Origin of the sequence: Streptomyces sp. NPDC007875, assembly GCF_042868035.1 — a bacterium.
Classification (GTDB): Bacteria; Actinomycetota; Actinomycetes; order Streptomycetales; family Streptomycetaceae; genus Streptomyces; species Streptomyces antimycoticus.
The window spans coordinates 1-115,343 of sequence record NZ_JBIADZ010000012.1 but is presented as its reverse complement, the minus strand read 5'-3'; the positions used below and the strand labels follow the sequence as shown (position 1 = coordinate 115,343).

The window sequence follows — 115,343 nt, the reverse complement described above, 5'->3', positions numbered from 1 at the left end:
AGCGTATCGGGACACCCCAGCACGCCCTCAGCGTCAACATGGACGTCAACTCCACCGTCGACCAGCTGACGTTCGCCTACGACGGCACCGCACGCGAAGAACCCCAGGCCCGCTGGCAGGACCCGGCCACCCGCACCTCCACCCTCCTCGCCCAGCCCGATATCAGCCCGCTCCGCCCGCCGCTGGGCAAACGAGCCACCCCCGCCCTCAAGCGCAAGACGCTGTCCGGCACCGCCAAGAAGGACCGGGCGCAGGCCGAGGCCGAGGCTCTGGCGCGGGCCGCCGTCTCCGCCGACGCCATCTCCGGTTCCGGGTCGCTGGACGTCAATCGGCACGGGTACATCCTCCAGCCGCGCCAGCTCGTCGGCGTCCGGGGCGCCGGGGCCACCTACGACGGGGAGTACTACGTCAAGTCCGTCACCCACCAGCTCCGGCCCGGTTCCTTCCAGCAGAACTTCACGCTCACCCGCGAAGGGCTGATCGCCCGGAGCGACACCGTTCGGCCCTAAGCCTCAGGTCATATGGAAAAGGATCAGGAGCCCCTATGGCGGCCACGCCCAACAACCGCTACCTCGGGAAATTCCGGGGCCGGGTGCGGGACAACCAGGACCCGCTCGGAATAGGCCGGATCACCGTCGAGGTGCCCGATGTCCTCGGCGATGAGCCGTCGACCTGGGCCATGCCCTGCTTTCCCTTCACGGGGGATCAGCTGCGGCCCGCCGGGCAGTACGTCGTGCCGTCCGTCGGGGCCGGGGTGTGGGTGGAGTTCGAGCAGGGGGACCCCAGCTTCCCCATCTGGACGGGGTGCTGGTTCGGGGCAAGGGAACAGCTCCCGGAAGACGCGCGGACCGATCCGGCGACCGCGCACCCCGTGGTGATCCAGACACCGGGGAAGCACAAGATCGTGATGTCCGACGTTCCGGCCGAAGGCATTGTGCTGCAGGCGCCCGGCGGCGCGTTCGTAAAGATCGACGCGACCGGAGTGCATATCAACAACGGCCAGGGGGCGTCGGTCTCCCTGGTCGGAGATCAGGTCGATCTGAACGAGGGCCGGTTGACCGTGCCCAAGAAGCGATAACCAGCCAGAGCACGAGAACGGGGAGGGACAAGGGACGTGTCCGGGAATTCCGGCAATCTCGTCAGCCATACCGCCGTGATCAGTTGCCCGCACGGCGGACGCGTACGGGCGGCATCCGTTCCGTCGTCCGGTGTGCGGCTCGACGGGCAGCCCATGCCATCCGCCGACGACGTCTTCACGGTCGCCGGCTGCCCGCACACCGTCGACCGCGTCCCGCTGCCGTGCACCACCGTCCGGTGGACTCCGGACCGCGACACGGTGCTTGTCGACGGCGTGCCCGTACTGCTCGACACCTCCTCGGCACAGTGCTTCAGCGCGGGGCTCGTGCCACAGGGGTCCCCGGTCGTCTCCGCCGCGCGGCAAGGGGTGAGGTGCGGATGAGGGCACGGACAGGCAGGACCCGCACGGTACGGACCGACATCGCCTTCCCGTTCCGGATCGACCGGCGCGGGCGCACCGCGCACGCGGACCACGACGACCACATACGCGATCTGATCGAGCAGTTGCTCTTCACCAGCCCCGGCGAGCGCGTCATGCGGCCCGACTTCGGATGCGGCCTTCTCGACCTCGTCTTCACGCCCAACAGCCCCGAACTGGCCTCCGCCGTCGAGCTGTCCGTCCAGGCGTCGCTGCAGCGCCGGCTCGGCGAGCTGATCGAGGTGGAGTCCCTGGACGTGGTCAGCGAGGAGAACGTCGTGCGTGTCCATCTGCGGTATGTGGTGCGCGCCACCGCCAGTCTGCGCGACGAGGTGTTCGAGGGGAGGGGGGCCGCATGAGTCGGCACATCACCCGGCGGCAGCACATCCGCGCCGCCCATCTGGGCGGGGTCGACGCCGTCGAGGTGGGGGACAGCACTGAACAGGGCACCACCCTCACCGTCACCTTCCTCGGCAAGGCCCCGCACGGCCTGTGCCCGGAGAACGTACGCGTCGACGGCGGCCGCCGGATCACCGGCATCGAGGTCCTCGAGATCTCCGTCGAGCGCGAGGAGGACCCGGAGCTCGACGACAAGCTGTACGTCACCGTCGACCGGGCCGGGGACACCTCCGCCTACCGGCTCTCCGTCGTGGACACCGATCCCTACGGGCGGCCCGGCACCGAGCCCTTCCCCGGTTTCGACCAGCGGTACTTCTTTGCCGAGTTCACCTTCCGGCCCGACTGCCCCACCCCCTTCGACTGCAAGGAAGAGGGCGACGACCTCCCCGCCACCTTCCGGGCCGGGCCCGCCCCCGTCATCGACTACACCGCCCGCGACTACGACACCCTCCGCCAGGTCGTCCTGGACCGGCTCCGCCTGACCACCCCCGACTGGATCGAGCGCAACGCCGCCGACCTCGGCACCACCCTGGTCGAGCTGCTCGCCTACACCGCCGACCAGATCAGCTACCAGCAGGACGCGGTCGCCACCGAGGCGTATCTCGACACCGCCCGCCGCCGGGTGTCCGTACGCCGCCACGTACGGCTCATCGACTACGCGATGCACGACGGCTGCAACGCCCGTGCCTTCGTCACCGTGCAGACGGTCGAGCCGCTGACCCTGGACCCGGGGGAGTACCGCTTCGCCGCCGTCGACGTCCGTACCCTCGGCCCGCTGGACCGGCCGGACATCGGGGCGGTGCTGGACGACCGGGAGCTGGCCGTGCTCGATGAGCGCGGCTCGGTCGAGGTGTTCGAGCCCGTCGTCACCGATCAGCCCCTCCGCCTGCGGCCGGAACACCACCGCATCCGCCTGTGGACCTGGGGCGGCGAGGTCTGCTCGCTGCCCGTCGGCGCCACCTCCGCCACGCTGCGCGACGCGTGGGCCGACGAGGAGTGCGAAACCCGCACGATCGACCTGCACCCGGGCGAGCTGCTGCTCTTCGAGGAGGTGCGGGGCCCTCGCTCCGGGACGCCCGGCGACGCCGACCCGTCGCACCGGCAGGCCGTGCGCCTCACCTCCGTCACCCCCGCCGTCGACCGGCTCGCCGAACAGCCGGTGCTGGAGGTCACCTGGGCGCGGGAGGACGCGCTGGCCTTCCCGCTGTGCCTGGCCACCCGGGGCGGTACGGACTGCGCGCCCATCGAGGACGTCAGCGTGGCGCGCGGCAATGTGGTGCTCGTCGACCACGGGCGCTCGCTGACCTTCTGCTGCGGCACACCGGAGACCTTCACCGCGCCGCCCGTCCCCGCCGTCGTCGGCTCCTGCGAGCCGCCCGCTTTCGGCTGCTTCGACAGGGACGCCGGCAACGCGCCCGCACGGCTCATCGACTCCCTGCTGGACCAGGCCCGCCATGGGCGGCCGCTGACCGCCGATGACGTACGGGAGCTGTTCACCACCGTCGGCCTCGAGGCGACCGGCCGGGCCGGGATCGGCCTGGAGTCGGCCGGGCAGCGGCGCGAGAAGGTCGTACCCGGCACCGCGTACGCCCAGGCCGAGGCCCTGCGGACGCTGCTCGCCCAGTCCGTCTACCCGGGGATCGCGCCGCGCTTCAGGCCCGTACTGCACCAGGCGCCCGTCACCCAGGCGGTGCCCTTCCCCGATCCGCGCCATATCGCCGCCGGACAGGCCGAGCACCTGGCCGCCATCCCGGGACGGGTGCGGCAGCGGCTCACCGAGCTGTGGCGCAGCGCCCGCGACCGCGACGGGCTCTCGGACGAGGAGATCGCCGAGCTCACCGTCCTGTTCGGGCTGCGCGTCCTGGAGCGCCTCCAACTGGCCCGCCACCCCGTCCGCGCGCTGCGCGACCTGCTGCACCGCTGTGACCGGCTGCTCGACGCCAAGCTGAGGCGCCTTGGCGCCCTGACCCGCAGGGCCCGGGCGGGCACCGTCCTGGACGGGCGCATCGCCTGGGAGATCGCGCACAGTTGGGGGCGGGCGTACGCGGCCGGGCTGCGCCCCGAGGACCCGGTGCTGCACGGGCCGGCCGCCGCCCTCGTCCAGGATCCACGGGCCGCGCTCCCCGCCGTACGGATCGAAGCCGACGGGGAGACCTGGACACCGCGCCGCGATCTGCTGGGCTCCCGCCCCCGGGACCGCCACTTCGTCGGAGAGCTGGAGGACGACGGCCGCATCGCGCTGCGCTTCGGCGACGGCCGGTACGGCGCCGAACCGGCGCCCGGGGCGCGCCTCGCCGTCCACTACCGGGTCGGCGGCGGCACGGCGGGCAATGTCGGGCCCGAGGCCATCAACCACCTGGTGCTGTGCCGGGATCCGGAACGCCCGGGAAAGGCTGCCACCGGCCGGCCCATGCCCGTGGCCGGGGTGCGCAATCCGCTGCCCGCCGTCGGCGGCACCGAGCCCGAACCGGTCGAGCAGGTCCGCCAGCTCGCCCCGCTCGACCTGAAGCGCACCCGGCACCGGGCCATCACCGCCGAGGACTACGCGGCGCTCGCCTCCGGGCTGCCCGGTGTGCAGCGCGCGGCGGCGGAGATCCGCTGGACCGGCAGTGTGCAGGAGGCACACATCGCCATCGACGCGTACGGGACCGGGGCGCCGCCCCCCGCCCTCCTCGACTCGGTCGCGCACGCCCTGGAGGGCTACCGCCGGATCGGACACGACCTGGTGGTCGGTCCGGCCCGCGCCGTGCCGTTGGACATCGCGCTATCGGTGTGCGCCGCGCCCGGGCATCAGCACGGGCAGATCCTCGCCGAGCTGTACCGGGCGCTGAGCAGCCGCCGGTTCTCCGGCGGGCGGCTCGGCTTCTTCCACCCCGACGCCCTGACGTTTGGCGAACCGGTGCGGCTCAGCCGGCTGGTGGCCGTCGCCGCGGCGGTGCCGGGCGTGCTGAGCGTCGAGGTCACCCGGCTGCGACGGCTGTGGCACGAGGGGCTGGAGGGACCGAAGGGGCCCGATGACGGCACCTCGTACGAGACGACGCACGGCGAGGCGCTGGAGGACGGCATCCTGCGCCTCGGCCCCCTGGAGATCGCCCAATGCGACAACGACCCCGACCGGCCCGAGAACGGCCGCCTGGTCATCGAGCTGAAGGGGGCCCGATGAGCGACCACCCCGACCACCCCGGCCACCACCCTGGCCACGTCCGCTCCCACGGCTGCGCATGCGGCTGCGGCGGCCACGACGAGCGCCGGGCCCCCGGCGCCCCGCACAACCCGCCCGGCCGCACCGCCCTGGACTATCGCGTCGGCGACTACGGCACCTTCCTGGCCGCCATGCTCGACCGGCTCGCCTCGCCCGGCTACCCCGCGCTGCGCGGCCTGACGGTGCGCACCCCGGACGACCCGGCCATCGGGCTGCTGGACGCCTGGGCGGTCCTGGGCGACCTGCTGACCTTCCACTCCGAGCGGATCGCCGACGAGGGCTATCTGCGCACCGCCCACGACCACCGCTCGCTCACCCTCCTGGGGCGGCTGGTCGGACATGTGCCACGGCCGGGCGTGGCCGCCGACACCCACCTCGCGTACACCCTGGACCGGGATCCGCGCGCCGAGGACGTCGTGGTGACGATTCCGCGCGGGGCCATCAGCCACAGCGTACCGGCGGCCTCCGACGAGGAGTCCCAGACTTATCAGACGAGCGAGGACCTGGCCGCCCGCTGGGCCTGGAACGAACTGGCGGTGCGCCGCCGCCGCCCGGCCCTGATCGGCCCCGACGACCTGCGGCGAAGGTCGGAACTGCTGGTCTCGGGGACCTCGCTCGGGCTGACCGTCGGGGACAAGCTGCTCTTCGTCTTCGGCGGGACGGCGGAGTCAGGGAGTAGCGGGCAGGGGGCACCTCCCAGCGGTAGCTGGGGGAGGTTGCTGCTGCCCGTCGCTCGCGTGACCGTCGACCGCGACGAGGACGTCACGGCGATCGGGCTGCCGGAGTCCGCCCCGCCGTCCCTCAAGGAGCTGGTGGACGAGGTACGCCGGTGGATCACCGACCCGGAGGCGGACGAGGACCCGGATGACCGGGGGGACGCCGAGCCCGCGCCGGACCACCCCAATCCGCGTCCCGTCAGCCGTCTGATCGAGGAGTTCGACGCGCAGGTGCTGGCGCCGCTGCGAGCCGACCTGGACGGGATCACCACCCCCGCGCAGCTCGCCCGGCGGCTCGCCGAACCGCATGACCGGCTGGGGGAGGCGCAGGTGCTGGCCGCCCCGTACGAGGAGGTCGCCGCCTGGTTCGAACGGCTGGCGGCGGTGATCGGCCAACTGCGCGCGCGGGCCGAGGAGTTGGATTCCTCCGGGCCCGGCGGCGAGGTGCGGCTGAGGTCTCAGCTCGCCGAGGACCGGCCCGAGGTCGAGAGCGCCACCGGGATCCACGGTTCCGCCCACGGCTCCGCCGCCGTACGTGCGCTCGGCGCCGTCCTCCCCGCCCTGCGCACCCGCGTCGTACGGCCCCCGTCAGGCGCCCGCTCCGCGGCGGCGCACGATCCGCGGCGGCTCTTCGGGCCGGGCTCCGACCTGGCTGCCGGGCTGCTGTCCGCTCTCGATCCGAGGGTTGCCGACGGGATGTACGCGGCGTGGCGGCGGGCCGCCACTGCCCCGCCGGGGACCGTCCCGCTGCTGCGCGAGGTGCTGGCGATGCGGGTGACGGCCGCGCCCTTCGGGGCGATGGCGCCGCTCAAGCCGGTGCAGGACGACCGGGGCCGGGTCATCCGGCAGACCGACTGGCCGCTGACCGGCGGTGAGCTGACCGCCGTACGGATCGTGTACGACACGGCGGGCAAGGTGCCGGTGAAGGCGGAGTTCCAGCACATCGAGACCGGGACGTCATGGCAGCGCACCGAGAATCTGCCGCAGAGCGCCGAGTTCGACCTCGGCCCCGGAAAGGTCCAGCTGTCCACCCGCCTCGGCCAGGATCACGACCTGGGCTGGCTCAGGAGCCGTCCCACCGACTCGCAGGAGCCCGGTGTCACCGCCACCCTGCTGCCCGGACTGCCGCCGCTCACCCTGTTCGTGTCCCGGCCCGCCGAGGACGGCCGGGTGCATGTGGTCGTGGACAACGGGGAGACCCAGCAGTGGATGCTGAGCCGTGGCGAGCCCCCGAAGCAGATTCCCTACGGGACCTACGAACTGACGCTGCGGTTCACCCCCGGCAGCGAGCCCCCGGCCGTTGAGATCGGCATCGCGACCGTTCCGGAGCCCGCCAACCGCTATGTCCTGCCGCTGGATTCGGTCCAGAACTCCCTCACCGTCGGCAGCTGGGTGGCCATCGAGCGCCCCCGCAAGGGCTCCGGCGAGCCGGACGGCATCCCGGGCGACAAGAAGCTCGCCTTCGTCACCACACGCGTCGTCGCCGTGCGGACCGCCGTGTACACCAACTACGGCATCACCGGCCGCGGCACCCAGCTGACGCTCGCCGACCCATGGCTCGACGAACACGATGTGCTGCTCTCCGCGATCCGTGACACCACCGTGCACGCGGGCGGTGAGCCGCTGCGCCCGGCGGACGAGCCGCTGGGCGAGGATGTGCACGGCAATGAGATCGAGCTCGCCGAGTTGTACGACGGGTTGCGGCCGGGCCGCCGGATCGTCGTCTCCGGCGAGCGCACCGACATCCCGGGTCCGGCCAGGCCTGGCGGCCCCACGGGGATCCGGGGCACGGAGCTGGCGGTGATCGCCGCCGTGGACCAGCGCGTCGACCCCCAACTGCCCGGCGACCACGTCCACACCACCCTGACCCTCACCGCCGACCTGGCCTACCGCTACCGCCGTGAGACGGTCCGCGTCCAGGGCAACGTGGTGCCCGCCACGCACGGCGAGAGCCGTGACGAGCCCATCGGCAGCGGCGACCCCGCCCTGGCCAACCAGACCTTCGCGCTGTGGCAGTCGCCACTGACCTGGCTCCCCGCGGACAACCCGCTGGGCGCCACCCCCGCCCTCGACATACGCGTCGACGGGTTGCTGTGGCACCGGGTGGACAGCCTCGCCGGCCGCGGACCGCATGAGCGCGTCTACGTCACCGGGAGCACCGGCGACGGGCGGACCACGGTGACCTTCGGCGACGGCGTGCGCGGCGCCCGGCTGCCCAGCGGCCACGAGAACGTACGGGCCCGCTACCGCTTCGGCACCGGCAAGGCCGCCAACGTCCCCGCGGACCGCATCACCCAGGCCCTGACCCGGCCCCTCGGCGTCACCGCCGTCACCAACCCGCAGCCCGCCACCGGTGGCGCGGACGGCGACGGCCCGGGGATGACCCGGCGCACGATCCCGCTCGCGGTCTCCGCGCTCGACCGGCTGGTCTCCCTCCAGGACTACGAGGACTTCGCCCGATCCCGCGCGGGCATCGGCCGGGCCCTGGCCCGCGAACTGTTCGACGGGCGGCGCAGGGTGCTCCAGGTGACCGTGACCGGGGTGGACGACGCGCCGATCGGCGAGGACGCGGAGGTGCTGAGCACCCTGCGCACCTCGCTGGCCGCCTACGGGGACACCCGGCTGCCGGTCCGGGTGGATGTGCGCGAACTCGTGCTGCTGGTGCTGGTGGCGCGGGTGAAGGTGGCGCCGGACCACTCCTGGGAGCTGGTCGAACCCCGGCTGCGCCAGGCCCTGCTGCACGAACTGGGCTACCCGGGCCGGGAGTTGGGGCAGCCTGCCGTGCTCTCCGAGGTCCTGGCCACCGCCCAGTCGGTGCCCGGTGTGGACTATGTGGACGTGGACGCCTTCACCGGCGTTCCGGCCTCCAGCACCCCGCAGGAGCTGGCCGAGCTGGCCGGCCGGCTCACCGAGCCGAGCGCGGTGGTCCCCGCCCGGCCCGCCGAGTACGCGGAGGACACCTACCGGGTCACCGCCACGGACGGCGAGACGCTCACCGACATCGCCGCACACCACGGCATCCCGCTCGCCGAACTGCTGCGCCTCAACCCCGACATCACCGACACCCGCCGGCTCGCCAAGGGCCGCTCGGTGTCCGTCTTCCGTGGCATCCGCCCGGCGCGGCTCGCGCTGCTCTCACCCGATGTCCCGGACACGCTGATCCTTACGGAGGTCACCTCATGAGCAGGGAGCCGGACGGGCTCGCCGAGCTGCTTCCGCAGTGGCATCGCCTCAGGGACGCCGAGGCGGGCGAGCCCCTGCGCGCCCTGCTCGCCGTGATCGCCGAGCAGGTCGATCGCGTACGCGACGGGGCCGAGCAACAGTACGACGACTGGTTCGTGGAGACCGCCACCGCATGGGTGCTGCCCTACCTCGGCGATCTGGTGGGCTATCGCCCGCTGCCCGGCTACGAACGGGTCCTGGCCACCGGACTGCGCGACGGCGGGCCGCCGGACGCGTCCCGGGCACGGCTGGCCGAGGCGCTGGCGCCCCGCCGCGACGTCGCCGCCACCGTGGCCAATCGGCGGCGCAAGGGCACGCTCGCGCTGCTGGAGGAGCTCTCCGCGTCGGTGGCCGGATGGCCCGCCCGCGCCGTGGAGTTCTCCCGGCTCACCGCGCATCAGCAGCCGGTCAAGCTGTACGGCGGGACGGGCGGAGCGCCGGCGGACCTGCGCAGGCTCTCCCGGGGCCGGCTCGCCGATCTGCGGGACGGGGCGGCGCTGGACCTGGTGGGCGGGCCGTTCGGGACGGTGGCGCGCTCGGTGGACGTACGGCGCGCGGGCTCCCGCCGCAGGCAGGGCGGCCATACCCCGGCCGGGGTCGGGCTGTTCGTCTGGCGGCTGAAGCCGTACCAGGTGACCAAGGCGCCCGCGTACTGCATCGACCGGGCCCGCAACCTCTACACCTTCTCGATCCTCGGCAATGACACCCCGCTGGTGACCCGGCCCGAACCCGAGCCGTCCGCCGCGCACATCGCCGACCTCGACAACGTGCCCGCGTACATCGGCCGCCGGCACCTCGCGGACCATCTCCTCGACTATTACGGACCCGGCAAGAGCTTCACCATCTGGCGCGACGGCCACGACGAGCCCGTACCGCCGTCGGACATCGTGGTGGCCGATCTGACGGACTGGCGCTACCGGGCGAAGCGCGGCCAGGTGGTCATCGACCCCGAGCGCGGCCGGATCGCCTTCGGCTCGCGCGCGGCGCCGCGCCACGGCGTCTGGGTCACCTACCACTACGCGTACCCCGACGACATGGGCGGCGGGGAGTACGAGCGGGACGACCGCGAGACCTCCCCGGCCGCGGAGGTCTACCGGGTCGGGCCGGGCTGCGCGCATCAGCGGATCATGGACGCCTACCGGCAGTGGCAGCACGACCGGCGGGGCGGGCGATGCGGCCCCGAGGGCATCATCGAGATCACCCACAGCGGCGCCTACCAGGAGCAGCTGGACTTCGACCTGGACCCGGGCGACCGCATCGAACTGCGCGCCGCCGAGGGCACCCGGCCGGTGATCCGGCTGCTGGACTGGTACAGCAACCGCCCCGACGCGCTCAACATCCGGGCGCGGGAGGAACCGGAGCACCCCGGTGGCCGGGCGCCGCGCATCGTGCTGGACGGGCTGCTGATCGCGGGCCGCGGCCTCAACGTCACCGGGCCGGTCGGCGCCGTCGTGCTGCGCCACTGCACCCTCGTCCCCGGCTGGTCCCTGGAGCCGGAGTGCGAGCCGCGCTCGCCCGACGAGCCCAGCCTGGTCCTGGAGCGCACCACCGCATGTGTCCAGATCGAGCGGAGCATCCTCGGTACCATCGAGGTCATCGGCGAGGAGGTGCACACCGACCCGCTCGCCCTCCACATCCGCGACTCCATCCTGGACGCCACCGGACACGACCGCCCGGCACTGTCCGCCCCGGACTGCCGCCACGCCCACGCCGTGCTGCACGCCCACCGCACCACCGTCATCGGCGAAGTGCACACCCACGCCGTCCAGATCGGCGAGAACAGCCTCTTCACCGGGCGGATGCAGGTCGCCCGGCGCGGTGTCGGATGTCTGCGGTTCAGCTATGTGCCGCCGGGCTCGCGCACCCCGCGCCGCTACCGCTGCCAGCCGGATCTGGTGGGGGCCGAGGAGGCGTGGCGGGTGCGGCCGCTGTTCGGCGGCGAGCGGTACGGCACACCGGTGTACGGGCAGTTGGCGGCCGGATGCGCGCAGGAGATCCGCCGGGGTGCCGAGGACGGCGCCGAGATGGGCGCCTTCCACGACCTGTACCAGCCCCAGCGCGAGGACAGCCTGCGGGCGCGGCTCGCGGAGTACGCCCCGGCGGGCACGGACGCGGGAGTCATCGCCGTGACATGACCCGACGTGACCCGACACCCCGGCCCGCTCGTCCGGGCCCCCGCCCGCCAGACTTCCGAACCTTTTGAGGGGGACCCCTTCCATGCACGCCGATCTCTCCCGTCTCACCTTCCGGCCCGACCGGCGCTACTCCGCCGTCGTCGCCCAGCAGGGCCGCGTACAGCTCGACGCCGACGCCAACGAGCAGACCGCCATCCAGCTCCACCAGGCCCGTACCCTCGCCGCCGACCTGATCGGGCAGCACGGCGGCCCGGCCGCGGACGCCGGATTCCACATCACCTTCAAGGGCGGCAGCCGCGATCTGGACGACCTGATCATCGAGGGCGGCCGCTACTACGTCGACGGCATCCTGTGCGACGCGACCCGGCCGCTGCCCGGTGTGCCGGTCGACGACGAGGCGACGGACGGGGCCTTGGCCAAGGAGGGCGAGGCCGACGCGCCCGAGCCGGACGAGCCGCCCGCCACCTGGACCTACTGGGACCAGCCCGACGCCTACCGGGACCCGGAGCGGCCGGGCGACCGGCTGCCGGAGCAGCGTCCGTTCCTGGTCTGCCTCAAGGTGTGGGAGCGGTCGGTCACCGCGGCCGAGGACCCGGCGCTGCGCGAGGTGGCCCTCGGCTCGGCCATGCCGGACACCGCGGCGCGGGTCAAGGTGGTCTGGCAGGTGCTGCCGCTGGAGGGCTCGGCCCTGGAGCTGGAGAACCCGGAAGGGGCGAACAAGGACCAGGTCGGCAAGGCGTTCGAGGCGTGGGCGCGGAACGCGACGGCGCCCGGGTCCCGGCTGGCGGCCCGCGGCGAACGGCCGGAACACGCGGATGAGGACCCCTGCCTGGTGCGGCCGGACGCCCGCTACCGGGGCCCGGAGAACCAGCTGTACCGCGTGGAGATCCACGAGGGCGGTACGGCGAAGGAGGCGACCTTCAAATGGTCCCGGGAGAACGGCTCGGTGGTCTTCCCGGTCGACGAACTCGACGGCACCTGGGTGGAGTTGGCGTCACTGGGCGGCGACGGCAAGCTGGATCTGGGCGTCGGGGACCTGGTGGAGTTCGTGGACACGGCCTACACCAGCCGGGGTGAACCGCTGCCGCTGCTGCGGGTGGAGGAGGTCGACCTGCCGGGGCGGCGGGTGCGGCTGTCCGGTGAGCCGGAGCCGGGCGTCGGACGCCGCCCGGAGCTGCGGCCGTTCCTGCGCCGCTGGGACCACCGGGAGAGCGCCCGGCGCCCGCGCAAGGGCGCGGCCGCGCGGCTGAAGCGCGGTGCGCTCAAGGTCGAGGAGGGCCGCTGGCTGCCGCTGGAGGACGGCGTCGAGGTGTACTTCGCCCCCGACGGCGCCTACCGCTCCGGGGACCACTGGCTGATCCCGGCCCGCACCGCCACCGGCACCGTGGAGTGGCCGGTGAACGCGGCACGCACCCCGCTGCTCCGGGCCCCGGCCGGGATCCAGGTGCACTACGCGCCGCTGGCGTGGGTGACGGCCGAACAGGCGGAGCTGGACCTGCGGATGGTGTTCGGGCCGCTGGCCACGCCCGCCCCGGCCGCGGACGCGCAGGCGCTCGCGGCGGAGGCCGAGGCGGATGCCGGGACCAGGGCCGGGAAGGACGCCGAACCGGAAGCGTAGGCCCGGTCCGGAGCCGATTGAGTTCCGTGACCGTGGCATCCGTACATCACCATGCCGAATCCCTAAGGAGCACATCCATGGCCACGCCGCTCACCGCCGACCGTCTGCTCAAGGCGCTCCGCGACGAGGGACTGGAAGTCCATGAGTACCGCGACTGGCGCACTCACAACCGCAACTCCAAGGGCCCCTGGGGCCCGGTCAACGGGGTGATGATCCACCACACCGTCACCAAGGGCACGGACTCCTCCGTGGAGCTGTGCTACGAGGGACACTCCGCACTGCCGGGGCCGCTGTGCCACGGCGTCATCGACAAGGCCGGCGCGGTCCACATGGTCGGCCACGGCCGCGCCAACCACGCGGGTCTCGGCGACAGCGACGTGCTCAGAGCCGTTGTCGACGAATCCGCGCTGCCGCCGGACAACGAGGCCGACACCGATGGCAACCGCCACTTCTACGGCTTCGAGTGCATCAACCTCGGCGATGGCGAGGACCCGTGGCCGGAGCCGCAGAAGCTGGCGATCGAGAAGGTGTCCGCGGCCATCTGCCGCGCCCACGGCTGGACCCAGCGGTCGGTGATCGGCCATCTGGAGTGGCAGCCGGGCAAGATCGACCCGCGTGGCTTCACGATGGACTCCATGCGCGGCCGTATCGCCAAGCGGCTCGGCGCCAAGCCGGACGGTCCGGCCCCCAAGCCGCCCGCCACGTATGAGCCGTTCCCGGGCGCCGACTTCTTCCGCTCCGGCCGGGTAAGCAAGATCATTACGGCGATGGGCAAGCGGCTGGTGGCCGAGGGCTGCGGACGCTACGAGGAGGGCCCGAGCCCCGACTGGACCGAGGCGGACCGCAAGTCCTACGCGGCCTGGCAGCGCAAACTGGGCTACTCCGGCGATGACGCGGACGGCATCCCCGGCAAGACCAGCTGGGACAAGCTGCGCGTGCCGAACGTCTAGCCGCAGCGCAGGTTTCCCCTGCCCCGGGCGCGGAGCGGGTCAGCGGTCCTCGCTCCCGCGCCCGGGGCAGTCCGCGTCCAGCAGCGGATCGATACCGGCCCGCAGGAAGCGCAGCAGGGTGTCGTCCGGCGTGGCGGCCAGCGCCGGTGAGCGGATGGCCAGACGCAGCAGGGTGATGCCCATCAGCCACGCGGCCAGCAACTCGGCCCGCAGCTCGGCGTCCTCGCCCTCCAGGCGCCGCGCGAACCCTTGCGAGAACACCTCGGTGACCTCCTCGCGCAGCCGCCCCACGGTCTCCTCCCGGCTGGAGGAGCGGAGCTTGGTCAGCAGCGGATGCGGGGCCTCCTCCTCGGTGGGCCCCATCGAGACAACATCGCAGATCCACGCCGACACCTGGTCCAGCGGCAGATGGCGCAGCGGCTCGAACAGGCCGGTGCTGGTCGACACGGCATCGAACAACGCCTCCTTTGAGCCGAAATAGCGGTAGACCAGGGCGGCGTCCACCCCCGCGTCCTTGGCGATGTCGCGCACGCTGCAGCGGTCGTAGCCGTACCTGGCGAAACGCAGCGCGGCGGCCCCCAGCAGTGCGCTGCGCGTGCCCGCCGCGTCGTATCTGCGGGCGCGCGGGGGGAGATCGTCGCACCCTCGCGGGTCGCTTGCCCGGTTCACTTGTCGTACCTCCGCCTGGACCGTGCCGTACATGCTGCCGGTTCAGCCTCGCATGTCCAGAAGTCATCCACCGTTGTCATCGTTTGTTGACCAAGATCGGGGTCAACGCGTTATGTTTTGTCAACGCGTGGTGACTTTGGTCGCCGGCTCGCGCGGTCCCGGCCGGACGAGGGTGTCCGGCCCGCTCGTCTCCCAACGGGTGGCCGCCGGGCCGGGCCTTGCCACGTGCCCGCATCTGACCCCCAGCAGAAGTGGTGAACCCCTGTGCAGATACGACGCGTTGCCGTGGTGGGCACCGGATACGTCGGACTGACCACCGGCGCCTGTCTGGCCACCCTCGGCCATCGAGTGGTGTGCGCGGACAGCGACCGCCACAAGGTCGAGCGGCTCCGGCGGGGCGAGGTCGACATCCTCGAGCCCCGCCTGCCCGAACTCGTCCGCGAGGGGCTGGACTCCGGGCGGCTGGAGTTCATCCGGGACACCCGGGCCGCGGTCGCCGACGCCGACGTGGTGTTCCTGTGCCTGCCGACCCCGATGGGCGTCGGCGGCGCCGCCGACCTGGCCGCCGTCGAGGCCGTGGCGGATCAGATCCGCGATGAGCTGCCGCACGGCAGCGTGGTGGTCAACAAGTCCACCGTGCCCGTCGGCACCGCCGAGCGCGTCGCCGCGCTGCTGGACCGTCCGGATGTGGCCGTGGTGAGCAACCCGGAGTTCCTCCGCGAGGGTTACGCGGTGCGCGACTTCCTCCACCCCGACCGCATCGTGGTCGGCGCCGCGGACCACGCCGCGGCGCGGCGGGTGGCCGGCCTGTACGCCGGGCTCGACGCCCCGCTGGTGCTCACCGACGCCGCGGGCGCCGAACTCGCCAAGTACGCGGCCAACTTCTTCCTGGCCATGAAGCTCTCCTTCGCCAACAACCTCGCCACACTGTGCGAGCACTTCGGCGCCGATGTGGACGATGTGCTCGCGGGCATCGGCCACGACCCCCGTATCGGCTCGGCGTTCCTCCGTCCGGGCCCCGGCTGGGGCGGCTCCTGCCTGCCCAAGGACACCCACGCCCTGCTGACCATCTGCCAGGAGTCGGGCGTGGACTTCCCGCTGCTGGGCGCCACCATCGAGACCAACGTCGAGCATCAACGGCGGCTCGTCGAGCGCGTGGTGGCCGGGTGCACACCGGGCGACGGCTCGTTGCGCGGCGTACGGCTGGCCGTGCTGGGCCTGGCCTTCAAGGCGGGCACCTCCGATCTGCGCGACTCACCGGCCCTGGCCATTGCCCGGCTGCTCAAGGAGCGGGGTGCCGAGCTGCACGCCTACGACCCCGCCCTCAGCGAGACCCGCCCCGACCTCAGCGATCTGCTCACCCTCGCCGACACCCCGGAGGAGGCCCTGAGGGGAGCGCGTGCCTGCCTCGTCCTCACCGAGTGGCCGGAGTTCCGCGACCTCGACTGGGAGCACATCGCCGGACTGCTCGGATCCCCGCACGTGTACGACTTCCGCAACCTCCTGGACCCCGACCGGCTCCGCCGCGCCGGGCTGACCTGCGAGGGCATCGGCCGCACGCTCGCGATGGCGGGCTGACCGCCCCAGCCCTCGCTCGCCGTACGAGACCCTTCCCACAGAAAGGCCCCTGCGTTGCGGGTTATGTTCACCACGCTCGGCAGCCCCTCCCACGGCCGGGCCCAGCTTCCCCTGGCCCGGTCCCTCGCGGCCGCCGGCCATGAGGTGCTGGTCGTCACCACCCCGGCCCTCGCCTTCGTCTTCGAGCGGGAGGAGGTGCGGGTGACCAGCGCCATCGGCGACTTCAGCCCGTCCGCCTTCCTCGGCACCGTACTGGCCGAGGAGAACGCCCGGGGCGGTCCGCCGGAGATGGACGGCGAGGCGCCGCAGGCGCGCATGCTGCGCCTCATGACCAAGGCCGTGTCCGGCCCGATGGCCACGATGCTGCTGGACACCCTGCTCCCCGTGGCACACGACTTCCGCCCCGACCTCATCCTGCGCGACGGCATGGACCTCGCCTCCTGTGTCATCGCCGAGGCGCTCGGCATACCCCAGCTGTCCACCCCCTCCGGGGCCTCCAACACCTTCGACCCGGCCGGATTACTGCCGGGCCTCAACGTCCTGCGGAAACGGCAGGGGCTGTCCACCCTCGAGGACCCGCTGTCGCTCATCCCGCACGGTCGCATCGACTACGTACCACCCGCCTTCTCCTTCGCCCGGCATCTGCCGGCCTCCTGGTCCTACCGGCAGACGGTGGACGTGGACCGCGGCGCCGTGCTGCCGCGCTGGGTCGCCGAACTGCCCACCGACCGGCCCCTGATGTTCGCCGCCATCGGCACCGCGATCCCCATGTTCCACGGCAACAGCGAGGCGGACGTCCCCGCCTCGCCCATGCCGTTGCCGGATCCGGTGGACACCCTGCGCGCCATGATCCAGGGGCTGTCGCGGCTGGAGGAGTGCACCGTCGTCCTTGCCACTTCCGGCCTCCCCGTGGACACCGACGGGGTGCCGCCCCATGTGCACATCACCAAGCGGCTGCCACAGCCCCTGCTGCTGGAATCCGTGGACCTCTTCCTCACCCACGGCGGCTTCAACAGCATCCGCGAATCGCTGCGCACGGCCACGCCGATGGCGGTGCTGCCCCAGTTCGGTGATCAGCCCGGGAACGCACAGCGGGTCGAGGAACTCGGCCTCGGCCGGCACATCACCGACCCCACACCGGACGGCATCACCACCGTCTGCCGTGAGCTGCTGGCCGACGACGACTGCCGCGCCCTGGCCCGCCGGGCGCGGCTGGAGATGCTGGCGCTGCCGGAGATCGACAGTGCCGTCGCCGACCTGGAGAAGATCGCCGGATAACACCCGGCTCCCGGAGCCCGGGCCCCGCGCCCGGGCTCCGGGCCCCGCTCTTCCAGCCTCCGGCCTCCGCTCTTCCCCGGCCTCCGGCTTCGACTCCCCGCTCCGGGCTTCGAGCCCTGGCTTTCCCCCCCCGGCCCCCCACGCGCGGCAGAGAAGGTTCGCAGGTACGCATGTCGTCCTCATCCACCACCACCGAGCCCACCGAGCCCCAGAGCCCCGTCCGGCTGACCCACCGCCAGGTCGTCACCGTGCTGTCCGGGCTGATGCTCGGCATGTTCCTCGCCGCGCTCGACCAGACCGTGGTCTCCTCGGCGCTGCGCACCATCGCCGACGATCTGCACGGCCTCACCGCCCAGGCGTGGGTGACCACCGCCTATCTCGTCACCGGCACCATCGTCACCCCGCTGTACGGGAAGCTTTCCGACATCTACGGCCGCCGGCCGGTCTATCTGACCGCCATCGTGCTGTTCACCTTCGGGTCGCTGCTGTGCGGATTCGCCACGTCCATCCACCAGCTCGCGGCCTTCCGGGCGGTCCAGGGCCTCGGCGGCGGTGGACTGATGTCGCTGGCCATGACGATCATCGCCGACATCACCTCGCCACGGGAGCGCGGCCGCTACCAGGGCTACATCACGGCGGTGTTCGCCGGCTCCAGTGTCGTCGGCCCGCTGGTGGGCGGGGTTTTCGCCGGGCGCGCCACCCTGCTGGGGCTCGACGGATGGCGCTGGATCTTCCTGGTGAACATACCGCTGGCGGCCCTCGCCATCGTGGTGATCCTGCGCGTGCTGCACGTGCCTCACCAGCCCGTACGGCACCGTCTGGACTACGGCGGGGCGCTGACGCTGGCGGTCGGGATCGTGCCCCTGCTCATCGTGGCCGAACAGGGGCGGAGCTGGGGCTGGGGCTCTCCCCGGGCGCTGGTGATGTACGCGGTGGGAGTGGTCGGGCTGGTCTCCTTCGTGCTGCTGGAGCGGCGGATGGCGGACGCCGCGCTGCTGCCGGTCAAACTGTTCCGCATCCGCGCGTTCCGGCTGGGCACCGTGCTGCACTTCACCGTGGGCATCACCATGTTCGGCGCCATGACGACGCTTCCGCTGTATCTGCAGCTGGCCAAGGGCATGAGCCCGATGAAGGCGGGCCTGGCCACGCTGCCGACCATGGCGGCGAATGTGACGGTGACCCTGGTGGTGGGCCGGCTGATGTCACGGACGGGCCGGTTCAAGGTCCATCTGGTGGGTGGCGTCGGCTCCCTCACCGTCGCCATGCTGGTGTTCGCCACGCTGAGGGACGACAGCCCGCTGTGGTACGTCGCCATCGGCATGGTGTTCATGGGGGCGGGCCTGGGCGCGGCGATGCAGACGATCACCACGCTCGCCCAGTCCGAGGTGCCCGGGCGGGACATGGGGGCGGCCACCGCGTCGGTGAACTTCTTCCGCTCCAACGGCGGCACGGTGGGCGCCGCCGCCTTCCTGTCCATCCTCTTCTCCCTGGCCGGTTCGCGGATCAGCGAGCGCCTGGCCGTGGCCTCCCAGCACGCGTCGTTCCGCCGGCTCGCCGAGGAACCGGCGAACGCGGAGGCGCTGAAGGGCGTCCTGCGGCCCGACGGCGGGGTGAACCTGGAGGACTCGGCGTTCCTCCGCCACCTCGACCCGGGCGTGGCGCAGCCGTTCCTGGAGGGCTATGTCAGCGCCCTGCGCGTGGTGTTTTTCACCGGGGCCGCGGTGGGCCTGATCGCCTTCGTGATCGCCGCCTGGCGGGTGCCGAACACCCAGCTCTCCGCCGACTGACCCGGTCGGCGGGAGCGGGCGGAGACCGAGGCGACGGGCGGGAGCCGCCACCGTAGGGCGCACGTAAACCCGGGGCCTACCAGGGCACCGGTGTGCCGTCCCAGGAGAAGAACCCGCCGGTGGGCCCGGTGTCCGGCAGGAGGGCGAGCCGGACCGCGCCCGCGGCGGCCTCGGCCGGATCCCCGTCGCTCCCGGCGGCGCGGGCGTTCAGATCGGTCCTGCGCAGCCCGGGGGCCAGCGCGTTGACCTTGAAGCCTTCGGAGGCCAGCGCCTGTGCGGTGTAGAGGGTCAGGGCGTTCAGAGCCGACTTGGAGGAGCGATAGGCCGCGCCCGATCCGGCGGAGACGGCGAACTGATGCTCCGGGTCCGCGCTCCAGGTCAGCGAACCGGTGCCGCTGGAGATGTTCACGATCCGGGGCGCGGGCGAGCGGCGCAGGGCCGGAAGAAAGGCGTTGGTGACGGCGAGAACACCGAAGACGTTGGTCTCATAGGTCCGGCGGAAGCCATCGAGATCCGTCTCGGGCGCCGTGCCGCCGTCCACCATGATCCCCGCGTTGTTGACCAGGATGTCCAGCCGGTCCAGCCGCGCGGCTGCCGTGGCGATGCTGCCGGAATCGGTCACGTCGAGCACCATCAGCCGGGCGCCGCCACCGATCTCCTCGACGGCCTGCCGCCCCCGCTCCGCGTCGCGCGAGCCCACGTACACGGTGAGCCCCTCGGCGGCGAGCTGATGTGCGATGTCCTTGCCGATGCCCTTGTTGGCACCGGTGACCAGTGCTGTGCGATCGTTCATGACATCAAGGGTTCCCCGGCCACGGCCACCCTGCCAGGGACAACCTGTACCAGGCAGCCGAAGGAGGCAGCATGGCGAGGCACGAACTGGCCCGCTTCCTGCGGGACCGCCGCGAGGGGCTGCGCCCCCAGGACATCGGTCTGCCCGCCGACCCGCACCGCCGTACGCCGGGTCTGCGGCGGGAGGAGGTGGCGGAGCTGGCCCATATGTCGGTCGACTACTACACCCGCCTCGAACAGGCCCGGGGCCCTCGGCCCTCGCCGCGCATCCTGGACGGGCTGGCGGGGGCGCTGCGGCTCGCGCCCGCCGAGCGCAGCCATCTGTTCCGGCTCGCGGGGACGAGCGCACCCCCGGGCGTGCGGGCGGTGCGGCGGGTCCGCCCGCATATCGACCAGATGCTGCGGCGGCTGCCGGACACCGGGGCGATCGTCACCGACGCGGCCTACGACGTGGTCGCCTGGAATCCGCTGGCACAGGCCCTGCTCGGCGACGACCTCGGCCGGCACAGCAACCTCGCCCGCCGCCGTTTCCTGGACCGGGGCCACGTGTACGAGAGCTCCAGCGCCGAGGAGTTTGGTCGCATCGTGGTCGCACGGCTGCGCCGGGCCGCCGACCGCTATCCCCATGACACGGCGCTCACCGCGCTGCTGGGCGAACTGCGCACCGGCAGCGAGGAGTTCCGGCAGATCTGGGACGAGCGACCGGTCCATGCGCCCGGCCACCGGACCAAGACCATCGACCACCCCACGGCCGGGGCGCTCCAGCTGAACTGCGACGTCCTGCTGGTACCCGAGGACGACCAGGAGGTGGTCCTGATCACGGCCGACCCCGGGTCGCCCTCCGCCCGCACGATCCGCCGGCTCGCGGGCGCGGCGGCGTCCTGAGGCGTGGCCTGCGCGCCGTCAGTCCCGTGAATTGCCGAACAGCAGGCGGTACAGGACGAGGAGCACGAACGAGCCGCCGATCGCCGCGCCCCAGGTGGCGGGGTCGAAGAACTCCTTCTGGACCTCCCGGTCGAAGAACTGCGCGGAGATCCAGCCGCCCACGAAGGCCCCCGCGATGCCGATGACCGTGGTGCCGACCAGCCCGCCGGGGTCACGCCCGGGAAGAAGGATCTTGGCGATGACTCCGGCCAGCAGGCCGAGGATGATCCAGCTCACGATGCCCACGTCGTCGTCCCCTTCGTTGTGCTCTGGTGCGGTTGTGCCGTGCCGGGGTGAGCGGCTTGATCTCCGGATGCCCGGGGGAGCGGGCGCCATGCCTGAACAGTGCGTGAAGAACGCCGGTCAGCCATAGGACAGATTGGAGCAGGGGTCGTCGTCGGCGGAGCGGGCGTCCTCGGCCACCTTCGAGGGCAGCGCGGAGGGCGTGGCGGGCGTGGAGGCACCGGGAGAGGGCGCGGTGAGGTACGTCTGTCCCAGGGTGAGGCTGATGCCCGGGGTGGTGGCGGGCCGCAGTCCGGCGCCGGGGAAGAGCTGGGCCACGGTCCGGGCCTTGTCCCGCTCGCCGGGGCCGTAGCCGATCACGGTGGTGGCGTGGTCCTGGCTGTCGGCGTTCGTGGTACCGGCCACGGTGAAGCCGTGTGTCGTGAGGGTGTCCGCGGCGCGTGCGGCGAGCCCCGGGGTGGTGGTGCCGTTGTACACGGTGACGCTGATGCCCGCGCCCGCCACGGTGGACGTGGCGCTCGGGGTGCCGCTCGGGGTGGCGGAGGGCCGATGCCCGTCCTTCTTCCCATCGGCCGTCTTCCCGTCGATGGTGCGGTCGGCCCTGATGTCGGCCCACAGCGCATCGGCGTCCGGCTGCACCACGGCCACGCGTTCGCCCTGGTAGCGCCACGGGATGGTGAGGAACTTGGTGTTGTGCAGATCGATGTCCTTCAGCGACATGGCGAAGGACATCAGCTTCTTGGCGGACCCGAGCCCCGGGTCCACGGTCATGGACTTCGTGGCCGCGTCCGCCAGCGGATACAGCGTGGTCGGATCGAACCCCTGGCCCTTCACCTTCTTGAACAGACTGGAGATGAACGCCTGCTGCCGCTGTATGCGCCCGATGTCGGAGCCGTCGCCGATGCCGTGACGGATACGGACGTAGTCCAGCGCCTTCTGCCCGGAGACCGTCTGCACCCCCTTGCTGAAGATGCGCTTGCCGCGGGTGCTGCGGTTGGGGCTCAGATCGCGTTCATAGACGTCCTGCGGCACACACACCTGCACCCCGCCGACCGCGGAGGTCATCCGTGCGAAGCCCTCGAAGTCGATGACGACGGTGTGGTCCATGCGCAGCCCGGTCAGCTTCTCGACGGTGTTCTGGGTGCAGGCCGGGTTGCCCTGCGCCGTCTCACCCACGGAGAAAGCCGAATTGAACATGGTGTTCCGCTGCGTCCTGGTCCATTTGCCGTCGGGCAGCCGGCACGGCGGGATGTCGACCAGGGTGTCGCGGGGTATCGACACCCCGACGGCGTGCTTGCCATCGGAGAAGACATGCAGCAGGAGGGCGGTGTCCGAACGGCCCACGTCCCCGGTGCCGCCGCCCAGCTTGCTGTTGTCGCCCGACCGGGTGTCCGATCCGATGACCAGCACGTTCTGACCGGCGGCGTTGCCCTCGGGCCGATTGTCCGAGAGGCCGTCCGCCCCGAAGGTGGTGATGTTGCCGTTCAGCTTGAAGTAGAGCCAGCCGGCCCCGCCGCCGAGCAGCACCAGGAACGACACCACGATCAGCAGAGCGATCCGCAGCGGGCGGCGCCCCTTGCGCCGCCCGCCCGGGTCGGCCGGCCCCGTGGTGGGGCTCCCCGTCGTCTCCCCGTCTCTGCCTGTCATGCGCGTCCTTCGTCCGGCGGCTGTTCGAAGGAGAAGACGAACGATGTTGGCTTGAGGTTCTGCGGTTGGTGCGCGGAGGTTCAGCGGGCCAGGGAGACGGCGAACGGCCGGAGTCCGTGGCGGCGCAGCACATGGGGCACGAGCAGGACGAGGGCTTCGGTGGCGCGCGCGGTGCTGACGTCGCCGAGGTCCTCGATCCACTCGGGCTTCCAGCCGAGATCGGCGAGGAGGTCCGTGGTGAGGGCCTTGGCGTCCGCGTCGTCCCCGGACAGGTAGGCGGTGGGCGGGGTGGACAGGTCGGCGGGGGCGGTCATGACCGGGAAGAGCATGCTGTTGAGGGTCTTGACCACCCGGGTCGCGGGCAGCGCCCGCTGAAGCTGCTCGGCCAGACTGCTGCCGGGATAGCACAGGTCCGAGGGAAGCCCGTCGGAGGCGTGCCGGGTGGCGTTGGAGACATCGATGAGGATCTTGCCCGTCAGCTCGGTGTGCAGGGCGGAGAGGCGTTCCAGGGCGGTGTCGCCCGGGGTGGCGTTGATGACGATGTCGGTGGTGGCGGCGGTGGTGCGCTGGTCGGCGTGGCGGATCGCCGGGACGGCGCCGGTCTCGTCGGCCGCGGCCTCCTGGGGCGGCTGCCGGTGGCCGAGGGTGATCTGGTGGCCGGCCGTGGCGAGGGCGCGGGCGAGACCGCTGCCGACACGTCCGGTGCCGAGGATGCCGATGCTGGTCATGCGGGTGTGCTCCTTGCTGGGTACGGGTGGTCAGGCAATGCGCGACAGGACCTGCTGGGCGCGGGTGGTCAGGCGCGGGGCGACAGGACGGAGACGGCCTCGGCGTGGATACCGGGGGCGGTGGCCAGGAAGTCACGGCCGGCCAGGTCCCATGGATTGCCCCGGGTGTCGGTGACGGTGCCACCGGCCTCGGCGACCAGCAGGGCGCCGGCCACCAGACCCGAGCGCACATCGGAGAACTGCCAGAACGCGTCCATGCGTCCGGCGGCGACATGGATCAGCTGCAGGGTGGCGGGCACCGAGACACGGACGACCAGGCCGTGGATCAGCATCTGGGTGACCGAGGCGCCGATCCGGTGGAACGTGCGCTCGTCCTCCCCGGGCCGGGCCTGGCCCGTGCCGACCAGGGCCGCGCCCAGGTCCGTCTTGGCCGACACCCGCAGCGGCGCCCCGTTCAGATGGGCGCCGTGACCGGCCACCGCGGTGTACCAGTCGCCGGTCAGCGGAAGGTGGACGACGGTGAGGACCGGGTGGTTGTCGCGGACGAGGGTGGCGGTCACGGCCCAGTCGTCCATGCCGTGCACATGGTTGATGTTGCCCTCGGCCGGGTCGACGATCCACCACTCGCCCGGAGGCAGCGCACCGCCTTCCAACTCGTCCTCGGCCCAGCGCGCGCCGGGCCTCGCGGCCATCAGCGGCGCCTTCAGGACGTCGAGTACGGCGTCGTCATTGGCATGGATCTCCGTGACGATCTCGTCGAGGGCCACACCGCGGGCCTGTGGGGTGTGGCGCTTCCGCAGCAGTTCGCCGGCGGTGCGCACGGCGGCGGTGACCCGGTTGAGCAAGGTGGCGTCAAGGCCGTTGTCGGGGGTGGTGCCGGTGGCAGTGGACATGAGGTGCTCCCACGAGTGGTGAAAGAGAGGGGAGGCTTGGCGCGCGCTTCGCCGTCTGCGCCTCGACGGTAGGCAACCTCATCGATGAACGGCAATTGCACATCTGGCACTGCTGGTGTTACCCGCGTGCAAGGGAAGGTGGCGGGCCGACGAGCACACGCCCGGGCCGAAGCGAATGCTTCCGGCCCGGGCGGATCGCTCTGGTTACGGATGGAGGGCTGTGCGAAGGGCCCGGACCTGGTCCGCCAGGTTGTGCTCGCTGATCCGGGCCGTCGAGAACAGCGGGTCGAACCCGTGCACGGCACCTGGGACCTGGATGCCGGCATTCCGTACGATCACCGTCACCCACCACCCTCGATGAGCTCGCTCCGGCTCATGACGAGCCCTCACAGCGCGGAGATCACCCGCCTGCGGTCCTCCATGGCCCGGCGGGCGAGCCGGGAGGCGGGGGCGAGGCGGTCGTACTCGTGGATGGCCCCGCTGTGGACATGCAGTTCGGTGGAGACGTCGGCCTCGGCGAGCCGTTGTGCGTAGGTGACGGCCTCGGCGCGGAAGATGTCGAGCTCTCCGACCTCGACATAGGCGGGTGCCAGGCCCGCGACGGTGGCGACGCGCGCGGGCGCCGCCTGCGGCGGCACGGTGTCGGTGCCGAATGCCGTGCCCAGCAGGGCGTGCCAGCCGGTCCAGTTGTCGTCCCAGGTCCAGGCGACAAACGGGGTCAGCCGTGGATCCGGGGTGAGCGTGCGGTCGTCCAGCATGGGATACAGAAGCGCCTGGAGAGCGAGGGGAACTCCCTTCTCACGGGCGAGGATCGCCGCGCCCGCGGCGAGCCCGCCCCCAGCGCTGTCGCCCATGACGGCGATGCGGCGGGGATCGACCCTCAGCTCGGCCGCCTGGCCACCCAACCAGGTCAGCGCGGCGAACACGTCCTCGACGGGGCCGGTGCCGGTGGCCGCGTCGGGGGCCAGGCGGTAGTCGACGGACAGGAACGGCACCCCGGTCGTCTGGACGTATCCGGCGACGAGGGAGTCGTAGAGATCGACGCTGCCCGCGATCATCCCTCCGCCATGGGCGTAGACGACCGCGGAACCCGGCGCGGAGCCGGCCTTCTCGTACCAGCGGACGAGGATCTCCGCCCCGTCCTCGGACCGCACCTTGTGCGACTCCGCCTTCACCAGGGGAAAGCCGGAGGGGTAGGCCGGGAGCAGGGAGGCCAGCCACCGCATCGAGGCCGTGCCCCTGGCGCGCAGCGTCCGCCAGTCGTCGCGTGCGGGCGGGGGAGTGGGGCCACCCTGCTCGGCGAGGGCCTGCAGCACCGCGGCGAGCTCAGGGTCGAGGGTGAAGGCCATGGTCGACTCCGTTCGAGGACGGCGGGGCGCTGCCCCAACTGTCCTCAAAGACTGCTGTGTTGCGCTTGAGAGCCGGTACAGAAGCCCAGTGGCGGCCGCAGAAGCCCAGCGTGGCCGCAGTCCGGGGCGGCCGCGGAAAGCCGGCCGTGGCGCGCCGGGAGCCCCCGGGGCGGGCGCCCCTTCCCTTCGGTGCGCCCGCCCCTGACCCTCGGCTCTCCCGACCAGCGCCTTCCCCGCGTCCGCTCCCGTACTCCAGGGAAACCCGAGAGTGCGGGCGCCCGAGCACCGGTGCCCGGGCCGGAACGAGTCCGGCCCGGGCACCGTGCTGTCGCCTTGCGGGGCTTGTGGATCAGTCCCGCTGGGCGCCCTTGGGAAGCTGGCGCCACTTCACCTCGGTAGTGGTGTCGTAGCTCCAGTCGAGCATCTTCTTCGCGTCCGGGTAGCGGTCCGCGTCGTTGAGCACGACTCCCACGACCTCCTTGTCACCGCGCTTGGCGGCGAACACCAGACAGGGTCCGGCGGGGGTGGTGGTCCCGGTCTTGACGCCGATGGCGCCCTGGTACGAGCCCAGCAACTGGTTGGTGTTGTCCCAGGAGTAGTACCGGGTGTTGCCGTTGGCCGCCGGTGCCTCCTGCTTGGTGGACACCGACTTGACGACCGTGTCGAACGTCGCGTTGTCCATGGCGCGCCGGGTCAGCTGCGCCAGGTCACGGGGCGTCGAGTAGTTGTCGCTGTCGGCCGAGACACCGTCGAAGGAGTCGTAGTTGGTGTTGGCCAGCCCCAGGTCCTTCGCCTTCGCGTTCATCTTGGAGATGAAGGACTTGGTGCGCTCGGCGGTGGTGTCGCCGGTGCCGAAGGTGTCGGCCAGCGCCATCGCCGCGTCACAGCCGGACGGCAGCATCAACGCGTACAGCAACTGGTTGACGGTGAGCTTGTCGCCGGTCTGCAGATCCGCCGTGCTGGCGCCCGCCTTGGTGACATAGTCGCGGTATTCCTGCTTGACGGTGACCTGCTGGTTGAGGTCCAGACCTCGGGTCTCGAGCACCACGAGGGCAGTCATGATCTTGGTGGTGCTCGCCATCGGACGTTTGGTGTCGGCGTCCTTGGCCATCAGCTCCTTGTTGGAACCGGTGTCGAGCAGGTACGCGCCCTGGGCGCTGACCTCCGGTGGCGGCTCGGCCGAAGCCTGGGCCATCGCCACCGGAACCGCGATCGCTACGGCCACCGTGGACGCGACCGCCGCGACTCTCCAGCGGGGGGTCACGATTCCACGACGTTTATGCATTCGCGCTCCTTTTCGGTTGTTGAAGATTGGGCGACCGCATCGTCTCACCGGGCGAAATGCGCCCACGCTTCGGGGTATCGGCCAAGCGATGGCATCGGGGAAACAACTACTCCCCGGGCCAGCACGGTTGATCCGGCACGGCCGTGCGGTCCGGTGCGTGTACCCGTCGGTCTGCGACACTCATCGGGTGAGCCGGACACTCGATCACGATGCACTGCGTGGACGTGTCGCCGTCGTCGCCGGGGCGACCCGCGGCGCCGGGCGCGGGATCGCCGCCGCGCTGGGCGAGGCCGGCGCCACCGTCGTCTGCAGCTCCGTCTTCTACGACCTGGTGAAGACCGCGGTGAACCGGCTGGCCTTCTCCCAGGGCCACGAACCGCCGCCGTACGGGGCGACGGCGGTCGCCATCACGCCGGGCTGGCTGCGCTCGGAGATGATGCTCGGGCGCCTACGGAGTCGGCGAGGACAACTGGTGTGACGCCTTGCTGCCGGACAGGGGCGAAGGCCGCCCGACCGCCCCCGGAGGCTCCGCGTTCTCCGAGTCCCCTCGCTACCTCGGCCGCGCCGTCGCCGCGCTGGCCGCCGACCCCGACCTGGCCAGGTGGAACCAGCGGTCGGTGAGCTCCGCCCAGCTCGCCAGGGAGTACGGATTCACCGACACCGACGGGTCGCAGCCCGACAGCTGGACCGCGACCTGACAGAGACCCCGTCAGGGCTGATCAACGCGTCACGCATGTGGCGCCGCGTGTTCTGGCCGCTCTCCCAGAGCCCATGGCGGCTCGGCGCCGCGCCGTCGCGCGGCCCGTCGGCACACCGCGAAACCGGCGGTGGCCAACAGCAGATAGGCGGGGACGAGCAGCACCGCGTCCGGCGTCGTCTGCTCGGTGTGCCAGCCCGCGCCGCGCCGGTCGCCCTCCAGCACGATCCGGTTGACGGTCAGGAAGGTCAGATGGGTGCCGATGGCGGCCCACAGCGGAGCCCGGCTCACGGCCGTCCGGGCCGCGACGAGCGTCAGTCCGAACACGGTCAGGAGGATCAGATAGTCGGCGGGATTCTGCCCGTCCGGTGCGAACCCGATCGGTTCCGGATCGCCGCCGACCAGATGCGCGGTCGCGGCCCCGACCACGGTCGATGCCCCCGGCACCAGCAGGAACACCGCCGTTGTGCCGAGGGCCGACACGGTAGCGCCGAACCGTGTGCGCAATGACGTCCAGGCGTAGCCGCGCAGGGTCGTCTCCTCCGGCAGGGCTTCGAGCAGGACGGCGACCACCCCGTTCGAAAGGAGGAACCCGGCGAGGGTGGCGGGCTCGATACGCGACCAGCGGAGCATGCCCGCGGCGGTACCCGCGCCGAGAACGAGGGCGGCCGCGGCCGCCGTCACCACCACTCCGGTCAGCAGCGCACGCAGGCTCGCGCCCGGCCCGCCTAACCCGAGCCACGCCGGGGACCGGCGTCCGCGGCGCACGAGGAGGAGTGTGAGTGGCACGGCCAGCGCGGTGACCAGCGCGCCCGGGAGCACCCGGGCCGCGAAGCCGGTGAGGCCGAGGGCGTCGGCGCCGACCGGCCCCAGGGCCGTGCCGACACCGAGTGCCGTGGCCATCACCAGACCACCGGTCAGCGCCCGGAGCGGGGCGGCGGAGGTCGAGGGGGCGGGTGTACCGGTGTGCGGCTCGGTCATGGGGAGGTCCTCCGGGAGGCGTGGTGACTTCCGCCATCCTCACGTCCCACATCGCCACGAAGGTCGTAGCCACTGATGAAACCGCCCATACATCCTTCGGCGTACCGCGCGTCCGTGGTCTGAGCCCATCGGCCGGGGGTGGGCCACTCACGAAGCCGACCGTCCGATGGCCGGAGCCGCTCGGTGCCGCTCGGTGCCGCTTGGCGTCGCGCCGGTCAGCGGGGGCGGGCGGCCGCGCAGCGTACGCAGGTGTCCGCCGCCGGGCGCACCTCCAGGCGTTCCGCCGGGATCGGCTCGCCGCACACCGCGCACCGCCCGTAGTCGTCGCGGTCCAGCCGCTCCAGCGCCTCGTCCAGGGCGGCCAGATGGTCGCGTGCCCGGGCCAGCAAGGCGGCGACATGGGCCCGCTCGAAGGCGGTGCTCGACCCCTCCGGGTCGTGCTCGTCGTCGACCGCCACCAGGGCGTTCGACGCGACGATCCCCTCGAATTCACGGTTCAGGGCCGCGATCTGCTCCCTGGTGCCGGCGTGCTCGGCCATCAGCCGTTCGCGGATGTAGGCGCGCTCGGCCGAAGGCAGAGCGTCATTACGGGATGAATCGCTCATGCCGTCATAACCTCGGCGCCCCCGTCCGCATTCCGGTTCGCACCGGAAGTCTTGACGTCTCCGGGGCGCGATGCAATGTATGGGAGCGCTCCCAGATGCGCTGTGCGGATGCCCTCACACCCTCACTCCTTGGAGTCATGATGAGACGGAAGAGATCTCTGGCCGCCTTACTGGCCTTATTGGTCAGCCTTCTCGGGATCGCGGGTCTCGGCCGGACCGCCCATGCCGAGCCGGCCCGCCCGCCGGCCCCCCTGGCCACGGGTCTGCACATCAGCGGCGGCCGCCTGCTGGAGGGCAACGGCAACGACTTCGTCATGCGCGGTGTCAACCACGCCCACACCTGGTTCCCGGGGGAGACGCGGTCGCTGGCCGACATCAAGGCCCTGGGTGCCAACACCGTCCGGGTCGTCCTCTCCAATGGCCACCGCTGGACCAAGAACAGCCCCGAGGACGTGGCCGCCATCGTCGCCCAGTGCAAGGCCAACCGGCTCATCTGCGTACTGGAAGTACACGACACCACCGGCTACGGCGAGGAAGCCGCGGCCGCCTCGCTCGACCAGGCGGCCGACTACTGGATCGGCCTCAAGAGCGCGCTCACCGGCCAGGAGAACTACGTCATCATCAACATCGGCAACGAACCCTGGGGCAACACCGACCCCTCCGGCTGGACCGCCCCCACCGTCGCCGCCGTCCAGAAGCTGCGCAACGCCGGGTTCCAGCACACCATCATGGTGGACGCGCCCAACTGGGGACAGGACCTGCAGAACGTGATGCGCGCCAACGCGCGGACCGTCTACGACGCCGACTCCACCGGCAACCTGATCTTCTCGATCCATATGTACAGCGTCTATGACACGGCGCGGGAGATCACCGACTATCTGAACGCCTTCGTGGCCGCCAGGCTGCCCATCCTCATCGGCGAGTTCGGCGGGCCCGCCGACCAGTGGGGCGATCCGGACGAGAACACCATGATGGCCGCCGCCCAGCGGCTGAAGCTCGGCTACCTGGCCTGGTCCTGGAGCGGCAACACCGATCCCATCCTGGACCTGACCACCGACTTCGACCCCGGCAAGCTCACCGACTGGGGAAAGCGCATCTTCAACGGTCCGGACGGTATCGCCGAGACCTCCCGCGAGGCCACCATCTACGGCGGCGCCCACGCCACCGGCTAGTACCGGGAATGCGGGGCGGTGGTGAAATGTTAAACTACTTGCCACACCCCGTGCTCGGCGCCGACCGGATTCCCCCGTGCCGGTCGGCGCCGACTCCCTCCTTGCTGCGTCACCCGAGCGGGGCTCAGCTCAGTGCAGGGACGCCACCGACTCCTGGCTGAACGGAATGAGCTCGCTCATCCGGTCGTTCAGGACCTTCTCGGCCCACTGAGGGTCGGCGAGCAGTGCGCGTCCGACCGCGACGAGGTCGAACTCGTCCCGCTCGAGACGCTCGAGGAGCCCCTCGATGGAGTCCACGGCCGCGTTCGCACCGGAGAGCGAGCCGGGCTGGAAGGCGGTGTCCAGGCCGACCGAGCCGACGGTGATGACCGGCTTACCGGTGACCTTCTTCGCCCATCCGGCGATGTTCAGCTCCGATCCCGTGTCGGGGAACTCGGCCTGCCAGTGGCGGCGTCCGGACGCGTGGAACGCGTCGACCCCGGCCTCCGCCAGCGGGGTGAGCACGGCTTCCAGTTCCTTGGGGCTCTCGGCGAGCCGGGCGTCGTAGTGTTCGGACTTCCACTGGGAGAACCGGAGGACGACGGGGAAGCCGGGCGCGACCTGTTCGCGGATGGCGGCCACCAGGTCGGCGGCGAACGTGGTGCGCGAGGCCAGGTCGCCGCCGTAGCCGTCGGTGCGCCGGTTGGTGCGCTCCCACAGGAACTGGTCGATGAGATAGCCGTGTGCGCCATGCAGCTCCACGCCGTCGAAACCGATCCGCTCGGCCTCCCGTGCGGCCTTGGCGAAGGCGCTGATGACGTCGTCGATGTCGGCGAGGGTCATCGTCCCGCCCGCTCCGGGCGTGCCGTCCAGTGCGATCCCGGACGGTCCCACGGACGGGGCGTCGGGGAACGGCGGCGCTCCCGCGGGCCGCTGTATTCCCACGTGCCAGAGCTGGGGCATGATCGCGCCACCGTGGGTGTGCACGGCGTCGACGACCTTTTGCCATCCGGAGAGTTGCGCCTCGCCGTGGAACCGGGGAACGCCGTCCAGGAAACCGGCGGACCGGTGGTCGACGGTGGTGCCCTCGGTGATGATCAGGCCGGTCCCCGCCGCGGCCCGGCGCGCGTAGTAGGCGGCGACGTCCTCACCGGGGATGCCATCGGGGGAGTGTCCGCGGGTCATGGGTGCCATGACGATCCTGTTCGGCAGCTTGGCCGAACCCAGTGCGAACGGGCGGGACAGTGCCGTGGCCACGCGGGTGTTCACCGTGTCGCTCTCCTGCCGTGTCGTTCCGGGGTGGCTTCCCCGGAGCTCGAAAGTGTGAATCTGAAAGGTACAGTTTTTGTGGCGTAAACTGCAACTGTATCGATTGCACTTTAGGGAAACGGTGGAACGGCACCGTCGAGTAGGCTGTGCCACGATCTGCGCGCGGAGGTGGAGACCTTGTTGGACATCCGGTTCTCCCGTGCGCTGCAGCTGATGCTCTTCCTCGCGGTCGCCGCCGAGGACGACTCCGCACCGCTGAGCTCCGCCGAGTTGGCCCGTGTGCTGAACACCAACCCGAGCCTGGTCCGCAAGCTCCTCGTGCCGCTGACGGAGGAGGGGCTGGTCGTCTGCGTCAAGGGCCGCACCGGTGGGGCCAGGCTGGGGCGGCCGACCGACCGGATCACCCTTGCGGAGATCTACCGCTGCGCCGTCGGCGACAAGCCCCTGTGGGCCTGCTCGCCCGGAGTGGAGCCGGTGTGCCAGGTGACCGCACACGCCGGTGAGTACTTCGCCGCGCTCACCGCGGAGGCCGAGGAAGCGGTGCTCGACTCGCTGGGCGACCGCACGCTCGCGGACAGTGTGCTGGAACTGCGCCGCCTCGACGCGGGATGCGCGCGACAGCGCTGATTGGGCTCCCCCGGGCCCCCGCGTTCACATCGCCGGAACGCCCGCGCCCCACTCCGGCTCGGACACGGCCGCCCGGCGCAGGTGCTCGGCGAGCGCCGCGGTGGCGGTGGACGAGGTCCGCGCCTTCTCGCCCCAGGCCAGCAGATGGGTGCGGCGTGACCAGGGATCCTGGAGCTCGCACACATCGAGTGGCCGGCCGGGGGCGATGGCGCGGCGTGGCACGAGCGCGAGTCCCACACCGGCGGCCGCGAGGGAGACAAGGGTGGGCAGGTGGGCGACGGTGGTGCGGTACCGCACCGCCGGAGCGTGTGGACCCAGGTGCTTCTCGATCGAGCGCCGCAGCGAGGAGCCGGCGTCGAGCCCCACGAGCGGGTGCTCGGCGACCTCGCTGTATGCCACCGCGGTGCGCCCCGCGAGGATCCCGCCGGACTGGCCGATCACCACCAGGGAGTCATCGCAGAGGGGCTCCATGGCGAGACCGCAGTCGCGGGCCTCGGTGTCGAGAACGACGCCCAGGTCCGCCTCGCCGTCGGCGAGCAGCCGCACGGTCCGTGGGGTGCGGCTCTCGGACGCCGTCACATCGACGTCCGGGTGCGCGCGGAGGAACGAGACCAGGGCCCGCGGCACGAGGTGATGCATCGCCGAGCCGCCGCCCAGCAGGGTCAGTGGCGCGGTCGGGGGCCGGGCGTAGCTCGCCACGGCGCTTTCGAGGCGCGCCGTCTGGGCGAGCACATCCCGTGCGTGGCGGGCCAGCGCCGTCCCCGCCGGAGTGGGGCGCACCCCCCGACGACCACGGATCAGCAGGGCCACGCCCGCGTGGTGCTCGAGCGAGCGCACCCTGGCGCTGGCCGACGGGAGGCTCAGATGCATCCGGCGAGCGCCCGCCGTGATCGAGCCCTCCGCCACGATGTGAAGGAAGAGCCGCAGGTCGTCCAGGTCATAACGCACCCTGTCGAGCCTATGGCACAGCCTTTCGCAGGCTACGTGGATCACGCATTGTGCGCCCACGGGCCGGGGGGCGATGCTCTGCGGGTGTCGGAGATGGTGATTGTTCTGCTGGCGGGCGTGGCCGCCGGGGCGTTGAACGCCGTCGGCGGCGGGGGCACGTTCGTGGCGCTCCCCGCCCTGGTCGCGGCCGGTCTGTCCCCCGTGACGGCGAACGCGTCCTCGACCGTGGCCCTCGTGCCCGGGACCGTGGCGAGCGCGTGGGTGTACCGGCGCGACCTCGCCCCGGTCGGGGGCACGTCCACGCGGGCGCTGACCGTGGTCAGTGTGATCGGCGGCGGGCTCGGTGCCGGTCTGCTGCTGACGCTGCCCGCGGTGTCGTTCGACGCCGCGGTGCCCTGGCTGCTCGCCTTCGCCACGGTGGTCCTCGCCTTCGGGCGCCACGTTTCCCGTGTGGTGAGCGACGCGAAGGGCCATGCGGTCGGCATGAGCCCCCGGGCCGTCCTGATCGGGCAGTTCCTCCTCGCCGTGTACGGCGGCTACTTCGGCGGTGCCGTAGGCATCATGATGCTGGCCGTGTGGAGCATCGGCCTCGGCCTCGACACCTCGGCCGGCAACCCGATGCGGGTCGCCCAGCTCACGGCCATCTACCTCAGCGCGACCGGGCTGTTCCTCATCGCCTCGGACGCGCTGAGCGCACCGTCTGTGCTCATCACCATGCTGGTCGGCGCGGTGGCCGGCGGGGTGGCCGGAGCGCACGTCGCCCGTCGTCTCCCCGCGTGGCTGCTGCGGAGCGTCGTTTTGACCACCGCCGTCACCATGACCGTCCTGTACTTCCTCCGGGGCTGAGCGGGTGGCCCGGCCCCGTGGAGGAGCATAGGGGGCTGCTACGACAGCGTGTCGGCCACGACATGCGCCGCGTCCGCGATCAGCTTGTCGTCGGACTTGGCGTCCTTGTCACCGCGGTTCGACATGATCGCCACGACGATGGGAGCGGAGTCGGGCGGCCACACCACCGCGATGTCATTGCGGCCACCGTAGTAGCTGCCGCTTCCGGTCTTGTCGCCGACCTGCCAGTCCTTGGGCACCCCGGCCCTGATGAGCGCGTCCCCGGTGGTGTTGGTCCGCAGCCACTTCGTGAGCTGTGCGCGCTCTCCGCTGCCGAGGACATCGCCGAGCACGAACGCGCGCAGATCCTTGGCCATCGCGCGCGGGGTGCTCGTGTCCCGTGTGGAACCGGGGACCCAACGACTCAACTCCGGCTCGATGCGCTCCATCTGGATGACGTCGTCGCCCATCTTCTCGAGCGTGGCGTCGAGGCCCTTGGGCCCGCCGAGCTCGTCGAAGAGCAGGTTGGCCGCCGTGTTGTCGCTGTAGCGGACGGCGGCGTCACACAGCGCGCCCAGGCTCATCCCGGTGTCGACGTGCTTCTCGGTCACGGGGGAGTTGTCGATGAGATCGTCCTTGGAGTACTTGATCACCCGGTCCAGCCCGCCCAACTTGACCTTCTGCAGCACGGCACCGGCCTCCAGCGCCTTGAACGTGGAGGCGTAGCCGAACCGCTCGCCGTCGCGATAGGTCACCTCGTGTCCGGTGCCGGTGTCGATGGCGTAGACACCCAGCCGCGCGTCGTAGGAGCGCTCCAGCTTCCTGAACTCGCCGGTGAACGACGCCGCGTCCTTGCCCGCCTTCGCCGCCAGATCCGTGGACGCGGACGGCGAGCCCGATGCGCTCGACGACCCCGATGAGTCCGAGGATCCGTCCTGGCCACAGGCCGTCAGCGGGACGAGAAGCGTGAGCGCGGCGAGCGCGCCGAGGGCGGTGTGCCGGGCACGGGGGAATCGCATGATCCTGACCTCCGGTTGGGCCCCCGTCACGCAGGGGGCACAGGGGATGGAACGACCGGGCCCCTCGCCGGGGCGCGGCCGTGGGCATCGGAATCACCTTCGCCGTCGGGCGGCTATGCGGTCCAATACGCTCATGCGCTCTTTCATGCCGATCTGGCATAGGGTGCGGATGTGGATCTGGTGGGAGCGTGCCGAGCGTTCGTCAGCGTGAGCGAGCGTGGAAGCTTCACCGTCGGGGCGGCCGCTGCCCGGATGTCCCAGTCGGTGGCCAGCCGTCGCGTGGCCGCTCTGGAGGAGCGCTTCGGTGAGCAGCTCTTCGAACGCACCTCACGGCGGGCCGCACTCACCCCCTTCGGGCGGGAGATGCTGCCGGTGGCCAGACAACTCGTCCAGGCGGCCGATGTGCTGCTGCACGAGGCAGAGGCCGCCAAGCGCAAGCCGTGGCGGCTCGCGGTGCCCGGCATCTGCTCCACCGCCGGTCTCGCCCGACTCGTCGCCGAGGCACGCGGGCACGGGATCACGCTCGATCTCCGCGTGGCGGCGCCGGCGCAGCGCCTGGAACTCATCCACGCGCAGCAGGTGCGGGCCGCCCTGCTCGCGGTGCCCGCGGACGAGGCCACGTGGTCCGTGCCGCTCGGGCTGGCCGGAGTCCGGGATCCCGGTGTGCGGCGGGTCTATCTCGAAACGCTGCGGGTCGGCCGGGCCGCTCCGGGTCCGGCCCGCCGCATCTGGATCCAGCCGGAGGACGATGTGCCGCACATCCGCGACCCGCTGACCCGGCTGCGCGACGCGGTCGGTCTGCGGCCCGCCCAACTCGTGGCCGCCACCGACCTGACGGCCGCGGCCGCCGAAGTCCTGTGCACCCACGACCTGTTGCTGTGCTCTCCCGCGCAGGCCGCGGAACTCGCCCTGAGGTGGCGGCCCATCGGCGAGATCACGCTCGGCCGGGGGTTCGCTCTCGCCGCCGCCGCGGACGGCAATCCGCAGCCCATCGAAGGGCGCCTGGGCGGCGCCATCGCCCGCTGCCTCGGCGCGGACACCCGGGCGGACACCGAGGAAGGAACGGAAGCGTGAGCACCGAGACACTGCTGCGCGATCTGCGCGAGCAGCTGCGCGACGGCGGACTGCACGGCTGCCTGCTTGTACGGGATCTTCACACCGGGGACGAGCTGGGGATCGACCCGGACACCCAGCTGCCGTCCGCCTCGCTGGTCAAGGTCCCGCTCGCGCTGGCGACGGCGGAGCGCATCCGGCGCGGCGAACTCGACGGAGCGACACTGCTCGACGTGCCCCCGGGGCGGATCACCACGCCCGGCCCCACCGGGCTGAGCCGATTCCGCCACCCCGCCCGGATCGCGATCGAGGATCTGCTCTACCTGAGCACGTGTGTGAGTGACGGAACGGCGGCCGACGCGCTGTTCGACCTCACCCCGCCCGCCCAGGTCGCCGACATCCTCCAGGAACTCGGGCTGCGTGGTATCACCGTCCGGCACGGCATGCGCGAACTGACCGAAACGCCCGTGGAGCGCTTCGACGCCGAGCAGGTGCATCTCGCCCACGCCCTGGCCATCGACGCGGGGACCAGCGGCCGCGGCCACCGGGTGCCGCAACTCGACACCACCCGCGCCAACACCGGCAGCGCACGCGCCTGGGTGGACCTGCTCGGGGCCCTGTGGGCACCGTCGAACATCCACCCTGACGTGGCGCTGCACGTGCGCGACCTCATGGCCCACAACATGCTGCGGCACCGGCTCGCCCCGGACTTCAGCTCCGACGCCACCACCTGGTCCTCCAAGACCGGCACCCTCCTCAACCTCCGCCATGAGATCGGCATCGTCGAGCACTCCGACGGTCAGGCGTTCGCCATCGCCGTGCTCACCGAGTCACTCGTGCCCGCGAGCACCCAGCCCGGAGCCGACGCCCTCATGGCGCAGGTGGCCCGCACCCTGCGTGACCATCTCCGGCAGCTCTAGGCCCGGTCGCCGGAGGGTGGTGACCAGCCCGAGGCGGCTGGTCACCAGCCATGGTCAGAGGGTGCGGCCGAAGAGGTCGAGCAGGGCCTCCCAGTGGCGTTCGGCGGCCTCGGCGTTGTAGGAGACGGTGTCGGCCTGGGTGTAGCCGTGCTGAGCACCGGTGTAGACCTCGGCGCGGTGGCGGACACCGGCCTCGGTGAGGGCCTTGTCGAGGCGCTCGATCTGCTCGGGCGGAAGGGAGTGGTCCTGGTCCGCGTGCCCGAAGTACAGCTCGGCGGTGACCTGTCCGGCCACCGTGTGCGGGCTGTCCGGTGCCTCGGTCGCCAGGTTGCCGCCGTGGAAACCGGCCGCCGCGGCAACGCGGTCGGGGTAGCTTCCGGCGGTACGCAGGGCCAACCCGGCGCCGAGGCAGTAGCCGGTGAGGCCCACGGGCCCGTCGGTGGCCTGCGGGCAGGAGGCCAGCCAGTCCAGATAGGTGCCGGCGTCGCTCATCGCGCGCTCGGGAGTGAGCTCCTGCATGATCGGGAGGATGTCCTGGAAGATCTCCGGGCGCGCCGCGACGTCGATGAAGTCGGGCAGCTCCACCACGGGAGCGCGCCCGTGGCGGTAGAAGACGTTGGGCACCAGCACGGTGTAACCGGCCGCGGCCAGACGGTCGGCCATCCCCCGCAGGTGGGGTCGGAGGCCAACGGCGTCCATGTACAGCAGAACAGCCGGGGGGCGGTCGGTGTCGTCGGGATGGACCAGATAGGCATCGGCGATCCCGTCCCGGGTGGGGATGTCGACGGCTGTTCCGCGCACTGCGGTCATAAGGGGGTTCCTTTCTGACATGCCGGACGACGCGCATGAGCGCCGCCGACCAAGATCTCCGGGCCATCGTGCCGCTCACCGGGGCGCGTCGGACGACACGCCCGCGATGGCCGATTCGCTCCATCGCTAGAGGCAGCCCTCGGGCAGGACGGCCCCACCGGCGCATAGGTGTCTGATCGCCGCGACGATCGAATAACAGTCGAAGAGCGCTGAATGCTCCCTGCCTGCCACGGGTTTGGGCAGGCCGAGCGCTTCCCATAGCCGACCGGAGTTGGCCGATGCCGTTATCGGTGCGACGGTATTCAGCCATGGGCGGATATTCAGGAAGTCGGCGGCGAGAAAGCCGTTCTTGATCTCCTCCCCGCGCGCCCGGGCCCATCCCACGTTCTCCCCGAGGACGACCATGTCGTTGCCGTAGGAGAGCACGGACTGCCCCCGGCAGAACGCCAGGAAGTCACTGAGCGCCTCGGCGGGGGCGACTCCCCCGCGGTCCACGGTTTCCTGGTCGATGCCCGTGAGGCCGGTGAAGAACGGGGACAGCCGCGGGTTGACCACCGGTCTGACCAGTGCCTCGTATTCCTCGATGACGGAGTGGTCGTCAGCGGAATTACCGGTGCTGATGCGCAAGGCGCCGATCTGGACGATTTCGCGAAGCTGCCCCGGCTCCGACCAATCCTGCTCGAGCGATCCCGGCCATGAGGTGAACTCGAGGTCGAACACGACAAACGTCGACAACCGGTCTCTCCTCGTTTTGGTGTGGGGCGAACGAACCGTACGAGCCGCTGCGCAGGAGACTACTCCTCTCCGAATGCCTTTCCCGGGCCGGGATCCCGGTGGGCCGCTGAGCGATGTCGAGGCCGAAGACGGCGGCCAGATTGCCGCCCAACGGCGTCCGAACGCCGGGTGCAAGGCGGTGCGGGAACTGCCCCGCCGCCCGGCGCGCCCAGTCCGGCAAGCTCGCCACCCAGTACGCGGGGCCGGAGCCGTCCAGTACCCCCGTAGGTCGCCGTAGAGCGCCCTGGCAGAGACCGGCTCTCGGGGGAGGCTCAGTCGCGCAGGCTCATGCCGCCACAGACCGACCACACCTGGCCGTTGACCCACTCGGCGTCGTCCGAGAGGAGGAAGGCCACGGTGCCGGCCACGTCCACGGGCTCGCCCAGCCGCGGGCTGCGGGCGATCTTCAGCGCCATGGCCTGCAGCCGCTGGTCGTCCCGCTGCTTCTGGGTGTCGCCCATGACCAGCCCGGGCGCCACGGCGTTGCAGCGGATGCCCTCCTTGCCCCACCGGGAGGCGATATGGCGGGTCAGCGCGTTGATCCCGGCCTTGGAAGCGGCATACGCGGGACGCCGGGGCTCCCCTCCCCAGGCCGCGCCGGAGGAGGTGTTGACGATGACGCCGCCGCCCTGGGCCAGCAGTCGCGGGATGACCGCCCGGCAAGTGAGGGCGTAGCCGAGCAGATTCACCTCGTGGGTGCGCCGCCACAGTGCCGGGTCCATCTCCAGCAGGTCGGTGTCCCGGCCCAGATGGTCGTCCGAGAGGTCGGCGCCGACGTTGTAGAGGCCGTCGATCCCGCCGAACTCGGCGGCGGCCCGGTCGACCAGCGCACCGATCGACTCCTCGTCGGCGAGGTCGAACGCGACGGCGACCGCGGTGCCGCCGGCCTCGGCGATGCGCTGGGAGGTGGCCTTCGCGCCCACGAGGTTGATGTCGCCGACGACGACCGAGGCGCCCTCCTCGGCGAGCCGCTCGGCCGTGGCGGCGCCGATCCCGGTGGCGCCGCCCGCGACGACGATCCTCTTGCCCTGAAGTCCCCGCATGCCGCTCTCCCGCTCACAGAGGTCTGGAACCGAAGGATCGCCGTGAAGCAGCATTCCTAGCATGGAACTCGGTGTCATAGAAGGGTGCGGATCTCATCACTGCGATCGTGGTTCAGGTCGGCGGTAGGATCGCGGGGTGAACGGAACGGCGCGTACGAGCACGAGAGACATCGCGCGAGCGGCCATCCGGGCCGAGCTGGCCGAGGTGGCGTCCGGCCTGTTCCGGAGCAAGGGCTTCGAGAAGGTCACCATCAACGACCTGGCCGCCGCCGCCGGTGTCTCGCGCAGCACCTTCCTGCGCTACGTCGGCAGCAAGGAAGAGGCCGTCCTCAGCGCCTTCGACGCCTACGGCGAGCGGGCCGCCGACGCCCTGCGGGCCGGGCCCGTCGGCGAGGACGACTGGACGGCGCTGCGGCGCGCACTGGACGTCGTCATCGCGTACCACCGCCGGGACCCGGTCAGCGCCCTCGCGACGACCCGCCTGGTCCGGAACACCCCCGCCCTGTGTGCCCGGCTGCTGGAGAAGCAGAACGGCTGGCGGCCCATGCTGGCCCGGGCCCTCGCCGAGCGGCCCGGCGACGCTCCGCGTCCCACGGCCCTGGCCCTGTCGGTGAAGGCCGCCGCCGCACTGGGCTGCCTGAACATCGCCCTCGACCACTGGACGGCCTCCGACGGCCGCCCGGACCTCACCGCCCTCCTGGACGAGGCGTTCGCCGCCCTCGCCGGGTGACCTCCCGCTCGGCATACTGGTCGGTGGGGCATCGTTCGCCGGCCGCCCAGGGGGAGGGTTCTCTCCCTGGTTGCTTTCCTCCCGAGATGGAATTCTCCCCTTTCGGTTACTTGTGAAGGAGGCAGACGATGACGACATGGACGAGCGACGAACTCAACCGGATCGCGACGACGGACGAACTGGAAATGGCGCCGCTGCGGGGCGACGGCACACCGCGTACGGCGGTGCCGATCTGGGTCGTCCGTGACGGCGACGACCTCTACGTCCGCTCCTACCGCGGCACCGACGGCTCCTGGTGGCGCACCGCGCACGGGAGCCACGAGGGCCACATCCGCTCCGGCGGCGTGGACCGGGACGTGACCTTGATCGATGAGGGCGACCCCGGTGTCAACGACCGGGTCGACGACGCGTATCGCTCCAAGTACAGCCGCTACAGCGGAACCTACGTCGAGCCCATGGTCGCGGACACGGCGCGCGCCACGACGCTGAGGCTTGTGCCCCGGTGACGACGAGCGGGGCCGGCCACCGACAACCGCCTTCACCACACCCTGCCACCCCCCGCCACCGCGACACCCCGGCCCCTGAGGCGCCCGAGCACTCGGAGAACTCATGACCACCCTTGCCATCATCGGAGCCGGCCCCGGTCTCGGCGCCGCCGTCGCGCGCCGCTTCGGCCGTGAGGGCTACGACACCGCCCTCATCTCCCGCGACCAGGACCGGCTCGACGCCCTGACCGCCGGCCTGACCGGCGAGGGTGTGACCGCGCGCGGCTTCGCCGCCGATGTACGCGATCCGAAGGCCCTCACCGCCGCCCTGGACGCCGCGGCCACGGCTCTGGGGCCGGTCGAGGTCCTGCAGTACAGCCCGGTGCCGCAGCGGGAATTCATGCTGCCGGTCCTGGAGACCACCGCCGACGACCTCGCGGGTCCGCTGGAGTTCTCCGTGTACGGTCCCGTCACCGCCGTACGGCAGGTGCTCCCCGGTATGCGCGCCCTGGGCCGCGGCACGGTGCTCTTCGTCAACGGAGGCACCGCCGTGGTGCCGCACCCCGAGCGCGCGGGCACCTCCATCGCCTTCGCCGCCGAGAGCGCGTACGGCCGGCTGCTGCACGACACCCTCGTCGACGACGGCATCCACGTGGCGCAGCTGATCATTCCGGGCGCGATCGTTCCCGGGCACGACAAGAAGGACCCGGCCGTGCTGGCGGACACCCTGTGGACCCTGCACCAGGATCGCCACGGCTTCCGGCACTTCGCCGACGACCTGGACTCCTGACCCGGTCCGGGGGAGGTGTCCCGTGAGCTGTGCGGGGCGGCCCGGTGGCCGCCCCGCGTGGTGTCTCAGGAGAAGCGGTGTCTCAGGAGAAGGTGTCGGGCCCGACATGGTCGGGGTCGGGACCGCCGCGCACTCCGGTGTCGAGCGCGTCGATGGCGGCCACCTCATGGGGGGTGAGGGAGAAGTCGAAGATCGCGATGTTCTCCGCGATGCGGTGCGGTTTGACGGACTTCGGGATCGCGCACAGGTCGTGCTCGACCTGCCAGCGGAGGATGATCTGGGCCGGGGATTTGCCGTATTTCTCGGCGAGGCCGGTGATGGTGGGTTCCTTGAGCGGATCCCTGACCTTGTCCGGGCTCTCGCCCCCGTAGCGGTTCACGCCGCCGATGGGTGACCAGGACTGGGTGACGATGCCCTGGCGGACGTCGAAGGCGCGCAGCTCGGGCTGGCTGAAGAACGGATGCAGTTCGACCTGGTTCACCGCGGGCACGACATCGGTGCGCGCCATGAGATCCGTCAGGTGTGCGGGCGTGTGGTTGCACACGCCGATGGCCCGCACCCGGCCGTCGGCCAGCAGCTTCTCGGCCGCCTTGTACGAGGCCACCGTGGTGTCGAACGCGGACGGGGCCGGCCAGTGCAGCAGATACAGGTCGAGATGATCCAGGCCCAGCTTGGTGAGGCTGGTGTCGAAGGCGCGGAGGGTGGCGTCGTAGCCGTAGTCGGTCATCCACACCTTGGTGATGACGAAGATGTCCTCGCGGCCGATGCCCGAGCGGGCGATGCCCTCACCGACCTCCTTCTCGTTGCCGTAAGCGGCCGCGGTGTCGATGAGGCGATAGCCGTTCTCGATCGCGGTCGTCACCGCGGGGATGGTCTCGTCGGGCGGGCTCTGGTAGACGCCGAGGCCCAGAGTGGGCATCCGCACGCCGTTGTTCAGGGTCAGAAGAGGGGCTGGTCCAGTCATACGGGATCCTTGTGTGCGTCGGAGACCGGCGGGCCCGGCCGGTGCCGTGCCCCGGCACGGGGTGAAGCCCGCTCGTACTGCGACAGGGGTTCCCGATGATGAGCCGTGTGCTCGCTCCGCACCCCGAACGTCACCACGTTGGCGTGATCAGGGCGCCGTGCCCTGCCCCGGAGGCCGCCGCCGCGGCGCCGTACGACAGGGGATCACGGTGATGTGCTGTTCTCGTCGGCCGTCATGTCCTGTGTGCCGATGACCGAGAGAAGTTCCAGCTGGGCGGCGCCTTCGGTGCCGGGCGGGGCGCTGAACCACAGCAGGCGCTGGCGGCCGTCCTCGCTGAACAAGGAGTGGCAGTCCAGCTCGATGACGCCCAGTGCGGGGTGGACGATGCGCTTGTGGTCGGTCCGCCGGAGGGCGACGTCGTGGGTGTCCCAGAGGGTGGCGAACTCCTCGCTGTGGCGTCGCAGCGCGGCCACCATCCGCCGTACCTCGGTGTCGCCGCCACGCCGGGCGGCGACGGCCTGCAGATCGGCGACGAAGACCCGGGAGTGGTGGGGGTGGTCCTCGGGCGGGTAGAGCGCACGGGCGTCCGGATCGGTGAACCAGCGGTGGACGAAGCTCGCCGCGGGCCCGCGGACCGCCGGGGGACGGCCGACCAGCGCGGCGGCCAGCTCGTTCTGCACCATGGTCTGGTGCAGGTCGGTGATGACCTGGGCGGGGGTGGTGGCCAGCCGGTCCAGCAGGCCGAGCAGGGCCGGCTGGACCGGCGCGGCCGGGCCGTGCGCCACCGGGGGAACGGGGCGGTCGGCGAGGTGGAACAGATGGTCGCGCTCGTCGCCGTTCAGCCGCAGCGCCCGGGCGAGGGCGGTCAGCACCTGGGCCGAGGGCTGAGCGCCGCGTCCGCGCTCCAGCTCGGTGTAGTAGTCCGCGGACAGCCCGGCCAGCTGGGCGACCTCCTCGCGCCGCAATCCGGGCACCCGTCGCCGCGGACCGGTGGGCAGGCCCACGTCGGCCGGGCGGATGCGGTCGCGCCGGGACTTGAGGAACGCGGCGAATTCGGAGTGGTTCACGCCCCCCATGGTCGCCTGTGACGGTGAGCCGAGCCAGGGGCTGACAACCCCTGGGTGGGGACAGCCCTGGCTGGCCCGGCGACCCGGGCCCAGAGTGGAGACACCGACAGGGCGTCGGCGGCGACACCGCCGACGCCCCGGGCCACGGCCACACCATGTGGCATCCGCCAGCCAGCACACCGTTCCAGGAGTCTCCATGTTGCCCCAGGCAACCGCGCCCCAGCACCCCACCGACCGGCCCCGCGTCGCCATCGTCACCGGCGGCTCCCGCGGTATCGGCCACGAGGCGGTGAAGCGGCTGGCCGCCGACGGATACGCCGTCGTGGTCGGATACGCGGGCCACCGGGAGCCGGCCGAAGCCGCCGCCCATGACATCGTCGCCGCCGGTGGGCGGGCCGTCGCCGTCCGGGCCGACGTGGCCGACGAGCAGCAGGTGGCCGCGCTCTTCGACACCGCGGAGTCCGAGTACGGCGGGGTCGACGTCGTCGTCCACGCGGCCGGCCGGCTGTACCTGGCCCCCATCGCCGAGCTGGACCTGGCGGAGCTGGACGCGCTGCACCGCACCAACATCCGCGGAACCTTCGTCGTCGCCCAGCAGGCCGCCCGCAGGATCCGCGGCGGCGGGTCGCTCATCACCTTCTCCACGTCCATCGTGGGCCTGGCCCTGCCCGCCTACGGCGCCTACAGCGCCAGCAAGGGAGCGACCGAGGCGGTCACGATGATCCTGGCGCGCGAGCTGCGCGGCCGGGACGTCACCGTCAACACGGTCGCCCCCGGCCCCACCGCCACCGACCTGTTCCTCGAGGGCAAGGACGAGGAGACCATCGCCCGGATGGCGGCCCAGCCCCCGCTGGAGCGCCTCGGCACCCCCACCGACATCGCCGAGGTGGTCGCCTTCCTCGCCTCCCCGGCCGGCCATTGGGTCAACGGCCAGGTCATCCGCGCCAACGGCGGCATCGTCTGACCGCCACGGCGCCCCGCACGACCTTTTCCCACCCCGTTTCCCCCTAGAAGAGAGAACGACCGTGCCCTTCGCGAACTTCAAGGTCCCCGCCGGATCCCTCGACGAGAAGCAGAAGCAGGAGATCGTCACCCGCACCACCGAGCTGTACGTCGAGATCTACGGCGAGCGCGCCCGCGCCAACACCATGGTCGTGGTCGAGGAGGTCACCGACGGCGGCTGGGGCATCGGCGGCAACGTCCTGACCCTCGCCATGCTCCAGCAGCCGCCCGGCCACTGACGCCTGCGGACACCCACGGCCCCCGGCGCCGCTCGGCGCCGGGGGAGCCTCGGGTGCTAGCCCCCGTTGACCGCCGTGGGGCTGAACGTGACGGGCAGCGATTCCAGGCAGCGGTACCAGAAGGAGTCCACCCACCTCAGCTCCTCGGGCGCGACCGCCAGGGTCAGGTCCGGAACGCGGTCCAGCAGCACCTCGATCGCCGTCTCCGCGATGATCCTGGCCGTCTCGGGACCGCCCACCGGGCAGCCGTAGTCACCGCCGCTGAAGCTGACGTGCGCGTGGTTCCCGCCGTGGCCGACGGGGGTGTCGGGCCACAGCAGCGGATCGGCGTTGGCGGCGGCCAGGCCGAGGATGACGAGGTCGCCGGTGCGGATGCGCCGGCCCCCGAGGGCGGTGTCGCGGGTGGCGTACCGCCCGATGAGGTTCTGCAGCGGGGAGTCCGCCCACAGCACCTCGTTCATGGCCTCGCCGATGCTGCGGCGGTTGCCCGAGAGGGTCATGGCGAAGCGCTCGTCGGTGAGCATCAGCCGCAGGGTGTTGCCGATCCAGTACGAGGTGAGCGGCAGCGCGGCCGCCATCAGCACCATCAGGTCGGCGGTCTGCTGCTCCTCGGTGAGGTCCGGGGTGTTCAGGATGAACTGCGAGGTGAGGTCGGGGCCCGGTGCCTCGCGCTTGGCCTTCACCAGCTCCGCCACGTACGCGGCGACATGTTGCTGGCCGGCGATGGCTTCCTCGTTGGAGAGGAACGAGACGGTCAGCCCTCCCGCCAGGGCCTCCAGCCCGGCCTCGTCGTCGGACAGGCCGAACAGCTCGGCCGTGGCGAGGGTGGGCACCGAGTAGATGTAGTCGTACACCAGGTCCGCCTTGCCGCTCACGGCGAACTTGTCGATCAGCTGGTCGGCGAAGCGCTCGCAGTGCCCGCGCAGTACGAAGGGGTCGATCGTGGCGAGGGCCTCGCTGGCGGCCGTCGCGCGCTGCCGGTGCTCCTCGCCCTCCGTGAAGGTCATCATCGGGCTGTACGCCACCCACGGCATGAGCGGCCAGTCCGGCGGCACGCTGTCCCAGCCGTTCCAGCGGCGCGGGTCCCGGCCGAAGGTCTCGACGTCGGACAGCACCTGGCGCGTCTCGCGGTAGCCGAGGACGAACCAGGCGTCGATGTCGCCTTCGAGCAGGACGGGGGCGACCTGTCCGCTGTCGTGCCGTATCCGCTGGTAGGTCTCGGCCGGCCGGCGCCGGAAGTCCGGCCCGTACAGCCGTGCGGCGTGGGCGGGGCAGCCCGGGGGCGGTGCGTCCGGTGTGGGGTGCGGGGCCTGCGTGTCCTGGTCGTCCTGGGGGTTCGTCACTGCATTGTCTTCCTCGGGAGCGGCGGATCTGCGGGGCTGCCGGGAGGCTAACGAAGTGATCGCGTCAGGCCAACTTCCCTGCGGTGACGATTCCCCGGCGGATCCCCGTGGTGCGCCGGGCGGGTCGTGGACGAGGCGGGGTGGCGGGCGGTCCGTCGTGCTCCCGTATCCGCTGCGGTAGGCGGTGCATATCGTGCTGTGCGGGGCTGCTGTGCATACATGAATGCCCCCTCCATGAATTCAGCCGGATAAATGCGAATGCGCATTCCGGACACTGTGGGAGTGGGGCGGCCGTCGCCACAGGGACGGTGGTGGGACTTGTTGTGCGTTGACGCGCGTCGACGCGTCGGAATTCCTCGTTCAATGCGGTACAAGACCCATTCCGCTTTTGCCGGGGAGGGCAGCCCAGGGGCCGGGAAGCGATTTTCCGTACCGCCCCGCCCGTAATGCCTGGCCGGATACCGTTCTCGCCACCCCTAGGCCCTTGGTGTGCGCACTTCAGCGCGCGATACGGTGCGGCCGGGATTTCACCGGGGGCATCCGCTCCCTGTCCCGATCAAAATTTGGGGGGACTGGTGCAGATACGCAAGGTCGTTTTAGCGGCGAGCGGGATGGTTTTCGCGTTCGCCCTGACGATTCCGGCGGCCGCGTCCGCCGACTCGCACAGCACCGTCACACGTACCGAGGACACCGCGGTGTCCACACACAAGAGTGCGGCATCCCGCTCATCCGCTGAGTCCGCCGAGAATTACTGGACTCCGCAGCGCATGCGCAGAGCCGTCGAGGCCGACACGCCGGCCGACGCCAAGGCGTCCCGGAAGGCGGCCATCGACGCGGCGGCCAAACCCTCTCAGCTCGCGAAACCGCAGAAGGCGACCACTTCGAAGAAGGCCCGCGGGGTCCGTATCGCGACCTCGATCGTGCAGGGGAAGGTCTTCTTCCACAACCCGACCAACGGCGGCGACTACGCCTGCTCCGCCGCGGCGGTCAACAATCCCACGAAGAACATGGTGTTCACCGCCGGGCACTGCGTCCACGGTGGCGCCGGCGGCACCTGGGCCACCAACTGGGTGTTCGTTCCCGCCTACTACAACGGCTCCCGGCCGTACGGAACCTGGTCGGCCAAGACGCTCACCTCGTTCAACGGCTGGATCAACAACAGTGATCTGAACTACGACATCGGCGTGGCCAACGTCTGGGACAACGGCTCCAGCAAGCTGGTCAACACCGTCGGCGGCATGGGGCTCGGCTACAACTACGGGTACGTCAACACCGTGACCGTCTGGGGCTACCCGGCCGCCTTCGGCTACGACGGCGAGGTGCCCTACGTGTGCCAGAACATCGGCACGTGGCAGGACGGCTCCCGGGTGCAGAACGGGTGCACCATGGTCGAGGGCGCCAGCGGCGGCCCCTGGCTGCGGGACTACAACGAGACGACGGGCCTGGGGACCGAGATCGGAGTCACCAGCACCCGGACCGATCCGCCCGCCTACATCGACAGCCCCTACTTCGACAACAAGATCCAGACGATCTACAACAACACCGCCAACGGCTGAGCACCACACCGCACTCGGCCGGGGCCCCGCACCCAGGGGTCCCGGCCTCCGGCATCGGGAGAGAACGCCATGCGCCCGCTCACTGCAGCCCTCCTCACCGCGGCGATCGCGGCAACCGGCATCGTCGCGGCCCTCGCGGTCACCGCCCGGGGCCAGGACACCGGCGATCCCCCCGCCCCGGACACCCCGCGGACCCACCGGGCCGATCCGCCGGACCCCTCGTACTGGACACCCGAGCGGGTGCGCGACGCCCGGCCCGCGCCCATGCCCACCGACCCGCCCGCGGGCGGCGGGCAATCGCCGCCGTAGGTGCGTAGGGTGGCGCGGGTGCGAATAGCTCTGTCCACCGGCCGGCGCGCCGGTTACCGACGTTGGCCGGGGCGGATCCTGATCCTGGCGCTGGCGCTGTTGTTCCTCTTCTCCGTCTACGAGGACATGCGGGAACGGATCGTCTTCAACCCGACCTTCGACACGGAGTCCTTCGTCGGGGACTGGGTGCCGGTCTGCTCCGGAGCCCTGGCCGGGGCGATGGCCGTGCTGGCCGTGGTGCGCGAGGTCCGATGGGTCCCGACGGCCGTACTGGTGGCCTGCGCCGGCACCTTCGTGGCCACGGCGGTCTACCACCTGCTGCCGGTCAACATGGTGACCAGCGAGAGCAGCGGCAGCGAACTCATGGGCCTGCTGTTCCTCCTCGCCGTGGCGGTGCGCCGCTGCACGCCCCGGTGGGCCCTGGTGGCCGTGGCGGCGGTGAGCGTCAGCGTGTACTCCGTCCCGGTGCTGCGGGACTCGAATCCGGGCGACTTCTCCGACAACACCCTGCTGGTGCTGGCCCTGGCCTTCGTCTGCGGCCTGGTGCTGCGCCTCTACGACGCCCAGCAGGAGCGCACCGGACAGCTGGTGCGACAGGAGGAACGGCTGGCGCTCGCCCGGGACCTGCACGACACCGTGGCCCATCAGGTGACCGCGATCGTGGTACAGCTGCAGGCCGTGCGCCATGTCACCGGCCGGGGCACCCCCGACCCGCGGATGCTGAACGAGATGCTCGAGGCCGTCGAGCACGCGGGCGGCGAGGCGCTGACGTCGATGCGGCGTCTGGTCGGATCGATGCGCGGTGACGAGACCCCGCGGCATCCGGAGAACCTCGGAGAGGTCCTGACCCGCATCGTCGACGAGGCACGGGCGACGGGACTGCCGATCCGGCTGGACCTCGGCCGGGACCTGCCGGAGGACGTTCCCGCGGAGGTCACCGGCGGGCTGAGCCGCGTCCTCCAGGAAGCCCTGACCAACGCCCAGCGCTATGCGCGCGGGGCGCGGTCGGTGGACGTGTCCGCCCGGGTCGCGGCACGCCACGCCGAACTGGTCGTCGAGGACGACGGACAAGGCTCCCCGTCAGGACACCGCGGCAGCCTCGGCCGGCTCGGCGGCGGCTTCGGCATCATGGGCATGCGGGAGCGGATAGAGCTGCTCGGCGGCGCCTTCGAGGCGGGGCACCGCCCCGAAGGCGGGTGGCGTGTCCACGCCTCCGTACCGCTGTACCCCGACGAGGCGTCGCGGGACGCCCGTGCACGCGGGCGTCAGGCCGTACGATCCGGGTTGCGGCTACGGGAGGGCAGGACGGCATGACCATACGCATCCTGGTCGCGGACGATCAGCACCTGGTGCGGGCCGGATTCCGCATGGTGCTGTCGGCCGAGTCCGACATGGAGGTGGTGGCTGAGGCGGCGGACGGGGCCTCGGCCCTGTCGCTGGCCCGTGAGAGGAGGCCGGACGTGTGTCTCGTGGACATCCGGATGCCCCCGCCCGACGGTCTGGAGGTCACCCGCCGACTGGCCGGCGGCGGTCATCCCGGAGCGCCGAAAGTAGTCGTGGTCACCACTTTCGACCTCGACGAATATGTGTATACGGCGCTGTCGAACGGAGCGTCGGGCTTCCTCCTCAAGGACGCCGGTCCTGCGCTGCTGACCGAGGCGGTCCGGGCGGCCGTCCGCGGGGACGCCATGGTCGCCCCGCAGATCACCCTCCGTCTGCTGCAGCACTTCACCAAGGCGCGGCGGCGTGGCGCATCCGAGCCGGCCGATCCGCTGACCGACCGCGAGGAGGAGGTCATCCAGGGCATCGCCCGCGGACTGACCAACCCGGAGATCGCCGCCGAGCTGTACATCGCGCCCAGCACGGTCAAGACCCATCTGGGGTCGGGCCAGGCGAAGCTGGGCCTGCGCAACAGGGTCGAGGTCGCGGCCTGGGCGTTCCGCACCGGGCGTGCCGAATAGCGGTCCCGCCGTAAGAGTGCTCCCGCCGTAAAAGCGGTCCGCCGTCATCGCGGTCCGGCCGGAATGGCGGTCCGGCCGGAATGGCGGTGCCGCGGCGATCTCCCCCGATCGGGGGATGCGGTGCCGGATGTTCGGGGGATCCGCCGGCGGGTGGCCGAGCGGGAGGCTCATGGACGTCGCCATCAGCGGCGGCACCCTCTGCCACGAGGGGCAATCCATCGAGCGTCCACCGAGGATCGGCATGCACGCAAACCTGCCCCCTTCCGCCCCGGAGAGCTACGCGGCCCACGCCACCGACCTGACCAAGGTGTACGGCACGGGGGACACCCGTGTGGTGGCCCTCGACGGGGTCACGGTCGGCTTCGTCCGGAGCCAGTTCACCGCGATCATGGGTCCGTCCGGGTCGGGGAAGTCCACCCTGATGCACTGCATGGCCGGTCTTGACTCGCTGTCCTTCGGCTCGGTCCGCCTCGGCGACACGGAGATCGGTTCCCTGAACGACCGTCAGCTCACCCGGCTGCGCCGCGACCGCATCGGCTTCGTCTTCCAGGCGTTCAACCTGCTTCCCACGCTGAGCGCCGTCGAGAACATCACGCTTCCGATGGACATCGCCGGCCGTAAGCCGGACCGGGCCTGGCTGGAGAGCATCATCCAGACCGTCGGCCTGGCCGACCGGCTCGGCCACCGGCCCGGTCAGCTCTCCGGCGGCCAGCAGCAGCGCGTCGCCGTCGCCCGCGCGCTGGCGGGGCGGCCCGACATCGTCTTCGCCGACGAGCCCACGGGCAACCTGGACTCCCGCAGCGGGGCCGAGATCCTCGAGTTCCTGCGCGGCTCCACGAGCGCGCTGGGCCAGACCGTCGTCATGGTCACCCATGACCCCGTCGCCGCCTCCTACGCGGACCGTGTCGTCTTCCTCGCCGACGGGCGCATCGTCGACGAACTCCACGCGCCCACCGCCGAGGCCGTGCTGGAGCGCATGGGACGCCTGACGCCGGCGCACCAGGTCTGACGCCCGCTCACCGCGCCTGAGGCAGACGCCCCGCGCCTGACGCGCGTCCCGTTCTCCTAGCACCTCTCGCCCGGCACCCTCCCGGAAGGCCGCCCGTGTTCCGCACCGCCTTGCGCAACGTCCTCGCGCACAAAGCCCGCCTGCTGATGACCATGCTCGCCGTTCTGCTCGGCGTCGCCTTCGTCGTGGGCACCCTCGTCTTCACCGACACCGTCGGCAACGCCTACAAGGAGCGCTACCTCACCACCCTGCGCAATGTCTCGGTGCAGGCCACACCGCCGTTCGACGAGAAGGCCGGTGAGCCCGGAACCGTGAGGGAGGACACACTGCGGCGTCTGCAACGGCTGCCCGGCGTGGCGTCCGTGACCGGCTCCGTCGAAGGGTTCGCCGCCGTGGCCGCGAAGGACGGCCACCCCCTCGGCGAGGACGACGTGACCATGGCGGGCAACTACTTCCCCCAGGCCGACGGCAAGGACAACCGCCACCCGCTGACCGCCGGACGCGCTCCCACCGGGCCCGACGAGGTGCTGGTGGACACCAGCACCGCCGACCAGGGCGGCTACCAGGTCGGCGACACCGTCCGGCTGGCCGTCGACGGACCGGTGCTGCACAAGAAACTCGTCGGCATCGTCCGCACCGACGACACCTCCGGCTCCGGCGGCACCTCGGTGCTCTTCGACGACGCCACCGCGCAGAAGCTGTTGCTGAAGCCCGGTCACTACGACGGTGTCTCCATCGAGGCCGACCGCGGCACCTCCGAGGAGCGGCTCGCGGCCGAGGCGCGCGACCTGCTGCCCGATGACTCCGAGATCAGCACGGGGGCGCAACTGCGCGAGCAGCAGCAGGCCGAGGCCGCCGAGGGGGCGGATGGGCTCAGCCAGGTGCTGCTCGTCTTCGCGGCCATCGCCCTGTTCGTCGGCATCTTCGTCATCGGGAACACCTTCACCATGCTGGTCACCCAGCGTTCGCAGGAGATGGCCCTGATGCGGGCGGTCGGCGCCGAGCGCCGCCAGGTGACTCGCTCCGTCCTCATCGAGGCCGCCCTGCTGGGGCTGTGCGCAGGGGCCGCCGGGTTCCTCCTCGGCATCGGCGTGGCCATGGGCATCCGGCAGCTGTTCGCGTCCACCGGATCCGGCTTCCCTGACGGGCCGCTGGTCATCGCCCCGGGCACCGTACTCGTCTCGTTCCTGGTGGGCGTCGTCGTCACCATGCTCGCCGCCTATCTGCCCGCCCGCCGCGCCGCCGCCGTGCCTCCCGTGGCCGCCATGTCCGCGCTCCACGCACCCCCGCCGGCCCGCAGCCTCCGCAGGCGCAACGCCATCGGTGTCGCACTGATCGTGATCGGTGTGCTCGGCGTGCTGTACACCGCGTCCAGCGGCGAGCAGGGCCGCACCACCGTCCTCTTCCCGGCCGTCCTGCTGCTCATCGGCATCATCGTGGTGACCCCCGCGCTCTCCGGCCCGGCCATCGCCCTGGTCGGCCCCCTCCTGCGCCGCTTCGGGGTCCCGGGCACGCTGGCCCCGCGCAACGCCCGGCGCAACCCCCGGCGCACCGCCTCCACAGCCTCGGCCCTGATGATCGGGCTGTCCATGGTCACCGGCCTGACCGTGGTCGCGGTGTCCGCCACGACATCGCTGCACCAGCGGGCGGAGAACACCGTCACGGCCGACTTCGAGATCTCGTCGAGGAGCAGCGGCCACCTGCCCGCGTCGGTCCATGACACCCTGGCGAAGTCCACGGCCGTGACCTCCTCAAGCCCGCAGCGCCAGAGTGCCGTCCGGATCAGCGGCGACGAGGTGAACCTGACCGGTGTGGACCCCCGGAGCATCGGCGACCTCCTCGATCCGAGCTTCGCATCGGGGTCGCTCGCGGCACTGGGTGCCGACGGCGGCAAGAACCTGCTGATCGACACCTCCACGGCCGACATCTACGGATGGACCATGGGCCAGCGGGTGCCGGTGGTCTACGGAGACGGCAGCCGGGGCACCCTGCGGATCGGCGGCATCTACCGCAACGACGAATTCCTCCCGGCCACCATGATGCCGCTGGCCACCCTCCAGCCCCATCTGAAGGAGATCGAGGACACCTCGGTCCTGGTGCACACCAAGGACGGCGACGGCGAAACGGTACGGCGGTCCCTGCAGCGAGCCCTCGACCAGAACCCCCTCATCCGGCTGCGGAACACCGACGACCTGGCCGAGTCCGCCGGCGGCGAGGCCATCACCCTGCTGCTCAACGTCCTGTACGGGCTGCTGGCCATGGCCGTGGTGATCGCCGTCCTGGGAGTCGTCAACACCCTCGCGATGTCCGTGTTCGAGCGCACCCGTGAGATCGGGATGCTGCGCGCGGTGGGGCTTCAGCCCGAGCAGACCAAGCGGATGATCCACCTGGAGTCCGTCCTCATCTCGCTGTTCGGGGCCCTTCTGGGCATCGGCGCGGGCATCTTCCTCGGCTGGGCCGCGGGCAGGCTCGCCTCTGACAGCATCCAGGGGTACGAGATGGTCATCCCCTGGGGCCGCATCGCCGTGGCCCTCGCGGGCGCCGCACTCGTCGGCGTGGTGGCGGGACTCTGGCCCGCCCGCCGCGCGGCCCGGCTGAACGTCCTCACGGCCCTCAAGGCGGACTGAGGCGCGTCGCGGGCGGACCGGGCGGGAGCGGCGCATAGCCTGAGGGCGTCCGCCGCCGCCCGGTCCGCCCGGCCACCCGCGGCGGGCGCTACCCTCCCGCCGCCATGAGTCCGTCCCTCCGCCGCCTCCCAGGAGTTCGCACGATGGCCGTACGCCCGCACTGGCTCTTCGGCGATCAACTCGGCCCGCACTTCATCGACCATCGCCGCCACGGCCCCGATCCACGGGCTCCGCTCATCATGATCGAGTCCTGGGCCGTGCTGCGCCGCCGTCGCTTCCACCGCGCCAAGGCCCATCTCCTGCTGTCCGCGATGCGGCACCGTGCGGCCGAACTCGGCGACCGCGTGCGGTACGTACGGGCGCGGACGTACCGCGAGGGGCTGGCCGAGGCTGCCGGGCGCGAACCGGTGACCGTCTGCCGGCCGACCTCGCACGCCGCGCTGGGCCTGGTCGAGTCGCTCGCCCAGGTCCATGTGCTGCCCGCCAGAGGCTTTCTGACGCCGCGGGACGCCTTTGCCACATGGGCCGGGGAGCGCGCCCCGGGGCAGATGCGGATGGAGGACTTCTACCGCTGGGTGCGCCGTGAACACGAGCTGCTCATGGACGGTGACCAGCCCGCCGGCGGGCGCTGGAACCTGGACCGGGAGAACCGGGAGCCCCCGCCCCGTGGGGCCCGCACCCTCGGCGCGCCCGACCCGTGGCGCCCCGAGGAGGACGAGATCGACGACGAGGTCCGGCACGATCTGGACCGCTGGGAGCGCGAGGGCCGGGTGTCCTTCGTCGGACGCGACGGCCCTCGGCGTTTCCCCGCCACCCGCCGGGAGGCACTGGCATCCCTGCGCCACTTCATCGCACACCGGCTGCCGTGGTTCGGCCCGTACGAGGACGCGATGCTCGCGGCGGATCCCGTGCTGAGCCACAGCCTGCTCTCGGCACCGCTGAACCTCGGGCTGCTGCACCCGGCCGAGTGCGTGGACCGGGCCGAGCGGGCGTGGCGCGCCGGCGACGCGCCCCTGAACAGCGTCGAGGGGTTCATCCGGCAGATCGCCGGGTGGCGCGAGTACATCTGGCACCTCTACTGGTGGTTCGGCCCCGACTACCGTGGCCACAACGCCCTCGGCCACACCGCGCCGCTGCCCCGCTGGTTCCTCGACCTCGACGCCGACGCGGTCACCGCCCGCTGCCTGCGACACGCACTCGCCCAGGTCCGGGACACCGGATGGACCCACCACATCCCCCGGCTGATGGTGCTCGGCAGCCGCGCGCTCCAGGACGGCTGGGACCCGGCGGCGGTCACGGACTGGTTCCACCGCTGCTTCGTCGATGGTTATGACTGGGTGATGCTGCCGAACGTCGTGGGGATGTCGCAGTACGCCGACGGTGGCCTGATGACCACCAAGCCGTACACCTCCGGCGGAGCGTACATCGACCGGATGAGCGACCTGTGCGGCCCCTGCGCCTACCGCCCGGGGGACCGCACCGGCGAGCACGCCTGTCCCTACACCACCGGTTACTGGTCCTTTCTGCACCGCCATCGCGGCCGGCTCTCCGGCAACCACCGCATGGCCAGGGCGGTTCGGGGCCTGGACCGGCTGGCCGATCTGCCCGAGGTGCTCGCGACGGCACAGGCGCGGGGCGCCGCGCCGCCCTGAGTGCCAGGCGGCAAGGTCCGGCCCGGGGCTAGGGGTTGCCGTAGGCCGCCACCATGATGTCCCGGACCACCTCGTTCATCTCCTGCCCCTTGGCGTTCGTGGCGTTGACGCTGTAGACCAGGGTGCGTGAGCCGTCGCGGGTGGAGGCAATGGCGGTGTTGTAGCCCCAGCGGCCGCCCGACTTTCCCCACACCTCACGGCCGCCCAGCTTCTTCATCGACAGGCCGACCGAGTACGCGGCCGGGTCGCCGGTCATGAAATCCGCCACCTTCGGCAGGATGAACATCTCGCGCAGCAGTGGGCCGCGCACCACGTGTCCCTGGAACAGGGCGTTGGTGAACCGTTCCAGGTCCGCCGTGGTCGAGATGATGTCACCGGCCGCCCAGCCGTCCGTCGGCCCCCACACCGACACATCGCGCAGACCGGTCGTGCCGTCGTCCAGCCGCATCGTCTGGTAGCCGTGGTTGTGCGGGCCGAGGATGCGCGGATCGGTCCCCGGGAGATAGGTGTCGCGCAGCCCCAGCGGCTTCAGGATCCGGCGGGTCACCTGGTGTTCGTACGAGTCGCCCGAGACCCGCTCGATGAGCAGACCGGCGATGGTGTACCCGATGTTCAGATAGTGCTGCCTCTCGCCGGGCGGGAACTCGCGCTTCTTCGCTGTCGCCGAACGGACCATGTCCTCGGGGTCATGGATCCGGAAGCGGTCGGCGTACGCCTCCTCGACCGTGTCCCCGGGGAAGTCAGGGGCCGGGATGCCGTGCGTGTGATTGAGCAACTGCCGGACGGTGACCTTCCCATACGCTGCCGGGATCAGTTCCGGCAGATACGAACGAGCGCTGCGGTCCAGGTCGAGCGTGCCCTCGGCGGCCAGCTGCAGGGCGACCGCGGCCGTGAAGACCTTGGTCACGGAACCGGCGCGGAAGCGGGCCGCCGGATCGGCCGGCCGGTTGGTCTTCAGATCGTGCACGCCCGAACTGCCGGTCCAGACGCCCTCTGTGCCCCCGACCCGTACCAGCGCGGCCGTCGCGTCGCTCGTCGGCAGATCCGCGATGGCGGCTTCCAGCTCGGGAATCCCGGACCGCGTGGGGACCGCGGCGGACGAGGTGGCCGCGAGGGCCGGCGGCACCGCCGGGCCCGCCACGACGCCCAGGACGAGCGCCGCGGCCAGCAGCGTGCGTCTGGTGCTCTGCATGGTCAACTCCAGTGATTGGGGCGCGATATGAGCGCCGTATGAGCCGTTGCTCCCGATGGCTCCATCCTGGTGACCGGCGGTCCGTCGCGGATCGCCCGCGCGAGTGTGTTCCGGGTGTCAGTTCCTCGCCGACGCGGGGGAGGAACCGGGCCGGGACGCTCCCCCGGGCGGGGGATCCCCGGCCGTGATCAGGCCCGTCTCGTATGCGCAGATCACCGCCTGGATCCGGTCCCGCAGCCCCAGCTTGGCGAGCACATTGCCGACATGCGTCTTGACCGTGTGATCGCTGACGACCAGCTCCGCCGCGATCTCGGCGTTCGACAGGCCGCGCGCGAGCAGCAGCAGTGTCTCCCGCTCCCGCGCGGTCAGCAGGTCCAGGCGGGGATCGGGCCGCCGTGGCCGGGCGGTCGCCCGGGTGTACTGCTCCACCAGACGACGGGCCACCGACGGCGCCAGCAGCGAGTCGCCCCGCGCCACCACCCGTACCGCGTGCACCAGATCGTCCCTGCGCACATCCTTCAGCAGGAAGCCGCTCGCGCCGGCGTGCAGCGCTTCGTACACATACTCGTCGGAGTCGAAGGTCGTCAGCATCACCGTCCGGCAGGCGCCGTCCGCGCCGATCTCGCGGCATGCCTCGATGCCGTCCATACCCGGCATCCGGATGTCGAGCAGCGCCACATCGGGCGCGTGCCGCCGCACCGCCTGGACGGCCTCGGCCCCGTCGCCCGCCTCCGCGACCACCTCGATGTCCGGCTGGGCGTCAAGGATCATGGAGAAGCCGCTGCGCACCAGCTCCTGATCGTCGGCCACCACCACACGGATCGTCAACGCGTCACCACCACATGGATCGTCAACGCGCCACCTCCGCCCAGGAGAGTACGGGGAGGCGGACCCGTACCTCGAAGCCCCGGCCGTCCGGGCCCGGCCCGGTGACCGCCGTACCGCCGTGCGCCGCGGCCCGCTCGCGGACCCCGATCAGACCGTGGCCGCCGTCGGCGCCGGACTGCTGTCCGTGCCCGTCGTCCAGCACCCGGATGTCCACGGCACCCTCACCATAGGTGAGTTGAACGGAGACGGTACGGGCTTCCGCGTGCTTGACCACGTTGGTCAGCGCCTCCTGGACGATCCGGAAGACGGTCGCCCCGGTGGCGTCCGGCAGTGGCCGCACGGCCCCCGCCGACTCGTACGCGACATCGAGGCCACTCGCCCGTACCCGGTCGAGTAGACCGGACAGACCGGCCAGGCCCGGCTGCGGCTCCCGCGGGGCGCGGCCCGGCTCGTCGCCCGCGCGCAGCACTCCCAGCATCCGGCGCAGCTGGACCATCGCCTCCCGGCCCGTCGTGGAGATGGCGTCGAAGGCGGCCTCGGCCCGCTCCGGAGCCGTCCGCACCGCCACCGGACCGGCCTCCGCCTGCACGATCATCAGGCTCACCGCGTGGGAGAGGATGTCGTGCATCTCCCGTGCGATCCTGGCCCGTTCGCGGCCGGCGGCCCGCTCCGCCTCGATCCGGTTCGCCCGCTGCCGGGCATCGGTCAGCCGACCGAAGACATAGGCCGCCGCGAACACGAAGAGGGAGAAGGTGAGCTCGCGCGCCGTCCGGGTGTTCAGCCACACCGACACCGGCACGGCAACCGCCAGCAGCCCCCCGGTGACCAGCCGCTTCCACGGCGGTGAAAGGACGGCGACCGTATAGACGATGACGAGCCCGGTGTACGGCAGCGGCTGTCCGGGGCCTTCCACGGCCAGCTTGTACAGCGCGCTCGTCGCGATGATGGCGATCAGCGCGGCGAGGGGAGCGCGCCGACGCCAGATCAGGGGGACGACGGTGAGCGTGGTCAGCCCGTAGGCGGGCCAGGTCGCCGGCTCCAGATCGGGTGGACGCGGCACCACGAACGGCATCGTCATGGCCGCCTGGACCAGGAGCGCGATCCCGATGTCAACGGCCTGGGGATGGGCTGCTCCCAGCGCCCGGCCCCGCTCCCACCACCCCCGCACAAGACAGGATGGTAGCCGTTATGCCGCCTCCAGCAGGAGGCGCGCGGCCTCTTTCGCCCGGCGCGCGGGTTCGGGGCTGCCGGTGATGGCCGCGGTGGTGATGGCGCCTTCGGCCAGGAGGCCCAAGTGCTCGGCCAGCGAGGCCGGTTTACCCGCGGCCGCCGTCAGCTCGGCGAGGTACCCGAAGAACGCCTCCTTGTGGGCGCGGGCCGTCTCGGCCACCGGCGAGGAGGTGGCGCCCAGCTCCCCGAAGGAGTTGCTGAAGGCGCAGCCGCGGAAGTCCGGCTCGCCGAACCATTCGTAGAGCCAGTCGAAGACCGCGAGGATGCGTTCCTCGGGTGTGTCCTGGGCATCGGCGTACGCGGCCAGCCTCTGGCGCCAGCGGATGTCGCGTCGCCGCAGATACGCCTGTATGAGCTCCCCTTTGGAGGGGAAGAGCTGGTAGAGCCGTTTGAGGGAGACGCCGGAGGCGGAGCGGATCTCGTCCATGCCCACGGCCTGGAGCCCCCGTCCGTAGAACAGGGTCTCGGCCGCGTCGAGGATCCGGAGCTCCGCGGTCTCGCGACTGATCATTTCGCCGCTCTCCTGGTGCCGGTCGGTCAGAAGCCGAGGTCGCTCAGCCCGGGGTGGTCGTCGGGGCGGCGCCCGAGCGGCCAGTGGTAGCGACGCTCCGACTCCTCGATGGGGAGGTCGTTGATGCACGCGTAGCGCAGGCGCATCAGACCGGCGTCGTCGAATTCCCAGTTCTCGTTGCCGTAGGAGCGGAACCAGTTGCCGGAGTCGTCGTGGCATTCGTAGGCGAAGCGCACGGCGATGCGGTTGCCGTCGAAGGCCCACAGCTCCTTGATGAGCCGGTAGTCCAGCTCGCGCGCCCATTTGCGGGTGAGGAAGGCGATGATCTCGTCGCGCCCGGTGACGAACTCCGCGCGGTTCCGCCAGCGGGAGTCGACGGTGTAGGCCAGGGCGACCTTCTCCGGATCGCGGGAGTTCCAGCCGTCTTCCGCCAGACGGACCTTCTGGATGGCGGTCTCCCGGGTGAACGGCGGGAACGGGGGGCGTGGAGCGTCGGTCACAGCGTCTCCTGGTGAGCGGTGGAGCGGGGCGAGGGAGGGGAGAACGAGCATTCTCCCTTTCGGGTACGAGAGTAGGAGAACGATGGTTCTCGTGCAAGGACCGGACCGCGGCCGTCCTGGTGGCGGGGGTGGTGATCAGGCCTTCTCGGGGTGGTGGGTACCGTGCGAGCGGAAACACTGTGCTCGACGACAAGGCAGGGGACCGGGCGTGTTGATCGATGATCTGCGGCAGGAGCTGCCGGACGGCCGGATGGTCGAGGACCCGGGTGTCGCCGCCGGTTTCGTCCACGACGAGGCGGAGTGGGCGCCGTACGGCACGCCCCTCGTGGTGGTGCGGCCACGTACGGCGCTGGAAGTGCGTGCCGTGGTGCGGGCCTGTGTGCGGCACGGCGTTCCGCTGGTCACGAGGGGCGCCGGCACCGGTCTCTCCGGTGGTGCCAACGCCGTCGAGGGCTGTGTGGTGCTCTCCACCGAGGCCATGGACACCATCCACGAGATCGACCCCGTGGAGCGCCTCGCGGTCGTCGGACCCGGTGTGGTCAACGACGATCTGCGCGCCGCCTGCGCCGAGCAGGGCCTCTGGTACCCGCCCGACCCGGCGAGCGCGCCCTGGTCCACCATCGGCGGCAATGTGGCGACCAACGCGGGCGGGCTGTGCTGTGTGAAGTACGGCGTCACCCGCGACTATGTGCTCGGCCTGGAGGTGGTGACCGGCACCGGTGAGCTCGTGCGGCTCGGCCGCAGGACCGCCAAGGGGGTCGCCGGGTACGACCTGGCGGGGCTGATGGTCGGCTCCGAAGGCACCCTGGGAGTGATCACCGAGGTCACGGTGCGGCTGCGGCCGCGGCGTGAGGCCGAGCGCACGGTCGCCGGATACTTCTCCTCGGTCGTGGCGGCGGGACGCGCGGTCGCCGCGATCGGGGCCGCGGGCCTCACCCCGTCCGCGCTGGAGCTGATCGACCGGCACTGCCTGGCGGCGGTCGACAAGTGGAAGAACATGGGCCTGTCCGTCGACGCGGACGTGGTGCTCCTCGGCCGTACGGACGCCCCGGGCCCGGCCGGTGCGCAGGAGGCCGAGCGCATGCTCGCCTGTTTCGAGGAGGCGGGGGCGACCTGGGCCGCGCAGTCCACGGACCAGGAGGAGGCCGACGCGCTGTTCTCGGCCAGGCGGCTCGCCTATCCGGCGCTGGAGCGGCTGGGCCCGGTGCTCACCGAGGACGTCTGCGTGCCCAAGGCGGCCGTACCGGAGATGCTGGCACGGATCGAGCGCGCCGCCACCCGCCATGACACGCTCATCGCCAACATCGCCCACGCCGGTGACGGCAACCTCCACCCGTTGCTGATCACCCAGCCCGGCGACACGGCGGCCCGGGAGCGGGCCCAGGCCGCCTTCCACGACATCATCGCGGACGCCATCGACCTCGGTGGCACGGTCACCGGCGAACACGGGGTGGGTTTGCTGAAGCGGGACGGTCTGGAGCGGGAGCTCACACCGGCCGTTCTGGAGATGCACCGTGCCGTCAAGGCGGCCCTCGACCCGCAGGGGATTCTCAACCCGGGCAAGGTCATCGCAGGCGGCTGAGTGCGCGGCGGGCGGGCAGACGTCACTCCAGCCCGCCTCACTCCAGCCCGCCTCACCCCAGTCCGCCGCGCTTCACGAGCTGAGCCGCGATCACATTGCGCTGGATCTCGTTGGTGCCCTCACCGACGATCATCAGAGGCGCGTCGCGGAAGTAGCGTTCCACGTCGAACTCGGTGGAATAGCCGTAACCACCGTGGATGCGGACGGCATTGAGCGCGATCTCCATGGCGGTCTCGGAGGCGAACAGCTTCGCCATGCCCGCCTCCATGTCCACGCGCCGCCCCGCGTCGGCCTCCCGCGCGGCGTACAGGGTGAGCTGACGGGCCGCGGTCAGCGAGGTGGCCATGTCGGCGAGGTAGTTGCCGATCGACTGGTGTTGCCAGATCGGCTTGCCGAACGACTCGCGTTCCTGGGCGTAGGCCAGCGCGTCCTCCAGCGCCGCCCGGCCGACGCCGAGCGCGCGGGAGGCGACCTGCAGCCGTCCGGTCTCCAGCCCCTTCATCATCTGGGCGAACCCCTTGCCCTCCACACCGCCCAGAACGGCGTCGGCCGGGGCCCGGTAGCCGTCGAACGACAGCTCGCAGCTCTCGACGCCCTTGTAGCCCAGCTTGGGCAGATCGCGGGAGACCGTCAGACCGGGCCCGTGCTCGACCAGCAGGATGGAGATGCCCCGGTGCGCGGGGGTGGCGTCGGGGTCGGTCTTGCAGAGCAGGGCGATCAGCTGGGAGCGGCGGGAGTTGGTGATCCAGGTCTTGGAGCCGTCCACCACATAGCCGTCCGCGTCCTTACGGGCGACGGTGCGCATCGCCTGGAGGTCGGAGCCGCCGCCCGGTTCGGTCAGCGCCATGGTGGCCCGGATCTCGCCGGTGGCCATCTTCGGCAGATAGCGGCGCTTCTGCTCCTCGGTGCCGAAGCGCAGCAGGAGGGTGGAGACCACGGTGTGGCCGCCCATCGCACCGGCCAGGCTCATCCAGCCACGGGCCAGTTCCTCGGTGATCAGGACATAGCACGAGGTGGAGACGGGGGTGCCGCCGTACTCCTCCGGGATGGCGAGCCCGAAGACACCGAGCTGTTTCATCCGCTCGATCAGGGCCTCGGGGTAGGTGTTGGCGTGCTCCAGCTCCTGGACGACCGGTTTGACGTCGTTGTCCACGAAGTCGCGCACCGTCCTGACGATGAACTGCTCGTCCTCGGACACGATGTCGAGGGTGCTCATGCTCTGACGCTCCTGTGAGACGGGAAGACGGGGAGGCGGGATCGCCGTCCGAGCTCAGTGTCATCATGGATACTTATGGAGGTCTCAGTGAAATAGCAATGCGTGATACGCCCATGCCGGACGCGGATGGCTGGAGAGCGAGCGTTGGACGTCAAACAACTCAAGGCACTCGTCACGGTCGCCGAGGTCGGCAGCGTCACCCGGGCCGCGGAGCTGCTCCATCTGGTCCAGCCCGCGGTCACCCGGCAGATCCGCACCCTGGAGGAGGAGCTGGGCGTCCCCCTCTTCGAGCGGACCCGGCAGGGCATGCGGCCCACCGAGGCCGGCGCGGTCATGGCCGACCGCGCTCGCCGCGCCCTGAACGAACTGGAGCGCGCCCGTGCCGAGGTCCAGCCGACCCCGGGCGTGGTGACCGGCATCGTCACCGTGGGCCTGCTGGAGAGCACCGCCGATCTGCTGGCGGAGCCGCTGGTGTCCGCGCTCACCCGGAACCACCCCGGGATCGAGCTGCGCCTGATGACGGCGTACTCCGGGCACCTCCAGCAATGGCTGGACGACGGCGACCTGGACCTCACGCTGCTCTACAACCTGGCCGACACGCCGTCGCTGAACCTCCGCCCTCTGGTGCGCGAGCGGCTGTGGGTGGTCGCGCCGCCGTCCGAGGGGCTGCGTGGCGATCAGCCCGTCCCCCTCGCGCGGGCCGCCGAGCACCCGCTGGTCATGCCCGCGGCCGGGCACGCCCTGCGCAGCCTGATCGACGGGGCCGCCGGACGGGCCGCGGTCGAGATGGACGTGGTCGTGCAGACCAACTCCATGCGGATGCAGAAGCAACTCGTCCGGGCCGGGCACGGCTGGACCATCCTGCCGGGACTGGGCATCGCCGAGGACGTGGCCGATGGCACACTCGGCGCGGCACCGCTGTGCGAACCAGACGTATGGCGCTCGATCGTCCTCGGGATGTCCAGAGCCGGGCGGACACCACCCGCGGTGGAGGCCGTCGCCCGGGAACTGCTCCACCAGATCACCTCGGCCGTGGACCAGGAGCGGTGGCCCTCCGCCCAGCTGCACACGCGGGCCGCACCCACCGACGACACCTGAGCCCGGAACCCGGAAGACGACCCCCGAAGCCCGAAAGGCGAGAAACACCCATGGCAAGCACCGACGTCCATCAGCAGGTCAGCGGCCACGCCCGCGCGCTGGACGGCACCCTCCTCGCCTATCAGCGCCAGGGCACCGGACGGCCCCCGCTGGTGCTCCTGGCGGGCCAGGCCAACAACCACCACTGGTGGGACGGCATACGGGCGGACTTCCACGCCACCCACACCACCCTCACCATGGACTGGCGCGGCACGGGGGAGAGCGAGAAGCCCGACCAGCCCTACTCGACGCCGGGCTTCGCCGACGATGTGATCGCCGTCCTCGACCATCTGGGCATCGAGCGCGCCGATCTGTACGGGACCTCCATGGGCGGGCGGGTCGCCCAGTGGGTCGCCGCCCGCCATCCGCACCGGATCCGGCGGCTCGTCCTCGGCTGCACCTCGCCCGGCGGGTCCCACGCGACGGAGCGCGACATGGCGGTGCGGCGCTCCCTGGCCCAGACCGACGCGCGGGCGGCGAACGAAGCGCTGATCGACCTGATGTACACCCCAGCCTGGCGGTCCGCACACCCCGGGCCCTATACGACCCTCGGCGCCCCCGGCATGCCCCCGCACGCCCGGCGAGGCCATCTGGTGGCCAGCAATCAACACGACGCCTGGGACGCCCTTCCGCTGATCACCGCGCCCACCCTGATCCTGCACGGCGCGGACGACCGGCTCACCCCGGCGGCCAACGCACCGCTGCTCGCCTCGCGCATCCCCCAGGCGCGTACGCACATCTTCGAGGGCGCCCGGCACGGCTATTTCCAGGAGTGCCGCCCGGCGGCCGCGACGATCGTGTCGTCGTTCCTGGAGGAGGAGCCCTTCCTGGTCTGACCGCCTACTCACGCATGAGGAGGGACAGAAGAACCATGCAACCCACCCCGCCCCCGCTCAGCTCGTGCGTCGCGTCCTGGGCCCCGGGACCGGTCATGGCCGAGGACGCGCTGCCCGTCGGGCCCGTCGCGGCCCTGTCGGCGGTCCTCGACCTGCCCGAGGCCGTGGCGAAGGACGGTGAGCCCCTGCCACCGCTGTGGCACTGGCTCTACTTCCTGCACTGGCCCGCCCAGCGCGAGCTCGGAGCCGACGGACACCCCCGGGCCGGACACTTCCTGCCGCCCATCCCGCACCGGCAGCGGATGATCGCCGGAGGACGATGCGAGATCACCGAGCCGCTGCGCCTCGGTGAGCCGGCCGAGCGCATCAGCAGCCTGGGCACGGTGACGGCCAAACACGGGAGCACGGGGGAGCTGCTGTTCGTCACCGAGCGCCGGGAACTCCGCCAGCGCGGCCGGACCTGCCTCGTCGAGGAACAGGACATCGTCTACCGGTCGGGGCGCGGCTCCGTGCGCCACCACCCGGCCGCCCTCGACGAGTCCGCCGCCCCCGACCCCGAGGGGACGTGGCAGTTCCCGCTGCACCCGGACCCGACACTGCTGTTCCGGTTCAGCGCGCTCACCGCCAACGCCCACCGCATCCACTACGACACGCCGTACGCGCAAGGGGAGGAGGGCTACCCGGGCCCCGTCGTCCACGGCCCGTTGCTGGCCCTGCTCATGCTCGAACTCGTCCGCCGCCACGCCCCGGCGCGGCGGGTGGCCTCGCTGTCCTACCGGCTGCGGCGGCCGCTGTTCGCCGGGGAACGCCTCGTGGCGTCCGGCGCGCCCTCCGGCAGCGGTGCCGACCTGCGCATCGCCACCCACCGGGAGGCCCGGCACGCCACGGCGCAGGTGACGTTCGCATGAGGGCGTGCCGTGACCGTACGGCCGGGACGTCGCTCAGGGGGTGTCCGCCGTCTGGAGCGACCCGTCGTGCGTACCGGCGGCGCGCCGCTCATGGCGTATCGCCGTGGAGACGCCGCGCGGTGCGATCCGCGCGCGCAGAAACACCACGGTCAGCAGGGCCGGCGCCGTGCCGACGAGCGGCACCGTGAAGGCGGCGCTCGCGCCGAAACCGTCCGCCATCTGTCCCGCCGCCGTCACCGCCGCCGCCTGCCCCAGCGCGACCGAGCCGGTCAGCCAGGTGAACGCCTCCGTCCGGGACGTGGCCGGGACCAGGGCCTCCACCAGGGTGTATCCGGTGATCAGCGCCGGTGCGATGCACAGGCCCGCGAGCAGCCCCAGCCCGCCCAGCGGCAGCGGCGCGGGCACCGCCCACAGCGTTGAGCAGATCAGCGTCAGCGCGGCGTAGGAGGTCAGCAGCCGCCGCCGGGGGGAGGTGCGCCAGGCGATGGCGCCACAGGCCACGCCCGCCAGCATGTTGCCCGCCGCGAAGACGCCGTACAGCACACCGTTCAGGCCCGGTTGGCCGTGCTCCTGGGCGAAGGCGGTCAGGGCGACCTGCATCCCGCCGAAGACCGAGCCGACGCCCAGGAAGGCCACGGCCAGGACCCGCACGCCCGGTACGGACAGGGCCGAGGCGGGCCGCTCCCGGGCGTCCGCCCGCGCCGCGTTCAGCGGCGGCGCGGTACCGCGCTGGGCCGCGAAGAGCAGCCCGCCCACCAGCGTCAGCGCCGCCTCCGCGATCAGGCCGGACGCCGGATGCACACCGGTGCTCAAACCGGTCGCGAGCACGGGGCCGATGACGAACGTCAGCTCGTCCGTCACGGACTCGAACGCGGCCGCGGTCGCCAGCAGCGGATGGCGTCCCGACCGCGGCCCGGATTTGCCCGGGGCGCCGTCCCCGTGAGCGCCGTCCCCGAGGGCGGCCGCCCAGCGGGCCCGCACCATGGGCCCGACCTGCGGGACGGAAGCGCCCGTGGGCACCGCGGCGGCGATCAGCGCCCACAGTGGCGCGTGGGCCAGGGCGAGCGTCGTCAGCAGGGCGGCCGCCGCCGCGTGGAGCAGCACACCCGGCACCAGGACCGCGCTCTGTCCGTGGCGGTCGGCCAGCTTGCCGCTCTGGGGCGCGAACAGCGCCATGGACACGCCGGTGACGGCCGCGACCGCCCCGGCGAGACCGTACGACCCGGTGGTGTGGCGCAGCAGGAGCACGATGCTGATCGTCAGCATCGCGAACGGCTGCCGGGCGGCGAAGCCGGGCAGCAGGAAGGTCCATGCGCCCGGTGTGCGCAGCAGGTGCCGGTAGCCGGCGCGCTGCGTGGGAGGAGGGGTGGTGCTGGAGACCGCGGATGCCACGGCCGACGCCTTTCCGCCGCCTGGTAGCGCACCCGGGCCGGCATGGCGGAGCGCGCCGAGAGCTGTCCTCTCGCGCTGGACCGGGGTAGATACCGGGTCCGCGCCGATGAGGGGCAGAGGGACCGCGGCCGCCGAGCGGTCGCGCCAGCTCTGCGTCAGGCAGAGTGGTTCGTTGCTTGCCGCGTCATCGTACAGGGAGGCCGCCACCTCGCCGGTGGCGGCATGTCTCGTACGAGGTCAGGCGCCGGGCAGCGGGCGGACGGTGAGGATCTGCTGGGCGTGTCCGATCGGACCGCGCAGGTCGTGCAGCACGGTGCTGGTGATGCCCTGGCCGGTGGGACCGAAGGTGACCGTGGTGTCCAGCCCGGCCCAGCCGCCCTCGGGCTGGCGGTGGAGGTGGAGGGTCAGGTCGACGTTGGGGAACATCCAGGCGGTGGGCGGCTGTCGTACGGCGATCCCGTTGGCGGTGTCGACGAGCGCGATGTACGAGGCCAGTGGGGTGCTGGTCTGCCCGGCCACGAGGGCGAGCGGGGTGGAGACCCAGACGGTCGCGCGGCCCGGCTGGGGTGGCGCGAGCGGACGGGAGTCCAGGGAGGCGATGTATCCGCCGGGCCACAGGGAGGCCATCGACCAGGGGGCGAGCTTCTCGGGCGGGGTGAGCCGGTCCTCGGCGCCACCGGCGACGGCCGCGGTGTCCACGGCGGCGAGGAGCCACGCACGGGCCCGGACCACGGGGCGGTCGGCGATGAGCACGACGGCCTCGATGAGTTCGATGGTGCGGCCGGGCCGGACGGTCTCCACCCGGATCTCGCACTCGTCGAGGGCGAGGCGCCCGAGGATGTCGAAGCTGATCCGGCTGAGGAGCAGTCCGGTGTGCGGACGGGTGGCGAGGTGGCGGTCGATGGCGTGGACGATGAGCCCGCCGAGCGGGCTGAAGTGCTGTTCGTCCGTGCTCCAGGCGCCACTGACGTGGGCGGTGGGCTTGTAGTGGTGCTCGTCGATCGGCTCGTAGTAGCTGTCGGTCGTCAACGGGGACTTCTCCTCGGGCGGGAACATCGTGGTGATCAGAGGGCGTTGACCAGGATGACGTATACAGCCGTGTGGACGCCGCCCCGCGTCGAGCACGGGCGTCCTCGCGCGGGCCACTGACGAGCGCGCTCGGAGGACACCCGGCGGTAGTTACTCAAGATCCTTGAGTAACTGCTCTTGATCAAGGGTTGCGTCAACCCCTAAGTTGAAAGTAACAACAGGTGGCATGAACCTGTTCAGCCGCAGTACCTCCCGTCGCGCGGTCGCCAACGCCGCACCGGCGGTCCCCCCTGCCCGGGCGACGTCCGGCGCCGTCGCTGTGCCGGATACCGGCCTCGCGGCTCTCACCGGAGAGTGGATCGTCGATCCGGCCCACAGCCGGATCGGTTTCTCCGTCCGCCACGCCATGGTGAGCACGGTACGTGGCGCCTTCACGGAATTCGAAAGCCGCCTCTACTTCGACGGCCGCGACCCGCGCCGTTCCCGGGCCGAGGTCCTGCTGTCCACCGCCAGCGTCCAGACCGGTGTCGAGCAGCGGGACGACCACTTGATGGGCCGGGACTTCCTGGACGCCAGAACCTACCCCCACATCCGGTTCGCGAGTACCGCCGTGGAAGTCGCGGGCCCGGACGTCTACCGGATGATCGGGGACCTCACGATCAGAGACATCACCCGCCCCGTCGTCCTGGAGCTCACCTACATCGGGTACGTCACGGACCCCTTCGGCTACCAGCGGGCGGGCTTCGACGGCACCACCACCATCAACCGCTCCGAATGGGGCCTGACCTACAACGCCCGACTGGCCGAGGGCGGCGCGCTGGTGAGTGAGAAGGTCCGCCTCCAGTTCGACATCGCCGCCATCCGCACCGTCCCCGCCGCCTGAGGAGCCCCGGCCCCGGAAAGGGCGCTCTCCGTCTGCCGTCTGCGGAGGAGGGTGCTGAGGGGGGGGCGGGCGGCGCCGGAAGGGGACCGGCGCCGTCACATGGGTTTCGCGGGCGCGGCGGCGAGGTCCAGATTCTCCTCGACCCACAGGCGCAGGTTCCTGAGCGGGACGGACGCGCTGTGTCCCAGGGGAGAGAGTTCGTACTCCACGTGGAGCGGGACGGCGGGGTAGACCGTCCGCTCGATGAGACCGGCGTCTTCGAGGCGGCGCAGTGTCTGGGTGAGCACCTTGGGGCTGATCCCCTGAAGACGGCGCTGCAGAGCGCCGAACCGGAGAGGGCCGTCCTCCAGGGCCCCGATGGCAAGCGCCGACCACTTGTTCGCGAGCAGATCCAGCATGGCCCGGCACGGGCATTGGGCCTCGTACACATCATGATGGTCGTGCTGGCCTGTGTGGCATCGCGTGCTCATGGAGGGACCTTCCGGGCGCTGGTACTACCCAAAAGGTAGCAGTGTCCCTTGTGGGTAACCAGGCCCCCGCGGTTAGCGTGCGAGCGCGCCCGGAGAGCGGGCGTGACGAGAACGATGAGCTCAGGAGGCACACGTGGCCAGGACCATGATGCGTGCGGTGGTACAGGACGCGCTCGGCGGCCCGGAGGTGCTGCGCATCGCGGAGGTCCCGCGGCCGGAGCCGCTGCCCACCGAAGTGCTGGTGCGGGTACGTGCCGCCGGTATCAACCCGGTCGACTGGAAGACCCGTCAGGGCGGCGGTATGGCGGGTGTGCTCGGCGAGCCGCCGTTCACCCTGGGCTGGGATGTCTCAGGTGTGGTCGAGGAAGTCGGGTTCGGGGTGACCACGCTGGCCCCCGGCGACGAGGTGTACGGCATGCCGTGGTTCCCCCGTCAGGCCGGTGGCTACGCCGAGTACGTCACGGCTCCGGCCCGCCAGTTCGCCCGCAAGCCGGCCGCGTTGAGCCATGAGGAGGCGGCCGCCGTCCCGCTGGCGGCGCTGACGGCCTGGCAGATCATGGTGGACACCGCGCGGGTGACGGCCGGGCAGCGGGTTCTGGTGCACGCCGCCGCCGGTGGCGTCGGGCACTTCGCCGTCCAGTTCGCACGGCACCTGGGGGCGCAGGTGGTGGGGACCGCCCGGGAGAGCCGGCACGCATGGCTCGGCCGGCTCGGAGCGGCGGAGCTGGTCGACTACACCGAGCAGCGCTTCGAGGACGCGGTCGAGGACGTCGATGTGGTGATCGACCTGCTGGGCGAGGACCACGACGCCACCAGCACCCGTTCCCTGAAGGTGCTCAGGAAGGGGGGACTGCTGGTGGCCGTCCCTGGTGGCGTCGCCCCCGAGGTGCGGCAGGCAGCCGACGACCGCGGGATCCGCACCAGCGCCTTCCTCGTCGAGCCGGACGGTGCCGCGCTCACCACGATCGCCGCACTGATCGACAAGGGTGAGGTCGCGGTCGAGGTCGAGGAGGTCTTCCCGCTGGAGGAGGCCGCTCGCGCCCACCGCCAGGGGGAGGACGGCCATACGCGCGGCAAGCTGGTTCTCCGCGTCGGCGCCTGACCCGCTGCGCGCCGACGGCGGAAGCCCGAGGCCATCTCGCACCATCCATCACATCAGCTCGAAGGAGACGCGCATGTTCTACGAGATCCGCCGCTACCAGACCAGGCCCGGCCGCCGGGAGGAATGGGTCGGCTTCATGGAAGAGGTGATCATCCCCTTCCAGAAGTCGAAGGGGATGAACGTCATCGCCTCGTTCATCGACGAGGAGGACCCCGACGGCTATGTGTGGATGCGGCGCTTCGCCGACGAGGCGGAGCGGGAGCGGCTGTACGCGGCGGTCTACGGGAGCGATCGGTGGCAGCAGGAGATCGGCCCCCGGGTCGAGGAACTGATGTTCCGGGAGAAGATCCAGGTCACGCGTGCCGTGCCCACGCCGGCTTCCGGGCTTCGCTGACCGCGTCGGCTCCACCGATGAGCGCACCATGACGGCCACGGCTGTCCGCCGCTGGCGCTCGACGGTTCCGTCCCGCCCGGAACCACACGGTTCCGGGCGGGCGGGCCAGGGTCACCCGGAGACGGTCCGGGCGGGAACGACGGGGGCGGCGGCTTCGGCGCCGCCCCGGCCGCTGCCGCGGCGCAGGAAGTACACGCCGACGGTGGCGAGCAGCGAGGCCGCGGAGAGCGTGTAGAGGCCGCCGTTGGTGCTGCCCGTCGTCTCCTCCAGATAGCCGAAGAGGGTCGGGGAGACGAAGCCCCCGAGGTTGCCGAGGGAGTTGACGACGGCGAGCCCCGCGGCCGTGACCCTGAGGTCGAGCGTGGACTGGGCCAGCGGCCAGAAGAGGTTGGCGGCGCATTTGCTGCCGACGGCGGCCAGGGTGACGGCGGCGAGGCCGAACCACGGGGAGCCGAGGGTGGCGAGGAAGGTGCCGATGGCGGACAGCACCAGGACGACGGCGAGGTAGGGCCGCCGGTCCGGCATGCGGTCGGTGTAGCGGCTCATCGTGTACATCGCGATGACCGCGCAGATCCACGGGATGGCCGTGAGCAGCCCGATCTGGAAGGAGGAGAGTCCGCCGATGTCGTCTACCAGGCTCGGCAGCCAGAACGTGATCGCGTATCCGGTCAGCGCCATGGCGAAGAACACGCCGGTCAGCAGCGCCACCTGGGGGTGGACCACCAGGCGCAGCCTGGACACCTGCGGTTCGCGGCTGCGCGCCTCGCGGTCCCGGCCGACCGCCGCGCCGAGGGCGGCCTTCTCCTCGCCGGTCAGCCAGCGGGCGTCCTGGATACGCGAGACGAGGAAGAAGGCGGCGACGATGCCCACGGTGATCGAGATGGCGCCTTCCAGCGCGAACATCCAGCGCCAGCCGGCGAATCCGCCCAGGCCGTGCATTTCCAGCAGCGCGCCGCTGATGGGGCCGGTGACGATGTAGGCGGTCGCGGAGCCGCCGAGGAAGAGGGCGCTGGCCCGGCCGCGGGCGGAGTCGGGCAGCCAGGTGGTGAGGTAGTACATGACGCCGGGGAAGAACCCCGCCTCCGCGATGCCCAGCAGGAACCGCAGCACGTAGAAGGAGGTGGCCCCGGACATGAAGCACATGGCGAGGGTCACCGCGCCCCAGCTGATCATGATCCGGGTGAGCCAGACGCGGGCACCGAAGCGCTCCATCAGCATGTTGCTGGGGACTTCGAGCAGGGCGTAGCCGATGAAGAACAGACCGGCGCCGAGTCCGTAGGCCGCGCTTCCGATCCCGATGTCGGCCTTGAGGTCGTCCTGGACGAAGCCGACGTTGGTGCGGTCCATCTGGTTGACCACCAGCATGAGGACCAAGATGGGCATCACCCGCCGCAGAAACTTGGTCACGGCCCGTTCGACGAGCTCCGAGGAGGCGGCCGGATCAGGGTCGGGGGCGGGGGGATTCACCATGCCGGCTCTCCTCGCGTCGTTCATGTACACGAACACTCATGAAGTGTGTGCAGACTTTACGATCGCCCGTTCCTGCGGGTCAATGACTCCGGAAGCAACAATTCCGCAGGGAAACGCATGAGTTATGGCTGGTGGTTTGCCTCCCTCTCGCCCGGGCATGCCCCTTGGTAGGGTTCATGCACCTACCACTTGTTCAACTATATGAATGGACGTCGATGTTTGACGGAGCATCTCTGCGCATCACGGATGTCACCATCACCCCCGTCGCCTTCCGCGACCCCGCCCTGCTCAACTCCGTCGGCGTCCACGAGCCCTTCGCGCTCCGCTCGATCGTGCAGATCCACACCGACGCGGGCCTGACCGGGCTCGGCGAAACCTACGCGGACGAGCTCCACCTGGAGCGCCTCGCGGCCGTCGGCCACGAGATCGTCGGGCTCGACGCCTTCGCCACCGAGGAGCTGCACCAGCGCGTCCAGCGGGTCATCGAGCGCGTGGGCGGCGCCGGTGGCTCCGGGCTCACCGGCATGATCACCACCAGCAGCACCGTCGACCGGGTCGCCTCCCCGTTCGAGGTGGCACTCCTGGACATCCAGGGCAAGGCCGTCGGGCGCCCGGTCTGCGACCTGCTCGGCGGTGCCGTGCGGTCCGCGGTCCCGTTCAGCGCCTACCTCTTCTACAAGTGGGCCGCCCACCCCGGCCAGGAGCCGGACTCCTGGGGCGAGGCCCTCGACCCCGACGCCATCGTGGCGCAGGCCCGGCGGATGGTGGACGACTACGGCTTCACCGCGATCAAACTGAAGGGCGGCGTCAGGCCCCCGGAGGAGGAGACCGAGGCGATACGGGCGCTGCGCCGCGCCTTCCCCGACCATCCGCTGCGCCTGGACCCCAATGCCGTCTGGACGACACAGACGTCGGTGAAGGTCGGGCGCGCGCTCGACGGCGTGCTGGAGTATCTGGAGGACCCCACCCCCGGGATCGACGGCATGGCCGCGGTCGCCCGCGAGGTCCCCATGCCGCTGGCCACCAATATGTGCGTGGTCGCCTTCGACGAGCTGGCCCCCGCGGTGGCCGCCGACGCCGTCCAGGTCGTCCTCTCCGACCATCACTACTGGGGCGGACTGCGCCGTTCCAAACTGCTCTCCGGTATCTGCGACACCTTCGGCATGGGCCTGTCCATGCACTCGAACTCGCATCTGGGGATCAGCCTGGCCGCGATGACCCACCTGGCCGCGGCCACCCCGAACCTCACCTATGCCTGCGACACCCACTGGCCCTGGAAGACCGAGGACGTGATCGTGGACGGCGCGCTGACGTTCACCGATGGCTCGGTGCCCGTGCCGACCGCCCCCGGCCTCGGTGTGGAGCTGGACCCCGACGCCCTGGCGCGGCTGCACGAGCAGTACGTCCGCTGCGGACAGCGCAACCGCGACGACACCGGGTACATGCGGCGCTTCGATCCGTCCTTCCAGGCGGCCCTCGCCCGCTGGTAGCCCGCCGCACCATCGGGGCTCACCTGCCGGAATACCTCGATTGAAGGAGGCCGTGCTCGGCCACCTGGAGTACCCGGATTTCGGCTAAGCGTACGAAGCTGCAGGCCAGGACGTTTTCTTAGCCTCTGAGGGACGGAAAGACGCCGAAACCCTCGGAAGTGCTGAGACTTGTCTTCTGCTCCTCGCGTACGTACCGCCCCTGATCGGACCGATCGCCGCCGCCGGCGCACGCTGGGCGCGGCGATCGCGGCCGGCCTCGCCCTCGGCGCCCTGGCCGCGCCCGCGGCCGGAGCCGTGGACCACCACGCACGGCACGGCGCCGGGACGGCCGCCCCCAAGGCCGACACCGGCTCGCCGGTGCGGATAAACCAGGTCGGCTATCTGACCCACGGCCCCAAGAAGGGCACCGTCGTCACGACGGCCACCAAGCCGCTGGCCTGGACGCTCCGGGCCGCCGACGGCACCAAGCGGGCGAGCGGGACCACCCACCCCGCGGGCGTCGACCCGAGCTCCCGGCAGAACGTCCAGACCTTCGACTTCAGCAAGGTCACCGACGCGGGCGAGGGGTACACCGTCACCATCGACGGGAAGAAGAGCGAACCGTTCAGCATCGGTGACCACCTCTACCGCTCGCTGCGGAGCGACGCGCTGGCGTACTTCTACCACAACCGCAGCGGCATCAAGATCGACGCGGACCTCGTGGGCTCGAAGTACGCCCGCCCCGCGGGCCACGACAAGGCGGCCCCGCACCGGGGCGACACCGACGTCCCGTGCCAGAAGGGCGAGTGCGACTACCGCCGGAATGTCTCCGGTGGCTGGTACGACGCGGGTGACCAGGGCAAGTACGTCGTCAACGGCGGTATCTCGGTGGCCCAGCTGATGTCCGCGTACGAGCGCACCCACACCACCAAGGGTGTCGACGCCGCGCCGCTCGGCGACGGCCGGCTCCGGGTGCCCGAGCGCGGCAACGGCGTCCCGGACATCCTGGACGAGGCCCGCTGGGAGATGGAATTCCTTCTGCGCATGCAGGTGCCCCAGGGCGAGCCGCTCGCCGGGATGGCGTTCCATAAGGTGCACGACAAGCAGTGGACCGGGTTCCCGACCCGGCCCGACCAGGACAAGCAGCAGCGTGAGCTGCACAAGCCGTCCACCGCGGCCACGCTCAACCTGGCGGCCTCTGCCGCGCAGAGCGCCCGGGTCTTCAAGTCCTACGACCCGGAGTTCGCCGCCCGCTGCCTGCACGCGGCCCGGACCGCGTGGGACGCGGCCAAGGCACATCCGAAGATCTTCGCCAGCGACAAGGACTCCACGGGCGGCGGTGCCTACGGTGACCGCTACGTGGGCGACGAGTTCTACTGGGCCGCGGCCGAGCTGTTCCTCAGCACTGGTGATCACACCTACGCCAAGGCGGTGCTCGGCTCGCCGCTGCACCGCGACGTCGACGCGCTCTTCCCGCGCGGCGGCGGCATGTCGTGGGCCTCGACCGCCGGCCTCGGCGCGCTCGACCTGGCCACGGTGCCCAACAAGCTCACCGCCAAGCAGCGCGCCGAGGTGCGCACGATGGTGACGAAGGCCGCCGACCGTTACGCCGCGGACTCCGCGAAGTCGGCCTACGGCGTTCCGTACGCGCCGAAGGACGGCAAGTACGAGTGGGGCTCCAACAGCCAGGTGCTGAACAACATGGTCGTGCTCGCCACCGCGCACGACCTGACGGGCAAGCCCCGCTATCTCGACGCGGTGCTCCGTGGCATGGACTACGTGCTGGGCGGAAATCCGCTCAACCAGTCCTATGTCACCGGCTACGGCGAGCGGAACTCGCACAACCAGCACCACCGCTTCTGGGCGCACCAGCGTGACCACAAGCTGCCGCATCCGGCACCCGGTTCGCTGGCCGGTGGCCCGAACTCCGGGCTGCAGGACGTGGTCGCCAAGAAGAAGCTGAAGGGCTGCGCCCCGGCGATGTGCTACACCGACAGCCTGATGGCGTACTCCACCAACGAGATCACCATCAACTGGAACGCCCCGCTGGCCTGGATCGCCTCGTACGTCGATGGCCTGGGCGGCGGTGCCGCGGGCAAGCCCGCGGGCTGACCCGGCCCGCGCTCGGCCCCTCCAGCGGCGGGGGGGGGCCCCCCCGCGGGGGGGGGGGGGCGGGGGGGGGGGGGGGGGGGGGGGGGGGGGGGGGGGGTGGGGGGGGGGGGGGGCCCCGCCCCCCCGCCCGGGGGCGCCCCCCCCCCGCCCCCCCCCCCCCCGGGGGCCCCCCCCCCCCGGGGGGGGGGCCCCGCGCCGCTTGGCGTGCGTGGGGGAGTGGTCGGCAGGTGGCGTTCGTCCGGGTGAGCAGTCCCAGCCGCCTGCATGCGGGGCTCCAAGGGGCGGTCGGAGGCGTGCCGCACGAGCACCGCAGGCGCCTTCGTGGATCCGGCACGGTGGCGCGTGGGAGGGCCTTACCGGAACGGATGGTGCGGGGTGCGGGTGCTGTCGTGCTGGGCGCGTACGGCATGCGTTCGATATATCGAATGCTGGCCGGTCTTCGGGCGCCGTGGACGATAGAGGACTCACCCGGGGCGTCAATACCTCTGGTGTCGTCAGGGAAAGCGCACGGCCAGGACGCCCCGTCGAGGGGCGACCTGGCCGTTGTCGCGCGCGGTGGAGCGAAGACTTAGTCGGCGCCGAACTCCATCGCGGCGCGGTCGAGCAGCGTGTCCTGCCCGGACACGTGTCCGTCCGAGGCGATCGCCTCGGAGGCGCCTTGGGGCATCGCGCCGATCAGCCCGGTCGAGGCCGCCTGCGCGGCGCCGATCAGCGCGGGATGCGCGTTGCCGACCATGCCCAGCTCGGCGTACTGCTCCAGCTTGGCGCGCGAGTCGGCGATGTCGAGATTGCGCATGGTCAGCTGGCCGATCCGGTCCACCGGCCCGAAGGCGGAGTCCTCGGTCCGCTCCATGGAGAGCTTGTCCGGGTGGTAGCTGAACGCCGGTCCGGAGGTGTCCAGGATGGAGTAGTCCTCACCGCGCCGCAGCCGCAGGGTCACCTCGCCGGTGATCGCCGCACCGACCCAGCGCTGCAGCGACTCGCGCACCATCAGCGCCTGCGGGTCCAGCCAGCGGCCCTCGTACATCAGCCGGCCGAGCCGCCGTCCCTCGCTGTGGTACGTGGCGAGGGTGTCCTCGTTGTGGATCGCGTTGACCAGCCGCTCGTACGCCGCGTGCAGCAGCGCCATGCCCGGTGCCTCGTAGATGCCCCGGCTCTTGGCCTCGATGACGCGGTTCTCGATCTGGTCGGACATGCCCATGCCGTGCCGACCGCCGATGGCGTTGGCCTCCAGCACCAGATCGACGGCGGAGGCGAACTCCTTGCCGTTGATCGTCACCGGCCGCCCCTGCTCGAAGCCGATCGTGACGTCCTCGGCCGCTATCTCGACCGTCGGGTCCCAGAACCGCACGCCCATGATCGGCTCGACGAGCTCGATGCCCGTGTCGAGGTGCTCGAGCGACTTGGCCTCGTGGGTCGCGCCCCAGATGTTGGCGTCGGTGGAGTAGGCCTTCTCGGTGCTGTCCCGGTAGGGCAGGTCGTGGGCGACCAGCCACTCCGACATCTCCTTGCGGCCGCCGAGCTCGCTGACGAAGTCGGCGTCCAGCCAGGGCTTGTAGATCCGCAGGGAGGGGTTGGCCAGCAGGCCGTAGCGGTAGAACCGCTCGATGTCATTGCCCTTGAAGGTGGAGCCGTCGCCCCAGATCTGCACATTGTCCTCGAGCATGGCGCGCACCAGCAGGGTGCCGGTGACCGCCCGCCCGAGCGGGGTGGTGTTGAAGTAGGCGCGGCCGCCGGAGCGGATGTGGAACGCCCCGCAGGCAAGGGCCGCGAGCCCCTCCTCCACCAGGGCCGCCCGGCAGTCGACCAGCCGGGCGACCTCCGCGCCGTACGTCGTGGCGCGCCCGGGGACCGAGGCGATGTCGGGCTCGTCGTACTGGCCGATGTCGGCGGTATAGGTGCAGGGCACCGCGCCCTTGTCGCGCATCCACGCGACCGCTACCGAGGTGTCGAGGCCGCCGGAGAAGGCGATCCCGACGCGTTCGCCGACAGGGAGGGAGGTGAGAACTTTGGACACAGCAGGAGTATGCAGTCTTATGCATGATCATGCAAGCGCCCCTGGTAATGCTCGTGACCCAACGGCTCGTCCCGCGCTTCGCCAAGCCGGGAACCGGAGCGTCCGCGTGGCGCCGGGCGGCTCCGGGCGGCGAAGCGCGGGGGCGAGGATCACGAGGTCAGATACGCCTCCACCTCACTGAGCTGGGCCGCCGGCCAACCCGTGTTGCCGGTGACATTGAGCTTCAGGTAGCGGACGTTCGTGCTGCCGGGCAGGTCGACGGTGACCTTGTTGCCGGTCGCCGGGTCGAAGCGGTAGCCCTGCGAGCCCACCACCGTCGAGTACGCGGAACCATCGGCGCTGCCCAGTACGGACAGGGTCTGGGTACGGGCGCCCCACGCCGAGGAGGGCGGCAGCTTCAGCACCAGCCGGCGGATGGCCTGGCTGGAGCCCAGGTCCACGGTCAGGGCCTGCGGAAAGGCGTTGTTGGCCGACTCCCAGTAGGTGCCGGCGTCGCCGTCGACCGCCTTGCCGGGGGTGTAGACGTCCTGGGAGCCGGTCGCGGTGGCCGGGCGGCCCTTGGCGAGGTTGCGGCCCGGGTCGGGGTCCGGGTTGCCCTGGCCGGGCTGGGGCCAGGTGGAGCAGTCCGACCAGGTGCTGCTCCAGCCGGAGTTGCCGCCGCCGTCGGCGACCTCGAAGGTGCCCGAACCGGCCGGGAAGGGGCAGTTGTAGACGCCCGCCACGCCGACGCTGGAGGCGGTGACATTGCTGAACTTCGCCGCTCCCTGCGCCTCGGCCTGGACGACGACCGTTCCGGGATTGGTCACGGTCGCGCCGGTCACATTGACGTTCTTGACCGCGTAGCCCCGGCCGCCGCCGGAGACGAACTCGAAGGCGCTGTACGGACTGTCCGTGATGGTCGTGTTGGTGATGCTGACGGTGGCGTCGATCGCGCTGTCGTAGGAGTCGACGCGCAGGGCGCCCATCGGGTGGTTCCAGTTGGGATTCATGGCGCCCGCGCGCACGAGCGTGTTGCCGTCGACCGTGATCGTGCCGGCCAGCGGATGGAACGGGTCCAGGAACTTCTGGTTGGAGATGGCGATGCCGCTGCCCAGCGCGTTGGTGTCGGAGATCAGGTTGTTCTTGACCGTGATGTCCCTGCCGCCGTAGATCGCGATGCCATTGGCGAGGTTCGGCTGCGAGATGGTGTTGTTCTCGAAGCTGCTGCTCACGTCCGGGGAGTTCAGCGACCACATGGCGAGCGAGTCGTCGCCCTGGTTGCGCAGGAAGTTGTTGCGGACCCGTACGTCCTTGGCGCTGCCGTTCAGGTTGAGGCCGTCGGCGGTGGTATCGAGGATGCGGTTGTTCTCTACCACGAGATTGTCGTTGTTGCCGGTCAGCCAGAGACCGACCTTCAGATGCTGGAGCCACATGCCCGACACGCTGGAGCCCGGGCCGAGCGAGCCGTTGACGAAGTTGTCCGGGTTGGAGTCGACGCGCTCGGTGACCTCGCCGATGACCGCGAAGTCCTTGATGTGGACGTTGCCGGAGGAGCTGGTCTGGTCGATGAACCGCGAGGTGTGCACGACGGAGTGCCAGCTGCCGGCGCCCTGCAGGGCGACGTTCTGGACACCGCTCAGGGAGGAGGTCAGCTTGTAGTCGCCCGGCGGGATCCAGACCACGCCGCCCTGGGCGGCGGCGATGGCGTCCCGGAATGCCTGGGTGGAGTCGCCCTGCCCGCTGGGGTCGGCGCCCTTGGAGGTGACCGAGACCGATCCGGCGGGCTGGCTCGCCGCCGCCGCGACCTGCTCGAAATCGGCCACATCGACGGTGACCTGGGCGTTCGCCGCCTCGAAGGCGATCTTGTCACCGGCCTGGACGTTCTGCCCGAGCAGCAGCCGGGCGTTGTCGTAGAAGTGGTGGGCCTTCGAACCCATGATCCAGCCGGTGTCCACATACGAGTACTTGGACGTGACCGTGAGGGTCTTGGCCAGCTTGGTGCCGTTGACATAGACGTTGAGCGCGCCCGACTGACCGTCGGGCACGCTGTAGGACACGTTCACCGCGTTGGCGGCGCGCGGTGCGGTGAACTCGACGCGCTGGCCGGTGGCGAGGCGGACCGCCTGGCGCCCGGACGCCTCGGAGGCGAGCGTGCCCTGGGTGAAGTCGGGGCCGATCTTCGAACCCGTGGTGGTGGCCGATTCGGCCTCGACCGAGGTGAAGGGCAGGGAGGCGCCCGCCGCCGCATGTGCGGCCGTGGGGGTGAGGGTGACGAGCATGCCGGCCGCCAGGGCGACGGTCGCGCCGATCGCCGACAAGCGCCTGGCTGATGCCGATGCGATGCTGCTGCTGTGCATGTGCTGATCCCTTCGTGGTGGGGGTGGGGATAGCGCGGTGCGGTGGGGGTGGCTCAGGCGAGCAGCCAGGCCGCCGTGTCCTGCGGAAGGCGGCCCTGGCCGTCCAGCGGGCCGCTGCTGAGCAGCAGCCGGGAGGTGCCGTCCAGCTCGGCCGGGGTGTCCGCGAGGTTGACCATGCAGACCAGGCCGTTGTCACGGGCGAAGGACAGGACACCGTCGGCCGACGGGAGCCAGGTCAGCGGCCCGTCGCCGAAACCGGGGGTGGCGCGGCGGATGCGGATCGCCTCGCGGTAGAGGGCGAGCATCGAACCCGGGTCCGCCTCCTGTACATCGGCCGCGTACGCCGGCCAGTGAGCGGGCTGCGGCAGCCACGGCTCCTCGCGCGAGCCGAAACCGGCGTACGGCGCCTTGGCCCCCCACGGCAGCGGCACCCGGCAGCCGTCGCGACCCGGGTCGATGCCGCCGGAGCGGAAGTGCATCGGGTCCTGGATGCGGTCGCGGGGGATGTCGGCCTCCGGCAGGCCCAGCTCCTCCCCCTGGTAGACGTAGACGGCGCCGGGCAGGGCCAGCGACAGCAGGGCGGCGGCCCGTGCCCGCCGGGTGCCGAGGGCGAGGTCGGTGGGGGTGCCGAAGACCTTGGCGGCGAAGTCGAAACCGGTGTCCTCGCGCCCGTAGCGGGTGACCGTGCGGGTCACATCGTGGTTGCACAGTACCCAGGTGGCGGGGGCGCCCACCGGAGCGTGTTCGGCGAGCGTCTCGTCGATCGACGCCCGCAGCCGCCCAGCCTCCCAGGGGCACGCCAGAAAGGAGAAGTTGAAGGCGGTGTGCAGCTCGTCGGGGCGCAGATAGCGGGCGAAGCGCTCGCTGTCGGGCAGCCACACCTCGCCGACGAAGACGCCTCCGTACTCGTCGGCCACCCCACGCCAGGAGCGGTAGATGTCATGGAGTTCGTCGCGGTCCACGTACGGATGCGGATCGCGGCCCTCGACGAAGTCGGGCAGCCGGGGATCCTTGGCCAGGAGGGCGGCCGAGTCGATGCGGACGCCCGCGACACCCCGCTCGAACCAGAAGCGCAGGATGTCCTCGTGTTCCTGGCGTACGGCAGGGTGCGCCCAGTTGAGGTCCGGCTGCTCGGGGGCGAACAGATGCAGATACCAGTGGCCGTCGGGCAGCCGGGTCCACGCCGGGCCGCCGAACTCCGACTTCCAGTCGTTGGGCGGCAGTTCACCGTGGTCGCCGCGGCCCGGGCGGAAGTGGAAGAGCTCGCGCTCGGGGCCGCCGGCGAGGGCGGCACGCCACCAGGGGTGCTGGTCGGAGACGTGGTTCGGCACGATGTCGACGATCGTGCGGATGCCCAGCTCCCGGGCCTCGGCGATGAGCTTCTCCGCCTCGGCCAGGGTGCCGAAGGCCGGGTCGATGGCGCGGTAGTCGGCGACGTCATAGCCGCCGTCCTTCATGGGCGACTGGTACCAGGGGCTGAACCACAGCGCGTCGACGCCGAGTTCGGCGAGGTACGGCAGCCTGGCGCGGACGCCCGCGAGGTCGCCGGTGCCATCACCGTCGCCGTCGGCGAAGCTGCGCACATAGACCTGGTAGATGACGGCGGAGCGCCACCAGTCGTGGGGCGTCCGGGCAGGGGTGGGCTGGGCCACGGTGGATGCCTTTCTGTCGAGGGGGCGATGTCAGCCCTTCGTGCTGCCCGCGCTGATCCCGGCGATGATGTGCCGCTGGAAGACGAGGAACAGCGCGACCATCGGGATGCTGGCGATGACCATCGCGGCGATGAGCACGGTCAGCTGGATGTTCTGCGACAGCTGGACGAGTGCGACGCTGATCGGCTGCTTGCCGGTGTCGGAGAAGACCATCAGCGGCCACAGGAAGTCCTGCCACACCGCGACCAGCGCGAAGATCGACACGACGCCGAGCACCGGACGCGACATGGGCAGCACGATCGACCACAGGGTGCGCAGCTTTCCGGCGCCGTCGATCTCGGCGGCCTCCAGGACGTCGCGCGGGATCTGGTCGAAGAATCGCTTGAGGAGATAGAGGTTGAAGGCGTTGGCCACGGCCGGCAGCCAGATCGCGAGCGGGTCGTTGAGCAGGCTGGTGTGGATCAGCGGCAGATCGGCGACGGTCAGGTACTTCGGCACGACCAGCGCCTGGGCCGGGACCATCAGCGTGGCGAGGATGCCACCGAGGATCACCTTGCCGAAGGCGGGCTTCAGCTTGGACAGGGCGTAGGCGGCGGCCGTACAGAGGACCAGCTGGAACAGCCAGGCACCGGCCGCCTGGACCACCGTGTTCCACAGATGCTGCGGAAGCTGCATCAGGTCCCAGGCATCGGTGTAGCCACTGGAGTGCCACTGCTTCGGGACGAGGGTGGGCGGGGTCTGCGCCACCTCGTCCGGCGACTTCATCGCCCCGGACACCATCCAGTAGACGGGGAAGAGGAAGGCGATCGCGAAGAGCACCACCACGGCCGTGAAGACCGTCCAGTAGACGGCCCGGCCGCGGGGGCGGGCGAGAGCGGCGGGGGAGACGAGGGTCCGGGTGCTCATGCGTCGTCCTCCCCGGAGCGGGTCAGCCGCAGATAGAGGGCGGAGAAGGCGCCGAGCAGCACGAGCAGCATGACGCTCAGCGCACAGGCGCCACCGAAGTCGTTGTAGAGGAAGGCGTACTTGTAGATGAGGTAGAGGACGGTGACCGTGGCGTTCTCCGGGCCACCGCCGGTGATCACGAAGGGCTCGGTGAAGACCTGCATCGTCGCGATGATCTGCAGCAGCATCAGCATGAGGATGACGAACCGCGTCTGGGGGATCGTGACATGGCGGACGCGTTGCAGCAGGCTCGCGCCGTCCAGTTCGGCCGCCTCGTACAGCTCACCGGGGATGGACTGCAGGGCCGCCAGATAGATCAGGACGGTGCCGCCCATATTGGCCCAGGTGGCGACGATGACGAGGGAGACCAGGGCGGTGTCGGCGCCGTTGGACCAGTTCGAGGTGGGCAGATGCGCGAAGCGCAGCGCCTCGTTGGCCAGCCCGGCGCCGGGGTCGTAGAACCACTTCCACAGCAGGGCGCTGACCACCGGCGGGATCATCACCGGCAGATAGACCACGACCCGGAAGAACGCCTTGGCGTGCCGGAGTTCATTGAGGACCAGGGCGAGCAGGAACGGGATCGCGAAGCCGATGACCAGCGCCAGCAGCGTGAAGGTGAGGGTGTTCCGCCACGCCGCGGTGAACTCCGGATCGTGCAGGACCCGGGTGAAGTTTGCGGTGCCGACCCATTCGGGGGACGAGCCGGGCGTGTACTTCTGGAAGGCGATCACGACCGCGCGGATCGCCGGATACCAGGAGAACAGCGCGAAGCAGACGAGACCGCCGAGGAGGAAGCCGTAGGCACGAGCCTGGTCGGCGAGGCGGCGCCGCCCCCGACCCCCCGCCGGGGGCGGCGCCTGTACCGGGTGGACGGCGATCGCCTCGGCGGGCGGCCGCGCAGCGGTCTTGGTCATCGGATCAGCCCCGGGCCAGGATGCTGTCGATCTTTCCGGAGGCGTCCTCGATGAGCTGGTCGATGTCGGCGTCCTTCTTGGTCAGGACGGCGGAGACGGCTCCGTCGAGGACGGAGTAGATCTGCTGGGCGTGCGGCGGCTCGATCTTCATCCGCAGCTTCTGATTGCCGTCCAGGAAGGTCTGGTAGTTGTCCACGGGGACATTGGCGTTGGCCTTCTTGACCTGCTGGTCCTTGGCGTCGGCGGCGCCGGTGAACAGCCGCGGCTCGGGCAGGCCCACCGGGGCGTTGTTCTTCTTGGCGCGGACGTAGTCGCCGAGGAAGCCCTTGCCCGGGGTCAGGAACATATGGTCGAGCCACTTGAGACCGGCCCGGATCTGGGCCGGCGTGTCCTTCTTCTGGAACATATAGCCGTCGCCGCCGATGAGCGTGCCCTTGCCACCGGGCATGGGGGCGATGGCGAGGTCCTCGTAGTTGCCGCCCTTCTCCTTCACCAGGATCGGGATGTTGTCGGGCGCGGCGAGGTACATGCCCAGCTTGCCCGAGCCCATCATCTGCTGGGCGTCGTTGATGACGAGGAGCTGCTTGCTGCCCATCGAGTCGTCCACCCAGCGCATGTCGTGCAGATTCCGCAGGACGGCGCGCGCCTCGGGGGTGTCGATGGTGGCCTTCTTGCCGTCGGCGCTGACGACGTCGCCGCCCTGTGCGTAGAGCTCCGCCGTGAAGTGCCAGCCGCCCTGGTTCTGTGCGCTGTAGTCCGCGTAGCCGACCGTGCCATCGCCCAGCGCGGCGATCTTCTTGGCGTCGGCGCGGACCTCTTCCCAGGTCATCGGCGGCTTGTCGGGGTCGAGTCCCGCCTTCTCGAAGAGCTTGCGGTTGTAGATCAGGCCCATCGAGTAGCCGGTGCGCGGGATGCCGTAGACCTTGCCGTCGACCGTGTAGATGTCGCGCAGCTGCTTCTGGAGGGTGGGGTAGCTCTTCAGCTCCTTGACGTACGGCGTGAGATCGGCCGCCTGGTTGATGTCGACGACGTGCCGGGCGTCGGTGAAGTACGTGTAGAAGACGTTCTCCATCTGGCCGCCGGCCAGCTTGGCGTCGAAGGTCTTCGGGTCCTGGCAGGGGAACGCGTCATGCGCGACGACGTCGATGTCCGGGTTCTGCTTCTCGAAGGAGGCGATGTCCTCCTCGAAGAACTGGCGGTCGACCTTGGCGCTCTTGGGCGGCATGCAGTTGACGGTGATACGCGTCTTTCCGCCCGCCGAGCCGTCGTTCGACCCTCCGCAGGCGGTGAGGGCGAGGGAGCAGGCGCTGAGCGCGATGAGCGTACGACGGAACCCGGTGCTTCTCATGGGTGGACCCCTCTGTACAGGAGCAGGGAAGCCCCACGGCCGCGAGCGGGGCGCACACAACCGTGAGTGCGCCGCACACTCAAGCACCGTCGACAACGGGCCGCAAGATGTCGCGTAGATTCTGTAATTATTCAACTGAACTGTGGATCAGGTGGATTGAGCCTGCCGACCCCTCTGCCGACCGCCTGTCGCCCCCCGGTGGACCGCATCGCGACGGGCCCCGCGCCTCACTCCCGTGGCGGCTGCGCGGTGGAGCCGCGCACCACCAGCTCCGGCTCGAACAACAGCTCCTCGGACGGCACGGCCGCGCCGCCGATCTGCGCGTTCAGCAGCTCCACGGCCGCCCTGCCCATGGCCTCGATGGGCTGGCGGACGGTGGTCAGCGGCGGCTCGGTGCAGTTCATGAACGCGGAGTCGTCGTAGCCGACCACGGACACCTGCGACGGCACGCCGAACCCCTTGCGCCGCGCCGCCCGGATCGCCCCCAGGGCCAGCGGGTCACTGGCGCAGATGATGCCCGTGACCCCCCGGTCGATCAGCCGGGAGGCCGCGGCGTGGCCGCCCTCGATCGAGAAGATCGCCCGGGCCACGAACTCGTCCGGCAGCCGGCCGGCGACCGCGCGCGCGGCGGCCAGCTTGCGCGCCGACGGCATATGGTCGCCGGGCCCGAGCACGAGCCCGATCCGCTCGTGGCCCAGAGAGGCCAGATGCCGCCATGCCTGCTCCACGGCCACGGCGTCGTCGCAGGAGACGCCGGGGAAGCCGAGATGCTCGATGGCCGCGTTGACCAGCACCACCGGAATGTTGCGCTCGGCGAGCAGCCGGTAGTGGTCGTGCGGCGCGTCGGCCTGTGCGAACAGCCCGCCCGCGAACACCACCCCGGAGACTTGCTGTTGCAGTAGCAGGTCCACGTAATCGGCCTCGGAGACCCCGCCCTTGGTCTGGGTGCACAGCACCGGAGTCAGCCCCAGCTGCGCCAGCGCCCCGCCGATGACCTCGGCGAAGGCCGGGAAGATGGGGTTCTGCAGCTCGGGCAGGACCAGCCCGACCAGCCGGGCCCGGTCGCCTCGCAGCTGGGTGGGCCGCTCGTAGCCGAGGACGTCCAGCGCGGACAGCACCGCCTGCCGGGTGGCTTCGGAGACCCCGGGCTTGCCATTGAGCACCCGGCTGACCGTGGCCTCGCTGACACCGACCTTCTTCGCCACTTCAGCAAGTCGTCGCGTCATGCACGCAAGCGTAGCGCAAGAATTGCAAGTCGCTTGCGTAATGGGGGTGTAGATCGTGCGAACCCCTGTGGTGGCCCCGGCTCATGTGGCCCGGGTGACGGCCACCGCCGCTTTGAGATCCGCCCAGAACTCCGGCCGGATGCCGATACGGTTAACCCAGCCGGTAGACGGTGCTCCTGGTCCGGCCGCGCACCCGCAGACGTACCTCGGTCGGTCCCGGGCGGGCCTGGAGGATTGCCTTGAGCTGCTGGACGGAGCGCGGTGTCACGTGCGCTTCGAGCATCTCGAGGCGCAGCGGGGCATGGCGGGCGCTCAGGTCGGGAACCTCCAGTTCCATCGCCACCAGCCGGGGCACGTCCTCGCGTCTGTCGAGTCGGCCCTTGACGAACACCACCGTGTCCTCGACGAGTTGGGCCGACACCAGCTGGTAGGTGGCGGGGGAGACCATGCACTCGATGGAGCCGGCCAGGTCCTCCACGGTGGCGATGGCTCCTTGTCCATCCGCGGCCACTTCTGCAGCCAGCCCTGCGCATACGCGTCCGATGACAGCCGGAACAGATGGTGCAGCCCGGTGGTGTCGGCCGCCCAGATCGTCTTGTGGGTGTAGCCGCCCGAGCCGGAGACGTCATTGCGCTTCTGGTGGGGCTGCCCCCACGGGATCTTGCGCTTGGTGCGCCGCGACTCCGGGGCGACATACGCCTCGATCCCGATGATCGGCGTCACGCCCGAGGCCGTGGCCTGCTGGAAGAAGTCGTACGCGCCGTGCAGATTGCCGTGGTCGGGCAGGGCGAGGTGCGACATGCCCAAGTTCGAACGCCTCGGCGAGCTGCTGCCGGATCTCGGCGGATCGCCCGGCCTGGGCGAGCACCTCGGCGCTGGCCACCAGCAGCGGCCGGTCCGTGGTCTCGGACTCGATGATCCGGGCCCACATCGACTCCACTCGCGCCCCGGCCCCGGAGGCCGGGGCGGCCTCCGCGGACCCGGACCGCACCTTCTCGCTCCACTCGTCGAGCGATTCCAGAAGCGCCGCGTTGAGCAGCCGCTCCTTCGAGCCGTAGTGGTAATTGATCGTGCCGAGCGGTGCGTTGGCGGCGGCGATGTCACGCGAGGTCGTACGGGCGAATCCCCGCTCCTCCAGGCATCGCTTCGCCCCGGCCATCAACTGTTCCCGATGTCCCATGCCGACCGCCCTACTCCAGTCTTGAACGGACGTTCTGGACGTCCGTTCTGGACGGACGTCCAGAACCTTGATTCCGAACGTTCGCCCAGCCCGCGGATCAGGTGTGGCTCGGTGCCGGTTCCTGCTCGGGACGGGGCGCGTCGTGCTCGTGCCGGGGGAGGAGGAGCGGGGTCGCCAGGCTGAGGACACCGGCTGTGGCGATCGCGATCCGGGGACCGGTGACAGCGGCCAGCAGCCCCCACAGGGCGGTCAGGGTCGCGACGGTGGCCTTGCTGGAGACCGACCACGCGGAGAGGGTGCGGGCGACCCGGTCCGCCGGGGTCCGGTCGAGCCGATAGGTGGCGTACAGCGGGGTGAACACGCCCATGCAGCAGATCAGCCCCAGCTCGACCGCCATGACCAGCACCAGCCCCGCCGTACCGGGGCGGACGAAGGCCAACCCCGGCAACCAGCACGCCCGCAGCGCCCCCGCGGTCAGCATGACCCGGTGCTGCCCGAACCGTGCCGCCAGCCGGGGAGCCAGCCGGGAGCCGATCAGACCGCCGACGCACGGCAGTGTGAAGGCCATGGCGTACTGCCACGGCGCGAACCCCAGGCTGCCCAGCATGAGGACGGCGAGCAGCGGCGCGGTCGCCATGATCAGCCCGCCCACCAGGACCTGGTTGAAGAACAGCGGGCGCAGCGCCGGGTGGGTCAGAATGCAGCGCCAGCCCTCCAGCAGCTCACCGGCTCGCAGCCGTGGAGGCGGGCCGGTGCGCTCGGGGCGTGGCTCCGGGCCGCCGATCGCACGGATTCCTGCTGCGGAGAGCAGAAAGCTGACCGCATTGGCCGCCACGGCCATCACCGGACCGAAGAGCCCGATCGCGGCCCCGCCGATCTGCGGTCCGAGCATGGTGGCGGTCCAGGACGTGGACTCGAACCGCGCGTTCGCCACCAGCAGGTCCTCCCGTGGCACCAGCGCCTTCAGACACGCCCCACTGGCCGCGGTGAAGGCGATGTCGGCCGCGGAGACGACGACCGACACGACCACGAGCTGGACGAAGGTGAGCCGGCCGAGCAGGAACAGGACGGGGACGGTCATCAGGGCCGCGAACCGGACCACATCCATCGTGATCATCACCGGCCGCTTGCGGCGGAACTCCACCCACGGCCCGAGCGGCAGCGCCACCGCCGCGCCCACCGCGAGCCCCGCGGCCGCCAGCAGCGACACCTGGGCCGACCCGGCATGGAGAACAATGATCGCGATCATCGGGAACGCGTCGAACGCGAGCCAGGTGCCGAACGCGCTGACCGCGTATGCCGCCCAGAGCCATCCGAACTCCCGCCCCAGCTTCCGCCTCGCCCCCATGTGCAGCGCACTCCCCGCCATCTCGCCCGAAGAACCTCACGTAGAACGGGCGATATCCAAGCGAGCCGGGGCGGGCGGTTCAAACAACGTCCTCGACATGCCACAACCATGAGTTGTGCGGCTAAGGTGGTCGACGTGGACCTCAAGGCCGTGCGCACCTTCGTCGCCGTCGCTGACGCGGGCCAGTTCCAGGAGGCGGCCGCCGAGCTGTCCATCACCCAGCAGGCCGTCTCCAAGCGCATCGCCGCGCTGGAGAAGGAGCTCGGTGTGCGGCTGTTCACCCGTACCGCGCGCGGAGCCCGGCTCACCATCGACGGGCAGGCGTTCCTGCCCCACGCCCGGGAGCTTCTGCGGGCCGAGGAGCGGGCCGCCGCTTCCGTACGCCCCGGCCGCCGTGCGCTGCGTGTCGATGTGATCGGGCGGCGGCTCGCACCGGCCGATCTGCTCCGCGGTTTCCACCGCGCGCACCCCGAGGTCGAACTCGATGTGGTGACCCTCTTCGACGCCGACGCGGCCATCGCCGCCGTGCGCACCGGCACGATCGACGCGTCGTTTCGCGCGGTCACCGTGCCCGCGCGGCGGCTCCCCGGCGGCATCGAGGCCACCCGGGTCCATGACGAGCCCATCCAGCTCCTCACCGGACCGTCCCATGAGCTCGCCGCCGCCCGCGAGGTCACCCCCGCCGAGCTCGCCGGGCACCGGATCTGGATGCCGGGCATCGTCCCCGGTACCGAATGGGCCGCCTACTACGACGACCTCGCCGCCGCGTTCGGGATCACCATCGACGCGATCGGCCCGTACTTCGGGCCCGAGCCGCTCCTCGACACGATCGCCGACTCCTCGACGCTGGCGACCTTCGTCGGCGAACGGACCCGCCTGGTCTGGCCCGCCGACTACGGGCTGCGGCGCATCGCGGTGCGCCACCCGACCCCGGTCTACCCGCATTCGCTGGTCTGGCACCGTGACAACCCGCACCCCGCCCTCACCGCGCTCCGCGACCACCTCGCCTCCGCGCCGCCCGGCCACCGCGACACCGACGCCTGGACGCCGGAATGGGCGTGGTGACCGAAATCACCGCGCCACCGCCGACCGGCGGATCATGCGGGCCGGTGAGTTCGCGCAGGTCGGCAACTCCCGCTATTTATCGCCGAAAAGGTGCGGGTTGACAGCGGATCAGCCAACGATCTAGGTTCACCTCAGGGGGACTCGCTGGACGGCGAACGGGGGCTGTGGTGAGTGTTTTGGCGTTGCGCGCATCCGATATCACCGGGATCGCGCGACCGGTCGCGCGTGATGACTTAATGGACCGAATGACCGACCGGTTGACCTCAGGAAATGCTGTCTTGGATCGCGAGGAAAGCGACATCTCACCCCAGCGTGGCGGATTTCGCGGGAATTCCCTGTCCGGCCCTGGCGTCACCGCATGGCTGCCGCCTCACGAATCCGGCAAGAGCCTGGTGGGCGCCGGTGCGCAGGCTGTCACTCAACCGCCCACCCACTCCACAGAGTTCGAGGCGCGCCGGATGCTCGCCTCGGATATCGACGCCGCCCACCCGGTGAGTTTCAGCCGACGGGCCGGCTTCCCCGGACTCCGGAACCCTATGTGCCGCACGTCGAATACCGGCGCGGAGCGGGGCGACGGTGCACCGGTGCTGACTTCCCTTTAAACGGCGTCCGCGCCGTAGGTGACCAAGTATCAGGGCAGTATCAGCGAAGTAATCGCGCAAAACCATTTCCATCAGTCGTCGGGGAAGGCTGTGTTGTGGGGCAATCAGGCGCGCCCAAATCCCAAGGTCTCAGCGCGGCCATGAGCAATCTCTTCGAGCGCACCAGGCGAAAGGAATCCACGGGTGTGGTGCCCGTCGCCAGGGACCGTGAGCTGAGGGTGTCATTCGCGCAGCGACGACTGTGGTTTCTGGACCAGCTGGAGCCCGGCAACGCCTCGTACAACCTGCCGTTCGCGGTGCGGGTGCGCGGCCGCTTGGACGTCGCTCATCTCTCCCGGGCCCTTTCGCTGGTGGTCGCCCGGCACGAGGCACTGCGCACCACCTTCACCGAGACCGGCGGCCAGCCGGCGCAGCGGATCCAGCCCCCCGCTCCCGTCCCGGTGCGGATCGAACCGGTGCCCGACGGCCCGGAGGAGGAGCGGCTTGCCGCGGTCCGGCAGCTGGCCGGAGCGGAGATCACCGAGCCCTTCGACCTGAGCACCGGACCCTTGCTCCGGGCCAAGGTGCTGCGGCTGGACGAACACGACCACGTCCTGCTGCTGACGGTGCACCATGTGGCCACGGACGCCTGGTCACAGGGCATTCTGGTAGGTGAGCTGTCCGCCGCGTACGAGGCGCTCGACGCCGGGCGGGAGCCCGTACTGCCACCGCTGCCCGTGCAGTACGCCGACTACGCGGAGTGGGAGCGCGACTGGCTGTCCGGTCCGACCCTCCGCCGCCAGCTGGACTACTGGACCAAGCGGCTCGACGGTATGGCGCCCGCGCTGGAGCTGCCCACCGACCGGCCCAGGCCCTCGGTCGCCCGCCAGGAAGGCGACGCGGTGCGCTGGGAGCTGCCCGCCGAACTGATCCAGGCCGCCCGCCGGCTGGGCGCCGGTGAGAACGCGACCCTCTACATGACCTTGCTGGCCGCCTTCCAGCTGGTCCTGGGCCGGTATGTGGACAGCGACGACATCACGGTGGGCACCCCCGTGGCCAACCGGGGGCGCGCCGAGGTCGAGGGCCTCATCGGGTTCTTCGTCAATACCGTGGTGCTGCGGACCGACCTGTCCGGTGACCCCACCTTCCGCCAACTGCTGGCACGGGTGCGGGACATGGCGGCTGGTGCCTTCGCCCATGGCGACCTGCCCTTCGAGTATCTGGTGGAGCAGGTGCACCCAGAGCGGGACCTGTCCCGGAACCCGCTGGTACAGGTGCTCTTCCAGATGATCAACGTGCCGGCGGAGCGGCTCGCCCTGCCCGGCGCGGAGACCGAGCCCTACGACCACGGCCGGATCCTCACGCGCATGGACCTGGAGGTCCATCTCGTCGAGGCCGAGGACGGAGTGCTCGGTCACATCGTCTTCAGCAAGGCCCTGTTCGACAGGAGCACCGTCGAACGGCTGCTGCACCATGTCACCGTCGTCCTGCGAGGTGTTCTGGCCGAGCCGGACCGGCCCATCTCCGAGATCTCCCCGCTCGACGACGCCGAGCGGACGAAGGTCCTGGAGGAGTTCAACCACACCACGGGCCCCGTACCGGCCGGATCGCTGCCCGCGCTCTTCACCGCCCAGGCCGAGCGCCGCCCCGGCGCGGTGGCCGTGATCAGCGGTGCCGACCGCATCACCTACGCCGAGCTGGACCAGCGGTCGAACCAGCTCGCCCACCTCCTGGAGAGCCGGGGGATCGGCCCCGAGACCCTGGTCGGGCTGTGTGTCGACCGCGGCGCCGAGATGATCGTGGCGATCCTCGCGATCCTCAAGCTCGGAGCGGCCTATGTGCCGATCGACCCGAACCACCCCCGGGACCGTATCCAGTTCGTCCTGGCCGACGCGGGGGTGACCGTCGCCGTCACCCAGCGGCGCTTCACCAGCCTGCTCGAAAGGCCCTTTGAAACGGAGGAGATCGCTGAGGCATCGGGGATCGCCGAAGGGCCGGAGGCACCCGGGGGGACAGCAGAGGCACTTGCCTCCAGGGAAGGCGCGCAACCCCGGACGTCCGGGATCCGGCTCATCCTGCTCGACGCCGAGCGCGAATCGCTCACCAACCGGCCCCCGACCCCGCCCATGGCACGGCCCACCGCCCAGAACCTGGCCTATGTCATCTACACCTCTGGCTCCACCGGAGTCCCCAAGGGCATCCTCATGCCCGCCGCCTGTGTGCTCAACCTGGTGGCCTGGCAGAAGAAGGCCCTGCCGATCGGCCCCGACGCCAAGACGGCCCAGTTCGCCACGCTGACCTTCGACATCTCGCTGCAGGAGATCTTCTCGGCGCTGCTGTACGGCGAGACGATCGTCATCCCCGGCGAAGAACTGCGCATGGACCCCGTCGAGTTCGCCCGATGGACCCACGCCCACGAGATCGACCAGCTCTTCGTACCGAATGTGATGCTGCGGGCGATCTCCGAGGAGGTGGATCCGCACGGCACCGAGCTGGCCGCGCTGCGCCATCTCTCACAGGCCGGTGAACCCCTCTCCCTCCACCACGATCTGCGCGAGCTGTGCGCCCGCCGCCCGGAGCTGCGGCTGCACAACCACTACGGTCCCAGCGAAGCCCATGTGGTGACCTCGTACTCGCTCCCCGCCGAGGTGGCCGAGTGGCCGCTCACCGCGCCCATCGGCCGCCCGATCGGCAACACCCGGGTGTATGTCGTCGACCGGCGGCTCCGGCCCGTCCCCGTGGGGGTGCCCGGTGAGCTGTGCGTGGCCGGAGCGGGCCTGGCCAGGGGCTACCTCGGCCGCCCGGATCTGACCGCCTCCCGGTTCGTGGCGAACCCGTTCCAGGGCGACGGATCGCGCATGTACCGCTCCGGCGACCTGGTGCGCTGGCTGCCCGACGGCAACCTGGAATACCTCGGCCGGATCGACGACCAGGTGAAGATCCGTGGCTTCCGGATCGAACCGGGCGAGATCGAGGCGATCCTCGCCAGGCACCAGGATGTGCTGCACACGGCCGTGATGGTGCGTGAGGACACCCCGGGGGACAAGCGGCTGGTGGCCTATGTGGTGGCCGACGCCACCGCCGCGGACCGGCACGACCGGCTGACCGAAACCCTGCGCCGGCACGTCGAGTCCGCGGTGCCCGAGTACATGGTGCCCTCCGCTTTCGTCCTGCTGGACAGCATGCCCCTGACCTCCGGTGGCAAGATCGACCGGAAGGCGCTGCCCGCCCCCGACCTGCGCACCGTGCTCGAGGTCGGCTACGTCGCTCCCCGCACCCCCGAGGAAGAGGCCGTCTGCCGCGTCTACGCGGATCTGCTCGGCGCCACCAGGGTCGGTATCGACGACGACTTCTTCGCACTGGGCGGCCACTCCCTCATCGCCACCCGGGTGGTCGCCAGGCTCCGGACCGCCCTTGGTATCGACGTACCGCTGAAGACCGTTTTCCAGCAGCGCACGCCCAGGGAGCTGGCGGCCACGCTCACCGCCGCTGCCCGGTCCGTTCCCGAACCCGAGCTGCCGCCGTTGGTCCCCGCCCGGCGCGATCAGCCCGTCCCCCTCACCTTCGCACAGCAGCAGACGGACCTCTTCTTCGGCGATGTCCTCGACGCCGGGCACTGGAACATCCCCATGGCCGTGCGGGTCTCGGGCGAACTGGACCTCGACTGCCTGCGGCGGGCGATGGACCTGCTGATCGACCGGCACGAGGCCCTGCGCACCACCTTCGTCAAGGAAGCCGACGGATACGTCCAGGTGATCCGGCCAAGTGTGCCGGTCCAGGTGGAAGTGGCCGAGGCGGACGACGAGGCCGAAGCCTCCGTACTGGCCGGACAGGAGGCGGCACGGCCCTTCGATCTCACGAGCGGCCCACTGGCGAGGCTGCACGTGCTGCGCCTGGCCGAGCTCGACCACGTTCTGGTGCTCACCCTGCACCATCTGGTCACCGACGGCTGGTCGCAAGGCGTGCTGGTCCGCGATCTGTCCCTCGTGTACTCGGCGCTGCTGCGCGGCGCCGAACCCGATCTGCCACCCGTGCCCGTCCAGTACGCCGATGTCGCGCACTGGGAGCGGGAGTGGTTGCGCGGAGATCTGCTGCGACGCCAACTCGACTACTGGCAACGGCACTTCGAGGGAATGACGCCCGCCGAACTGCCCACCGACCGGCCCCGCGCCACGTCGGCCCGATACGAGAGCGGCATCTACCACTGGCGACTGCCGAAGGACGCCGTGGAGGCGGCCCGACGGCTGGGCGAATCGTCCAGCGCCACCTTGTACATGACGCTGCTGACCGCGCTGAAGGTGGTCATGTCCGCCCGCTCGGACAACCAGGACGTCCTCGTCGGCGTGCCCATGGCCAACCGCGGCCGGGACGAACTGGAGAACGTGGTGGGCCTCGTCTCCAAGATGCTGGCGGTACGCACCGAGGTCTCCGGCGCCACGGACTTCGGCACACTGCTGGCCACGGTGCGCGATGCGATGTCCGACGCCTTTACGCACCAGGACCTGCCGTTCGTCTCCGTACTCAAGCACTCGGACGAACCCACCGGCGGCCACGCCGGGACGCGGCTGTCGGACGATCCGCCAGTAAAGGTGATCTTCCAGATCGTCAACACTCCACAGCGCCCCCTCATGCTCACCGGGCTGACCGCCGAACCGTTCCTGATGACCCACCCACCGGTGACCGTCAACGTGGACATGGAGATCGATCTGTACGAGAACGCGGAGGACGGCGGCCTCGCCGGCACCGTGCTGTTCAGCACGTCCCTCTTCGACCGCGCCACGATCGAGCGGTTCTGCGACGACGTGGTGGCGGTGGTCTCCACGGCCGCCACGGACCCTGGACGGTCGGTCTCGCAGGTCTGGCAGGTCCGAGGTCGCGATCAGTGAACGACGATCCCGCATCCGGTTCCGCGAGCGACCCCGCAGGTGAGAGCGGTCCCGCAGGTGATCCGGCGAACGGTCCGGCAGACCGTCCCGCAGACGACTCCGCCCCGAGGAACACCATGGAACCGGACGAGGCAATCGCCGTTGTCGGAATGTCCTGCCGCTTTCCGCAGGCACCCGACCCCGAGGCGTTCTGGCGGCTGCTGAGCGAGGGCGTCTCGGCGATCAGCGAGGTGCCCGCCGGGCGGTGGACCGACGACGGCTCCATGCCGCCCGCCATCCGCCACGGCGGCTTCATCGACGACGTCGACCGTTTCGACCCCGCGTTCTTCGGCATCTCGCCACGCGAAGCCGTGACGATGGACCCCCAGCAGCGGCTGATACTGGAGCTGGGATGGGAAGGGCTGGAGGACGCGGGCATCGTGCCCGCCACCCTGCGGGGAGCCACCGTCGGCGCGTTCATCGGCGCCGGGTCCGCCGACTACGCCTCGCTGATCAGCGCCCGCGGCCGCTCGCACCACACGCTGACCGGCGTCCAGCGCGGCATGATCGCGAACCGGCTCTCCCATGTGCTCGGCCTGAGCGGTCCCAGCGTGACCGTCGACGCGGCCCAGGCGTCCTCCCTGGTCGCGGTGCATATGGCGGTGGAGAGCCTGCGTCGCGGCGAGTCACGGCTCGCGCTGGCGGGCGGGGTGAACCTGAACCTCTCCGCGGAAACCGCCGCCGATATCGCCGCGTTCGGCGCCCTCTCCCCGGACGGTCGCTGCTTCACCTTCGACGCCCGCGCCAATGGCTATGTGCGGGGCGAGGGCGGTGGCATCGTCGTCCTGAAACCGCTGTCCGACGCCCTCGCCGACGGCGACACCGTCTACTGCGTGATCGAGGGCAGCGCGGTCAACAACGACGGCGGCGGTACGTCGCTCACCGCCCCCGACCCCCGCGGTCAGCAAGGAGTGCTCCGGCTGGCCCAGCAGCGGGCCGCGGTCTCACCCGGCGCCGTGCAGTACGTGGAACTGCACGGCACGGGAACGGCGCTGGGCGACCCGGCGGAGGCGGCGGCCCTGGGCGCCGTCTTCGGCCGGACCGGCACGGGGCCGGTGCAGCTGGGGTCGGTGAAGACCAACATCGGCCACCTTGAAGCCGCCGCCGGTATCGCCGGACTGCTGAAGACGGCACTGGCCATCCACCACCGTCAGCTGCCGGCCACTCTCCATCACCGCACGCCCAATCCCCGCATCCCCCTCGGCGAGCTCAACCTGGAAATGCGCCTGGCACCGGGGGAGTGGCCGAAGGCAGACCACCGCCTGATCGCCGGCGTCAGCTCGTTCGGAATGGGCGGCACCAACTGCCATGTGGTGCTTGCCGAACCACCCGCCCAGGCCCCCTCCCACGCTTCCGCCCACCCGGAGCCCGGGGCCCTCCCGAGCCAGACCCCGGCCCCGGCCCCGCTCCCTGTCTCCATCCCGGTCCCGCTTGCGCTGTCGGCGACGACCGCGGCCGCGCTCCGGGACCAGGCGATGCGGCTACGGCCGTATGTGGAGCGGTCGCCGAACCTCACCGACCTCGCCTTCTCCCTCGCCACCACCCGAACCACCTTCGAACACCGCGCGGTACTCATCGCCGGGGAGGCCACCGACGCGGCACCCGGCCTGGACACGCTCGCGGAAGGCGGCACGGCTCCCGGCCTGGTGACCGGCACGGCGAGGGCGGGAAGGCTCGCCTTCGCCTTCGCCGGCCAGGGATCCCAGCGTCTCGGCATGGGACGCGAACTCAGCGCCGCCTTCCCCGTGTTCGCTGATGCGCTGGACGCCGTGTGCACGGCGCTGGACGCACACCTGGACCGGCCCCTTCGGGATGTCATCCACGGCGACGACGCCCAGCTGCTCGACCAGACGGTGTATGCCCAGGCCGGACTCTTCGCGGTGGAAGTGGCGCTCTTCCGGCTTCTCGAGGACTTCGGGCTCGTACCGGACGTGCTGATCGGCCACTCCCTCGGCGAAGTGAGCGCCGCCCATGTCGCCGGTGTGCTGTCGCTGGCGGACGCCGCCGCCTTCGTCGCCGCCCGCGGCCGGCTGATGCAGGCCGTGGCGGAACCGGGCGCCATGGTCTTGCTCGAAGCGACCGAGGACGAGGTCACCCGGACGCTCATGACGGGCGAGGCATCGGACGACAGCCCCCGGATCTGCGTGGCCGCGGTCAACGGACCGTCCGCCACGGTGATCTCGGGGGATGAGCGCGCCGTACTCGACCTCGCGGCGGAGTGGACCCACCGCGGACGCAGAACGAAGCGGCTCCGGACCAGCCACGCCTTCCATTCGCCGCATCTGGACCCCATCCTCGACGAGCTTCGCCATATCGCCGAGAGCCTCACGTACCGGCCGCCGCGGATACCGCTCATATCGAATGTGACCGGCAGCCGTGCCACGGCGGAAGAGCTGTGTTCCCCCGAGTACTGGGTACGGCATGTCCGCCGGACCGTACGGTTCCTGGACGGCATCCGCGCGCTGGAAGGCGAAGGCGTCACCACCATCGTGGAGCTGGGCCCGGACAAGGCGCTCACCACTCTGGCCCGCGACTGCCTGACCAGGCCCGGGACGCTGGTGGGCACGCTCCGCCGGGACCGCTCCGAGCCACTGGCCCTGGTCACCGCGCTGGCCGAGCTGTATGTCGCCGGTGCCGAGGTGGCATGGGACCCGCTGGTGTCCGGTGGACGGCGGATCCCGCTGCCCACGTACGCCTTCCAGCGGCAGTCGTACTGGTTTTCCGCGTCCGGCCCCGGGGGCGGGGCCACGCCCGCGCCTGCGGTCACCTCCGGACCTGCGGTCATCTCCCAGGCTGAGAACACTTCCGGGCCTGAGAACACTTCCGGGCCTGAGGTCGCCTCCGGGCCGGAGGGTTCGGACCTGGGCCAGAGCGGTGGCGAGGTGCTCGGCATGGTCCGGGCGCACGCGGCCGTTGTGCTCGGGTACGAGTCGGTGGCGGCCATCGGTGCCGAGCGAACCTTCAAGCAACTGGGGTTCGACTCGATCACCGCCGTCGAGCTGTGCGAACGGCTCGGCGAGGCGACCGCCCTCCCGCTGCCCAGCACCCTGTTGTTCGACTATCCGACGCCCGCCGCACTCGCCGAGCATCTGCACCGCAGGCTCCACGGCGGGGTGGATGAGCGGACCGTGCCCGCGACGGATCCGACGCCCGACAGTGGCGATCCGGTGGTGATCGTGGGGATGGGCTGCCGGTTCCCCGGCCGGGTGCACTCGCCGGAGGATCTCTGGCGGATCGTGGCCGACGGCGAGGACGCCATCTCCGGCTTTCCGTCCGACCGGGGCTGGGACCTCGATGGCCTCTACCATCCCGACCCCGACCACCCCGGTACCTCGTACGCACGCGACGGCGGATTCCTGTACGACGCGGCCGAGTTCGACGCGGGGTTCTTCGGCATCTCCCCACGCGAGGCCGCGGCGATGGACCCGCAGCAGCGGCTGCTGCTGGAGACGGCTTGGGAGGCGCTGGAACAGGCGGGAATTCCCGCGGGGCACCTCAAGGGCAGCGGCACAGGTGTGTTCATCGGAGCCTCGTCGGCCGGCTACGCGGCGGATGCCGGAGACGCGGCCGAGGGCTATCGGCTGACCGGAACCGCGGCGAGCGTGGCCTCGGGCCGGGTGTCCTACACCCTGGGCCTCGAAGGTCCGGCGGTCACCGTGGACACGGCATGCTCATCGTCGCTGGTGGCATTGCATCTCGCAGTGCAGTCGCTGAGGGCGGGCGAGTGCTCGCTGGCCTTGGCGGGCGGAGTGACGGTGATGGCCACACCGGCGATGTTCGTGGAGTTCTCCCGCCAGCGGGGGCTGGCCGCGGACGGGCGGTGCAAGGCGTTCGCGGCGGCGGCGGACGGCACAGGGTGGGCCGAAGGCGCCGGGATGCTGGTGGTCGAGCGGTTGTCTGATGCTGAGCGGAACGGCCATCGGGTGTTGGCGGTGGTGCGGGGTTCGGCGGTGAATCAGGATGGTGCGTCGAATGGGTTGACGGCGCCGAATGGTCCGTCGCAGCAGCGGGTGATCCGTCAGGCGTTGGCGAATGCCCGTTTGTCCACTCTGGATGTGGACGCGGTGGAGGCGCACGGTACGGGGACGACGCTGGGTGATCCGATCGAGGCGCAGGCGTTGCTGGCCACCTACGGTCAGGACCGGGCGCCGGATCGGCCACTGCTGCTGGGCTCGGTGAAGTCCAATATCGGTCATACGCAGGCGGCGGCGGGTGTGGCCGGTGTGATCAAGATGGTGATGGCGATCCGGCATGCCGCGTTGCCCAAGACGCTGCATGTGGATGCGCCGTCGCCACACGTCGACTGGTCCGGCGGGCGGGTCGAGTTGCTCACCGAGGCAAAGCCGTGGCCCACGAGCGGTGGTCTGCGCCGAGCGGGCGTCTCGTCGTTCGGAGTGAGCGGCACCAATGCTCACGTCATCCTGGAGCAAGCCCCGGAGACGGCCCGGTCGACCGATCTCATCGGGGAAGGTGGCCCCCCAGCCACGCCAGTCGCCTGGGTGTTGTCGGGGCAGGGCGAGGCGGGGCTACGGGCGCAGGCCGAGCGGCTCCGCGCCTTCCTGACGCGCGGTCCCCGTCCCATCCCGGCAGAGGTGGGATGGTCGCTGGCATCGACACGTACGACGTTGTCGCACCGCGCGGTGGTCGTGGGGGCTGACTGCGACGAGTTGCTGAGCGGTGTGGACGCGGTGGCGGACGGGATGCCCGCGCCCGGAGTGGTACGGGGCACCGGAGCATCCGGAGACGTGGTGTTCGTCTTCCCGGGTCAGGGGTCGCAGTGGGCCGGGATGGCGTTGGAGTTGATGGAGTCCTCGCCGGTGTTCGCGGGGCGGATGCGTGAATGTGCCGATGCACTGGCTCCGCTGGTGGAGTGGTCGCTGTTCGATGTGCTGGGTGATGAGGTGGCGCTGGGCCGGGTGGATGTGGTGCAGCCGGTGTTGTGGGCGGTGATGGTGTCGTTGGCGGAGTTGTGGCGTTCGTACGGTGTGGTGCCGTCGGCGGTGGTGGGTCATTCGCAGGGTGAGATCGCGGCGGCGTGTGTGGCGGGTGGTCTGTCGCTGGCGGATGGGGCGCGGGTGGTGGCCTTGCGGAGCAAGGCGCTGGCGGCTCTGTCGGGTCGGGGTGGGATGGTGTCCGTCCCGGTGTCTGCCGATCGGCTGCGGGATCGTCCGGGGTTGTCGGTGGCGGCGGTGAATGGTCCGGCGTCGACGGTGGTGTCGGGGGTAGTTGAGGTGCTGGATGCGGTGCTGGCGGAGTTCCCGGAGGCCAAGCGGATTCCGGTGGATTACGCCTCGCATTCGGTGCAGGTGGAGGAGATCCAAGGAGAGCTGGCGGAGGCTCTGGCGGGCGTGGAGCCGCGTAGTGGGCGGGTTCCGTTCTATTCGACGGTGACCGGACGGCTGATGGACACCGCGGGGCTGGATGCCGGGTACTGGTATCGGAATCTGCGCGAGACCGTGGAGTTCCAGGGCACCGTTGAGACCCTTATACGCCAGGGTCACACGGTGTTCGTCGAGGCCAGCCCGCATCCGGTGCTGACCATCAGCATCCAGGACACCGCCGACGCCACCGACACCCCGATCATTACCACCGGATCACTGCGCCGCGACGACGGCACGATCGAGCGTTTCCTGAGCCACCTGGCCGAACTCCATGTGCGCGGTGTCCGGATCGACTGGCGACCGCTCTTCGCCGGTGTCTCGCCCGTCGAGCTGCCGACGTACGCCTTCCAACGGGAGCGGTTCTGGCTTGGCGCGGACACTGCCGAGTCCGCCGTGGCCGCGTGGCGATACCGGATCGCCTGGAAGCCACTGCCCGGAATGGACACCCCCACCCTGCCGGGCACATGGCTGGCGGTGGTCCCCGAAGGAGACGAGTGGGCCATGGCGGGCGCCCGGGCGCCGGCCGAGCGGGGTGGCGCGCGGGTCCGTACCCTCCAGGTGCCGTACGACGCGGAGCGTCAGAGCCTGACCGGGCTGCTGACGGATGTGCTGGGGTCCGATGAGATCTCCGGTGTCGTCTCGTTCCTGGCCCTCGACGAGCGTCCGCATCCGACCCATCGGGCCCTGCCCCAGGGGATGGCGCACACCGTCGAGCTGCTGTCTGCGCTCACCGCCGCCGAGGTCGAGGCTCCGCTGTGGTGTGTCACCCGGTCGGCCGTCGCGGCCCTGCCGGGGGATCCGGAACCGAACCCCGCCCAGGCGGCGGTCTGGGGGTTCGGACGGGTGGCCGGGTTGGAGCGATCCGGGCACTGGGGCGGGCTGATCGACCTGCCCACACAGTGGGACGCACAGGTGGCACGGAGGTTCGTCGCCGTGCTCGCCGAGACGGTCGGCGAGGACCAGGTCGCGGTGCGGCCTTCGGCGGCCCTGGGCCGACGGCTGGAACCGGCGTCCACGACCGGACCGGCCGACGCATGGCGCCCGCACGGCACGGTCCTGATCACCGGAGGTACCGGTGCGCTGGGTGCACAGGTGGCACGGTGGCTGGCGCAAGCCGGCGCGGAGCACCTGGTGTTGCTCGGCCGTCGTGGCCCGCAGGCTCCGGGGGCGGTCGCGCTGGAAGACGAACTGACCGCGCTCGGCGTACGAGTGACCATGACGGCCTGCGATGTAACCGACCGGGCCGCCCTCGCCGAGGTGCTGGCGTCGGTGCCGGACCTCACCGCCGTGGTCCATCTCGCGGGAACCGTGCGGTTCGGCGGTGCGATGGACGCGGATCTCGACGAGTACGCCGCCGTCTTCGACGCCAAGGTCACCGGCGCCCTGCACCTGGACGAGCTGCTCGAGCACGCGTCGCTTGAGGCGTTCGTCCTCTTCTCCTCGGCAGCGGCCGTCTGGGGCGGCGCCGGCCAGGCCGGTTACGCGGCGGCGAACGCCCTGCTCGACGGTTTGGCACAGCGGCGCCGGGCACGCGGCCTACCGGCCACCTCGATCGGCTGGGGCACCTGGGGTGGCAGCCTCGCGCCCGAGGACGAGGAGCGGCTGAGCCGCATCGGCCTGCGCCCGATGCGGCCGGAGTCGGCCGTCGCCGCGCTGCGCCACGTCGTCGGATCGGACGAGCCCTGCCCGGTCATCGCGGACGTCGACTGGGAGACCTTCGGCCCGGCCTTCATGGCCGGTCGGCCCAGCCCCCTGCTGAGCGAACTGCCACAGCTGCGAAAGAGCTTCGGCACCCTGGCGGTGGCAGGCGACCGCGCCGGATTGCGGAGGCGACTGGCCGGGGTGCCCGTGGCCGATCAGGACCGGATGCTGGTGGATCTGGTGCGGGAGCATGCTGCCGAACTCCTGGGACATCGCGACCCGGTGGCGATCGACCCGACGGCGCCCTTCCGGCAACTGGGCTTCGACTCGCTGACGGCGGTCGAGCTGCGGACCCGGCTGAACACGAGTACCGGACTGCGTCTCCCGGCCACCTTGTTGTTCGACCACCCGAGCTGTCGGGCGGTTGCCGACCTGCTGTGCTCGGAACTGCTCGGCGACCGGTCGGGCTCCCTCGCGGTGCCCTCCGCCGAGGAGGCTGTGCCCGTCGGCGCGGTGGCATTCGACGAGCCGATCGCCATCATCGCGATGAGCTGCCGCTTCCCGGGAGACATCCAATCCCCCGAGGATTTGTGGCGGGTCGTCAGCGAGGGCCGGGAAGTGCTCTGCGACTTCCCTGACGACCGCGGCTGGGACACGGACGCGCTGTACGACCCGGATCCGGACCGGCCCGGCACCAGCTATGCGCGTACCGGCGGATTCCTCTACGACGCCGCGGAGTTCGACCCGGAACTCTTCGGCATCTCCCCGCGTGAGGCGCTGGCGATGGATCCCCAGCAGCGACTGCTGCTGGAGTCGGCGTGGCAGGTCCTCGAGCGCGCCAGGATGGCGCCGACCTCCCTGCGATCCAGCAGGACCGGTGTCTTCATCGGCGGCTGGGCCCAGGGCTATCCCTCGGCATCGGACGAAGGGTATGCCCTGACCGGTGCGGCGACCAGCGTGATGTCCGGTCGTATCGCCTACGCGCTGGGTCTGGAGGGCCCCGCCCTGACCGTGGACACGGCGTGTTCGTCGTCGCTGGTGGCGTTGCATCTGGCGAGTGAGGCGCTGCGGCGGGGCGAGTGTTCGCTGGCGCTTGCGGGCGGCGTGACGGTGATGGCGACGCCCAGCACTTTCGTGGAGTTCTCGCGCCAGCGCGGGCTGGCCCCGGATGGTCGGTGCAAGGCGTTCGCCGGGGCGGCGGACGGCACGGGGTGGGGCGAGGGCGTGGGCATGGTGCTCGTGGAGCGGCTGTCTGATGCGGAGCGTCTTGGGCATCGGGTGTTGGCGGTGGTGCGGGGTTCGGCGGTGAATCAGGATGGTGCGTCGAATGGGCTGACGGCGCCGAATGGTCCGTCGCAGCAGCGGGTGATTCGGCAGGCGTTGGCGAATGCTCGTTTGTCGGCGGTGGATGTGGATGCGGTGGAGGCGCACGGTACGGGGACGACGCTGGGTGATCCGATCGAGGCTCAGGCGTTGTTGGCCACGTACGGTCAGGGTCGGGATCCTGGTCGGCCGTTGTGGTTGGGGTCGTTGAAGTCGAATATTGGTCATACGCAGGCTGCGGCGGGTGTGGCCGGTGTGATCAAAATGGTGATGGCGCTGAGGCACGGGGTGCTGCCGCGAACGCTGCATGTGGATGAGCCGACACCGAAGGTGGATTGGTCCATCGGCGCGGTGGAGTTGCTCACCGAGCCGGCCGAGTGGCCGTGGGAAGACCGACCGCGTCGAGCCGGGGTGTCGGCCTTCGGAGTGAGCGGTACCAACGCCCACGTCATCCTGGAGCAGGCACCGCAGGGGGCGGCCGAGAGCAGGCAGGATCGCGTCGAGCCGGTGGCGGTGCCCTGGGTGCTCTCGGGCGCGAGCGAGGCGGGTCTGCGGGCGCAGATCGAACAATTGCGGACCTTCGTCGACGACCATCCCGCGCTTGACCCGGTGGACGTGGGCTGGTCGTTGGCATCAACGCGTGCGTTGCTGCCACATCGCACCGTCGTCGTGGGCATGGACCTCGCCACACTGCGACGTGGGTTGGACGCGGCGGAGGTCACCGGCGCGGTCGGGGCGGATCGTGGCGTGGTGTTCGTCTTCCCGGGTCAGGGGTCGCAGTGGGTGGGGATGGCGCTGGAGTTGGCTGAGTCTTCGGCGGTGTTCGCGGGGCGGTTGGGCGAGTGTGCGGATGTGCTGGCTCCGTTGGTGGAGTGGTCGTTGTTCGATGTGTTGGGTGATGAGGTGGCGCTGGGCCGGGTGGATGTGGTGCAGCCGGTGTTGTGGGCGGTGATGGTGTCGTTGGCGGAGTTGTGGCGTTCGTACGGTGTGGTGCCGTCGGCGGTGGTGGGTCATTCGCAGGGTGAGATCGCGGCGGCGTGTGTGGCGGGTGGTCTGTCGCTGGCGGATGGGGCGCGGGTGGTGGTGCTGCGGAGCAAGGCGCTGCTTGCCTTGTCGGGTCGGGGTGGGATGGTGTCCGTCCCGCTGTCCGCCGACCGGCTCCGTGACCGCCCCGGGTTGTCGGTGGCGGCGGTGAATGGTCCGGCGTCGACGGTGGTGTCGGGTGCGGTTGAGGTGCTGGACGCCGTGCTGGCGGAGTTTCCGGAGGCCAAGCGGATTCCGGTGGATTACGCCTCGCATTCGGTGCAGGTGGAGGAGATACGGGAAGAGCTGGCGGAGGCGCTGGCGGGCGTGGAGCCGCGTAGTGGGCGGGTTCCGTTCTATTCGACGGTGACCGGGCGGGTGCTGGATACCGCGGGGCTGGATGCCGGGTACTGGTACCGGAATCTGCGCGAGACCGTGGAGTTCCAGGGCACGATCGAGGGCCTGCTGGAGCTTGGGCACACGGTGTTCGTCGAGGCCAGCCCGCATCCGGTGCTGACCATCGGCATCCAGGACACCGCAGACGCCACCGATACCCCGATCATCACTACCGGATCGCTGCGCCGCGACGATGGCGGCCTGGTCTCCTTCCTCACCGCGCTGGCCCGGTTGCATGTCCGGGGTGTCGCGGTCGAGTGGCGGGCGGCGTTCGCCGGGCTGGACGCGCACGCCATCGACCTGCCGACCTACGCCTTCCAGCGTCGGCGCTTCTGGGCGGCTTCCCTCCGGTCGACACCCGGCTCGGCCGAAGTCGACCACCCTCTCGTGGGTGCGGTGGTGCCCTTGCCCGATTCCGGAGGTGCGCTGCTCACCGGTGTGCTCTCGCTGGCCGGTCAGCCGTGGTTGGCGGAACACTCGGTATCCGGTGTGGTCCTGTTCCCGGGGACGGGGTTTGTGGAGTTGGTGTTGCAGGCGGGGTTGCGGTTGGGGTGTGGGGTGGTTGAGGAGTTGACGTTGGAGGGGCCGTTGGTGCTTCCGGAGCGGGGTGAGGTGGAGGTTCAGGTTTCGGTGGGTGGTGTGGGTGAGGGGGGCCGCCGCTCGGTGTCGGTGTTTTCGTGTCGGGAGGGTGAGTGGGTTCGGCATGCGGTGGGTGTGGTGGGGGTGGCGGGTGGTGAGGTGTCGGCTGTGGAGGTGTGGCCGCCGGTGGGTGCGGAGCGGGTTGGGGTGGAGGGGGTTTACGGGGCGTTGGCGGAGCGGGGGTATGCGTATGGGCCGGTGTTCCAGGGGGTGCGGGATGCCTGGCGCCGGGGAGACGAGCTCTTCGTCGAGGCGGTGGTACCGGAGGAGGCGAGAGATGATGCGGCTCGCTGCGCGATACATCCCGCTCTGCTCGATGCCGGGCTGCACGGCGTTGGACTAGGCGGCCTGATCACCGACGACGGCGGGGCGTATCTCCCGTTCTCCTGGAACGGCGTCAGGCTGCACGCCGTCGGCGCGTCCGCCGTCCGGATGGCGCTGGCGCCCGCCGGTCCGGACGCAGTGTCGCTGAGGGTGACCGGTGAGGCGGGTGAGGCGGTCCTGTCGGTGGACTCCCTGGTGCTCCGGCCCGTTCCGGAGGGACAGCTCGCTGACGCCCGGGTCGGCAACCGCGATGCGCTGTATCGGGTGGAGTGGGTGGATGTGGGCGTGTGTGGGGTGGGGTCGTTTGTGGAGTGGGGTGAGGTGGCTTTGGGCGGGGTGGTGCCGGGGTGTGTGGTGTTGTCGGGGGTTGATGTGGTGGGTGTGTTGGAGGTTTTGCGGTTGTGGGTGAGGGAGGAGCGGTTCGGGGGTTCGCGGTTGGTGGTGGTGACGCGGGGTGCGGTGTCTGTGGGTGGTGAGGGTGTGGAGGATGTGGGTGGTGGTGCGGTGTGGGGGTTGGTGCGGTCGGCGCAGTCGGAGCATCCGGGGCGGTTTGTGCTGGTGGATGTTGATGAGGGTGTGGATGGGTTTGGGGGTGTGGTTCCGGATGTGGTGGGGCTGGGTGAGCCGGAGGTTGCGGTGCGTGGGGGTCGGGTGTGGGTGCCGCGTTTGGTGGGTGTGGGTGGTGCTGGTGTGAGTGGCGCTCTAGGTAGTGGCGGTGAGGTTGCCGGATTGGGTGGTGGCGTGGCGTTGGTGACGGGTGGGACGGGGTTGTTGGGTGGTTTGGTGGCGCGTCATTTGGTGTCGGTGTATGGCGTGGATGAGGTGGTGTTGGTGAGTCGTCGGGGGTGGGGTGCGCCGGGTGTTGGGGGTTTGGTTGCGGGGTTGGAGGGGTTGGGTGCGCGGGTGCGGGTGGTGGCGTGTGATGTGGGGGATCGGGGTGCGGTGGCGGAGTTGGTGGGGTCGATTGAGGGGTTGCGGGTGGTGGTGCATGCGGCGGGTGTGGTGGATGACGGGGTGGTTGGTTCTTTGGATGGGGAGCGGTTGGTCGGGGTGTTGGGGCCGAAGGCGTTGGGGGCTTGGTATTTGCATGAGTTGACGTGTGGGTTGGATCTGTCGGCGTTTGTGTTGTTTTCGTCGGCGGCGGGGGTGTTGGGGAATGCGGGTCAGGGGAGTTATGCGGCGGCGAACGGGTTTCTGGATGCGTTGGCTGCTCATCGGAGGGCGCAGGGCCTGCCGGGGGTGTCGATTGCGTGGGGGTTCTGGGAAGAACGCAGCGAACTGACCACCGATCTGGCCGAGGTGCAACTGTCGAGGATCTCCCGGTCCGTGGGGACGAGCATCAGCAGCAAACAAGGACTCGAGCTGTTCGACGCGGCGCTCGCCGCCGATGAGGCGATGGTGCTGGCCACGCCCCTGAACATGCCGGCGCTGCGGGAACAGGCTGCTGCGGGCACATTGCCGTCGATCCTGAGCGGCCTGGTCACCGCCCCCGTCCGTAGGGCAGTGGGGACCGGAGGCACCCCCGCCGGGCTACGGCACCAACTCGCCGGGGCGACAGAAGCCGAAAGGCAGCACCGGGTCGTGGGCCTGGTGCAGGAACACGTGGCCGGTGTCCTCGGCCACGTCTCTGCGGAGTCCATCGACACCGCGCGGACCTTCCAGGAAATCGGCTTCGACTCGCTGACCGCGGTGGAACTGCGCAACCGGATCAGCGCGGCCACCGGCGTACGGCTGCCCGCCACCGCCGTCTTCGATCACCCCACCCCCCAGCTGCTGGCCGAGCGTGTGCTGGCGGAGGTATGGGGCTCCCTGCCCGCTGCTGTCCCGACCGCGCCGCTGCCGGCCGTCGACGACGATCCGATTGTGATCGTGGGCATGAGCTGCCGCTTCCCCGGGGGTGTCGAGTCTCCCGAGGATCTGTGGCGTCTGGTCGACTCGGCCACTGACGCGGTCTCCGTGCTGCCCACGGACCGGGGTTGGGATCCGGCGACCTTGGCCGGACACAAGGACGGCGCCGGTGCCTCGTACGCCCGAGACGGCGGATTCCTCTATGACGCCGCTGAGTTCGACGCCGGGTTCTTCGGAATCTCGCCGCGTGAGGCGCTGGCGATGGATCCGCAGCAGCGGTTGCTGCTGGAGACGGCCTGGGAGGTGTTCGAGCGGGCCGGAATCGCACCCGACACGCTCAAAGGCAGCCGCACCGGGGTCTTCACGGGCGTGATGTACCACGACTACGGCTCGTGGCTCGCCGATGTCCCAGAGGACGTCGAGGGCTATCGGGGCACGGGCATCGCGGGCAGCGTGGCGTCCGGGCGGCTGGCCTACACGTTCGGTCTGGAGGGGCCTGCCCTGACGGTGGACACGGCGTGTTCGTCGTCGCTGGTGGCACTGCATCTGGCAAGCGAGTCGCTGCGGCGGGGGGAATGCTCGCTGGCGCTCGCGGGCGGAGTCACCGTACTGGCGACGCCGCAGGTTTTTGTGGAGTTCTCGCGTCAGGGCGGGCTGGCTGCCGATGGCCGGTGCAAGTCCTTTGCCGCTGGTGCGGATGGGACGGGTTGGTCGGAGGGTGTGGGGCTGCTGTTGGTGGAGCGGTTGTCTGATGCTGAGCGGAACGGCCATCGGGTGTTGGCGGTGGTGCGGGGGTCGGCGGTGAATCAGGATGGTGCGTCGAATGGGTTGACGGCGCCGAATGGTCCGTCGCAGCAGCGGGTGATCCGGCAGGCGTTGGCGAATGCCCGTTTGTCGGCGGTGGATGTGGACGCGGTGGAGGCGCACGGTACGGGGACGACGCTGGGTGATCCGATCGAGGCGCAGGCGTTGCTGGCCACCTACGGTCAGGACCGGGCGCCGGATCGGCCGCTGTTGCTGGGCTCGGTGAAGTCGAACATTGGTCATACGCAGGCGGCGGCGGGTGTGGCCGGTGTGATCAAGATGGTGATGGCGATGCGCCACGGTGTGCTGCCGCAGAGCCTCCACATCGATGAGCCCACTCCCCATGTGGACTGGTCCACCGGCGCGGTGCGGCTCCTGGGCGAGCAGACGGCATGGCCGGAGACCGGACGGCGCCGCCGCGCCGGAGTCTCATCGTTCGGGGCGAGCGGTACTAACGCCCATGTGATTCTGGAGCAGGCCCCCGACACGACGGGCGAACCTGAGCCCGGGCCGGAGCGGATCGAACTCCCGGCGATTCCCTGGGTGTTCTCGGCCCGGGACGAGGCCGGTTTGCAAGCGCAGGCCGTACGGCTACGAGCCTTCGCGGAGCGGAATCCGGATCTGGATTCCGCGGATGTGGGGTGGTCGTTGGTGGCTGCTCGTTCTGCGTTGTCGCATCGTGCGGTGGTGGTGGGTGCGGATCGCGCGGGGCTCCTTGGGGCTTTGGAGGGGCCGGTTGTTGTGGGGATTCCAGTCGGCGGTGGGTTGGGTGTGGTGTTTGCGGGTCAGGGGTCGCAGCGGTTGGGGATGGGGCGTGGGTTGTATGAGGCGTATCCGGTGTTTGCCGCGGTGTGGGATGAGGTGTGTGGGGAGCTGGACCGGTATCTGGAGCGGTCTTTGGGTGAGGTGGTGTGGGGTGATGACGCTGAGTTGTTGGGGGAGACGGTGTATGCGCAGGCGGGTTTGTTTGCGCTTGAGGTGTCGTTGTATCGGCTGATGGTCTCGTGGGGTGTGAAGCCGGACTATTTGCTGGGTCATTCGGTTGGTGAGTTGGCTGCGGCGTGTGTGGCGGGTGTGTGGTCGTTGGAGGATGCGGCGCGGGTGGTGGCTGCTCGGGGTCGTTTGATGCAGGCGTTGCCCGAGGGTGGCGCGATGGTCTCTCTCCAGGCTGCGGAGGCTGAGGTGCTTCCGCATCTGGCCGGTTACGAGGACCGGGTGAGCGTGGCGGCGATCAACGGCCCGGCGGCGACCGTCATCTCGGGTGATGAGGAGGCGGTTCGTGCCGTCGAGGAGGTGTTCATCGGTCGGGGGGTGCGGACGCGGTGGTTGCGGGTGAGTCATGCGTTTCATTCATCGCGTATGGACGGGATGCTGGCGGAGTTCGGTGAGGTGCTGGGGTCCGTGGAGTTCCGGGCCCCGAACTTGCCGGTGGTGTCGAACGTATCCGGTGTGGTGGCGGGTGAGGAGTTGTGTTCGCCGGAGTATTGGGTGCGTCATGTGCGGGAGACCGTGCGCTTTGCCGACGGGCTGGAGACGCTTCGTGGGCTGGGTGTCGGTTCCTTCCTGGAGCTGGGTCCCGATGGCACGTTGTCCGCTCTGGCTGATGGTGATGGTCTGCCCGTACTGCGTCCGGATCGCCCGGAGCCCCTTACCGTCATGGCCGCTTTGGGCGGGCTGCACCTCCGGGGTGTGGAGGTGGATTGGGCGGCGGTGTTCCCGGGTGCTCGGCGGGTTGATTTGCCGACGTATGCGTTCCAGCGTGAGCGGTTCTGGCTGGAGCCGTCCCTGGTCCAGTCGGCGACCAGCGCCGTTGACGCGGCGTTCTGGGATGCGGTCGAGCGCGAGGATTTCGGTTCGTTCGGTATCGACGGCGGGCAGCCGCTCAGCGCGGCTCTGCCCGCACTGGCGGCATGGCGAAGGGTGCGGCAAGAGCAATCGGTCATCGACGGCTGGCGTTACCGGCTCGGGTGGGCGCCGATTCCGGGGGTCTCGGAGGAGTCCGTCCTCACTGGCACATGGCTGCTGGTGGTCGACCCCGGCGGCGGCGCTGATGACCTGATGGGTGCGATGCGTGCGGCGGGGGCCGAGGTGCGGATGGTGACAGTGGCAGACGTCGCAGAGCTCGCGGCGCCGGAGACCGTCCCTGCCGTGGCGGGTGTGGTGTCGTTGCTGCCCGTCGAGGAGACCGTCCTCTTGTTGCAGACGCTGCGTACGACTGCGCCGCTGTGGTGTGTTACTCGGGGTGCGGTCTCGGTGGTCGACGGGGATGTGGTGGATCCGGATCAGGCGGGGCTGTGGGGGCTTGGCCGGGTGATCGGATTGGAGCATCCGGATCGTTGGGGTGGGTTGATCGATCTGCCGCCGGTTGTGGATGAGGGTGTCGGGGCCTGGCTGTGTCGGGTTCTGAGCGGGGGGACGGGGGAGGACCAGGTGGCGGTCCGTGCCGCCGGAGCGTGGGGCGCCCGATTGCTCCGGGTGACACCGGCGGCGGACACGTCCGCCGAGTGGCGTGGCCGTGGGGCTGCTTTGATCACTGGGGGTACGGGTGCGCTGGGCGGTCAGGTGGCGCGTTGGCTGGCGGGGGCCGGCGTGGAGCGGATTGTGTTGGCGAGTCGTCGGGGGGCCGAGGCACCCGGCGTCGCGGAGTTGGTGGCGGGGTTGGAGGGGTCGGGTGCGGTGGTGTCGGTGGTGGGGTGTGATGTGGCTGATCGGGGAGAGGTTGCGGCGTTGGTGGAGGGGATTGCGGATTTGCGTGTGGTGGTTCACGCGGCGGGTGTGCTGGATGACGGCGTGTTGGAGTCGTTGACGTCTGAGCGGATCCGGGAGGTGATGCGGGTCAAGGTTGCGGGGGCGCGGTATCTGGATGAGTTGACGCGGGGTCGGGATCTGGATGCCTTTGTGCTGTTCTCGTCGGCTGCGGGGACGCTGGGCAATGCGGGCCAGGGGAGCTATGCGGCGGCCAACGCCGTTCTGGACGGACTGGCCCAGCGGCGCCGCGCCGAGGGACTGGTGGCCACGTCTGTGGCCTGGGGAGCCTGGGCCGACAGCGGAATGGGGGCGGCTCAGCGACAGCTCCCTGGAATGCCCCCGGATCTGGCGATCGCCGCGCTTCAGCAGTCACTGGTCGCGGACGAGACCACGATGATGATCGCGGACGTGGAGTGGTCGAGCTTTGGCTCCCGGTTCACCGCCGTACGGCCGAGCCCGCTGCTGAGCGAACTGCTGACGATCCCCACCTCTCCTGTGGAACCGGTCGAGGAATTCGCCACCCGGCTGCGGGACATGTCGCGGATCGAGCGCGATCGGGCGGTGCTGGAACTGGTCCGTACCCACGTGGCGGCCGTGCTGGGACATGTGAAGCCCGCCTCCGTCGACCCCTCGCGGACCTTCCAGGAGGTCGGCTTCGACTCGCTCACCGCGGTGGAGCTGCGGAACCGGCTGGCCACCGCCACCGGCGTACCGTTCCCGGCGTCGGTCATCTTCGACTATCCGACCACCGCGGCGCTCGCCGACCATGTCCGGGCCCAACTCGTCCAGGGCGAGACCGAGGACGATACGACGTCCGTGCTCGACGAGCTGAACCGGCTCGAAGCGGTGTTGTCCGACCTGTCCCCGAGCGACGTGGCCGGTGCCGAGGTCGCCGCGAAGATCAAGAGCCTGCTGTCCCACTGGGGCGCGGCCGCCAACCGTGACATTGAACTGGATTCCGCGACGGACGAGGAGATGTTCGACCTTCTCGGCAAGGAATTCGGTATCTCGTGAATCCGCCGTCGAGTTCGACTCCGAGTGAGTCCAGCACCGCGTTGAGAGGGCCGTTCTGTGGAGAATGAAGAGAAACTTCGTCATTACCTCAAAGAGGTCACGAAGGATCTGCGGCAGACCCGCCAGCGCTTGCAGGACATCGAGGCGAAGAGCCACGAGCCCATTGCGATCATCGGCATGAGCTGCCGTTTCCCCGGTGGCATCGCAACGCCGGAGGCGTTGTGGGACCTGGTGCGTGACGGTGGCGACGCGGTGTCGGAATTCCCGGTCGACCGTGGCTGGGACACGGAGGGTCTCTACGACCCCGAGGGCGGTGCCGGGAAGTCGGTCACCCGCTACGGCGGATTCCTCCACGGCATTGCCGATTTCGACGCGGCGCTTTTCGGGATATCCCCCCGGGAGGCCATCGCGATGGACCCGCAGCAGCGGCTGATGCTGGAGACTTCCTGGGAAGCGTTCGAGCGGGCCGGCGTCAACCGTGACGCCGTGCGGGGCAGCCTGACCGGGGTGTTCATCGGTACCAACGGTCAGGACTACTCGACGCTGCTCAGCGCGGCGCGGGACGATGTGCAAGGCCACCTCGGCACGGGCAGCGCGGCGAGTGTCCTCTCGGGACGGGTGGCCTACGCCTTCGGTCTCGAAGGGCCGACGGTCACCGTGGACACCGCGTGCTCGTCCTCGCTGATCGCCCTGCATCTGGCCGTCCGGGCGCTGCGCAGCGGGGAGTGCGAGCTGGCGCTGGCGGGCGGCGTCACGGTGATGACGACGACGAACACCTTCGTCGAGCTGTCCAAGCAGGGCGGGCTGGCGCCGGACGGCCGGTCCAAGGCGTTCGCGGCGGGCGCGGACGGCACCGGCTGGGGCGAGGGCGCCGGGATGCTGCTGGTGGAGCGGCTGTCCGACGCCGAGCGGCACGGCCACCCGGTGCTGGCGGTGGTGCGTGGTACCGCCGCCAACCAGGACGGCGCGTCGAACGGGCTGACCGCGCCCAACGGGCCCTCCCAGCGCCGGGTCATCCGCGCGGCACTGTCCGACGCCCAGCTGTCCACGGGCGATGTCGACGTGGTGGAGGCGCACGGCACCGGCACCAGGCTCGGGGACCCGATTGAGGCACAGGCCCTGCTGGACACCTACGGTCAGGATCGGGACCAGCCGCTGTGGCTCGGATCGGTCAAGTCGAACCTGGGCCACACCCAAGCCGCCGCGGGCGTCGCCGGGGTCATCAAGATGGTGCTCGCCATGCGGCACGGTGTGCTGCCGCGCACCCTGCACGTGGACGAGCCGACCCCGCATGTGGACTGGTCCGCAGGAGCGGTGCGAGTGCTCACGGAGCGGACTCCCTGGCCGGAGGCCGACCGGCCACGCAGGGCGGGAGTGTCCGCTTTCGGGGTGAGCGGCACCAACGCACACGCGATCCTGGAGCAGGCACCGGAGGCCGAGCGCACCGATCCGCCCCGGAGCGAACCGGTGGCGGTGCCCTGGATGCTCTCGGGCCAGGGCGAGGCCGGTCTGCGCGCGTTCGCGGCGCGACTCGCCACCGTGGCCACCGAAGCGGACCCCAGCGACCTCGGGTGGACCCTTGCCACCACCCGCTCGGCGCTGTCCCACCGCGCGGTGGTGATCGGAGCCACCCCACAGGAACTGCTGAACGGCCTTGCCGCGGTGGCCGCCGGAGAGCCGGCCTCGAACGTGGTGGAGGGAGTGGCCGGTCCCGACACCGGCGTGGTGTTCGTCTTTCCGGGACAGGGCTCGCAGTGGGCCGGTATGGCCGTGGAACTGCTGGACTCCTCCCCGGCCTTCGCCCGCCGGTTCGCCCAGTGCGCCCGTGCACTGGAGACGCATCTCGACTGGTCCATCGAGGACGTGGTGCGATCCGCGCCCGGTGCGCCCTCGCTCGACCTCATCGAGGTCGTCCAGCCGGTTCTGTTCACCGTGATGGTGTCCCTCGCCGAGCTGTGGTCCTCCTACGGGATCACTCCCTCCGCCGTGGTCGGCCACTCCCAGGGCGAGATCGCGGCCGCCTGTGTGGCCGGGGCGCTGTCGCTGGAGGACGCGGCCAAGGTAGTGGTGTTGCGCAGCCGCCTGTTCGCCGAAACGCTGGTGGGCAACGGTGCGATCGCCTCGGTCGCCCTGCCGGCGGAACAACTGGCCGCCCGGATCGAGCCGTGGGGCGAACGCCTCGCGGTGGCCGGGGTGAACGGGCCCGCGGCGGCCACGGTGGCCGGCGACCCGGACAGTCTCCAGGAGTTCGTGGCCGCATGCGAGGCGGACGGCGTACGTGCCCGCGTCGTGCCCGCCACCGTGGCATCCCACGGCCCTCAGGTGGAACCGCTGCGCGAACGGCTGCTCGCCCTGCTGGCCGACGTGGCGCCCTGCCGGTCCACCGTTCCGTTCTACTCCACGGTGACCGGCGGACTCCTGGACACCAGCGAACTCGACGCGGACTACTGGTTCTGGAACGCCCGCAAGCCCATCGATTTCCTGGGCGCGCTCCAGGCCCTGTTCTCCGACGGCCACCGCGTCTTCGTGGAATCGAGCACCCACCCCGCCCTGACCATGGGCATCCAGGACACGGCGGACGCCTCCGGCGAGTCGGTGGTGGTCACCGGCTCGCTGCGCCGTGGCCAGGGCGGGCTCGCCCAGTTCTTCTCGGCCATGGCGCGGCTGCATGTGCAGGGCGTACGGGTGGATTGGCCCGCGGCCTTCGGCGCGGCGCGACGAGTGGAACTGCCGACCTACCCGTTCCAGCGGGAGCGTTACTGGCTGACCCCCCGGCCCGGCCACGGTGACGCCTCCGCGCTGGGACTGGGCGCGCTCGACCACCCCCTCCTCGGGGCCACGGTCGCGCTGCCCGAGTCCGGCGGCTGTCTGCTCACCGGTCGGCTGTCCCTGGCCACCCACTCCTGGCTGGCTGATCACGCCCTCTCCGGTGTGGTGTTGCTGCCGGGGACGGGGTTTGTGGAGTTGGTGTTGCAGGCGGGGTTGCGGTTGGGGTGTGGGGTGGTTGAGGAGTTGACGTTGGAGGGGCCGTTGGTGCT

Annotated in this window: 80 protein-coding genes and 5 pseudogenes (1 of these 85 running past the window's edge); 45 read left to right on the top strand and 40 right to left on the bottom strand. The window is 70.9% G+C overall.

Features of this window, described 5'->3' with window-relative positions; genetic code table 11:
- From ACFYOY_RS24975 to ACFYOY_RS24935, 9 genes are all read left to right on the top strand, one after another.
- Positions 1–509 carry the end of a hypothetical protein gene (locus tag ACFYOY_RS24975; protein ID WP_351888222.1) on the top strand. It extends 631 nt beyond the left edge of the window, so the window shows 509 of its 1,140 coding nt (coding positions 632–1,140); its start codon lies beyond the left edge, outside the window; its stop codon occupies positions 507–509.
- Between the two features lie 35 nt (positions 510–544).
- Positions 545–1,078, top strand: coding sequence for a phage baseplate assembly protein V (locus tag ACFYOY_RS24970; RefSeq protein ID WP_351888219.1), 534 nt, complete (start codon positions 545–547; stop codon positions 1,076–1,078).
- A 36-nt stretch (positions 1,079–1,114) separates the two neighbouring features.
- Positions 1,115–1,459, top strand: a complete 345-nt coding sequence (locus ACFYOY_RS24965) for a hypothetical protein (RefSeq protein ID WP_351888217.1) — start codon at positions 1,115–1,117, stop codon at positions 1,457–1,459.
- Entirely contained in the window at positions 1,456–1,854 is a 399-nt protein-coding gene (locus ACFYOY_RS24960; protein WP_351888214.1) for a GPW/gp25 family protein, read from the top strand. Before ACFYOY_RS24965 ends, ACFYOY_RS24960 begins: the two co-directional genes overlap by 4 nt.
- Entirely contained in the window at positions 1,851–5,057 is a 3,207-nt protein-coding gene (locus tag ACFYOY_RS24955) for a putative baseplate assembly protein (RefSeq protein WP_351888211.1), read from the top strand. Before ACFYOY_RS24960 ends, ACFYOY_RS24955 begins: the two co-directional genes overlap by 4 nt.
- Complete coding sequence (locus ACFYOY_RS24950) at positions 5,054–8,995, top strand: putative baseplate assembly protein (RefSeq protein ID WP_351888208.1); 3,942 nt, start codon at positions 5,054–5,056, stop codon at positions 8,993–8,995. The genes ACFYOY_RS24955 and ACFYOY_RS24950 overlap by 4 nt, the downstream gene beginning before the upstream one ends.
- The gene (locus tag ACFYOY_RS24945) at positions 8,992–11,169 is read left to right on the top strand and encodes a hypothetical protein (RefSeq protein ID WP_351888205.1); all 2,178 of its coding nucleotides are present in this window, start codon (positions 8,992–8,994) and stop codon (positions 11,167–11,169) included. The genes ACFYOY_RS24950 and ACFYOY_RS24945 overlap by 4 nt, the downstream gene beginning before the upstream one ends.
- 82 nt (positions 11,170–11,251) lie before the next feature.
- Positions 11,252–12,787: a DUF6519 domain-containing protein gene (locus ACFYOY_RS24940; RefSeq protein ID WP_351888202.1), complete on the top strand. Its 1,536-nt coding sequence runs from the start codon at positions 11,252–11,254 to the stop codon at positions 12,785–12,787.
- Positions 12,788–12,864: 77 nt separating this feature from the next.
- A complete protein-coding gene (locus ACFYOY_RS24935; RefSeq protein ID WP_351888199.1) occupies positions 12,865–13,737 on the top strand; it encodes a peptidoglycan-binding protein in 873 nt (290 codons plus the stop codon).
- Positions 13,738–13,776: 39 nt separating this feature from the next.
- Here ACFYOY_RS24935 and ACFYOY_RS24930 read toward each other — a convergent pair whose 3' ends face one another.
- A complete protein-coding gene (locus tag ACFYOY_RS24930) occupies positions 13,777–14,406 on the bottom strand; it encodes a TetR family transcriptional regulator (protein ID WP_351888196.1) in 630 nt (209 codons plus the stop codon).
- Positions 14,407–14,670: 264 nt separating this feature from the next.
- Here ACFYOY_RS24930 and ACFYOY_RS24925 point away from each other — a divergent pair, with 264 nt between their 5' ends.
- From ACFYOY_RS24925 to ACFYOY_RS24915, 3 genes are all read left to right on the top strand, one after another.
- Positions 14,671–15,984: a UDP-glucose/GDP-mannose dehydrogenase family protein gene (locus ACFYOY_RS24925; protein WP_351888193.1), complete on the top strand. Its 1,314-nt coding sequence runs from the start codon at positions 14,671–14,673 to the stop codon at positions 15,982–15,984.
- A gap of 63 nt (positions 15,985–16,047) precedes the next feature.
- Entirely contained in the window at positions 16,048–17,262 is a 1,215-nt protein-coding gene (locus ACFYOY_RS24920) for a glycosyltransferase (protein WP_351888190.1), read from the top strand.
- Positions 17,263–17,432: 170 nt separating this feature from the next.
- Positions 17,433–19,049: an MDR family MFS transporter gene (locus ACFYOY_RS24915; protein WP_351888187.1), complete on the top strand. Its 1,617-nt coding sequence runs from the start codon at positions 17,433–17,435 to the stop codon at positions 19,047–19,049.
- 76 nt (positions 19,050–19,125) lie between these two features.
- On the opposite strand, the gene ACFYOY_RS24910 is transcribed toward ACFYOY_RS24915, so the two are convergent.
- A complete protein-coding gene (locus tag ACFYOY_RS24910; RefSeq protein WP_351888184.1) occupies positions 19,126–19,842 on the bottom strand; it encodes an SDR family oxidoreductase in 717 nt (238 codons plus the stop codon).
- Between the two features lie 71 nt (positions 19,843–19,913).
- Here ACFYOY_RS24910 and ACFYOY_RS24905 point away from each other — a divergent pair, with 71 nt between their 5' ends.
- Positions 19,914–20,726 carry a helix-turn-helix transcriptional regulator gene (locus ACFYOY_RS24905; protein ID WP_351888181.1) on the top strand — a complete coding sequence of 271 codons (813 nt, stop codon included), beginning with the start codon at positions 19,914–19,916 and terminating at the stop codon, positions 20,724–20,726.
- 18 nt (positions 20,727–20,744) lie between these two features.
- On the opposite strand, the gene ACFYOY_RS24900 is transcribed toward ACFYOY_RS24905, so the two are convergent.
- The 6 genes from ACFYOY_RS24900 to ACFYOY_RS24875 all read right to left on the bottom strand — a co-directional run bounded on the left by ACFYOY_RS24900 (position 20,745) and on the right by ACFYOY_RS24875 (position 26,910).
- Complete coding sequence (locus ACFYOY_RS24900) at positions 20,745–21,011, bottom strand: GlsB/YeaQ/YmgE family stress response membrane protein (protein WP_093469170.1); 267 nt, start codon at positions 21,009–21,011, stop codon at positions 20,745–20,747.
- Between the two features lie 117 nt (positions 21,012–21,128).
- Positions 21,129–22,655 (bottom strand): LCP family protein, encoded by a 1,527-nt coding sequence (locus ACFYOY_RS24895; RefSeq protein ID WP_351888178.1) that lies wholly within the window; start codon positions 22,653–22,655, stop codon positions 21,129–21,131.
- An 80-nt stretch (positions 22,656–22,735) separates the two neighbouring features.
- On the bottom strand, positions 22,736–23,383 hold the full coding sequence (locus ACFYOY_RS24890) for an NADPH-dependent F420 reductase (RefSeq protein WP_388589651.1): 648 nt from the start codon (positions 23,381–23,383) through the stop codon (positions 22,736–22,738).
- A 68-nt stretch (positions 23,384–23,451) separates the two neighbouring features.
- Entirely contained in the window at positions 23,452–24,276 is an 825-nt protein-coding gene (locus ACFYOY_RS24885) for an inositol monophosphatase (RefSeq protein ID WP_351888175.1), read from the bottom strand.
- A 386-nt stretch (positions 24,277–24,662) separates the two neighbouring features.
- On the bottom strand, positions 24,663–25,625 hold the full coding sequence (locus tag ACFYOY_RS24880) for an alpha/beta hydrolase fold domain-containing protein (RefSeq protein WP_351888172.1): 963 nt from the start codon (positions 25,623–25,625) through the stop codon (positions 24,663–24,665).
- 349 nt (positions 25,626–25,974) lie between these two features.
- Positions 25,975–26,910, bottom strand: a complete 936-nt coding sequence (locus ACFYOY_RS24875; RefSeq protein ID WP_351888169.1) for a serine hydrolase — start codon at positions 26,908–26,910, stop codon at positions 25,975–25,977.
- 313 nt (positions 26,911–27,223) lie between these two features.
- Between ACFYOY_RS24875 and ACFYOY_RS24870 the strand changes: the two are divergent.
- A pseudogene (locus ACFYOY_RS24870) lies at positions 27,224–27,608 on the top strand (short-chain dehydrogenase); the annotation flags it as partial.
- Between the two features lie 29 nt (positions 27,609–27,637).
- Here the strand turns inward: ACFYOY_RS24870 and ACFYOY_RS24865 are convergent.
- Positions 27,638–28,588 (bottom strand): type II CAAX prenyl endopeptidase Rce1 family protein, encoded by a 951-nt coding sequence (locus tag ACFYOY_RS24865; protein WP_351888166.1) that lies wholly within the window; start codon positions 28,586–28,588, stop codon positions 27,638–27,640.
- Between the two features lie 215 nt (positions 28,589–28,803).
- Entirely contained in the window at positions 28,804–29,193 is a 390-nt protein-coding gene (locus tag ACFYOY_RS24860) for a TraR/DksA C4-type zinc finger protein (RefSeq protein ID WP_351888163.1), read from the bottom strand.
- Positions 29,194–29,333: 140 nt separating this feature from the next.
- Here ACFYOY_RS24860 and ACFYOY_RS24855 point away from each other — a divergent pair.
- Positions 29,334–30,347: pseudogene (locus tag ACFYOY_RS24855) on the top strand (glycoside hydrolase family 5 protein); the annotation flags it as partial.
- A gap of 147 nt (positions 30,348–30,494) precedes the next feature.
- Here ACFYOY_RS24855 and ACFYOY_RS24850 read toward each other — a convergent pair.
- Positions 30,495–31,613, bottom strand: coding sequence for an NADH:flavin oxidoreductase (locus tag ACFYOY_RS24850; RefSeq protein WP_351888160.1), 1,119 nt, complete (start codon positions 31,611–31,613; stop codon positions 30,495–30,497).
- 177 nt (positions 31,614–31,790) lie between these two features.
- On the opposite strand from ACFYOY_RS24850, the gene ACFYOY_RS24845 reads away from it, so the two are divergent.
- A complete protein-coding gene (locus tag ACFYOY_RS24845; protein WP_351888158.1) occupies positions 31,791–32,240 on the top strand; it encodes an Rrf2 family transcriptional regulator in 450 nt (149 codons plus the stop codon).
- Positions 32,241–32,264: 24 nt separating this feature from the next.
- On the opposite strand, the gene ACFYOY_RS24840 is transcribed toward ACFYOY_RS24845, so the two are convergent.
- Positions 32,265–33,188 carry a LysR family transcriptional regulator gene (locus tag ACFYOY_RS24840; protein ID WP_351888155.1) on the bottom strand — a complete coding sequence of 308 codons (924 nt, stop codon included), beginning with the start codon at positions 33,186–33,188 and terminating at the stop codon, positions 32,265–32,267.
- Positions 33,189–33,281: 93 nt separating this feature from the next.
- Between ACFYOY_RS24840 and ACFYOY_RS24835 the strand changes: the two genes are divergently transcribed.
- Positions 33,282–34,034, top strand: a complete 753-nt coding sequence (locus ACFYOY_RS24835; protein WP_388589645.1) for a sulfite exporter TauE/SafE family protein — start codon at positions 33,282–33,284, stop codon at positions 34,032–34,034.
- A 38-nt stretch (positions 34,035–34,072) separates the two neighbouring features.
- Here the strand turns inward: ACFYOY_RS24835 and bla are convergent, their stop codons facing one another.
- Positions 34,073–35,032, bottom strand: a complete 960-nt coding sequence (bla, locus tag ACFYOY_RS24830; RefSeq protein ID WP_351888149.1) for a class A beta-lactamase — start codon at positions 35,030–35,032, stop codon at positions 34,073–34,075.
- A 171-nt stretch (positions 35,033–35,203) separates the two neighbouring features.
- Here bla and ACFYOY_RS24825 point away from each other — a divergent pair, with 171 nt between their 5' ends.
- Both ACFYOY_RS24825 and ACFYOY_RS24820 read left to right on the top strand, forming a co-directional pair.
- A complete protein-coding gene (locus ACFYOY_RS24825) occupies positions 35,204–36,106 on the top strand; it encodes a LysR family transcriptional regulator (protein WP_351888146.1) in 903 nt (300 codons plus the stop codon).
- Positions 36,103–37,005, top strand: coding sequence for a serine hydrolase (locus tag ACFYOY_RS24820; protein WP_351888143.1), 903 nt, complete (start codon positions 36,103–36,105; stop codon positions 37,003–37,005). Before ACFYOY_RS24825 ends, ACFYOY_RS24820 begins: the two co-directional genes overlap by 4 nt.
- Before the next feature lie 54 nt (positions 37,006–37,059).
- On the opposite strand, the gene ACFYOY_RS24815 is transcribed toward ACFYOY_RS24820, so the two are convergent.
- The 3 genes from ACFYOY_RS24815 to ACFYOY_RS24805 form a co-directional block, all read right to left on the bottom strand.
- Positions 37,060–37,815, bottom strand: coding sequence for a dienelactone hydrolase family protein (locus tag ACFYOY_RS24815; RefSeq protein WP_351888140.1), 756 nt, complete (start codon positions 37,813–37,815; stop codon positions 37,060–37,062).
- A gap of 126 nt (positions 37,816–37,941) precedes the next feature.
- Positions 37,942–38,550, bottom strand: a complete 609-nt coding sequence (locus ACFYOY_RS24810) for a 3'-5' exonuclease (RefSeq protein ID WP_351888137.1) — start codon at positions 38,548–38,550, stop codon at positions 37,942–37,944.
- A 311-nt stretch (positions 38,551–38,861) separates the two neighbouring features.
- A complete protein-coding gene (locus ACFYOY_RS24805) occupies positions 38,862–39,632 on the bottom strand; it encodes an SDR family oxidoreductase (RefSeq protein WP_351888134.1) in 771 nt (256 codons plus the stop codon).
- A gap of 136 nt (positions 39,633–39,768) precedes the next feature.
- Between ACFYOY_RS24805 and ACFYOY_RS24800 the strand changes: the two genes are divergently transcribed.
- The 3 genes from ACFYOY_RS24800 to ACFYOY_RS24790 all read left to right on the top strand — a co-directional run bounded on the left by ACFYOY_RS24800 (position 39,769) and on the right by ACFYOY_RS24790 (position 41,637).
- On the top strand, positions 39,769–40,362 hold the full coding sequence (locus ACFYOY_RS24800; RefSeq protein WP_351888131.1) for a TetR/AcrR family transcriptional regulator: 594 nt from the start codon (positions 39,769–39,771) through the stop codon (positions 40,360–40,362).
- Between the two features lie 128 nt (positions 40,363–40,490).
- Complete coding sequence (locus tag ACFYOY_RS24795; RefSeq protein ID WP_351888128.1) at positions 40,491–40,868, top strand: DUF2255 family protein; 378 nt, start codon at positions 40,491–40,493, stop codon at positions 40,866–40,868.
- 103 nt (positions 40,869–40,971) lie between these two features.
- Positions 40,972–41,637 carry an SDR family NAD(P)-dependent oxidoreductase gene (locus ACFYOY_RS24790; protein WP_351888125.1) on the top strand — a complete coding sequence of 222 codons (666 nt, stop codon included), beginning with the start codon at positions 40,972–40,974 and terminating at the stop codon, positions 41,635–41,637.
- 82 nt (positions 41,638–41,719) lie between these two features.
- Here the strand turns inward: ACFYOY_RS24790 and ACFYOY_RS24785 are convergent, their stop codons facing one another.
- Both ACFYOY_RS24785 and ACFYOY_RS24780 read right to left on the bottom strand, forming a co-directional pair.
- Positions 41,720–42,601, bottom strand: a complete 882-nt coding sequence (locus ACFYOY_RS24785; RefSeq protein WP_351888122.1) for an aldo/keto reductase — start codon at positions 42,599–42,601, stop codon at positions 41,720–41,722.
- A 203-nt stretch (positions 42,602–42,804) separates the two neighbouring features.
- Entirely contained in the window at positions 42,805–43,668 is an 864-nt protein-coding gene (locus ACFYOY_RS24780; RefSeq protein WP_388589637.1) for a helix-turn-helix transcriptional regulator, read from the bottom strand.
- A gap of 196 nt (positions 43,669–43,864) precedes the next feature.
- Here ACFYOY_RS24780 and ACFYOY_RS24775 point away from each other — a divergent pair, with 196 nt between their 5' ends.
- Positions 43,865–44,632 carry an SDR family oxidoreductase gene (locus ACFYOY_RS24775; RefSeq protein ID WP_351888116.1) on the top strand — a complete coding sequence of 256 codons (768 nt, stop codon included), beginning with the start codon at positions 43,865–43,867 and terminating at the stop codon, positions 44,630–44,632.
- Between the two features lie 61 nt (positions 44,633–44,693).
- Complete coding sequence (locus ACFYOY_RS24770) at positions 44,694–44,909, top strand: 4-oxalocrotonate tautomerase family protein (protein WP_351888114.1); 216 nt, start codon at positions 44,694–44,696, stop codon at positions 44,907–44,909.
- Between the two features lie 56 nt (positions 44,910–44,965).
- Here ACFYOY_RS24770 and ACFYOY_RS24765 read toward each other — a convergent pair whose 3' ends face one another.
- On the bottom strand, positions 44,966–46,252 hold the full coding sequence (locus ACFYOY_RS24765) for a cytochrome P450 (protein ID WP_351888111.1): 1,287 nt from the start codon (positions 46,250–46,252) through the stop codon (positions 44,966–44,968).
- 767 nt (positions 46,253–47,019) lie between these two features.
- Between ACFYOY_RS24765 and ACFYOY_RS24760 the strand changes: the two genes are divergently transcribed.
- From ACFYOY_RS24760 to ACFYOY_RS24730, 7 genes are all read left to right on the top strand, one after another.
- The gene (locus ACFYOY_RS24760; RefSeq protein WP_208519152.1) at positions 47,020–47,808 is read left to right on the top strand and encodes a serine protease; all 789 of its coding nucleotides are present in this window, start codon (positions 47,020–47,022) and stop codon (positions 47,806–47,808) included.
- A 69-nt stretch (positions 47,809–47,877) separates the two neighbouring features.
- On the top strand, positions 47,878–48,117 hold the full coding sequence (locus ACFYOY_RS24755) for a hypothetical protein (protein ID WP_351888107.1): 240 nt from the start codon (positions 47,878–47,880) through the stop codon (positions 48,115–48,117).
- Positions 48,118–48,135: 18 nt separating this feature from the next.
- Positions 48,136–49,431 (top strand): sensor histidine kinase, encoded by a 1,296-nt coding sequence (locus ACFYOY_RS24750; RefSeq protein ID WP_388589632.1) that lies wholly within the window; start codon positions 48,136–48,138, stop codon positions 49,429–49,431.
- Positions 49,428–50,078, top strand: coding sequence for a response regulator (locus ACFYOY_RS24745; RefSeq protein ID WP_388589629.1), 651 nt, complete (start codon positions 49,428–49,430; stop codon positions 50,076–50,078). The genes ACFYOY_RS24750 and ACFYOY_RS24745 overlap by 4 nt, the downstream gene beginning before the upstream one ends.
- A gap of 241 nt (positions 50,079–50,319) precedes the next feature.
- On the top strand, positions 50,320–51,087 hold the full coding sequence (locus ACFYOY_RS24740) for an ABC transporter ATP-binding protein (RefSeq protein ID WP_351888099.1): 768 nt from the start codon (positions 50,320–50,322) through the stop codon (positions 51,085–51,087).
- Between the two features lie 95 nt (positions 51,088–51,182).
- The gene (locus ACFYOY_RS24735; protein ID WP_351888096.1) at positions 51,183–53,714 is read left to right on the top strand and encodes an ABC transporter permease; all 2,532 of its coding nucleotides are present in this window, start codon (positions 51,183–51,185) and stop codon (positions 53,712–53,714) included.
- Positions 53,715–53,857: 143 nt separating this feature from the next.
- Positions 53,858–55,366 carry a cryptochrome/photolyase family protein gene (locus ACFYOY_RS24730; RefSeq protein ID WP_351888093.1) on the top strand — a complete coding sequence of 503 codons (1,509 nt, stop codon included), beginning with the start codon at positions 53,858–53,860 and terminating at the stop codon, positions 55,364–55,366.
- Positions 55,367–55,394: 28 nt separating this feature from the next.
- Here the strand turns inward: ACFYOY_RS24730 and ACFYOY_RS24725 are convergent, their stop codons facing one another.
- The 5 genes from ACFYOY_RS24725 to ACFYOY_RS24705 form a co-directional block, all read right to left on the bottom strand.
- Positions 55,395–56,558, bottom strand: coding sequence for a serine hydrolase domain-containing protein (locus ACFYOY_RS24725; RefSeq protein WP_351888090.1), 1,164 nt, complete (start codon positions 56,556–56,558; stop codon positions 55,395–55,397).
- Positions 56,559–56,675: 117 nt separating this feature from the next.
- The gene (locus ACFYOY_RS24720; RefSeq protein WP_351888087.1) at positions 56,676–57,386 is read right to left on the bottom strand and encodes a response regulator transcription factor; all 711 of its coding nucleotides are present in this window, start codon (positions 57,384–57,386) and stop codon (positions 56,676–56,678) included.
- Between the two features lie 22 nt (positions 57,387–57,408).
- The gene (locus tag ACFYOY_RS24715) at positions 57,409–58,458 is read right to left on the bottom strand and encodes a sensor histidine kinase (RefSeq protein WP_351888671.1); all 1,050 of its coding nucleotides are present in this window, start codon (positions 58,456–58,458) and stop codon (positions 57,409–57,411) included.
- A 114-nt stretch (positions 58,459–58,572) separates the two neighbouring features.
- Positions 58,573–59,127 carry a TetR/AcrR family transcriptional regulator gene (locus tag ACFYOY_RS24710; protein WP_351888084.1) on the bottom strand — a complete coding sequence of 185 codons (555 nt, stop codon included), beginning with the start codon at positions 59,125–59,127 and terminating at the stop codon, positions 58,573–58,575.
- A 26-nt stretch (positions 59,128–59,153) separates the two neighbouring features.
- Entirely contained in the window at positions 59,154–59,627 is a 474-nt protein-coding gene (locus tag ACFYOY_RS24705; protein WP_351888081.1) for a nuclear transport factor 2 family protein, read from the bottom strand.
- A 250-nt stretch (positions 59,628–59,877) separates the two neighbouring features.
- On the opposite strand from ACFYOY_RS24705, the gene ACFYOY_RS24700 reads away from it, so the two are divergent.
- Positions 59,878–61,209: an FAD-linked oxidase C-terminal domain-containing protein gene (locus ACFYOY_RS24700; RefSeq protein WP_351888669.1), complete on the top strand. Its 1,332-nt coding sequence runs from the start codon at positions 59,878–59,880 to the stop codon at positions 61,207–61,209.
- A gap of 52 nt (positions 61,210–61,261) precedes the next feature.
- Here the strand turns inward: ACFYOY_RS24700 and ACFYOY_RS24695 are convergent, their stop codons facing one another.
- Positions 61,262–62,425, bottom strand: a complete 1,164-nt coding sequence (locus ACFYOY_RS24695; protein WP_351888078.1) for an acyl-CoA dehydrogenase family protein — start codon at positions 62,423–62,425, stop codon at positions 61,262–61,264.
- Between the two features lie 126 nt (positions 62,426–62,551).
- Here ACFYOY_RS24695 and ACFYOY_RS24690 point away from each other — a divergent pair, with 126 nt between their 5' ends.
- The 3 genes from ACFYOY_RS24690 to ACFYOY_RS24680 are packed head-to-tail and all read left to right on the top strand — an operon-like array spanning position 62,552 to position 65,306.
- A complete protein-coding gene (locus ACFYOY_RS24690) occupies positions 62,552–63,523 on the top strand; it encodes a LysR family transcriptional regulator (protein ID WP_388589621.1) in 972 nt (323 codons plus the stop codon).
- Positions 63,524–63,573: 50 nt separating this feature from the next.
- Positions 63,574–64,398 carry an alpha/beta fold hydrolase gene (locus tag ACFYOY_RS24685; RefSeq protein ID WP_351888073.1) on the top strand — a complete coding sequence of 275 codons (825 nt, stop codon included), beginning with the start codon at positions 63,574–63,576 and terminating at the stop codon, positions 64,396–64,398.
- Positions 64,399–64,433: 35 nt separating this feature from the next.
- A complete protein-coding gene (locus tag ACFYOY_RS24680; protein WP_351888071.1) occupies positions 64,434–65,306 on the top strand; it encodes a hypothetical protein in 873 nt (290 codons plus the stop codon).
- A gap of 33 nt (positions 65,307–65,339) precedes the next feature.
- Here ACFYOY_RS24680 and ACFYOY_RS24675 read toward each other — a convergent pair whose 3' ends face one another.
- Both ACFYOY_RS24675 and ACFYOY_RS24670 read right to left on the bottom strand, forming a co-directional pair.
- Positions 65,340–66,698 (bottom strand): MFS transporter, encoded by a 1,359-nt coding sequence (locus ACFYOY_RS24675; protein WP_351888068.1) that lies wholly within the window; start codon positions 66,696–66,698, stop codon positions 65,340–65,342.
- A 237-nt stretch (positions 66,699–66,935) separates the two neighbouring features.
- Positions 66,936–67,754: a thioesterase family protein gene (locus ACFYOY_RS24670; protein WP_351888065.1), complete on the bottom strand. Its 819-nt coding sequence runs from the start codon at positions 67,752–67,754 to the stop codon at positions 66,936–66,938.
- Positions 67,755–67,953: 199 nt separating this feature from the next.
- Here ACFYOY_RS24670 and ACFYOY_RS24665 point away from each other — a divergent pair, with 199 nt between their 5' ends.
- The gene (locus ACFYOY_RS24665) at positions 67,954–68,610 is read left to right on the top strand and encodes a YceI family protein (RefSeq protein WP_351888062.1); all 657 of its coding nucleotides are present in this window, start codon (positions 67,954–67,956) and stop codon (positions 68,608–68,610) included.
- Positions 68,611–68,705: 95 nt separating this feature from the next.
- Here ACFYOY_RS24665 and ACFYOY_RS24660 read toward each other — a convergent pair whose 3' ends face one another.
- Positions 68,706–69,038, bottom strand: a complete 333-nt coding sequence (locus ACFYOY_RS24660) for a winged helix-turn-helix transcriptional regulator (RefSeq protein WP_388589616.1) — start codon at positions 69,036–69,038, stop codon at positions 68,706–68,708.
- A gap of 190 nt (positions 69,039–69,228) precedes the next feature.
- Between ACFYOY_RS24660 and ACFYOY_RS24655 the strand changes: the two genes are divergently transcribed.
- Both ACFYOY_RS24655 and ACFYOY_RS24650 read left to right on the top strand, forming a co-directional pair.
- Positions 69,229–70,182 (top strand): NADP-dependent oxidoreductase, encoded by a 954-nt coding sequence (locus ACFYOY_RS24655; protein ID WP_388589873.1) that lies wholly within the window; start codon positions 69,229–69,231, stop codon positions 70,180–70,182.
- Between the two features lie 73 nt (positions 70,183–70,255).
- Positions 70,256–70,576: an NIPSNAP family protein gene (locus ACFYOY_RS24650; RefSeq protein WP_351888056.1), complete on the top strand. Its 321-nt coding sequence runs from the start codon at positions 70,256–70,258 to the stop codon at positions 70,574–70,576.
- Between the two features lie 111 nt (positions 70,577–70,687).
- On the opposite strand, the gene ACFYOY_RS24645 is transcribed toward ACFYOY_RS24650, so the two are convergent.
- Entirely contained in the window at positions 70,688–72,046 is a 1,359-nt protein-coding gene (locus ACFYOY_RS24645) for an MFS transporter (RefSeq protein ID WP_351888053.1), read from the bottom strand.
- 215 nt (positions 72,047–72,261) lie between these two features.
- On the opposite strand from ACFYOY_RS24645, the gene ACFYOY_RS24640 reads away from it, so the two are divergent.
- Both ACFYOY_RS24640 and ACFYOY_RS24635 read left to right on the top strand, forming a co-directional pair.
- A complete protein-coding gene (locus ACFYOY_RS24640) occupies positions 72,262–73,536 on the top strand; it encodes a glucarate dehydratase family protein (protein ID WP_351888050.1) in 1,275 nt (424 codons plus the stop codon).
- 243 nt (positions 73,537–73,779) lie between these two features.
- Complete coding sequence (locus ACFYOY_RS24635; RefSeq protein WP_388589870.1) at positions 73,780–75,627, top strand: glycoside hydrolase family 9 protein; 1,848 nt, start codon at positions 73,780–73,782, stop codon at positions 75,625–75,627.
- A gap of 568 nt (positions 75,628–76,195) precedes the next feature.
- Here ACFYOY_RS24635 and argG read toward each other — a convergent pair.
- The 11 genes and pseudogenes from argG to ACFYOY_RS24580 form a co-directional block, all read right to left on the bottom strand.
- Entirely contained in the window at positions 76,196–77,644 is a 1,449-nt protein-coding gene (gene argG / locus ACFYOY_RS24630) for an argininosuccinate synthase (protein ID WP_059144785.1), read from the bottom strand.
- Positions 77,645–77,793: 149 nt separating this feature from the next.
- Positions 77,794–79,980, bottom strand: a complete 2,187-nt coding sequence (locus tag ACFYOY_RS24625; RefSeq protein WP_388589611.1) for a discoidin domain-containing protein — start codon at positions 79,978–79,980, stop codon at positions 77,794–77,796.
- A gap of 53 nt (positions 79,981–80,033) precedes the next feature.
- The gene (locus ACFYOY_RS24620) at positions 80,034–81,632 is read right to left on the bottom strand and encodes a glycoside hydrolase family 13 protein (protein WP_351905670.1); all 1,599 of its coding nucleotides are present in this window, start codon (positions 81,630–81,632) and stop codon (positions 80,034–80,036) included.
- 30 nt (positions 81,633–81,662) lie between these two features.
- Entirely contained in the window at positions 81,663–82,538 is an 876-nt protein-coding gene (locus tag ACFYOY_RS24615) for a carbohydrate ABC transporter permease (protein WP_351905673.1), read from the bottom strand.
- Positions 82,535–83,491, bottom strand: a complete 957-nt coding sequence (locus tag ACFYOY_RS24610) for a carbohydrate ABC transporter permease (RefSeq protein WP_093469238.1) — start codon at positions 83,489–83,491, stop codon at positions 82,535–82,537. Before ACFYOY_RS24610 ends, ACFYOY_RS24615 begins: the two co-directional genes overlap by 4 nt.
- Positions 83,492–83,495: 4 nt before the next feature.
- Positions 83,496–84,839 carry an extracellular solute-binding protein gene (locus tag ACFYOY_RS24605; protein WP_351905677.1) on the bottom strand — a complete coding sequence of 448 codons (1,344 nt, stop codon included), beginning with the start codon at positions 84,837–84,839 and terminating at the stop codon, positions 83,496–83,498.
- A gap of 227 nt (positions 84,840–85,066) precedes the next feature.
- A complete protein-coding gene (locus ACFYOY_RS24600) occupies positions 85,067–86,065 on the bottom strand; it encodes a LacI family DNA-binding transcriptional regulator (RefSeq protein ID WP_351905680.1) in 999 nt (332 codons plus the stop codon).
- A gap of 151 nt (positions 86,066–86,216) precedes the next feature.
- Positions 86,217–86,534 (bottom strand): hypothetical protein, encoded by a 318-nt coding sequence (locus tag ACFYOY_RS24595; RefSeq protein ID WP_388589867.1) that lies wholly within the window; start codon positions 86,532–86,534, stop codon positions 86,217–86,219.
- Between the two features lie 5 nt (positions 86,535–86,539).
- A pseudogene (locus ACFYOY_RS24590) lies at positions 86,540–86,866 on the bottom strand (PHP domain-containing protein); the annotation flags it as partial.
- A 235-nt stretch (positions 86,867–87,101) separates the two neighbouring features.
- Positions 87,102–87,224 (bottom strand): annotated as a pseudogene (locus tag ACFYOY_RS24585) (helix-turn-helix domain-containing protein); the annotation flags it as partial.
- Positions 87,225–87,342: 118 nt separating this feature from the next.
- Positions 87,343–88,593: an MFS transporter gene (locus ACFYOY_RS24580; RefSeq protein ID WP_351905686.1), complete on the bottom strand. Its 1,251-nt coding sequence runs from the start codon at positions 88,591–88,593 to the stop codon at positions 87,343–87,345.
- A gap of 135 nt (positions 88,594–88,728) precedes the next feature.
- On the opposite strand from ACFYOY_RS24580, the gene ACFYOY_RS24575 reads away from it, so the two are divergent.
- The 5 genes and pseudogenes from ACFYOY_RS24575 to ACFYOY_RS24555 form a co-directional block, all read left to right on the top strand.
- Positions 88,729–89,658 (top strand): LysR family transcriptional regulator, encoded by a 930-nt coding sequence (locus ACFYOY_RS24575; RefSeq protein ID WP_351905698.1) that lies wholly within the window; start codon positions 88,729–88,731, stop codon positions 89,656–89,658.
- A 167-nt stretch (positions 89,659–89,825) separates the two neighbouring features.
- Positions 89,826–90,260, top strand: coding sequence for a hypothetical protein (locus ACFYOY_RS24570; RefSeq protein WP_351905689.1), 435 nt, complete (start codon positions 89,826–89,828; stop codon positions 90,258–90,260).
- Positions 90,261–90,400: 140 nt separating this feature from the next.
- Complete coding sequence (locus ACFYOY_RS24565) at positions 90,401–95,125, top strand: amino acid adenylation domain-containing protein (protein ID WP_388589605.1); 4,725 nt, start codon at positions 90,401–90,403, stop codon at positions 95,123–95,125.
- Between the two features lie 116 nt (positions 95,126–95,241).
- Complete coding sequence (locus ACFYOY_RS24560) at positions 95,242–112,305, top strand: type I polyketide synthase (RefSeq protein ID WP_388589602.1); 17,064 nt, start codon at positions 95,242–95,244, stop codon at positions 112,303–112,305.
- A gap of 99 nt (positions 112,306–112,404) precedes the next feature.
- A pseudogene (locus ACFYOY_RS24555) lies at positions 112,405–115,343 on the top strand (type I polyketide synthase); the annotation flags it as partial.

What these genes read in the sequence shown, in the direction of transcription:
- ACFYOY_RS24725 (WP_351888090.1), bottom strand. Translation starts at nt 56,558, where the DNA reads ATGCAGAGCACCAGACGCACGCTGCTGGCCGCGGCGCTCGTCCTGGGC.
- ACFYOY_RS24640 (WP_351888050.1), top strand. Translation starts at nt 72,262, where the DNA reads ATGTTTGACGGAGCATCTCTGCGCATCACGGATGTCACCATCACCCCC.
- ACFYOY_RS24865 (WP_351888166.1), bottom strand. Translation starts at nt 28,588, where the DNA reads ATGACCGAGCCGCACACCGGTACACCCGCCCCCTCGACCTCCGCCGCC.
- ACFYOY_RS24610 (WP_093469238.1), bottom strand. Translation starts at nt 83,491, where the DNA reads ATGACCAAGACCGCTGCGCGGCCGCCCGCCGAGGCGATCGCCGTCCAC.
- ACFYOY_RS24950 (WP_351888208.1), top strand. Translation starts at nt 5,054, where the DNA reads ATGAGCGACCACCCCGACCACCCCGGCCACCACCCTGGCCACGTCCGC.
- ACFYOY_RS24745 (WP_388589629.1), top strand. Translation starts at nt 49,428, where the DNA reads ATGACCATACGCATCCTGGTCGCGGACGATCAGCACCTGGTGCGGGCC.
- ACFYOY_RS24890 (WP_388589651.1), bottom strand. Translation starts at nt 23,383, where the DNA reads ATGACCAGCATCGGCATCCTCGGCACCGGACGTGTCGGCAGCGGTCTC.
- ACFYOY_RS24875 (WP_351888169.1), bottom strand. Translation starts at nt 26,910, where the DNA reads ATGCATAAACGTCGTGGAATCGTGACCCCCCGCTGGAGAGTCGCGGCG.
- ACFYOY_RS24615 (WP_351905673.1), bottom strand. Translation starts at nt 82,538, where the DNA reads ATGAGCACCCGGACCCTCGTCTCCCCCGCCGCTCTCGCCCGCCCCCGC.
- ACFYOY_RS24560 (WP_388589602.1), top strand. Translation starts at nt 95,242, where the DNA reads ATGGAACCGGACGAGGCAATCGCCGTTGTCGGAATGTCCTGCCGCTTT.
- ACFYOY_RS24895 (WP_351888178.1), bottom strand. Translation starts at nt 22,655, where the DNA reads ATGACAGGCAGAGACGGGGAGACGACGGGGAGCCCCACCACGGGGCCG.
- ACFYOY_RS24955 (WP_351888211.1), top strand. Translation starts at nt 1,851, where the DNA reads ATGAGTCGGCACATCACCCGGCGGCAGCACATCCGCGCCGCCCATCTG.
- ACFYOY_RS24790 (WP_351888125.1), top strand. Translation starts at nt 40,972, where the DNA reads ATGACCACCCTTGCCATCATCGGAGCCGGCCCCGGTCTCGGCGCCGCC.
- ACFYOY_RS24740 (WP_351888099.1), top strand. Translation starts at nt 50,320, where the DNA reads ATGCACGCAAACCTGCCCCCTTCCGCCCCGGAGAGCTACGCGGCCCAC.
- ACFYOY_RS24645 (WP_351888053.1), bottom strand. Translation starts at nt 72,046, where the DNA reads ATGGTGAATCCCCCCGCCCCCGACCCTGATCCGGCCGCCTCCTCGGAG.
- ACFYOY_RS24715 (WP_351888671.1), bottom strand. Translation starts at nt 58,458, where the DNA reads ATGCCGTTCGTGGTGCCGCGTCCACCCGATCTGGAGCCGGCGACCTGG.
- ACFYOY_RS24860 (WP_351888163.1), bottom strand. Translation starts at nt 29,193, where the DNA reads ATGAGCGATTCATCCCGTAATGACGCTCTGCCTTCGGCCGAGCGCGCC.
- ACFYOY_RS24580 (WP_351905686.1), bottom strand. Translation starts at nt 88,593, where the DNA reads ATGGGGGCGAGGCGGAAGCTGGGGCGGGAGTTCGGATGGCTCTGGGCG.
- ACFYOY_RS24760 (WP_208519152.1), top strand. Translation starts at nt 47,020, where the DNA reads ATGCGCAGAGCCGTCGAGGCCGACACGCCGGCCGACGCCAAGGCGTCC.
- ACFYOY_RS24885 (WP_351888175.1), bottom strand. Translation starts at nt 24,276, where the DNA reads ATGTCCACTGCCACCGGCACCACCCCCGACAACGGCCTTGACGCCACC.
- ACFYOY_RS24605 (WP_351905677.1), bottom strand. Translation starts at nt 84,839, where the DNA reads ATGAGAAGCACCGGGTTCCGTCGTACGCTCATCGCGCTCAGCGCCTGC.
- ACFYOY_RS24700 (WP_351888669.1), top strand. Translation starts at nt 59,878, where the DNA reads ATGGTCGAGGACCCGGGTGTCGCCGCCGGTTTCGTCCACGACGAGGCG.
- bla (WP_351888149.1), bottom strand. Translation starts at nt 35,032, where the DNA reads ATGCGATTCCCCCGTGCCCGGCACACCGCCCTCGGCGCGCTCGCCGCG.
- ACFYOY_RS24935 (WP_351888199.1), top strand. Translation starts at nt 12,865, where the DNA reads ATGGCCACGCCGCTCACCGCCGACCGTCTGCTCAAGGCGCTCCGCGAC.
- ACFYOY_RS24755 (WP_351888107.1), top strand. Translation starts at nt 47,878, where the DNA reads ATGCGCCCGCTCACTGCAGCCCTCCTCACCGCGGCGATCGCGGCAACC.
- ACFYOY_RS24910 (WP_351888184.1), bottom strand. Translation starts at nt 19,842, where the DNA reads ATGAACGATCGCACAGCACTGGTCACCGGTGCCAACAAGGGCATCGGC.
- ACFYOY_RS24920 (WP_351888190.1), top strand. Translation starts at nt 16,048, where the DNA reads ATGTTCACCACGCTCGGCAGCCCCTCCCACGGCCGGGCCCAGCTTCCC.
- ACFYOY_RS24970 (WP_351888219.1), top strand. Translation starts at nt 545, where the DNA reads ATGGCGGCCACGCCCAACAACCGCTACCTCGGGAAATTCCGGGGCCGG.
- ACFYOY_RS24805 (WP_351888134.1), bottom strand. Translation starts at nt 39,632, where the DNA reads ATGCGGGGACTTCAGGGCAAGAGGATCGTCGTCGCGGGCGGCGCCACC.
- ACFYOY_RS24815 (WP_351888140.1), bottom strand. Translation starts at nt 37,815, where the DNA reads ATGACCGCAGTGCGCGGAACAGCCGTCGACATCCCCACCCGGGACGGG.
- ACFYOY_RS24775 (WP_351888116.1), top strand. Translation starts at nt 43,865, where the DNA reads ATGTTGCCCCAGGCAACCGCGCCCCAGCACCCCACCGACCGGCCCCGC.
- ACFYOY_RS24685 (WP_351888073.1), top strand. Translation starts at nt 63,574, where the DNA reads ATGGCAAGCACCGACGTCCATCAGCAGGTCAGCGGCCACGCCCGCGCG.
- ACFYOY_RS24680 (WP_351888071.1), top strand. Translation starts at nt 64,434, where the DNA reads ATGCAACCCACCCCGCCCCCGCTCAGCTCGTGCGTCGCGTCCTGGGCC.
- ACFYOY_RS24880 (WP_351888172.1), bottom strand. Translation starts at nt 25,625, where the DNA reads ATGGCCTTCACCCTCGACCCTGAGCTCGCCGCGGTGCTGCAGGCCCTC.
- ACFYOY_RS24945 (WP_351888205.1), top strand. Translation starts at nt 8,992, where the DNA reads ATGAGCAGGGAGCCGGACGGGCTCGCCGAGCTGCTTCCGCAGTGGCAT.
- ACFYOY_RS24960 (WP_351888214.1), top strand. Translation starts at nt 1,456, where the DNA reads ATGAGGGCACGGACAGGCAGGACCCGCACGGTACGGACCGACATCGCC.
- ACFYOY_RS24710 (WP_351888084.1), bottom strand. Translation starts at nt 59,127, where the DNA reads ATGATCAGTCGCGAGACCGCGGAGCTCCGGATCCTCGACGCGGCCGAG.
- ACFYOY_RS24730 (WP_351888093.1), top strand. Translation starts at nt 53,858, where the DNA reads ATGGCCGTACGCCCGCACTGGCTCTTCGGCGATCAACTCGGCCCGCAC.
- ACFYOY_RS24915 (WP_351888187.1), top strand. Translation starts at nt 17,433, where the DNA reads ATGTCGTCCTCATCCACCACCACCGAGCCCACCGAGCCCCAGAGCCCC.
- ACFYOY_RS24655 (WP_388589873.1), top strand. Translation starts at nt 69,229, where the DNA reads ATGCGTGCGGTGGTACAGGACGCGCTCGGCGGCCCGGAGGTGCTGCGC.
- ACFYOY_RS24600 (WP_351905680.1), bottom strand. Translation starts at nt 86,065, where the DNA reads ATGACGCGACGACTTGCTGAAGTGGCGAAGAAGGTCGGTGTCAGCGAG.
- ACFYOY_RS24795 (WP_351888128.1), top strand. Translation starts at nt 40,491, where the DNA reads ATGACGACATGGACGAGCGACGAACTCAACCGGATCGCGACGACGGAC.
- ACFYOY_RS24690 (WP_388589621.1), top strand. Translation starts at nt 62,552, where the DNA reads ATGGCTGGAGAGCGAGCGTTGGACGTCAAACAACTCAAGGCACTCGTC.
- ACFYOY_RS24665 (WP_351888062.1), top strand. Translation starts at nt 67,954, where the DNA reads ATGAACCTGTTCAGCCGCAGTACCTCCCGTCGCGCGGTCGCCAACGCC.
- ACFYOY_RS24940 (WP_351888202.1), top strand. Translation starts at nt 11,252, where the DNA reads ATGCACGCCGATCTCTCCCGTCTCACCTTCCGGCCCGACCGGCGCTAC.
- ACFYOY_RS24625 (WP_388589611.1), bottom strand. Translation starts at nt 79,980, where the DNA reads ATGCACAGCAGCAGCATCGCATCGGCATCAGCCAGGCGCTTGTCGGCG.
- ACFYOY_RS24565 (WP_388589605.1), top strand. Translation starts at nt 90,401, where the DNA reads ATGAGCAATCTCTTCGAGCGCACCAGGCGAAAGGAATCCACGGGTGTG.
- ACFYOY_RS24670 (WP_351888065.1), bottom strand. Translation starts at nt 67,754, where the DNA reads ATGTTCCCGCCCGAGGAGAAGTCCCCGTTGACGACCGACAGCTACTAC.
- ACFYOY_RS24695 (WP_351888078.1), bottom strand. Translation starts at nt 62,425, where the DNA reads ATGAGCACCCTCGACATCGTGTCCGAGGACGAGCAGTTCATCGTCAGG.
- ACFYOY_RS24835 (WP_388589645.1), top strand. Translation starts at nt 33,282, where the DNA reads ATGGTGATTGTTCTGCTGGCGGGCGTGGCCGCCGGGGCGTTGAACGCC.
- ACFYOY_RS24650 (WP_351888056.1), top strand. Translation starts at nt 70,256, where the DNA reads ATGTTCTACGAGATCCGCCGCTACCAGACCAGGCCCGGCCGCCGGGAG.
- ACFYOY_RS24785 (WP_351888122.1), bottom strand. Translation starts at nt 42,601, where the DNA reads ATGACTGGACCAGCCCCTCTTCTGACCCTGAACAACGGCGTGCGGATG.
- ACFYOY_RS24905 (WP_351888181.1), top strand. Translation starts at nt 19,914, where the DNA reads ATGGCGAGGCACGAACTGGCCCGCTTCCTGCGGGACCGCCGCGAGGGG.